The organism is Patescibacteria group bacterium, assembly GCA_018817715.1.
GTDB lineage: Bacteria > Patescibacteriota > Patescibacteriia > Veblenbacterales > UBA10138 > JAHITT01.
The window spans coordinates 55,410-164,352 of sequence record JAHITT010000001.1 but is presented as its reverse complement, the minus strand read 5'-3'; the positions used below and the strand labels follow the sequence as shown (position 1 = coordinate 164,352).

Genomic DNA, 108,943 nt, shown 5'->3' with positions numbered 1-108,943 from the left:
GATAAGTTAAGCGGTTTTTTAGTACTTAAAGTATTTATGTCTAAATTGATTCTTGCTCATAAACAGAATATGGAACGTCTCTTTTTACCAGACGGCCAAGCAGTGGCTGTAACTAGGTTAAAAGCTGGGCCTTGTTGGGTTACTCAAATTAAAGAAGATGATAAAGATGGTTACAGAGCGGTTCAGGTCGGTTTTGCCGAAAAGAAGAAAGTTAGCAAACCCTTGCAAGGTCATCTTAAGGCTGTAGGTAAAAATTTAAGGCATTTGCAAGAGTTTGATATTCCGACGGAAACTAATTTAGAAATTGGCCAGGTTTTGGATGTTAATCAGTTTCAATTAGGTGATAAGGTGGCTATAACTGCTAAGGCCAAAGGCTTAGGTTTTCAAGGTGTGGTTAAGCGCCATGGTTTTAAGGGTCATCCTTCTAGTCACGGCCATAAAGATCAATCTCGTATGCCGGGTTCAATCGGTGCTGGTGGAGTGCAACATGTCCGTAAGGGTATGCGCATGGCCGGTCGAATGGGTGGCCAAAAAGTTACTGTTCATAATTTAGAAATTATGGGTGTGGATGCCGCCAATAATGAGTTGTTAGTTAAAGGAGCGGTGCCGGGAGCTTTTAAAGGTTTGGTATCAATTGTAGCTGAGAAATAATATGTCAGACGCAAAAATTTCCATTTTAGATAATAAAGGTAAGTCAGTCGGGGAAGTAAATTTGCCCGAGGCTTTGCAAGCAGTGGTGGTTAAACCATCAGTGGTGCATCAAGTGGTAGTGGCTTATCAAGCTAATCGTCGCGCTGATACGGCTCATACTAAAAATCGTAGCGAAGTTAGAGGTGGTGGTAAAAAACCTTGGAAGCAAAAGGGCACCGGCCGAGCCAGACATGGTTCTATTAGGTCGCCTTTATGGGTGGGTGGTGGTGTAGTTTTTGGCCCACGGAAACAACGAGACCACAGTCAAAGCTTGCCAACTAAATTAAAATCCGCTGCCGCTGTTATGACGGTGAAAGATTATTTATCAGCTGGTCGAGTAACAGTGGTTAAAGCTTGGCCCCAGGCGGATAAAACTAAAGTTTTTGTGGAAATTATTAAAGCCTTAGCTGTGCCCAGAAAAAAGTATTTACTTTTATTGTCGGACAAGGAAAAGGCTTTACGACGCGGTTTTAATAATATTCCTGGTGCCAATATAATGTCAGTAAGGCAATTTAATTCTTATGATGGTATAAAACTACCACATTGGTTAATTTCGGAAGACGCTTTGCAGGAATTAATGACCAGAGTTTTAAAAGCGGTTAAGTAAAATTTTATGGCTTTATTAAAGAAAAAACCTAAAATAAAAACCTTTAGCTTGCCTAAGAAAATAACTAAGGCTCCAGCTGTTTTATTGTTGCCACAAGTTTCGGAAAAAGCTACTCGTTTGCAGTCCCAGGGTCAATACAGTTTTAAAGTGAAACCAGGTGTTTCTAAAATCGTTGTTAAAAAAGCAATTGAATCGGCTCATGGTGTGCGAGTGATAGCGGTTAATGCCCGTAATTTACCACGTAAGACTGTTCGACGTGGTCGTAACATTGGTCAGACTAGGATTCGTCGTATTATGACAGTTCGTTTAGCGCCTGGTCAAACTTTACAAACAACTAAATCTATTTAGTATTTAAGATATGCCAGTTAAGAATTACAAACCAACTACTCCAGGAAGGCGCCATGCCGGTGTTTTGTTGTCGGAAGTTAGTAAGTCAAGGCCACTTAAGAGTTTAACTAAGGGCAAAACTTCTAAGGCCGGACGAAATGCTCAAGGTCGTATTACCGTGCGGCATCGTGGCGGGGGAGCTAAACGATTATTAAGGGAGGTAGATTCTAAGCGTCAAAAATATGATTTGGAAGCTAAAGTAGAGTTGTTGGCCTATGATCCTAATCGGACGGCTAATTTAGCTTTACTTGTTTATAGTGATGGTAGCCGAAGTTATATTTTGGCTCCTACTGGACTTAAAGTTGGTGACAAAATAATGTCATCACAGAAATTTATAGAAATAAAAACTGGTAATCGCTTACCTTTAAAACATATACCAGTCGGGGTTCAGGTGCATGATATTGAATTGACTCCCGGACAGGGCGGCGTAATGGTAAAATCAGCTGGAGCTTGGGCGATTGTTATGTCCAGTGAGACTGGTTTAGTAAGATTAAAGTTGCCTTCAGGGGAAATAAGAGATGTAGCTAATGGTTGCTTGGCAACAGTTGGTCAAGTTGGTAATATAGATCACTCCAATGTTAGATTGGGTAAAGCTGGTCGCAGGCGTCATATGGGTTTTAAACCGACGGTACGAGGTAAGGCTATGAATCCAGTGGATCATCCTCATGGTGGTGGTGAAGGCCATAATCCTATTGGTCTTAAACACCCTAAGACACCTTGGGGTAAACCAGCTTTAGGTGTTAAGACCAGACGGTCAACTAAAGCTTCTAATAGGTTTATTGTTAGTCGTCGTTCTAAGAGGAGACGTTAATAGAATTTTATATGTCTAGAAGTTTAAAAAAAGGACCATTTGTCAATGCCAAACTACTTATTAAATTAGGTAGATTAAAGGTGGGCGATAAGACTATTATAAAAACTTGGTCACGCGATTCAGTTATTACTCCAGAAATGGTCGGTTTTACTATTGGTGTTCATAATGGTCGGATTCATATACCGGTTTTGGTGGTGGAAGATATGGTCGGTCATAAGTTGGGCGAGTTTTCTCCAACCCGTAAATTCACTGGTCACGGTGGTAGGATGGCTAAGGAACAAGCCGCCGCCGCTGCTGTAGCTGCTAAGCCAGTGGCTGCCCCAGTAGTCACTCCTAAGAAATAATTTAGATTTATGGAAGTACAAGCACAATTAAAATTCACCAGATTATCTCCCCGCAAAGTCAAATTAGTAATTGATTTGGTGCGTGGTAAGACTTTGGCGGAGGCCGAGCGTCAGTTAAATAATTTAAGTAAGGGCTCAGCCAAGCCGGTAATTAAATTAATAAAATCAGCGGCCGCTAACGGAAAATCTAATTTAAAATTGGAGCCGTCTGATTGGTGGGTTAAAACTATTCAAGTTAATCAAGGACCTGTTTTAAAGCGTTGGCAACCTAAAGCCATGGGTCGAGCCACGCCTTTAAGACGGCCAACCAGTCACATTAAGGTTGTTTTAAGCGATGTGGCTCCTAAATCAGCTAGTAAAAAATAGATATGGGACAGAAAGTACATCCAAAAATTTTCCGAATGGGAATCTTATATACCTGGAAGTCAAAATGGTTTAACGAACGTGAATACAGTGAGATGGTAGAAGTAGATGTCAGATTAAGACGTTGGTTAAGAAAAAAACTACGTGGCGCGTCAGTGGCTGGTTTAGAAGTGGAAAGAGGTGCTAACAGTTTAACAGTTAATATTCAGACGGCTAAACCGGGTTTAGTGATTGGTCGAGGGGGTGCTGGTGCTGAAGATTTAAAAAAAGAAATGAAAGATAAATTTTTAAAAATTGGTCAAAATTTGCAACTTAATATTCAAGAAGTTACCAATCCCATGTTGTCTCCGGAAATTGTGGCGGAGAATATGGCTTTAGAATTAGAAAAAAGAATGCCTTTTAGAAGGGTAATGAAACAGGCTATTGATCAAGTAATGAAGTCGGGTGCTTTGGGTGTTAAGGTAATGGTCGGCGGTCGTTTGAATGGTGCCGAAATAGCTCGTAGTGAAAAATTAAGCGTTGGTAAGGTGCCCTTACATACTTTACGTGCCGAAGTTGATTACGCTCGCACTACAGCCAAGACGACTTATGGTGTTTTAGGTATAAAGGTTTGGATTAATCGAGGCGAGGGTGGGACAAATTCTATAATGTCAACACCGCCCCATCGTCCATCTTTTGGCCGTCGCGGCCGGTTCAATCGTTAATTAATTAGTTTTTATGTTGATTCCTAAGAAAGTAAAATATCGCAAGCATCATCGAGGCGATCAAATTAAAGGTAAAGCCAGCCAAAAGATTAATTTAAGTTTTGGTAGCTTTGGCCTGAAGTCTTTGGAAGCTAATTGGATAACGTCGCGTCAGATAGAAGCGGCTCGTCGGGCGATTACTGGTAGCCTGCAACGTAAGGGTAAATTATGGATTAGGATTTTTCCGGATAAATCAATTACTGTTAAGGGTAATGAAATACGTATGGGTGGTGGTAAAGGTGCGGTGGATCATTATGTGGCGCCCATTAAGCCTGGTACGATTATGTTTGAGCTTGGTGGTGTAAATGATGAAGAAGCCTCTACAGCTTTTCGGTTGGCCTCTTTTAAATTGCCGGTTAAAACTACTATAGTTAAAAAGGTATAATTTGTATGACTAAACAAACTCCTAAAACAGAAGATAATTTAGATAAAGGGCAATTGGAGCAAAAATTGGCCCAGGCTGTTCAAGAATTAAGGGCTTTGCGTTTGCGGGTGGCTCAACAAGATCTTAAAGATGTTCGTAGTATAAGAAAAATCCGTAAACAGATTGCTCGTTTTAAAACAGCTCAGCAGAAGGGTTAATAAATAATTGGTATTATATGATTTTAGTTAAGACAAATAAAATTAAACGTAGCTTAGAAGGCTTGGTGGTATCGGCTAAAACCGATAAAACTCGGGTGGTTAAGGTGGAAAGAGTGGTTGTTCATCCTAAATATGGTAAACGGATTCGTTTAAGCCAACGTTATCATGCGCATGATGAAAAAAATGAATATAAATTGGGTGATAAAGTAATTTTGGAAGCTACTCGTCCGTTATCACGCCTTAAGCGTTGGCGTATTGTTGGTAAATTAAAGTAAATATTTTATGATACAACTTAGATCCATGTTAAAAGTAGCCGATAATACAGGAGCCAAGAAGGTTCAATGTATACGTGTTTTAGGTGGTTACAAAAAACGTTATGCTCGAATTGGTGATTTGATAACAGCCGTAATAAAATCAGCTGAACCGCATGGTATGGTTAAAAAAAGTGAAGTGGTTACAGCGGTTGTGGTCAGGACACGTAAGGAACAAAGGAGAACTGATGGGTCTTATGTTAGGTTTGATGAAAATGCTATAGTGATTATTGATAAAAAATCCAAGGAACCTAAGGGCACTCGTATTTTTGGTCCGATTGCTCGAGAATTAAGAAATAAGGGTTTTCAAAAGATTGTTTCTTTAGCTCCCGAGGTTTTGTAATTTACGCTTATGTTTATTAAGTTAAAAATAAAGAAAAATGATATTGTTAAGGTTTTAGCTGGACGAGACAAGGGTAAACAAGGTAAGGTAACCCAAGTTTTTCCCGAGGAAAGTTTAGTAGTGGTGGAGGGAGTAAATTTGAGGTTTAAGCATTTAAAAGCCAGTGGTAAGGGGCAGGGTGGTAGTAAAGTGCAGTTTGCCGCTCCTTTAAAGGCTAATAAGTTGATGGTGGTTTGTCCGCATTGTAGCAAAGGAACCAGAATTACTTTATCAACGACTACTGATGGTAAAAAAGTCAGGTTATGCCATCGTTGTAAGCAATCATTAGTGACTATTTAATCTATGAAAGAAAATCATAAAACAATTAAAGATTTGTGGCAGGCCGCTTGGTTAGTTTTGCAAAAGGAATTTTCTTTGCAAAATATTATGCAAATGCCTCGATTGCAAAAAGTAGTTCTGAATATTGGTTTAGGTAAGGTTTTAAGTGATACTAAACAACAGGAAAATGCTTTTAAAACTTTACAGCGTATTAGCGGACAAAAACCGGTTTTTACTAAAGCCAAGAAGTCTATTTCTAATTTTAAGATTCGGGAAGGTATGGTGGTGGGTGTTAGTGTAACTTTGCGTGGCCAAAGAATGTATGATTTTTTGGATAGGTTTGTCAATATTACTTTGCCTCGGGTTAGGGATTTTCGAGGTTTATCCAAAAAAATAATTGATCAGCAGGGTAATTTAACTATTGGTTTTAAAGAACACGTAGTTTTTCCGGAAATTAGGTCTGACGAAATAGAAGCCTTACACGGTTTGGAAGTTACAGTCGTAACTAGTGGTCGAGCCCGTGATTTAACTTTACGTTTATTTGAATTGTTGGGTTTCCCTTTTAGTAAGTAAACAAGATTATGTCTACAACCGCTCAAGAAGTAAAATCTCGCCGTTCTCTAACTAAGGCAAAATACTCTACTCGTATAGTGAGGCGTTGTTGGCGTTGTGGTCGAAAGCATGGTTATATGAGAGATTTTAATATGTGCCGTATTTGTTTTAGAGAATTGGCCAATAACGGTGAAATACCCGGTATTACAAAAGCCAGCTGGTAATTTATATTCCATTTTTAGTTTATGACAGATCCAATTAGTGACATGTTAGCTCGAATTCGCAACGCCGCTCTAGTAAATAAGAGCCGGGTGCTGGTGCCTTATTCCAACCTTAAGGCTGGGCTAGCTCAAATATTATTAGATGAAGGTTATATTGAAGCGATTGGTGAAGAAACTTCGCCAAAGAGGTCTTTGGTAATATCTTTAAAGTATCTTAAAGGTAAGCCAGCCATTCAAAATTTAAAAAGAATCAGCAAGCCTGGTCGACGGCATTATGTTAAAAGCGATTCTTTGCCTAAAGTTTTATCGGGTTTGGGTATAGCGATAGTTTCAACATCCCAAGGTTTAATGACCAACAAAAAAGCCCGGGCAGCTAAATTAGGTGGTGAGGTAATTTGTGAAATTTATTAAAGAAATTTATGTCTAGATTAGGAAAATTACCAATTAATATACCAGCCGGTGTTCAAGTGACTATAGTTGGTCGATCCTTTACCGCTAAAGGCCCCAAAGGTGAAGTAACCGAACAATTGCCTGGTCGGGTTAAGGTACAACAGACGGACAATGTTTTATCGGTTAGTGTGACCGATAGCTCTGACCGAGCACAACGGGCTTTATGGGGTTTAGCTCGGCAATTAGTTGCTAATGCTGTTCAAGGTGTCCACGAAGGTTATAGTAAATCTTTGGAATTATCGGGTATTGGTTTTAAGGTTCAAATAGAAGGGGAAACTTTAGTTTTTAATTTGGGTTTTTCTCATCCAGTTCGTTTTGATATTCCTAAAAATATTAGTGCTAAAGTAGAAAAAAACATTATCATTTTAACTGGCGCTAATAAGCAAGAAGTTGGTCAGGTAGCCGCCGAAATAAGGGCTTTGCGCAAACCAGAGCCTTATAAAGGTAAGGGTATAAAATATCTTAATGAAGTTATTCGTCGTAAGGCCGGCAAAGTAGTTAAGGCAGCTGGCGCTAAGTAGGAAAATATTTTATGAATAATTCTCGATCTCAAAATCGTATCCATCGCCATAAGCGGGTTAGAAGTCATGTCAATGGTACGGCGGCTTGTCCGCGGGTGGTGGTGTGGCGCAGTTTAAAACATATTTCGGCTCAAGCTATAGATGATGTTAAAGGCCATACTATAGTGTCAGTTTTAGATAAGGAATTAGACCTTAAAAAAGAACTTAAACCTTTGGCTATAGCGGCTCAAGTGGGCCAGTTATTAGGGGAAAAATTAGTTAAATTAGGTATCAAGGAAGCGGTCTTTGATCGAGCTGGTTTTGCTTATCATGGCCGGGTAAAAGCTTTGGCTGAAAGCCTCAGGCAAGCGGGTTTGAAATTTTAGGTAAAAATATATTATGGTTATGCAAAAATCACAAAATGACAGGCGCGGTTTTGGCCGGCGTGGCCCTAGACGGGACAGAGTAGAAGACGAATTTGATCAACGAATAGTGGAATTGTCCAGGGTTACTCGTGTTATGGCCGGTGGTAAAAGGATGCGTTTTCGGGCCTTAGTAGTAGTAGGCGACCGTAAAGGAAAAGTGGGCGCTGGCTTAGCTAAAGGTGCTGATGTCAGTTTAGCTATTAGCAAAGCGACTACTAAAGCCAAGCGGGATTTAATTAGTGTGCCTTTAAGAGGTGAAACTTTGCCCCACGAAACTACAATAAAATATAAGAGCGCTAAAGTTTTATTAAGACCAGCTAAAGTTGGTACTGGTATAATTGCTGGTGGTCCAGTTAGAATAGTTTTGGAATTAGCTGGTGTGCCTAACGTGGTTTCTAAAATATTAGGCTCAGCCAATAAAATAAATAATGTGCGGGCTGTTTTAGCCGCTTTTAGCCGTATGAAGATTGTTAAGAAATAAAATTATGGTATTAGCTTTAAACAGTTTAAGATCCCCAGCCAAATCAAGGCGTTCTAAGAAACGTTTAGGCCGTGGTAATGCTTCTGGTCATGGTACTTATTCTACTCGAGGCTTAAAAGGTCAACGAGCCAGGCAAGGTGGACGTAAAGGTTTGGGTCAGTTAGGTGTTAAGCATTTTGTTGCTCGTTTACCTAAAGTTAGGGGTTTTAAGAGTTTGCAAAAAAGTTTTGCTACGGTGACTATTGATCGTTTAGCTACTTTTCCCGACGGGACAGTGGTAGATTATTCTTTTTTAAAGAGTAAACGTTTGGTTCGTGGTCCGGTTCGGCCATTAAAGTTAATTGGTAATACTAAATTAACTGTTAAGTTAAAAGTTAAGGTTCAGGCTGTTTCTAAGGGCGCTCAGGCGGTTGTGGAAGCAGCTGGTGGTCAAGTAGAGATTGTGGCTGTTAAATAGCCATTTAATTAGATTTAGATTATGTGGCAAAAGATAGAACAAATTTGGAAAACACCGGATTTAAGAAATAATATTTTATTTGTTCTTTTTATTTTGGTAGTTTTTCGTTTATTGGCTCATTTACCGATTCCAGGAGTTGATGCTGTTGGCTTAAGAAATTTTTTTGCCTCTAATCAATTTTTTGGTTTGCTTAATATATTTTCTGGTGGTGGTTTGGAAAATTTTTCTGTGGTTATGTTGGGTGTGGGGCCTTATATAACAGCCTCCATTATTGTCCAACTGTTAACCATGATAGTACCTAAGTGGCAAGAAATGTCTAAAGAAGGTGAAGCTGGTCAACAAAAAATAAACCAGTATACCCGTTGGTTAACCGTACCTTTGTCTTTGCTTCAAGCTTATAGTTTTATGGTTTTGTTGCGTAGTCAAAGCGGGGGCGGGTTAATACCGGATTTGCAGGGTTTAAAACTTATTACTAGTTTAGTAACAGTAACAGCGGGTACAGTTTTTTTGGTTTGGTTGGGTGAAATAATTTCCGAAAAGAAAATTGGTAACGGGGTGTCTTTATTGATTTTTGCCGGTATCGTAGCTTCGGTGCCTAAACAAATTCAACAAACTATTGCTACTTACGACCCCACTCAGTTATTTAGCGTTATTATTTTTATAGCCATAGCCTTACTTACTGTGGTGGCGGTGGTGGTGGTTACTGAAGCTCAACGTAATATCCCGGTAACTTATGCTCGTATGGTTAGGGGTTCCACTACTTTAGGCGGGGCTACTAGTTATTTACCACTAAGGCTTTTGCAGGCCGGCGTTATTCCTATTATTTTTGCTATTTCTGTAGTCTTGGTGCCGCCGATGATTGCTCAATTTTTTGTTAAATCTCAATCAGCTTTGTTAGTTAAAGGAGCCGAATTTACCATAAATCTTTTTCAGAACCAGATATTTTATGGTGTATTTTATTTTATTTTAGTTTTTGCTTTTACTTATTTTTATACTTCAGTCGTTTTTAAACCAGATCAGGTAGCGGAGAATTTACAAAAACAAGGTGGCTTTATACCCGGTATTCGTCCTGGTAAAAGCACGGTTGATTTTCTTTCACAAACTATGAATCGAGTAGTTTTGCCCGGCGCCTTATTCTTAAGCTTGATTGCTGTTTTGCCTTTGGGTATGCAGGTGGTTACCGGTTCCCAGCTTTTGGTTATTGGAGGTACTTCCTTGTTAATCGTGGTGTCGGTAGTTATTGACACGGTTAGGCAAATAAATGCCCAGTTGGTTATGCGAGATTATGATGAATTATAAGAAGATTCTTGATAAAGTCGTTTAATCAAGGTAAAATTGAGCCGTTGGATTTTAAACAACGGTTTTTGTTTTTATGATATTAAATAGGCACTTTGTTATTATTGGTCCACAGGGTAGTGGCAAAGGAACCCAAGCCAAAAGATTAGCCGCCGGTTTTGGTTTGGCTCATATTTCTACTGGTGAAATTTTTCGGCAGGCTGTTAGCAGTGGTTCTAATTTAGGTCAGCAGGTAAAAGAGGTGATAGATAAAGGTCAGTTGATGCCCGATGACATTACCAATCATTTGGTGGGGGCTAGGTTAGGTGAGTCGCCTCAAGGATTTATATTAGACGGTTATCCTAGGACTTTGGCCCAGGCTGAATTTTTGTATAAATTAATGCCAGATGTTTTAGTTATTAATTTGGCTTTATCGGATGAAGAAGGAATTAAAAGAATTGCTGGCCGGCGGAATTGTTTGGTTTGTGGGGCAGTTTATCATATTGATTATCAGCCACCTAGCCAAGTGGGGATTTGTAATAAATGCGGTGGGGCTTTAGAACAACGGGTTGATGATGTTCCAGAAGTTATTAAACAGCGTTTACAAACTTATCATGATCAAACCGAACCTTTGTTAGAGTTTTATAAACAAAAAGGAACTTTGTTAACCATTGATGGCCATCAGACTATTGATCAGGTAGCGTCTTTGATAGAAAAAGAATTATTATCCAGAAAGTAGAATGTCTAAATTGATTAAAAAAAACGAAGAAATAGAAATAATGCGCCAAGGTGGGCGGATTTTAGCTGAGGTTCTACATTTAGTAGCTACAGAAGTTAAACCAGGCGTTAGTACGGCTTATTTAAATGATTTGGCGGAAAAATTATTAAAAGATAGGGGAGCTAAACCCTCTTTTTTACATTATGGTAAAGAAACTGGTAATCCTTATCCGGCGACTTTATGCACTTCGGTTGACAGCGCCGTAGTACATGGTTTGCCTAGTTCCAATATTATACTGCAAACTGGCCAGTTAGTTGGTTTAGATGTTGGTTGTTGGTATCAAGGCTTATGTACTGATATGGCTATAACCGTGGCCGTGGGGAAAATATCTAGCCAAGCAGAAAAGCTAATTAAGGTTACCAAGCAGGCTTTAAGTGTTGGTTTGGCTGTTATTAAAGACGGGGCTACTGTTGGAGATTTTGGTCAGGCTGTTCAGGTTTATGTTGAAAAGCAGGGTTTTAGTGTGGTTAAACAAATGGTTGGTCACGGGGTTGGTTATGCTGTTCACGAAGATCCGCCCATACCAAATTTTGGTCAGGCGGGCCAAGGTTTAAAGTTTAAAACTGGTATGACTGTAGCTTTAGAACCAATGGTTAATATGGGCCAGTCTGATATTAAAGTTTTATCTGATGGTTGGACAGTTGTAACTACTGACGGTAGCCTGTCAGCTCATTTTGAAGTAACTGTAGCCGTTACTGATAAAGGTTGTGAGATATTAACTAAATAAGATTTTACTTTTTAAGTTGGTTATATGAAGATTTTGGCCATAGATTATGGTAGTAAGCGAGTTGGTTTAGCTATTGGTGATACCGAAATAGGTTTAGCTTTTCCGCGTGGTGTGCTAAAAGATTTATCTGATAATGAAATATTAACAGCTATTACAAGTTTGATAACCGAAGAAGGTGTTAGTCGAGTAGTAGTAGGGGAGCCAGTAAGTTTATCTGGTCAAATTTCCGAACAAACTAAAGATTGCCAGCGTTTTGCCAAATTATTAACAGATAGCTTATCGGTGCCGGTTAGTTTGCAGGATGAAAGATTAACTTCGCGACAGGCTGATACGGCCATTAATCAAGGTAGTCCTAAGGAGCGTGATGAATTGGCGGCAGTTTTTTTATTACAAACCTGGTTAGATAAAACTAAACAAGGTTAATATGAAAATTATTTTTTTTATTATCAGTTTTATAGTGGCTTATAGTTTAACTTTTTTAGTAAAAAAAGTAGCTTGGCATTTTAAAATAGTGGATAATCCGGATAATCTAAGAAAAATTCATTCACAACCGGTGGCTTTGTTGGGCGGTACGGCTATTTGGTTAACAGTTTTGTTGTTGGTTGGTTATTTAGCCTTTTTTACAGATTTAATAATTGGTCGAGATATAACTGCTAGACAAATTATAAGTTTAATGATTGGCAGTGGTTTATTAATGGTCGGCGGGTATTTGGATGATTGCTACAAACTTAAGCCTTGGCAACAGATTCTTTGGCCACTGCTAGCGGTGGCCACTGTTATGGTTGGCGGTGTGACAGTTTCGGCTGTTACCAATCCCTTGGGCGGTGTTATTAAGCTTAATGATTTTTGGCCTTATTTAGGCTTGTTTTTGACCTTTTTTTGGCTGTTAGGCACTATGTATACCACTAAATTATTAGATGGTTTAGATGGTTTGGCTACGGGTATTGGTTTAATTGGTAGTTTAATAATTTTTGGTTTAACTCAAGTAACAGCCTTTTACCAGCCGTCGGTTGGTTATTTGGCTTTGGTGATGGCGGGCGCTTGTTTAGGTTTTTTGTGGTGGAACTGGCAGCCGGCTAAGATTTTTTTGGGCGAAGGTGGTAGTTTGTATATTGGTTTTATGTTGGGTGTATTGGCTATTATTAGCGGTAGTAAAATTGCTACGGCTTTGTTAGTTATGGGCGTGCCGATATTGGATGTGGTTTGGGTAATTATTAGACGTTTGTTTTTGGAAAAGAAAAGTTTAGCAGCTTCAGATAGGCGCCACTTGCACCATCGTTTATTGGATGTTGGTTTATCGCATCGTCAAGCAGTGGTTTTTCTTTATGTTTTAACTGCTTTGTTTGGTTTAACAGCTTTATTTTTAAGTAGCTTAGGTAAAATTTGGGCTTTGCTGGTTTTGGTTTTAGTAATGATAATGTTAGGTATAGTATTGGTTTGGGCTTATAAAAAAAAGCAAGGCCAACTTATATAAGCGGACCTTGAAGGAATTATTGTGTATATTAATTTATAAATTCAGCAATAGAGAAAACAGAGATTTTTTTGTCAAAATATATTTGAGGATCTTTGCAAGATTCTTTTACTGTTGACATTATTTTATTTGGTTTAATTGACCAGCGATTACATTCTATTATCAGATTGGATATTTTGTTGTTAGTAAAAATATCTTTATTTGTTTCTAGAATGTTTTTTTCAATTTCTTTAAATATTGTTTTTTCAAATTCTTCTTTGTCTATAGATTCAAAAAGTTGATTTCTTAAGATGTCTATTTCTTTTTTTTCTTTGGTGGCAATTTTTATATTATCTATTAATTCTCTAAACTCAGGCAAGTTATTTAGTTTATCGAATTTTTCGTGAGAAGTTTCGTCTTCATATTTTATATTGTAACTATTGATAGACGATTTTAGGAATTTCTCCCTGTCAGTTTCTATGATGGAATATTTTTTACAAAACAAGGAAAATTGTTCAATAAATATTTGGGTAGAAGTGCTGGTTATTCTAGATTTAACTAACTGAAAGAACTCTTCTAATAAGGCTATCAGTGCTATTTCCATGATGTACTCCTAATTGTTAAGGTTGTTTTTGTTTTGGGTGACCAAATTTATTTAATAGATTTTTAAAGAATACTTTACTATAATACCAATATGCTAAAAAAGTCAAGCCTTATAGGGCTAAGTTTGGTAGTAATTTTATTGGCCGGTTGTAGTGCTCAGCAGACTCTTAAAACCTTACCAGAAAAAAGAATTAAATTAGCTCAGGGTGAGTTAACAGTGGAACTAGCTACTACCCCAGAGGATCAAGCTAAAGGTTTGTCTGGTCGGCCTTTTTTAAATAAAAATCGGGGAATGTTGTTTGTTTTTGGTCAGTCGGATGTTTATACTTTTTGGATGGATAAAATGAACTTTTCTATTGATATAATTTGGTTTTATCAAGGTGTGGTGGTGGGTATAAACAGTAACGTGCCACCACCCTTACTAGAAGATCCTCGTGTGCAAACTGTTACCCCGCCTCAACCAGTGGATATGGTTTTAGAAACTTCAGCTGGTTGGGCTAAAGAAAATAATGTTAAAGAGGGTCTTAAAATTGAATATTTACCCTAAGATTAGCCAAAAAAATTAATTGTTTGCAGGGTTGACACTAGCCAGTGGTTATAGTATTCTACCTAAGCTTATATTTTTAATGGTATTTAAATTATGTCTAAGATGGCCGTAGTTCGCACTGGTGGCAAACAGTATTTGGTTCACGAGGGCGATGTTTTAAAAATAGAAAAAATTAATTCGGAAGTGGCTAAAGATTTTGTTTTAAATGATGTTTTGTTAACAGCCGAAGATGATGGTTCTGAAGTAACCATTGGCCAACCCAATGTAAAATTGGAAATTAAGGCAACGGTTTTAAAACAGGGTCGGGCTAAAAAAATAAGAGTAGTCCATTATAAAGCCAAGGTCAGGTATCATAAAGTTTATGGCCACCGGCAGCCTTTTACCGAAGTTAAGGTAGGTAAGATATCTTAAATAAACTAATCAACCTAATGCTTTAGTTTTAAAAAACTAAAGAACAAGGATATAACATATGCTCGATGACGAGCTGATACAAAATGATGACCAAGCCAACGATGACGTTGCTGGTTATCAACCTCAAGAAGAAGAAACAGAAGAGTACGACAAAGAATCTGAAGAGGAAGAAGAAGATGATGAGGATGATGAATAAATAATATAACCCCACTTGGCTTAAAGCTAAGTGGGGTTATAGATTGGCTACCAGTATTATTACAATTCCCGTCGTTCTTTAAGAGCGTTTTCCAAAGTTATTTCGTCAGCATATTCCAAATCAGCTCCCATGGGCAGGCCACGAGCCAGGCGAGTAACTTTTATTTTTAAAGGTTTTATCATTTGACTTAAATATAAATTGGTTGTTTCGCCATTTATGTCAGGATTAAGGGCCAGAATTACTTCTTGAACGCCATTGGTTTTTAAGCGATTTATTAATTCTTTAAAACGTATTTGATCCGGCGTTATGCCTTCCAAAGGATTTATTAAACCACCCAAAACATGATATAAACCATGGAAGGCGTGAGTTTTTTCTAGGGCGGGTATATTTTGGCTGGCGGCTACTACGCAGATAATATGATGATCACGTTTACTATCGGTACAAATCTGGCAAGGATTCTGATCGGCAAACCTAAAACAAACAGAACAAGTACCTACTTCAGCATGGACTTTTTTTAGACTAGCGGCAAAATTTAGTAAATTATTTTTTGGTTTTTTAAGTAAATAGTAAACTAAGCGTTCAGCTGTTTTAGGGCCGATGCCAGGTAGTTGGGAAAATTCTTTGAGTAATTGTTCTAAAGCGTGCGGAGTGGGTGACATGATAGAAAAAATTAAAAATTTTAAATCCTAAATCCTAAATCCTAATTTTGATTTGGGTATTGAGAATTATTTAAGATTTAGTCCCGCCAGGGCGGGATTAAGATTTGTTTATTTTGACTTATTAACACTTGTTTATTATACCAAAAAGAGCTTATAAATAAAGCTCTTTTTAGCAGTGAATTAGTTAGTCTTAAAGATTAACGATTAAGACCTAAACTCATACCTCTGCCAAAATGTAAGCCTCGGTTGGCACCTTTGTTAAAGGGTTGGTTGTTAGGGTGATTGTTTTGCCTTTCGGCCATTTGTTGTAAACGGCTGTCAGCTTGGTCTTGAGTAATAATTCCAGCACTTACCATTTTTTGTAATTTTTCCTGATGATTGGCTTTTATTTTAGCTTGCCAATCAGCTAAGGAGATATTCTGTTGCTCGGCAATTTGTTGGAAGTTTAAACCAGAATCCAGTTTGGTTTTTAATTCGTCGCTAGTTAGGCCTAATATTTTAGCTTTACTATCTAACATATTTTGCCGACCAAAACCGGCTTGGTTATTTTTGTAACTGTTGGTTGGTCCAGCGGCTAAAGCAGTATAAACCAAGCCTAAACCCAAAACTAACGAAGTTACCATAATAGCTGTTTTTTTCATAAGTTTACTAAGATAAGTTTTTATTAATCGACCTTTCACTTATTAATACAAACGGGCCGACTCTTTTGTTTCATAATTAGGGATTGGGTAATGGTCGCGGGTTGCGTAATTTACCCGGACCTCGTCCATTTTGCATATGAGGGAAGTTTATTTTTTCTTGATCATCTATTTTTCTAACCCCCTTAGCTTTGATGGTTTGGTTACTGGTTGGTCCGTGGATTATGACTTTATCGCCAATGTGGAAATCTTTATCAAAAGGAAAGCGAGTGGTTGGGCTTATTTTTACTAACCACAGAGTTTGCAAATTATCTTCAATTTCCCAATTATTATTTTGTATATCTGTGATAGTGCCAGCGGTAGCGCCTAACCAGCGGCCATTAAGATTTTGGCTATAGACTGGACCTAAAACTGGTAATTGTCGGTTAAAGGCTTTTTCAGCCAGTCGGGCATGCAAAGGGGTTAGATTAATAGCTAAGCCGATTATTAGGCTTACAACTATAGTGAGTCCAACAGTGTAAGCGGCTGGTTTTTTATAAGCTGGTGTTTGGCGCCAAGCTAATAAGCTTAAACTTAAACCCAGTAAAGTAACGATTATTAAGGCTAAAATAGGCAAGGAATTTAGAAAAATATTTAAACCAGACCAACCAAAGCCTTTAAAAACTAAACTATTATAACGTAGAACATAAACTATAAAACTAGTTAGCAGTATTAATAATAAGCTAAACAATAGGCCGCTTAGCCAACTTAAAACTCGGCCCGTAGCAAAGAAAGTTTTGCTGTGCATTTTTACTTGGCCGCTGGTTATTTTGGCTGTGACCAGTTGTTTAAGGTTATTTAAATTGAGTGGTTGATTGAGTTTAGTCATATTTTAAATCCTGTGGTTGGCAAATTTTTTTAAGCTCTTGGCCAGCCCGTTTGAGCCGGATGCTAACTGTGCCCAAAGGTATTTTTAGAATTTCTGCTATGTCTTTGTAGGATAAGTCTTCTTGGTGGCGCATAATAACTACTTCGCGGTATTTGGGTTTTAATTTTTTTAAACAGTCATCTAAATGTTCTTTCAGTTCTTTATCCAAAATATCTTTATTAGGATCTTCGGGAGCTACAGGATGGGGCCACAGGGTGTCGGGGTCAAAAAACGGCAAGGGGCTGTAGCTTAAACGTTTTAAAAAATTAAAGCTTAAATTATGGGCGATACGGTACAGCCAGGGCGACCAACGCATATCAATTTTAAAGCTATTAATATTTTGGTAAGCTTTTAAAAAGGTTTCCTGAACAATATCTTCGCTATCTGGCCGGTTATTGGTTAGCCGTTTTACATAGCGCAGAATTTTTTCTTGATAGCGGGACATTAGTTGGTCAAAGGCTTCAAATTGGCCCTGTTGTACCTTATTAGCTAATTGTTCGTCTGTTAAAGCAGTTAAGTCCATATCTATATAATACAATTAATTGGAGATTTTGTTTCATTTTTTAAAAACCCGCTTAATCAAGCGGGTTTTTTGGATAAATTGAGGATAGCTTGCTTTAGTTCTGGTAAATTAATACAGCCGTCATTGTCGGAAAAATGGCCACGGTCTGGCAAAATAATTATTTTAGCGCCCTGTTGTTTAAAAGGTGTAATTTGTTTAGCCGGCACAGCCCAATCATTGTTAGAGAAAAAACAAATTAAATTAGGACAAACTTGTTTGATTTTGGGCCAAGCAATCGGTTTATTAAAAAAATTAGCCAGAGGTTGGTATTTGGCATCTTTTAGCATTTGACTAAAACCGGCCACCAAGAAGACGCCGCCGATTTTTATATTGTTTGGCAATTGTTCTAAATACCGCAGTATGGCAATACAGCCTAAACTGTGGCCCACCAGGTAAGTTTGTTGGTCCGGATTAGGAATATTTTGAATTATGGTATTTACCCAGTCTTGTTGGAGAGGTTGTTTGGGGTTGGGCATTTGCGGATTAAAAACTGTCCATCCGGCTTGCTCTAATTCATTTTTAAGCCAGCCTTTAAAACCATTGTCTGGGCTACCACCAAAACCATGAATTATAACTGCTTGTTTCATTGATTAAGTAGTTTAATTTGCTGATTAATTTCTTGTTCTGTTAGCAGGGTTCGATTAATTTCCGGCGTATTGCGGTAAAATTCAGCTCGGACATAATCAACTTTTTCTGTGGAGTCACTTTGTGGCCGGGGAACGATATGAATATGTAAATGGGGGACGGTTTGTCCGGCTGTTTCAGAAAAATTAATAGCTAAATTATAACCAACAGCTTTAAAAACTTTTAATAACTGGGGTAAATATTTTTTTAAATCATTTAACAAAAGGGAGTTTTCTTCGGTGGTTAGGTCGGTTAAAGCCAGGCAGTGTTTTTTGGGAATTATTAAAGTATGCCCAGGTTTAAGGGGTCGTCTGTTTAGTAGCCAATAAAAGTATTTATTTTCCAAATAAATTCTGGTGGCGAAATTGTTTTTATTACAAAAATCGCAAGCCTTTTCCATAAGTTATTACTTAAGTCCAGGAATATTCAAACCGCCTTGCTGACGCACTTTGGCGGCCATGATTTTTTGTACTTTTTTGTTAGCTTCATTAACCGCTTCTTTAAGGCCTTTTTCTAAGTCGGATTTTTTATCAGGCGTCATTAATTCTCGGTCAATAATTATTTCTTCTATTTCCTGATTGCCACTCATTTTAACCGTAACTTTACCCCAGGCAGCCGAGGTTTCTACGTGTTCTTGCGCTAACAAGTCTTGAATGGATTTAGCTTGATGTCTTAAATCTTTAATTTCTTTGAGTTTGGAAAACATGCTCATAGTTATAATGGTTATTTAATAATTTTTATTGAGGAGGGGGAGTAGTCGATTTTTTTTCTAAACTTTTAAAACTAACATAGGCCTCGTTGAAGAACAATTTTACTAAGCCAGTTGGACCATTACGATGTTTGGCAATGTGAATTTCGGCGATATTTTTTTCTTCAGGTAGTAAATCTTCGGTTTGGTAGTTTTTATCAGCGGCTTTGCGATAAATAAACATTACTACGTCGGCATCCTGTTCAATAGAACCAGATTCTCTTAAGTGAGCTAGTTTAGGTATGGCTGGTTTACTCATTTCTACGGCACGAGATAACTGCGACAAAGCTAGTACTGGTACATTAAGTTCGCGGGCCAAGGCTTTTAGGCCGCGGGTTATTTCGGCCACTTCTTGCACGCGATTTTCTGCTGAGCGTCCTTCCATTAATTGTAAGTAATCCACCATAATAAGGCCTAAACCATGTTCCATTTGTAAACGTCTGGCTTTGGCTCTTATTTCCATTATATTAGCAGTAGCTGAATCATCTATAAAAATTGGTGCTTCCGATAGTACGCCCATAGCATGGCCAATGCGGGGAAAATCGTCTTCTCGTTCGGAAAGTTTGCCAGTACGCATGCGCCACATATCTACATTGGCTTCGGAGCACAACAGGCGATCAACTAGTTGTTCTTTGGACATTTCTAAAGAAAAAATGCCCACTGGTATTTTTTGTTTGGTGGCGATTTGGCGGGCTATATCTAAAGCCAGGGCGGTTTTACCAACACTGGGTCGGGCGGCTAAAACAACCAAGTCGGATTTTTGCAAACCAGCCAGAATATTATCCAAATCGGTAAAGCCGGTGGCCAGGCCTCTTAATTTACCCGATTCTTTGTGTAATTCATCTATACGGTCAAAAGCTTCATTAAGAACGTGTTTAATCGGAATAAAATTTTCCCGATAATATTTTTGGGAAATGCCGTAAAGTTTTCTTTCGGCTTGGTCTAGTAAGTCTTCAATGTCATCGGTTTCTTGGTAACCTAGGCCGGTAATTTCGGCAGCGGCTGATAACATGCGTCGCAAAGTACTTTTGCGTTGGACTATTTTGGCGTAGTGTACTACATGGCTAGCCGTGGGAACGCTTTCCGCTAGGCTGGACAAGAAGCTGTGGCCGCCAATACTTTCCAGCTTGCCTTTTTCTTGCAAACGGCTGGATAAAGACAAAATATCAATTGGCGTGCGGGCTTCATATAGTTGCACCATGGCTTCGTAAATATCACCATGAGCATCTTTATAAAAATCATTAGGTTCTAAAATATCAGCTATTTTAACAATAGCATCTTTGTCTAATAATAGGGCGCCTAAAGTGGATATTTCAGCTTCCAGATTTTGTGGCGGCATTTTATCAGCCCGAATAGCTGTAGATGGTTTATTCATAGTAGCGTTATTTTACACAGATAAGGTCTTAAGGGGCAAGGGTGCTGAATACACAATTTGTTCACAAGCAGTTTAATTATTGGCTTTTATTAGTCTGGTCGGCTAAAATACTTATAGTTATGTCGGATATTGAATATGTTATTTTTGATGTGGAAACAACTGGTATGGATCCTAAAGCGGGCCATGCCATAGTTGAGTTGGCTGCGGAAAAGTTAAAACAGAATAAGGTGGTAGATTCTTTTGATACCATAGTTAATCCTAATCGACGAGTGGAAGCCGAGGCTGTGGCCATTCATGGTATAACCAATGAGATGATTTTAAATCAAGGCAAGCCTTTAATAGAGGTAATACCGGCTTTTATGTTGTTTGCCTCTGGGGCAACTTTGGTGGCGCATAATGCCAAGTTTGATTTATCTTTTATTAACAAACATTTAAGCGATTTAGGTTTACCGCCGTTGAGTAATCCAGTTTTAGATACTTTAGATTTGGCTAAAGCTAAAGTTATGATTGGTAGTTATAATTTAGGATATTTAGCCAAGCATTTTTCCATATCCCAACCAACTGCTCATCGGGCTTTGGCTGATGTGCAGGTAACTAGGGAATTGTTGTTAAAGCTATTAGCTTTGCCGGATAGAAATTAGTAAGAGGTTTAATTTTGTAAAGTAAGTCACTACAACAAAAAATTACAGTACTTTAAAAGTACTGTAATTTTTTTGTGGTATATTTATACAACCACGCTTAAACCTATTTTAGCAAAAATTTCTGAAACGGACGAACACTTCGCCCCACTACCACTCGCTTTTCGCGCCGATGGGATTTGTATTTTACAAAGCAAAATGCACCGCAAGAAAATATGGAGTTGTGCGTGGTATAGCCACCTAATAAACTTACAGTAAAGTTATCGATAGTATTAAAATTAACTACTTGACAGTATTTAACCATAGGTGTAGTATTAAGATAGTTTAACTGTAGTACAGTTAATATTTTATCCACTAATTATAAATAGCATTATGTCAAATATCGCTAAAAAGTTAAGAAAGTTAAGAGAAGTCAAAGGGTTATCTCAAGAAAAATTAGCGCGATTGGCCGATGTCGCCCTTAATACGATTGTAAAAATTGAAACCGGCAGGAACCAGAACCCAACACTCGATACACTCAAGAAAATAGCGAAAGCGCTTAATGTAAAGGTCGATGACTTCATCTAAAAAACAAGTGTTTAATACTATCACAAGATAAGTAAGTTACGAGAAAGGTCTTAATAATCAAAAATAATCATTTATAAAAATTTATGAAAAAAATTAATAAAAATTCAATAATAACTACGTTGGTTGTTTTCTTAATGTTTATCACTTCAGCAATTACTGTATTCGCGGCTGGTCCAGCCACAGTAAATCTTGGATCAGCGGGTGATTTTGTTATTTTGACAAAATCAGGAATTTCAACCACTGGAGCCACCTCAATTACTGGAGATATTGGGGTAAGTCCAATCAGCGCAACTGCTATGACTGGTTTTGGGTTAACAATAGATGCTTCGAATACATTTTCGACGTCAGCTCTAGTGACCGGAAAAGCATATGCTGCTGATTATATGTCTCCTACACCTGCTAAAATGGTTACAGCTATAAATGATATGGAAACTGCCTATACAGATGCTGCTGGAAGAATAAATCCGACGGCTACTGAATTAGGAGCAGGAAACATTGGGGGAATGACCCTTGCTCCAGGACTTTATAAATGGAGCACTGGTGTAACAATACCAACAGACGTTACTCTTTCTGGTGGCGCAAATGATGTTTGGATTTTCCAGATAGCACAAACTCTTACTGTAAGCTCCTCTGTGAAAGTTGTCCTTAGTGGTGGTGCACAGGCTTCTAATATATTCTGGCAGGTTGCAGGCCAAACTACACTCGGAACAGGCTCTAACTTTAGTGGAAATATATTGGATCAAACAGCAATTGTGTTAAACACTGGTGCAACACTAAATGGTAGAGCTCTTGCTCAAACCGCAGTCACTCTTGATGCTGATATTGTTTCGATTCCTACTGTTTCAACTCCAACACCCACAATAACTCCTACACCAACTCCAACACCCACAATAACTCCTACACCAACTCCAACACCCACAATAACTCCTACACCAACTCCAACACCCACAATAACTCCTACACCAACTCCAACACCCACAATAACTCCTACACCTCCACTTCTAGTAGTCTCTCCAAAACTACCAAATACGGGAATTGGTTTTGACGAGAAAGGTACTCCCTGGAATATCGTCATCCTGGCGGGCGTCTTTGCGGTCTCAATTTTTTTCTACTTTGTTCGAAGAAAACAAACGGTTTAGTCTAAGCATTGAGAAAAACTAATGAGCAAATGCCAGACAAATTTTTGTCTGGCATTTGTGGTCATGAACCTTTTGTAAAATTTATGCAATTAAAAATTTTATCAAAACGAACATTATTATCAATAGTTATCCTTTCAGGATTAACTCTTTTTATCGTATTTCTTTTGTATTTTTTACCTAAAAGCTCAACTCAAAATGGCTCGGCAATGCTTGTTGAAAATGTCGTCACTATTCCAAACTTAGAACAAGCAAACGTTGGATTACCAGAGCGTCTCAAAATTCCAAGTATAAATGTTGATGCTCCAATTGAGTATGTGGGTCTTACATCCGACGGAGCAATGGACGTACCAAAAGACCCTGTTAAAGTAGCATGGTTTAATCTTGGGCCGCGTCCCGGGCAGAGTGGTAGTTCCGTTATTGCCGGGCATTACAGCTGGAAGAATGACCTGCCGGCGGTATTTGATAATTTATATAAACTACGCAAAGGTGACAAAATATCTGTTGAAGATGAAAAAGGGGTGAATATTATTTTTGTTGTCCGCGAAATTCAGATATATGACAAAAATGAGGATGCTTCTGATGTGTTTGACTCAAGCGACGGAAAAGCGCATCTTAATCTAATTACTTGCACGGGAGTTTGGAATAAGGCGGAGAAAACTAGTTCCGGTCGGCTCATAGTGTTTACTGACAGAGAGTAAGAAAAAATGGTTCCGCGAGCCACCCACGAATTGGTTTTAAAAATTTTCCCCGGCCAGTTTTGTATTGGTGGGTCCAGTGGGGCTCCTCTTTTCCCAAAATTTCGCACTCTCCTTTGAAGAAGGCTCGATTTTTCCCAAAAAGAGCTGGGGTCATCTAAAAAGTGAAGCAGTTCACTTTTTATCCGTACCCTTCGATCCCCATATAATCAAAAACTCCATTCTATTGAATGGAGTTGTAAGACCGAATAAATCCCGTCAGACGGGATGGTGGGTCCAGTGGGGCTCGAACCCACGACACGCGGCTTAAAAGGCCGCTGCTCTACCAGCTGAGCTATGGACCCCTATTTATAATCTGTTACTAAAGTGCGTTTCGTATCTTAGCAGAACCTTCTTAGATAATCAAGGGATTATTAACCTTTTATTACTAAGTAAACAATATAAACTATATAACTTATTACGAATAAAGCGCCTTGCCAACGTTCAATAATTCTTTTTTGTCCAATAAAGGTAAAAAGAAAAAGCAAAATTGTGGCGAGCATGGTAACGCCCAAATCTATATTAGAACTGGTGTTAAAAGGTAAGGGTTTAACTATGGCACTAACACTGACAATCCACAAAATGTTAAAAATATTACTACCAACCACGTTACCAATGGCAATATCAGGATTCTTTTTCCAAGCAGCCACGACTGAGGTAAAAAGTTCAGGCAGGCTGGTACCAATGGCTACAATGGTTAAACCGATTAAGGATTCGCTTATGCCCCAATTTTTAGCTAGGGCGACGGCGCTATCAACTACCCAATTGCCACCTAAGCTTAAACCAATAATACCGATTATTACCAGGGCGATTGATTTGCTAATAGGTAGTTGTTTTATAGCAACCTCATCTGGGCTTGTTTTATTGCGACTAATTTCAAAAACATAGTACAAAAAAATCAGAAAGAATAAACCTAAAATAATTCCATCAGATACATCAATAATATTAATGGAAGCTTTATTTATTAATTTGTCGTTGGCTAGGATACCTAAAGCAGCTACGGCCAAAAGAGCTAAAGGGATTTCTTTCCAAACTGTACTGGTTTTAATAGCTAAAGGGTAAATTAAAGAAGCTATGCCGATAATTAATAAGATGTTAGAAATATTACTACCTAGTACGTTGCCAATGGCAATATCTGTATTGCCACGTAAGCTGGCTAATAAATTAACAATAAGTTCCGGCATGGAAGTGCCGAAAGCCACGATAGTTAGACCAATTACTAAGGCTGGGATTTTAAGTCGTTTAGCTAAAGAAGAAGCGCCATCGACCAGCAAATCAGCTCCTTTAATTAGTAGGACGAAACCGATTATTAAAAAAATAATTGACCAAGTCATAAAAGTAGCTTATTGAAACAAACAAAAGTAAGTTTAATACTATAAGATGTGTTATATTATTATAGTATGCGTAATTATTCCAGCAAAAGCAATAAGCCTATGACGCGTTACCGAACGCCGTCTCGTTTTAAGGTGCAACAGGCAGAGCAGGTAAAAAGACATAAAGGAAATGTTAAAAAGAAATTTAATTTTAATCATTTTAATAAAATAGGTAATTAAGAAGTTTTTATGCCCAGTTTAGAAGATTTAAAAGTCGTGCCGAAAGCTTGGCACGCTTTGTCGGCTAGTGAGATTTTAAAGGAACTTAAAAGCTCGTTAAAGGGTTTGTCAGAACAATCGGTTTTGGTGCGTTTGGTTAGGGTTGGCCCCAATTCTTTACCAGAACGTCGGCAACCTGGGGCACTTAGTTTGTTTTTTAATCAATTTAAAAGTGCTTTGGTCATTATTTTATTAGTGGCAGCGGTGGTTACTTTGGCTTTGCAGGATTGGTTAGATGGTTTTGTTATTTTGGTAGCAGTAGCTATTAACGCAGCAGTAGGTTTTGTACAGGAATATAAAGCCGCTAATGCTCTTAAGGAATTACAAAATTACGTGGAGGATTATGCTCGTTTAAAAAGAGACGGTCGTAATACAGCGGTATTAGTTAAAGATTTGGTACCAGGAGATATTATTTATTTACAGCCGGGCGATAAAGTGCCGGCCGACGCCAGATTATTGCAGGCCACAGAATTAGAAGCTAATGAAGCGGCTTTGACTGGTGAATCCGAGCCCATCAAAAAGAAAATAGGAAAATTAACCGCTACTACAGTGATGGCTGAAAGGTTTAATATGGTTTATCAGGGCAGTACTATAACTCGTGGTCGCGCTTTAGCGGTGGTGGTAGCGACTGGTTATCATACCCAATTGGGTAATATTGCCCAACTTCTTTTGGCAGTTAAAGAAACTGATACTCCTTTGCAAGTTAAACTGGCGCGCTTAGCCAAGTATATTGGTTTAATAGTCATGTTTGTTTGTTTGGGGATTTTGTTATTAGGATTAAGTTTTTCTTATAGTTTTCAGCAGATGTTTACTTTGGCTGTGGCTATTGCCGTGTCAGCCGTACCAGAAGGTTTGGTGGTTTTGGTAACCGCTATTTTAGCCTTGGGTATGCGTCGGATTTTAAAGCGTCAATCTTTGGTTCGTAAATTAGTGGCGGCTGAAACATTAGGTTCCACTACGGTAATCTGTGCTGATAAAACAGGCACCCTGACGGCCGGCCAAATGAAGGTAAGTCAATTAGTTTTGCCGAATTTGGAAGGCTGGCCAGAAGTTCAGCCCTTGTCGGAAAATATTACGGCTCAAAATTTATTGTTAGCTGGTGTAATGGTTTCTGATGCCTATAAAGAGTATAAAACTCAAAGTGGTGAGTATTTTGTCGTGGGTAGTCCAACAGAAAGAGCTCTTTATTTAGCGGCTGAAGAGCAGGGTATTTTAATAGAACAAAGCCGAGCTAGTCAGCCACAAATTAAGGTTTTGCCTTTTAATTCCGAAAGGAAATTGATGGCTTCTTTACATAAAAAAGATAAAGAAGTTATTTTGTACGTTAAAGGAGCGCCAGAAAGATTATTGGAAAGGTGTGTGGATTTGGAAATAACTTCTGGAATTGTAAAATTAGATCAGGCTAAAAAGCAGGCTTTTGTGGATTTAATAGCTAAGATGAGTGGACAAGGTTATCGCTTATTAGCTTTAACCAAACGGACTCTAAAAACCGTGGTGGCTAAAAAGTTTATTCTTACGGAAGATAATCTTAGCAATCTAACTTTATTGGGTTTGGCCGTGTTAAATGATCCATTGCGCGTTGGAGTAGGTGACACTTTGCTTAAAGCCAAGCGGGCGGGTTTAAGAATTATAATGATAACTGGTGATCATAAACTTACAGCCCAAGCCATTGCCATTCAGGCTGGTCTTAAAGCTGAGTCTAATAATATTTTAGATGGTTATGAATTAGCTGATTTGACGGCGGAAGATTTAGCGATTAGTTTAAAAGAAATTTCTGTGATTGCTCGGGCTACCCCTCAGGATAAATTAAATATAGTTAGGGCTTTACAAGGTCAAGGCGAAGTAGTAGCCATGACTGGCGATGGTGTTAATGATGCGCCGGCTTTGCAAGCGGCCGATATTGGCATATCTTTTGGTGCGGGAACGGATGTAGCCCGTGAAGCCAGCGATATGGTATTGCTGAACAATGATATTTCTACTATCGTGGCGGCGGTGGAAGAAGGCCGGACGATTTATAATAATATTCGTAAAGTTTTATTATATTTAATGTCAGATAGTTTTGCTGAGGTGGTTTTAATAGTTGGCGCTTTATTATGGAGTTTGGTTAGGGGTGGTCCGGTCTGGTTGCCTTTGTTGGCTACACAAATTTTGTGGATAAATTTAGTAGCTGATACTTTTCCCGCTTTAGCTTTGGCCAGCGATCCAGGTCGGCCGGAAATTATGGAACAGCCACCCATCTCTCGTCAGCAGCCGATTTTAGATTTAAAAGATCGGTTAGTTATTGCCGGTATTAGCCTTTTGAAAGGTTTAGGAGCTTTAGTTATTTTTATGGTTTTAACAGGTTGGTTGATGTCGGAGGATACTGTGCGGACTATTATTTTTAGTTTAATGGCGGTTTCCACGCCGCTTTATGCCTTTAGCTTAAAACAGTTTGGTGTGCCTTTGTGGCATAAAAGCAATTGGAATAACAGATCTTTAGTCGGAGCTGTTTTATTAAGTTTAGGCTTACAGTTGTTGGTTGTTTATTGGACACCTTTACAAAAAGTTTTTTATACCGTTCCTTTAACCTTAGAGCATTGGTCAATAGTGTTATTTTTTACTTTATTTTTGATAGCGGTTTTGGAAGTAGTTAAATTTATTTTTTTCAAAAGTAAAAAATTATCCGTGCCATCATCGGTTAGCAGTATTTAGTGTTTGTTATTTATATAAAAAATAAAATATATAAAACAACACCCACCCTTATTAAAGAGTGGGTGAGTAGGAATTAGAATTGAATCGTATTATTCAATTTCAAAACTCATAGTTACTTGGACAATTATTTCTTGACTCCCAGCTTCTATAGTTGGCGCTATAGTTTTGGCTGATTCAGCATAGGATAAATCTTGGCTTAGATAATTTCGGTAAGGAGTTGGTGAATTAGTATTTTCTGAAAAAGAGCGGACTTTGCCTAGTTTTACACCAGCCGCTTCAGCCAAAGCAAGGGCTTTTTCTTTAGCTTGGGCAATGGCTTTAAGTCTTGCCTCGTTTCGCAATTGTTCTGGATTATCGACAGTAAAATTAAGCTGGCCGATTTGATTGGCACCCTTACTTAAAGCACCATCTAAAACTTGGCTGGCTTTATCCAGTTGTCTTATTTTAACTTCAATGGTTTGATTTAATTCGTAGCCGTCAAAAATTTGTTTGCCAGTTTCTTGGTTGTAAGCGTACAGTGGTCTTAAATTATAGTTGGTGGTTTTGATATCTTTTTTATCAATGTCTAGGCCCTTAAGATAAGAAACAATATCATTCATTTTTTTATTGCTATCTTGTTGGACGGCAGCCACGGTTTTGGATCGGTTTTCTACAGATAGAGAAATTATGGCTACGTCTGGAATGGCGACAACTTTACCTTCACCACTTAAACTTACTGTATCATTGGTACTGCGGGGATTTTGCCAGTGATTTAATTCTTGGTAAGATAGGCCAGCTTGAAAAATTTTGTGAACACTTAGGGTGGCTAGCCATAATATTAGTAACAGACCTAAAGCTATTTTTAGTTTGCTGGGTATTTGACTATAGGGTTCATTGATCATAGTTTTTAGGTTAATAATTAGAACGTTTATATTATAGCTTACGATTCAGTTTAATATTAGTAACACTTTGCTTAAAATACCAGACTTTAGTTATAATTCATAAATAAGTCAGTCATGTTACTTTTTGGATTAACTAGCGTATAATTAGTTAGAATTTATTATTTAACAGCCCTAAATAGGCTAAAGCCTGTTTAGGTTATAAAAAGGGAATGTTTTATGGAACAGATTGATTCGACCAGCGCTTGTTGCCTAAGCTGGCGTAGCCCTAAGACTATTCTTAGTCTAGTAGGGTTAGTTTTATTAGCGGGTATTTTGGTGTTAGCTTTATTAAGAGATAGGTTTGTTAACCAGCCGCAGTGGCAGGTTAATGTTACAGGGCAGGGTCGGGTTAGTTATCAGCCCGATATTGCCAATGTGACTTTGGGGGTGCAAGTTGATAAAGTAGCCACAGCTGCTAAGGCTTTGCAGGAGCTTAATGATAAAATGGTTAAAGTTATAGCGGCCGCTAAGGCAGCGGGTATTAACGAAACTGATATACAAACTCAATCTTATTATCTTAATCCGCAGTACGATTATAAAGATGGTGTTACAGTACCTTCGGGTTATAGCGCTAATCAGCAGTTAATAGTTAAAGTTAATGAAATTGCTGGCGATAGTACTAAGGTAGCCAAAGTTATTGCTGGTGCGACCGAAGCTGGCGCCAATCAAGTAACTGGTATTAGTTTTGAAACTTCTAATCTAGAAAATTTGAAAGAAGAAGCCAGACTAAAAGCGATTGTTGATGCCAAGACTAAGTCGGTTAAATTGTCTGCCGCGGCCGGGGTTACTTTGGGGGAAGTTGTCGGTTGGTGGGAGAACCTGATTCAGGTGCCAGGTCAACCAATGCCTTATTATGATGGTAAGGGTGGTATGGGTTCGGCTGGTTCACCGCAATTGCCTAGTGGTAGTCAGGAAGTTGTTATAGAAGTGAATTTGAACTATAAGATTAAATAACAACCGAAGTTATTTGGTATTTTTAACCCCTCCTCTTTATAAGAGGAGGGGTTACTTTTTGTTAGTTGAGTCGTAGGTTATAATAGGGGGTTATTTAAATAATTAAAGTAAAATGCTATGCTTAAAAGACTAAAAAGTTTTTATTGGTCCGAACGAGGATTTACATTTGATAGTCGGCCCAATTATTTAAAATACGGTTTAACATGGAAGCAATTGAACAAAACAGCCAGATCATCAGCCGAGCGCAGCAGGGCGACTTAGGTGCTTTTAGCAGTCTTTATGAAGAATATTTTAAAAAAATATACGGTTTTATTTATTATCGCACCAGACACAAAGAAGTTAGTGAGGATTTGACTAGTTTAATTTTTACTAAAGCTTTGGAAAAGTTATATCAATACAAGGCTGATAAAGGAACTTTCTCCGCTTGGCTGTACCGTATCGCCCGTAATACTCTTTATGATCATTGGCGCACCAGCCAAATTACTGAGGATATAGATTTGATAGGAAATTTAAGCTCCCAGGATAATCCAGCTAAAGAGGCGGCTAACAACATCGCTTTGGAACAAATACAGAGTTATTTAAATAATTTATCTAAAGAGCAGAGGGAAATTGTTTTATTAAGATTATGGGATGGTTTGTCTTATGAAGAAATAGCTGGAGTAACTGGCAAAAGTTTAGCTAGTTGTAAAATGTCTTTTAGTCGGACGATGGCTAAAATCAGACAGGAGTTCCCTTTAGTCCTGCTTTATTTAACAATTATCGGTCAGTTTTACCGAAATTAGCATTATGGAAAATATTTATCAGCAGATATTAGAAGATATTTATCAATTAGAGCCTGGTTTACGCCAGAGGGAGGGGGAATTGATTAAAATTTTGCAGGCTTTAACTATGGCCCGGCCCGCTTTGGTAATAGATGAAAATTTTAAGAATGAATTAAAAAATCAATTGTTAAATAAGTTTGCTAAGCGGCCGACTAACTTTTGGTCTACTTATTTTGGTGTGATAGGCAATTATTTTAGATCACCTGTATTAGGTTGGGGTGTTAGCGGTATTTTATTGTTAGTCATTTTGACTGTTCAATTTTTACCTAAATTAGACTATCAGATTAATTCAAACAAACTAATTGGATTACCAGACAGAGCTTTTGGTTCTTTGTTGAGTCAGCCAGCGATTAAGCAAGCTACTGGTTTGGGTGGAGGTGGCGGCTTAAGCCTAGCGGCTCCTCGGGCTGAATCTTTGTCAGCTGATTCATCAGCCAGTGCTAAATCTTTAATTTATCCGGCACCTTATCAGCCGCAGCCGAGTTTGAACTATGTTTATAAAGGGGAAAAAATCGATGATTTGCCTAGCTCCAGCATGGTTGTGCAATATCAACCATCTTCAAGTAGTGGCTCGATTAGAGGACTATTTGGACAATTAGGCAAATTGCCTTTGGATTTAAGCAAATTCAATGATCTGTCTTTACAGTCTTGGTCATTATCACAAAATAAAGAATTTGGTTATATAGTCAGCTGGAGCGGTAGTGAAGGGCAGTTGTCTTTGGGAGAAAACTGGGCTTATTGGCCTCATCCGGAAGCTAATTGTAGGGATGAGGCTTGCGTAATACAAAACAGAATTACTCAAGAGCAGTTGTTGCCTAATGATCAGTTAATATCAATTGCTAATAAATTTTTGTCAGATATAAATTTTGATTTAAGTGATTATGGTCAGCCGATAGTTAATAAAGATTGGCCCAGGGTTTTGGCTCAGACCGTTTCTGGTCAGGAAATTTATTATCCAGATACTATGACTGTTTTATATCCCTGGAGTCTGCAGGACAAAGAGGTGTATGAACTATCTGGCGGTCAGCCAGTTGGTTTAACTGTTAGTGTTAGTTTGCGTAGTCAGCGGGTGACCGGCTTATGGGGAGCTCAGCTTAATAGTTTTGTTGGTTCAGCCTATGAAATGGAAACGGATTTTGATCGTTTGTTAAAATTAGCGCTTCAGGGTGGTTGGCAAAGTGATATTTATTATATTATGGAATCAAATCAGCCGGGCGGAGATGTAGAACTTATGACTCCTAAGTTAATTTATGCTAAATGGTGGCAGCAAAAAGAAAATAGTGGCCAATTTTTGTATGTGCCAGCTTTATTGTTTCCGGTTAATAATTTTAACAGCCACCAAAACCAATTAAATCAAGTAGGGGTAGTGGTGCCTTTGGTTAAGGAATTGGTTGATCAAGCTTTGGCTAACAATGGCCAAAACAACCGGCCAACGCCTCAGTCTTGGCCTATGATTGAGCCGTTCACAGATTCAATTGATCAGCCAGCTGTTAAATCCAGAGAGCTTTTGCCTAAGTAATAAAAACTAACCCTTGTTTTATTTTTATAAAACAAGGGTTAAGATATAAGTTCCAATTTTTTAAGAGCATCTAAGGTTATAGCCAGGTTTTGTTTTTTGGTTTTTTTGTCCGTGTTTATTAGTAATAAACGTGTAGCCCTGGTAGCTATTTTTCTATAAGTTTGAGTTAGGGAATTGAGTTGTGCGGTGGAGTATCTTTTTTCAGATGTTGATAGTTTTTTTCTTTTAGCCAATCGCTTCAGTTGTTTTTTTACCGTACAAGTCACTAAGATTGTAAGATTAGGCTCCAATAATCCTCGGAAATCTTTTTCTTGGATTATTTGATTATGGGTAATCCAAGTATCCAAATAGTACCTGTCTAGTATAACGGATTTACCTTGGTATATCTTTTTTTTAATAAAGATAGATAAATATTTATTGATTTTTAAATAAAATTTATATCTATCTTGTAAGTCACCAAGCCTTTCTATATGGCTTCTTTCTCGCCAAAATTGTTTAGGCGGGGATTTTAGATACAACCAGCCCAGCCGCTTAGCCAGGTTTTTAGCTAAACTGGTTTTTCCAGTTCCGTTAGGCCCAATTAAGGCCAAAAATATTCCTTTCATTGTTAAGCCCCTTTGTTTGTTTAACTTTTCTTTTATTAGCTTTTATTGGGGGTTTTGTCAAATTGCTTTATAATTATAGTATGTTTAAAATAATAATTTTAGCTGTAGGTAAACTTAAGACAAGTTTTTACCAGCAGGCCTGTAGGGAATATTTAAAACGGTTACAACCTTATGGCAAAGTGGAGATTAGGGAAGTAAAGCCGGAGTCTTTTACAGAACGGGCTGATCGAGACAGGGTAAAGCGCGCCGAAGGTGAGCGCTTGTTAAAAGAAATAAAGAAAATTGAACATGGTTGTTTTTTTGTTTTAGACGAGCATGGTACTGAATATACCTCTAGTCAATTAGTCGGCAAGTTAACTAATTGCCAGGGGTTAATAGTTTTTGTGGTTGGCGGTACCTTAGGTTTATCCAAGGAGGTCTTGCATTATCCGGGTTTTCAGAAATTGGCTTTGTCCCAAATGACCCTGCCTCACGAATTAGCCAGGGTAATGCTGATTGAGCAAATTTATCGGGCAATTACTATTTTAAAAAATAAAAATTATCATTATTGATTTGGTGTTATAATAGTGAATATGGACACGGAATACGAAGCTACTTTTAGTCCGGTGGAAAAGGCCGACATTAGGCAAAGGCTTACTAAAGCTGGCGCCTTATTAATTAAACCTGAATTTTTACAAAAACGGGTAGTTTTTACCTTGCCGTCTGGACAGGCTAAACCGGGTGCTTGGCTTAGAGTGAGGGATGAGGCGGATAAAATAACCTTAAGCTATAAACAAGTTATCAATGGCCGGATTGAGGATCAAAAAGAAATTTGTTTGCAAGTGTCCAATTTTACTAAGGCGGTGGAATTGTTGACAGCGATTGGTTGCCAAAAAAAGGCTTATCAGGAATCAACTAGAGAATTATGGAAATTATCGGATGTGGAAATAACTATAGACCAGTGGCCCTGGTTAGAACCGTTCGTGGAAATAGAGGGTTCTAGCGAGCAGATGGTTAAGGAAGTTAGTTTGGCTTTAGGTTTTGATTATAGTCAGGCCAAATTTTGTGCTATCGGCCATTTATATAGTTTAAAATATAATTTGTCGGAAGATATTATAAATAATCAAACACCGGAAATAGTTTTTGGAGGTGTTAACCCTTTTTTAAATAGGTCCTAATTGGTTTACTTTTATTTTATGTCTAATCTAACTAAGACAGCTGATAAGCAACCCAACTTTAGAGTTTTTGAATACGATAAAAATAATTGTCAAAAACGAGAATTAAAATCTTTGCCCGATATGGCCACATTGGTAGCAACTCCCAGTTTGGTTTGGTTAGATGTGGTTGACGGAATTAACTTAGATATTTTAGCTAATTTAGCCAAGCAGCTTAAGTGGCATCATTTGGTAACGGAGTCTCTTAGTAATTCTCAACAAAGGCCCAAATTGGAAGACTATGGTGACTATTTGTTTTTGACTTTTAAAATGGTTTTTTATAATGTCGATAGTAAAAAAATTTCAGCGGAGCAGATAAGTTTGGTGGTGGGTAAAAATTATCTAGTTTCTTTTCAAGATAATCCGCAAGATGTTTTTGAAAAATTACGCGCCGTTTTATTAACAGATGATAGTCGTTTACGTAAAAATGGCATTGATTATTTGGCTTACGCTTTGACTGATGCCGTGGTGGATAATTATTTTTTAATTTTGGAAAAAATCGGTGAGCAGATTGAAGCTTTAGAAAATAAATTAGTGGATAAGCCGTTGCCCAGTACAGCACGGATTGTTCATGGACTTAGGCGGCAGTTAATATTATTGCGTAAAGCCGTCTGGCCCTTGCGGGAAGTGGTGTCTACCCTAGAAAGATCGGATTCTAATTTAATTCAAAAACATACAAAACCTTATTTAAGGGAGCTATACGATCACACTGTTCAGGTTATGGATTCCCTAGAAACTTACCGCGACATGGTTTTAGGATTGTTGGACGTTTATTTATCCAGCGAGAGTAATCGTTTAAATGAAGTTATGAAAGTTCTTACGATTATTGCCACTATTTTTATACCTTTAACTTTTATCGTTGGTGTTTACGGCATGAATTTTAAGTATATGCCGGAACTTAGTTCACCTTATGGTTATCCCGCGGTGTGGTTGGTTATTGTGGTGGTGGCCGGTTTTATGTTGGCTTATTTTAAAAGAAAAAAATGGTTGTAGGATATAAAAATATTTATGGCCACTAGTAAAGATAACAAATCAATAGTCAATCGAGGTGAAGTTATTATTTATCAACCAACAGGTAAAATTTCTTCTTTAGAAGTTCGTTTAAATAAAGATACGGTTTGGTTAACCTTGCAACAAATGGCCGATTTATTTAATCGGGATAAGTCGGTAATTTCCCGCCATTTAACCAATATTTATAAGGAAAAGGAGCTTAACAAGTCGGCAACTGTTGCCAAATATGCAACAGTTCAAAATGAGGGAAATCGTCAGATAAAACGCGCTTTAGAGTATTATAATTTAGATGCCATTATTTCTGTGGGCTATCGGGTTAATTCCAAACAGGGGACTAGATTTAGAGTTTGGGCCAGTAAGGTTTTAAAAGACCATTTAGTGCAAGGTTTTACTCTTAATCAAAATCGTCTTAAAGACCAAACTGGTTTAAGTTTTAAAAAATTAGAGCAAGCGGTTAGTGTTTTACAAAATACTTTACTTAATCGTTATTTAGACAGAGAAGAGGCGATTGGTTTGCTTCAAGTTATAACCGATTATACTCAGTCTTGGTTATTGCTTCACAGTTACGATCAAGGTGTTTTACCGGCCTTGGCTAAGGAGTTGCAAAACATTAAATATCGTTTGTCCTATGATCAGGCGGTGCCGGCTATCAGTGAGTTAAAGAATCAATTGGTTGATAAAAAGCAGGCTAGCGACTTATTTGGTTTGGATAAAAGTAATTCTTTAGTTGGTATTTTAGCAGCTGTTAACCAAACTTATGCTGGCCGGGAACTTTATTTTAGTTTAGAAGATAAAGCAGCTCATCTTTTTTATTTAATTATTAAGGATCATCCTTTTGTGGATGGTAATAAAAGAATCGCTTCTTTTTTGTTAATAATATATTTGGCTAGGAATAATTATTTACTAAATAAAAAAGGCCAAAGGAAAATAGCCGATACTACTTTGGTAGCTTTGGCTTTATTGGTGGCTTCCAGCCAGCCCAAACAAAAGGATATAATGATTCAGTTAGTTAAACATTTTATTTCGGTTGAATAATTAAAGGTGTTTTTATGAAAGGTCAAGTTTTGATTTTAAAAGCGAAAGAATTAATGAGGCGTCAAACAGTTAAGAATGGTGCGCCAGCCTGGGCCTTAACAGAGTTGGCTGTTAAAAAAGGATTCATTTTGTCTAAAAAACATAAAGTGAGATCTGATCTAGTTATAGCAGCTTTGTATTTGGCACATACGGTTTTTTCTAAGGTTATTAAAGGCCGGATACAAAAGAAGCATACTGTTTTGAGCGCTTTTTATGTTGAACCAATTTTAAAAAAGTGGGGAGTAAGTAAGTCTGATAGAATTATAATAATTAATTCAATCAAGGCACATCATGGCAAAGAGCCGACACTTTCTTTGATTGCCGAGGTGGTAAAAAATGCTGAATGTTTTAAGTTTATTACTGTGGAGGGATTTTTAATAGAATTGCATGAATTGGGTAGGCGGGGACTGTCTTTGGCCCAGGCGATTGATTTTGCTGAATATAAAATGAAACAAAAATTATCTTATTTAACTTTAAAAGATTGCCAAAAGGAGGCTAAGTTAAATGTTAAACAAATAAGAAAATTATTAAATCAAGTTAGATCTCATGGTTAAACAAAAGTTAATAAAGGAAATTATTAGTCAATTAAAAAAACGATCCCAGCCTGGTAAAGCTTTGGTTTTACAAAGTTTTTTTAAGACCGGGCCGGGTCAGTATGCCGCCGGGGATATTTTTTGGGGGGTGACCGTGCCGGAAATTAGGTATTTGGTAAAGCAATATTATTCTTTATGTAGTTTAGTAGAAGTAAAAATTTTATTAAGCTCGCCGATTCACGAGCAACGTTTGTTAGCTTTATTAATTTTGGTAAAGATTTTTGAATCAGCCGATGTTAAGTTAAGAAAAAAGATTTATGATTTTTATTTTCAAAATTGGCGATTTGTAAATAATTGGGATTTGGTGGATTTGTCAGCTGATAAAATATTGGGTGCTTACTTATTTACTAGATCACGTCGACCATTGTATAAGATGGCTAAATCAGCAAATTTATGGCGCCGGCGCCAAGCTATTTTAGCTACTTTTTATTTTATTAAACAGCAGGAAGCCCAAGACACTTTGGTTTTGGCTAAAATATTGCTTAATGATCAGCAGGATTTAATTCATAAAGCGGTTGGCTGGATGTTAAGAGAGGTTGGTAAAAGATGCGGTCAAGTTGTGTTGGAAGATTTTTTAGAAATTAATTATCGTTTAATGCCCCGTACCATGTTGCGTTATGCCATTGAACGTTTACCAGAGAAAAAACGTCGTAAATACTTATACGGTTAATTAGGTTTGGCTAATCTTAGCCTAAAATAAACTTAATTGATTAAAAGGGGTTGTTAGTCGTGCTAAAATGTCTTTAGATGGAGATTAAAAATAATTTTGATTATAAGAAAATTAAACCTACTATAGTTTTGCTGGTAGTGTTGTTATTGGGCAGTTTAGGCTATTGGTTAGGCCAAAATCGTTCCAGTTATCAACCAGGCCAGAATTTATCTTATGTAACCAAAACTATTGAGGAGGGGACAGACCAAACATCTTACTATGTTAAAGTAGCTTATCCTTTTTTTACTGCCGAGGAAGTTGATTCAACGATTTTGAATGAATTAGCTTATCAGGCCGCTGTTAAACAAATAACTACTTTTAAACAAGAATTATCCGATTGGGATGGTGCCAGGGTTAGCCCAGAAGATTTTTATTCAAGTTCACTTAATGTAGATTATGATTTAAAACAAGCCACTACGATTTTGGTTAGTTGGCGTTTTAATATTTCCAACTATTTAACTGGCGCAGCTCACCCCAATAGTTTTTCGGAAACAGTTAACTATTCGGTTAAAGATAAAAAAATAATTGAATTAGCTGATTTATTTAAAAGCCAAACGAATTATCTGGAAATTTTATCCTCTTTGGCTATTTTAAATCTGGCCAGCCAACCAGATTTAAAAGATGATGATGGATTGTCGTTAACCCTTATTAAACAAGGAGCGGCACCTACTTTGGCTAATTTTTCTAAATTTACAATCCAACCAGTCGGGTTGGAATTGTATTTTGATCCTTATCAAGTGGCGGCTTATGCGGCCGGCTTAAGAACAGTTATAATTCCTTGGATTGAATTAGAGGGAGTATTATCTAATCAGGTGCGAACTTTAGTTGATATAAAAAATAATTTATGAATTTTTTAAGATATTGGTTAATTAATACTTTAGTGATAGTCGCTTTATCTTATATTTTACCGGGCATCCATTTAACGAGCCTAGTGGCTGCTTTGGCCACAGCCTTGGTTTTAGGTTTAATTAATGTTTTCTTAAAGCCTTTTTTGATAGTATTAACTTTGCCCATAACTTTATTAACTTTTGGCTTGTTTGCTTTGATGCTTAATGCTTTATTAATAACTTTAACCGCTTGGCTGGTGCCGGGTTTTGCTGTGGATAGTTTTTTATCAGCTTTATTGTTTAGCTTGTTATTAAGTTTAATTTCTTGGTTAGTGCAAAATAATCGATTGAATCAACGCTCTAGGCCTTTAGCTGGTTTATAAATAGAAGAGGATTTAGTTGTGTTAATATCTAAGTTATGGATTTAAGAGATTTTATAATTGCTGCTGGATATTTAGGCTTGTGGTTGGTTATTTTTGCCGAGTCAGGTGTTTTGGTGGGAATTTTTTTTCCTGGTGACAGTTTGCTTTTTACCGCCGGTTTGTTAGCGGCCCAGGGTTATTTTGATATTGGCTGGTTGGTTATACTGTGTTTTAGTGCGGCTGTTTTAGGTGATAGTGTTGGTTATACGTTTGGTAAGAGGGTCGGTCGTAATTTTTTTACTAGACCGGATTCATTCTTTTTTAAGCAAGAGCGTTTGGAACAAGCCAAAGCGTTTTATCAGACGCACGGTGGTAAGACTATTATATTAGCCAGGTTTATTCCTGGTGTTCGTACCTTGGCGCCGATTTTGGCTGGTATTGGTGGCATGCACTATCGGACTTTTATTGTTTATAATTTAGTCGGTGGTTTTTTTTGGGCCATTGGTGTAACTATTTTGGGTTATTATTTGGGTACTATTTTGCCCCAGGCAGATAAGTATTTATTGCTAATAATTTTGGCTATAATTGTTTTTTCTGTTTTACCTGTTTTGTGGCAATTATTGGGCGATAGTAAAAGTCGTCAAGTCTTTAAAAGATGGTTTAAACAAAAAATTTTAAACCGTAAAGTTGAATAGCTATAAGTTGTTTACCAGTTAGCGGTCTTGACTAATACCCAAAATTGGTAGTTTGTTGTTGATATTTTGTGTTAAAGTTGTTTACTTTATTTAGGTCAATTGTTACAATCAGAAATCAGTTATGTCTAAAATTAAAAGAAAAACAATTTGTGTTGATTGTGGTTCAGCGCCAACTTCTCATCGTTTAGCTTGGTGGACCAGTTTGATTGATCAACTACTTAAGCCCTATATAAAAGTTTTGGAGAAAATCGCTGTCTTTTTTCAGCCACTTAGGCTTAGTCGGGCTTGGCATAAGTTGGCTTATACAATTATGTTGGGAACCGCCCGATTGGGTTTAGCGGAGATAGTTGAAGATTTAAGACCCGATCATAATTCACGTACTAAAGTTTTGTGGCAAGAGGCTTTAAGGCGCGGTATTGTTTTAAAAGAGTGGCGTTTGTTTAAAAGACCAACTGATATAATGGTAGCTAGTCTAAACGGTCATTATTATATTTTTGACGGCTTACCTCGACCAGTTGGTCCAACAATTGGTTTATCTTGGATGGATGACAAGGCTATTATGCGCCAAAAATTTCAGGCGGCTGGTTTACCGATTGCTCGTGGCGGTAGCGCGGTTTTAGTAAAAAAAGCCCTTAGTATTTTTGATAAGTTAGGTGGTCCTTTAATCGTTAAACCAAGGTTTGGTTCCAGAAGTCGTCATACTTTTAGTAATATTATGACCCGTAGTCAATTGGTTAAGGCTTTTTATTCAGCGCAAAAAATTAGCCCCTGGGTGATAATTGAAGAGCAGTTAACAGGTGAAGTTCATCGAGCTACGGTAATTAAATTAAAATTGCAAGCCGTAGCTCGCCGGGAATTAGCCAGTGTATTAGGCGACGGTTTAAGTACTATTGATCAATTGGTTGATCAGATTAATCAGCAAAAGTCTGGTCAAGCGGAAGTTTTTTCCCCAGTGATTAAAAATCAGGAGACAGAATCAGAATTAACTAGCCAAGGCTATAATTGGTTATCGGTGCCCGGGCCAGGAACTAGGGTTTTTTTAAATCGCAAAGTTAATCGTGGTTTGGGTGGCGCGACTATTGAAGTAACCGATCAGGTTCATCCGCAAAACAGGTTATTATTCGAACGAGCAGCCAGTGTGGTAGCTGATTCAATTATCGGTTTTGATATGATTTTGGAGGATATTAGTCGGCCTTGGCAAGAACAGCCGGGTTCAGGAATAATTGAATGCAATAGTTTACCTTTTATTGATTTGCATCATTTTCCTTTAAGAGGGAATCCTCAGAATGTGGCGGCGGCGATTTGGGATTTAATTTGGCCACTTCGGGTAGTAGTAGATCCTGTAAAAGAGGTAGCAAATAATCCCGACCATCTGTCATACCCTTATCGTAAAGATGTTTAAAAGGGTGACTTTCTGCTGTATATTCGTAGTGTCCTCTAATTTCACCGTCTAAAAATAGTCGAACGTGATATTGGTAAATTGTTTTAACGATTTTCCGCATATTTAATATTTCGTCTGGATCTATCCAAGCCAAATAATCATCGCTGAAGCCAGCCAAGTTTAATTTGGTCCGCAAAGATTTTTTAGTTAGTCCAGGTTTTAATTTACCTAATAGGTGAGGCTGTCTGGTCGAATGTTTAATAAATCCCAAGAAAACCCAAAAATCTCTGACTGACGGGAAGATTGGTTCGAATAATTTCCAAGTTAATTGTTTTATTTTTTCTAGCATACTTAAGCTTAATGAGATTTAGAATAACACAAGCTAGGAATAAGAGTAAGAGTTTTTAGTAATTGATAATTAGTTTAGATTTAAGATCTTAATTTTAAGGAGTATTTTTTGCCAATTTAAAGGAAAAATAGTATACTATGGTGACTATGCAGTATGTTAAATCCCATCAATTAAAGGATTTTTTAGGTCAAACAGTCGAAATTAAGGGCTGGCTGGTTAATAGTCGATCTTCGGGTAAAATTTGGTTTTTGCAAGTTAGAGATGGTTTTGGTTTTAGCCAAGTGGTAGTAGATGCCGCTAAGGTGGCGGCTGCTAGTTTAGTTGATTGTCAGGCTTTAACTATAGAGTCGTCTTTAAGTGTGGTGGGGGTGGTCGCTAAGCATCCTAAATTGGAACAGTATGAATTGCAGGCTACGGAGGTAAAAATAATTTCTTTAGCTGCCGAATATCCCATAAGCAAAAAAGAGCATGGCCCGGATTTTTTGTTGGACAATCGTCATTTGTGGTTAAGATCATCTAGGCAATGGGCAATTCAGCGAGTTCGTAATACCATTATTAACGCCACCTTTAGTTATTTGAACAGTCAGGGGTTTATTAAATTTGATTCACCAATTTTAACACCCACAGCTTGTGAGGGTACAACTAGTTTATTTGAATTGGATTATTTTGGCGAGCCAGCTTATTTAACTCAATCTGGGCAGTTGTATTTGGAAGCGGCTATTAGTTCCTTGGGGCGAGTATTTGATTTTGGGCCGGTTTTTCGGGCAGAAAAATCCAAGACCCGTCGGCATTTAATAGAATTTTGGATGATGGATGCCGAGGCAGCTTTTGTTGAACATGAAGACAATTTAAAAATTCAAGAAGCTTTAATAATTTTTATTGTTCAAGCTGTTTTGCGAGATAATTTAACTGAGTTACAAATCTTGGAACGTGATTTAACTCCTTTGCAAAATATTAAGGCACCATTTTACAGATTAACTCACCTTGAAGCCGTTAATAAATTAAGACAGCAGGGTAGCGACATAGGTGATTTGGATGATTTAGGAGCGGATGATGAAACAATTTTGACTAAAATGTATGATCGGCCGGTTTTTGTGGAAAAATATCCAGCCGAGGTTAAGGCTTTTTATATGAAGCGGGATCCAAGTGATCCAACTAGAGTGCTGAACGCTGATTTGTTGGCTCCGGAAGGTTATGGTGAAATAATTGGCGGTAGTCAGCGTGAAGATAATTATGAAGAATTAAAAAAACGGATGTTGGAACATAATTTATCACTCAGTGATTTTGGTTGGTATTTAGATTTAAGAAAGTATGGTTCAGTGCCGCATTCTGGTTTTGGTTACGGTTTGGAAAGAATTGTGGCTTGGCTGTGTGGTTTAAAGCATATTCGAGAAAGCATTCCGTTTCCCAGATTGCTTAACAGGTTAAGGCCGTAATTTTATATTCTAGATTTTTACTTCTATATCTTATGCAACGTATTTTTATTAAAGAAGCGGTTAATAAAATAGGAGAGCAAGTCTTACTGAAAGGCTGGGTTAATGGTCGGCGTAATTTGGGTAAAATGATTTTTATTGATTTACGTGATACCTCTGGTTTGGTTCAGGTGGTTATTTCTCCTAATTTATCCCAAGAGTCTTTAGTGGCGGCCAAAGAAATACGTCCGGAGTATGTAGTAGCGGTGCAGGGTACTGTTAAAACTCGAGAGAGTGGCCGAGAGAACACAGCTTTAACCAGTGGAGCTATTGAAATAGAAGCTAGTCAAATAACTATAATAAATTCAGCTAAAACTCCGCCCTTTGAAATAGCCAACGAGGATAGGCAAGCCAGCGAAGAATTAAGGTTAAAGTACCGTTATTTAGATTTACGACACGAACGGATGTCGCGTAATATTAAATTACGGGGTCAGATTATTAATTATGTAATTGATTATTTAACAGCCAAAGATTTTACTTATATCCAAACACCCATTTTATCTAAATCTACTCCAGAAGGTGCTCGGGATTATTTAGTGCCTTCGCGGGTGCATCCAGGACAATTTTTTGCTTTACCCCAATCACCTCAGCAATATAAACAGTTATTAATGGTGGCTGGGTTTGAAAGGTATTTTCAAATAGCCCCTTGTTTTAGGGATGAAGATGCGCGGGCCGATCGTAGTCCGGGGGAATTTTATCAAATTGATATGGAAACATCTTTTATGTCCCAGGATGAGTTGCTTAGTTTAACAGAAGAGATGTTTACTTCTTTGGTTAAAAAACTTTTTCCAGATAAATATTTTTCTACCATGCCCTGGCCTCGGTTAAAATATCAAGAAGTTATGGCCCAATATGGTACTGACAAACCAGACTTACGGCAAAATAAGGAGGATGTTAATGAATTAGCCTTTGCTTGGATAGTGGATTTTCCTTTATTCAATAAACAGACAACAGAAGATTTTTTTCACGGTTCAGGTCAAAGCGTTTGGGCGCCGTCGCATCATATGTTTACTAGACCCAAAGAAGAGGATGTGCCCTGGCTGGACACGGATCCGGGGCGGGTGCGGTCTTATCAGCATGATTTAGTTTTGAATGGTTTGGAAGTCGGTGGCGGCAGCTTGCGTATCCACGAAGCTCAGATTCAGGAAAAAATTTGGGATTTGATTGGATTTTCTGTTGAGCAAAAACAGCAGTTTAGTCATTTGATTGAAGCTTTTCAATATGGCGTACCGCCACATGGCGGTATTGCGCCGGGTTTGGATCGTTTGGTTTCAATTTTATGCGGCGAAAAGAATATTCGGGAAGTCATTGCTTTTCCCTTAACCGGTGACGTCCGGGATCCGTTAATGGGCGCGCCTAGCCAGGTTGATCCCGCACAACTTGTTGAATTGGGTATTAATTTTTCAAAAAAATAGTTGTCATGGTTTTACAAGGAAAAAAAGTTCAGTTGCGTCCGTTAAAATTGTCTGATTATAAGTGGCTTTATAAGTTAATTAATGATCAGCGGGTTAACCGTTTTTTACTAACCAGCGGTGTAAAGACTTTAGCTGCCGAAAAAGCCAAAGTTGCTAAAATGATTAAAGATAAAAAATCATACCATTTTATTATTGAAACTAATGTTAGCCAGGAACCAATTGGTATTATGACTTTGGGTCATATTGTTAAAGAACATGGTCGCGCTTCCACCGGAGCTTTTATAGCTAAAGCTTTTTGGAATAAGGGTTATGGTAGCGATGCTAAAATGACGCTTTTAAAATTTGCTTATACAAAACTCGGTTTGAATCGGATAGAAAGCTATGTTTATAAAAATAATCCCCGTAGTTTGCAATACAGTTTAAAATGTGGTTATAAGTTAGAAGGTTGTTTACGGCAGAGAGTTAAGAAGGGGCAAGAGTTTAAAGATGAATATGTTTTATCTGTTTTAAAAAAGGATTGGTTAAAAATAGCAAAAAAATATGATTACCTTTGAAGATATAAAAAGTAACCCTTATATAACGGAATATATTCAGCAGACTCAGGATTATATGGCCTGGTTAGGTTTTACCGACCATGGTTTTAAGCATGTGGCCATTGTGGCCGAGCGGGCTCAAGCTTTGGCTCAGGCCGTTAAATTACCTAAACGCCAACAGGAATTGTCGGCTATGGCTGGTTGGTGCCATGATATGGCTAATTTTTTGGGTCGGACTCAGCATCATTATTGGGCGGGTATAATGTTTCATGAAACTTTTCGTGACAAAATGACTCCTCGAGATTTAGCTGTAGTTACGCAGGCCATTGTGGCTCACGATAAAGATGAGATAAAAATTCCTAGCAAAATAGCAGCTTGTTTGATTATTGCCGATAAATCGGATGTTCGGCGTAGTCGCGTTATTAATCCCAGCCCAGCTAATTTAAAAAAAGATATTCACGACCGTCTTAATTACGCAGTGACTGACAATCAATTAAAAATTGATGCTAAAAATAAGATTGTTACTTTAAAATTGATTATTGATGTTAATCGAGCTCCTTTGATGGAATATTTTCAAATTTTTAGCGAACGGATGGCTTATTGTCGTAAAGCGGCTGAGGTGTTGGGTTGGCGTTTTGGTATAGTTATTAATCATGTTAAGTTGTTGTAATTTTTATGCATTTTTCGGCTTTACAAAAATATATTTTGAAAAGCTGTTATTTAAATTCTACAGCTAAGGTGCCGCGTTTGGTTTTTATGAAGTATTATCAAAATTTAACTAAAGCACCTAAGCATGATGCCCAAGTGGGTAGTGTAACTAAAAGTTTGGAAAGTTTAATTGATCGTTCTTTGTTAAAAGGTTATGGCGTGCGTACACCTAGGAAATGGTTTATTAGTGAGATTAAATTAACGGCCGTGGGCAAAAAAGTGGCCAAGCGTTTAATAGGCCAACAGCCACCCTTACCCCTGCCTTTAAAAAAATTAATACTTAAAAAGTAAAATTATGGCCGGATTAATTCAAAAAGTTTTGTCTTGGTTGGGTGTTATGGGCACAATTGTGGCTTCTTATGTCACTTTACCAAAAATAACCATTCCTTTGGGTAATAATCAGGTTTGGCGCTTGGATCAGGATTTGCCAACTTGGGCTTTAGGGCTTTTGGTTGTTATATTGGTGGTGGTGGTGTTAAAGGTAGTAACCCATATTTTATGGCGGCTAGTTATTGGGGTGGTTATTTTAGCTTTAATCGGTTTAATTTTGTCTCGTTTTTTAAATGTTCCCTTACCAACAACTTTTTAAATTAATCATTAATCATAAATTAATATGAAAATACCAAGTAAAATAACCAATTTTTTAACAAAAAATAAAGTACCTTATGAGGTGGCTTTGCATCGGACTGTTTATACGGCTTATGATTTAGCTCAAACCATGAAAAAAGAAATGGACAAGGTTTTAAAAACCTTGGTTGTTAAAGCTGATAAATCGTATATTTTGGTGGTGGTGCCAGCTTCTTTTCGGTTGGATTTGTCAGCTTTAAAAAAAATGCTTAAAGCTAAGGCGGTTAAAATAGAAAAAGAACAAATTATGCCCAAGTTGTTTAAAATTAAGGCTGGAGCTATTAGCCCTTTTTATGGTCCGTTGCATAAGATGCCGGTTTATGTGGATAAAGCTGTTTTAAAAACACAAAAAGCTTTGGTGCAGGCTGGTAGTTTTGAAGAATCATTGCATTTAAAAAGTCGGGATTTAATAAAAGTCGTTGAAGGCGTAGTAGGTAATTTTGCTAAGAAGCATTACTTTGCTAAAGTTAAAAAGGCTAAAAACAAAACGACTAGTAAAAAACCAAAGATTAAAAAAGTTGTTAAATCTAAGAAGACTAAGAAATAACATGAGTTATCAAATAACTTTAGAAAAATTTCAAGGCCCCTTACACCTCCTGCTCCAACTTATCGAGCAGGAGGAGCTTGATATAACCGAAGTTTCTTTGGCTCAAGTGACAGATCAGTATATGTCTTATTTAAGCCAGGTAGAAGAACTTAATCCTGAAGAGGTGGCGGATTTTTTGGTGATAGCGGCTAAGTTACTTTTTATAAAATCTCGTTTGTTATTACCCAGTTTGCAGTTGGGCGACGAGCAGGAGGCCAAAGAATTAGAAGCTCAATTAAAATTGTATCGTGAATATTTAGTGGCTAGTAATTATTTGGCCAAACGCTGGCAGGCAGGCCAGATTTCTTTTGGTCGACCAAAACCTTTATTTATTAAATCGGTTGATAAGTTCATACCACCAGCCAACCTATCAGCTGAAAAAATGTCCGATGTTTGGCAGCATTTAATTTTATCTTTAGAACCTTTAATAAAATTGCCGGAAGTGGCTTTTAAGCGAGTTATTTCTATTCAAGAAAAAATAAATAATCTACGATTATTAATTAAAGAAAAAATTAATGTTGATTGGTTATCATTCGTTAAAGGGGCGCAGGATAAAACGGAAATGATTGTATCTTTTTTAGCCTTGTTAGAATTAGTTAAGCAACACCAGCTAGTGGCTGAACAAAGTGATTTATTCAGTAATATTAAAATTAGTAAGATTTAAGTTATGTCCAAGGAAACAGAAGTTAGTCAAGTCAAAGCTAAATTGGAAAGTTTATTATTAGCGGCCGGTAAGGCGGTTAACCAAAAGCGTTTAGCAGAAATTTTAAAAATAACCGTCGCTGATATAGCCGTTGCAGTTCAGGAATTGCAAAAAGATTATCTGGAGCGGTCAACTGGTTTTCGGTTATTATTGAACGGTTCAGAAGTTGCTTTGGTAACTAATCCAGATTATGCAGCTTTAGTAATGGAATTGGTTCAGCAAGAAGAAATGGGTGAATTAACTCGGCCACAATTGGAAGCTTTGTCCGTTATTGCTTATCGTGGTCCAATTAGTAAAGCTGAATTAGAACAAATTAGGGGAGTTAACTGTAGTTTGATTTTGCGTAATTTACAAATTCGCGGTTTGGTACAGGAAACGGGTTCAGCTGGGGAATTGTCTCGTTATCAGGTTACTATGGATTTTTTACGTCATTTGGGGTTAGGTTCCAATTTGGAGTTACCCAATTATCAAGAACTTTCCAGTCATGAAATTTTACAGCAATTTACGGCTCAAAATTCTTCTGCCCAATAGAAACCAATGGTTGGTTATTGGCTTATTGGCCATGGGTTTTTTGTGGTGGCCAGCGGCTTGGTCTAATAATAATTATAATCGGCAAGGTACCTTGCCTAAATTATCCTTAGCCAGCCAGCAGGCTCCAGTTAATTGGTCAGCGGTTTATAATTTAGCGGACTTGGATTTAGCTAGTCGTAGTGTTCTATTGGTTGAGGTGACTGATTGGTTTATTGTTGGGGCGAAAAATCCGGAGCAGATTATGCCCTTGGCTAGTTTAACCAAGTTGATGTCTTTACGTTTAGTACGCGACAGTCAACTTAATTTATCTACTTTAGTGACGGTAGAGCCGGTTAGTCAAATTACTGATTGGCAAGCTTATGTAAGTGAAGATGAAGCTGTTAGTCAGTTGCCAGTCTTAAAGCAAGAGTCCTTAAGTGTCGAGCAGGCTATACAGGCTAGTGCAGTGGCTTCGGCTAATAATGTTGTTTTGGCTTTGGTTAAAAAAGTTAGTCCAAGTTTGGAAGCTTTTGTTTATAAAATGAATCAAACTGCTTATGGTTTGAATTTAGGGCAAATGGTTTTTTCTGATCCAACTGGTTTAAGTGCCTTAAACAAAGGGACGGCTTGGCAGATGGCTAGGTTGGCCGCTTGGGTTTGGCAGGATGAATTTATTAAATCAGCTGGTTTGGCCCATGAGGTGGTAATTAAAACAGATAAAAATTCTTTTCGGCTGATTAATACTAACCAATTGCTTAGCCAGCCAGCTTGGCGTATTAGTGCTAGCAAAACGGGACATCTTAATGAAGTGGGTTATAATTTGGTTATGCAGGCCAGTGATACTGCCGGCCGGGTCTATTTAATGGTTTTATTGGGTGCACCAACCGATCAGTTGCGACGTCAGGATGCTTTTAGGTTAATGGCTTGGCTTGAATCCATTAGTTGAGCCGTGTATGATAAAAAGTGTGCTGTTAAAGTGTTTTGGAGTTATTAAATTACTATTGAAATAATTCATTGGTTAGGTAATGATTATGTCTAATTCTTCCGCATCTTTAATAATAGCTAATTGGAAAATGAATCTGTCGATTAAAGACAGTGTGATTTTGGCTAAAAAAATTCTTAAGTCTTATAAATCATTACAAACTAAAAAATCTTTGGAATTGGTTTTATGTCCGACTTTTCCCGCTTTATGGCCAGTAGCTAAGAGTTTGCTTAAATCTAAGATAAAATTGGGCGCTCAGGATATTTTTTGGCAATCTACTGGAGCTTATACTGGTGAGGTGTCGCCAGTTGTTTTGGTTGAAGCAGGGGTTAGTTATGTGTTGATTGGTCATTCAGAAAGGCGTCAGTATTTAAAAGAGACTGATGTAATGATTAAGCATAAAGTCGCGGCGGCTTTAGCCGTTGGTTTAGTGCCAGTAGTTTGTGTGGGCGAAACTTTTGCCGAACGTCAAGCTGGACGTAAAGATATAATAATTTCTCGTCAAATTCAGCAAGCTTTGGCTGGCTTGTCTTTAACTAAAGATCAGCGGGTGGTGGTGGCTTATGAGCCAGTTTGGGTGATTGGTTCTGGTCAGGCCGTTGATAATCAGGAATTGATTCATACTGCTCAAGTAATCGGACAGACTTTGGTAGATATTTTTTCCAGCTCCAAATTATTAAGCGGTCAAGTTAGATTGGTTTATGGCGGTAGTGTGGATGCTAGTAATATTGCCACTTGTTTGAGTGATTGGCCGTTGAGCGGTGTGTTAGTGGGTGGAGCCAGTTTACAGGAAGATAGATTTAGTCAGCTATTAAAGCAGTTGTAAATTATGGTAATCGATATTATTTTGGTTATAGTTTTGTTGTTGGGTCTAGTAGGTTTGATTGTTTTAGCTATTGGTAAGTTTCCCATCCTTAAATTAATTGATGTGGATAATTTAAGCGGTTTAAAACAGCAAGAAGTTAAACAAGATTTAGTGGAAGCTCGTTTACAGCGTAAGTTACAAAGAGGCAAGCGTTGGCTTAAAAAACAATTTGATCCTTGGTATAAAAAAATTCAGTTCAAACAGGATCAGTTAAAACAATCTGTTCAACAAATGGAAGAGAAGGTGGCTCAGCAGGAAGTATCTTTGGGTAAAGTTGAGGAAGTAGTGGCAAAAATTTTAAACAAGGCTGAGCAGGCTAAGCAGGAAGGGGATTTAGCCGAAGCAGAGAATTTATATTTAAGCGCTATTCAACACCAGCCAACTAATTTGGATATTTATCAAAGCTTGGCTGATGTGTATTTGGAAACTAGAGATTACGAGCAAGCTAAAGAAGTTTTGGAATATTTAGCAGAACAAGGTCGGGCTCGTTATTCTTCTTTGGGTTTAGCTAAAGTAGCTCAAGGTCAGGGTTTTTTAGAAGAAGCTAAGGGTCAGTATCTTAAAAGTTTGGCTCTTAAAAATACTATTCAGCTCCATTTGGAGTTGGCTTATGTCTATCAACAATTAGGTGATTTTAATCAGGCCTTAGCTCATTTGACTGAAGCTCGAGAATTGGAGCCTAATAGCCCTAAAGTGCTTGACTTTTATATAGAACTCAGTATAGTAAATGGGCATCTGAACGAGGCACAGGAAGCTTTAGATGTTTTACGCGAGGTAAATTCAGACAATCAAAAAATTAATGACTTTACCGAACAAATTAGAGCACAGGTTCAAAAAAATAAACCAATTAAAAGACGGTCTAGTAAGAAAATTACTAGTTTTGGTGTTAAAATAGATTAAAATTAGTTTGGTTGATAAATATTTAAAGATTTTAAATTGGTCAAAGTAAGGCCACTTTTTAAAAATTAGATTTTGTCCTTCGCGAGCCGATGTAGCTCAGTTGGTAGAGCAACTCCATGGTAAGGAGTAGGTCCGCGGTTCGAATCCGCGCATCGGCTCAGGGGGGACAAATTTTTAAGGGTCGGTACCGAAGCGGTCAAACGGGGCAGACTGTAAATCTGCTGGCTTTATGCCTTCGTAGGTTCGAATCCTACTCGGCCCACCACTTTGAATATAAAAAGATAATTAGTCGACCTTTGAATATTTGGGGGGATGGAAAAGGATTCGAAGGGCGCGAGAAAAAACCGAGCGAGCGCAGGTTTTTGTGTGTAGCGCCCGGGTGCCCGAGTCGGAGCGAGGGAGAATCCTACTCGGCCCACCATTCAACTCGCTGTGCTTGCTTAGGGTGAACCATAAATTATTAAAGAATGGGCCGATGTAGCTCAGTTGGTAGAGCAACAGTTTTGTAAACTGTAGGTCGTCGGTTCGAACCCGACCATCGGCTCCAGTTTAAAATTAATTTTAATTATTACTTTCTATATTATATGTCACAGGATAATCTTATTAAGATGGAGTGTAGCGATTGTCATCGCATTAACTACCATTCTTTCCGTAACAAGAAAAAAGTTAAAACTCGTTTGGAAACCAAAAAGCATTGCAATTGGTGTAAGAAGCACGTTTTACATAAAGAGACCAAGTAATCCGTTAAGTGCGGATTATGGGGGTGTCGTTCAGTGGCAGGACCTTGGTCTCCAAAACCAATGACGTGGGTTCGATTCCTACCACCCCTGCCAAGACAAATTACCTCACCGTTTGGGTGGGGTGTTTTGTTTTTAGTTGGATAAATAAGAGGAATCGAAGGGTACGAGACGAAATTTTTACTATCCCTAAAACAAAAAATCCCTAAGATATTTTTAAGGGATTTTTAGATAGTTTTTTATAAATTCAAAAAACGCTGACGCAGTTTAGTAATAGCGGTTAATTCAATTGTAGCGTAAATAATACCCGGCGAATCAGATAGGCTGGAGAGGGTTTTAAGCGGATGACAAATTTTGCTACGTTTAAAAGTTTCTTTATTAAAAGCATCCACCATAATAAAGTAAGACATAGAATCAAAAGCTCGCACTTGGGGTATTTTATCTAAAACTTCTTTAGTGTGAGGATGTGATACTAGGTAGCTAGGACAAAAAATAACCTGGGCACCATCACGAGCCAGTTTTCGTATATCTTCCGGATAGGCGTAATCCCAGCAGTTTATAACAGCAAAGTTTAAATTATCTATAGTTAATACTTTATTGTTTTTTCCTTCTTTGACTGTGGAGCGTTCGGTAAAAAAAGTGTGTTTTTTGTTGTACTTATGAATAGTTTCGCCATTTTTGTTAATTACCCACAATTGATTTCTAATATGGCCGTCTATTTTAAGGTAAGTGCCAAAGATAACATTTATTTTATATTTTTTGGCAGCTTGTTTAATTTGTTCGATTTCTTTATTAATATTACGTATTAGTTTTTCATCAGATACCAAACAGATTTCTGGTAGGCAAAGGTAGTCGGCCTGCTGGGCGGCGGCTGTGGTAATGGCTAGTAGTATTTTTTGTAGATTTTTTTCAATATTGTCACCAACTTCAATTTGGCCAGCGGCAATTTTTATAGACATTAGTTATTGGATTAAATAATTTTTCTTTGTATAGTTAAGATAACAGAGCATAGTTGAAGTTTCAAGGTAATAGTCAGTGAATTTGATATAAATTATAAATCAAATTTTACCCTTGTACCAACGTGTTAACACGTTAGTACAAGGGAAGAAAGTTTATTTTGTCAGCATCAATTTTTCGATTTGATTTAGTCTCTTATGGTATAATCAAACTTGTTATGAAATTTAAGTTTGTATTATCAATAATTTTAGTAGTCAATTTTTTGTTTTGGCCTTATTTAAGCGCTTTAGGGCAGGGGAGTGTCACCCAACAGCAATTGCAGGTTGAACAGCAGAGGTTAGAGCAGGAATTAAAAGAAATTGAAGTGCAAATTGAACAGTACACTAAAGAACTAGGTCGCACTCAATCACAAAAAGCCACCCTGAATAATAAAATTCGCGAACTTAGGATAAAACAATCATCCATTGCTTTGCAGATTAAGCAAACCACCTTGCAACTACAAGGCACAGAAAAGCAGATTAACAAAACCCAAGGTGATATTGATATTAACGAGCAGAGGCTTACTGGTTTACATAAGGAAATGGCGAAAATTATACGGCAGTTGCATATTACCAGTCAGCAGAATACGGTTTTTAACATGTTTTTGTACGATAAAGGTATTTCTGGTTTTTTTGATGAAATCCAAACTTATAAATTATTAAGTGATCAGTTGTTTAGTTTGTTAGAGCATTCCAAGGAAGAAGGTTTAAAGCTGGTTGATTATAAAAAAAATTTGGAAAATCAACGGGAGGGTCAAAAAAATTTAATTTCCATCGCTAATTTACAAAAAAATTCTTTATCCCAAAATATCTCTCAACAAGATAATTTGCTTAGCCAAACCAAAGGTCAAGAAGCAGCTTATCAACAACTTTTAAAAGATAAAAAAAAGAAGGCTGATGAAATTCGGGCCCGTATTTATGAACTTTTTGGTACGACCAAGCGGGTTACTTTTGGCGAAGCTGTGCAAATTGCTCAATGGGTATCGGAGCGAACCGGTGTTAGAGCAGCTTTTTTGTTGGCGGTTTTAACTCAAGAGTCCAATTTGGGTAAAAATGTCGGCACTTGCAATCGGGCCAGTGACCCGCCAGAAAAAGGCTGGCGGGTAATTATGAAACCGACCCGCGACCAAGAGCCTTTTTTGCAAATTACCAAGGAGTTAGGTTTGGATCCCGACACTACACCGGTGTCTTGCCCAATGCGCGATAAACAGGGTAAGCAAATCGGCTGGGGTGGTGCTATGGGCCCGGCTCAATTTATTCCTTCCACTTGGCTTGGTTATCGGGATAAAGTAGCCAAGATTACTGGCCGGACAGCTAATCCTTGGGATATTCGGGATGCTTTTGTGGCCGCTGGTGTAAAGTTAGGCGCCGATGGCGCTAGGCAGCAATCGGGCGAGTGGACAGCCGCTATGAAGTATTTTGCCGGTTCGGTTAACCCGGCTTATAGTTTTTATGGTGACAGTGTTGTGGCTTTGGCGAATCGTTATCAGGATGATATAGATAGCTTGAATTATTAGTAATTTTTAAATAATAAAATTTGTATGGATCAAGTTGAAAAATTTATCACCCTAAACAACCAGGCTAAAATGCCGTTGGTTGGTTTGGGTACTTGGAAGTCCCAGCCTGGTCAGGTGGGTGAAGCTGTTAATTTTGCTGTTCTTAAGGCCGGTTATCGTCATATTGATTGTGCGGCAATTTACGGCAATGAGCCGGAAATCGGTCAAGCCTTTAGTAATATTTTCGCTAGCGGTCTAAAACGGGAGGAATTATTTATCACCAGTAAATTATGGAATACTAAGCATGCTCCCCAAGATGTTTTGCCGGCTTGTCAAAAAACTTTGCAGGATTTACAGGTAGATTATGTGGACCTTTATTTAATGCATTGGGGAGTGGCTCAGGGGATTAATAATGGCGACAATCAACCGCCAACAGTTAAAGTGTCTTTACAGCAGACCTGGCAGGCTATGGAAGAGTTAGTAGATAAAGGTTTGGCTAAAGCCATAGGTTTGGCTAATTTTACTGGACCGATGATTATGGATATTTTAACTTATGCCAGAATTCAGCCAGCGGTCAATCAAGTGGAATTGCATCCTTATAATTCTCAGGATCGTTTAGTGGCTTTTTGCCAGGCTCAGGGTTTAACTGTTACGGCTTATTCACCTTTGGGTTCGCCAGGTAATTTTGTAAATCAATTGGAGGCTCCAGTCTTATTACAAGACAGTCAACTTAAACAGATTGCCGCCCGCCATAAAAAAACACCAGCACAAATTCTTATTCGTTGGGCTATTCAACGCCAAACCGTGGTTATTCCTAAAAGCGTTAGCCAGTCGAGAATTAAGGATAATATTGAGGTATTTGATTTTTCTTTAACTGAGGCGGATTTGGCGCAATTAGCCAACTTAGGTTGTAAATACCGCTATGTTGATCCTTGGTTGTGGTGGGGAATTCCTTATTTTGATTAATAGAACTTCTAAGTTTTATAGTTAATTTAAACAGGTTTTGTGCTATAATTTATTAGCTGATTATTAATTAAAATTTTTATGTATTTTATTCCTTTAGCAGTTCTATTTTTATTAATTATTTGTATCCGCCAAATAAATCAGTATGAGAGGGGGGTTAGATTTACTTTGGGGAAATTTACGGCCATTATGGAGCCGGGTTGGCGTTTAGTTATACCGATTTTTCAAAGTTACGTTAAGGTGGATATGCGCGTTAAAGCCGTGGATGTGCCGGACCAGGAAGCTATTACCAAAGATAATATTTCTGTCCGGGTCAATGCGGTAATTTATTATAAAGTTCAATCAGCCGAAAAAGTTATTTTGGAAGTGGAAGATTATAAATATGCCATTTCTCAACTAGCGCAAACTACTATGCGTAATGTTGTTGGTGAAGTGGAATTAGATGAGTTGTTAAGTAATCGCGATAAGATTTCCGAAAGGATTCGGGAAATCGTGGATAAGTTAACGGATCCTTGGGGTATTAAAGTAGATTCGGTGGACTTAAAAGATATTACTTTGCCCGAAGAAATGAAACGCGTTATTGGTAAACAAGCAGAGGCGGAGCGAGAAAAACGATCTGTAATAATTAAAGCTGAAGGTGAAGTTATTGCAGCTGATAATATGGCCAAAGCGGCTCAAATAATGTCTTCTAGTCAAGGTGCTTTGCATTTAAGAACTTTGCAGTCTATTAACGATGTTAGCTCTGATCAGTCTAATACTATAATTTTTGCTGTGCCTTTAGAGGTTTTGCGGGCTTTTGAAAAAATCGGTGGTCAGAAGGAGTAATTAAATGTTAGATTTAAGCTTAATCGGCTTGGCTGGGCCAGCTTTTTTAGCTGGGGTGCTGACTTTTTTGGCTCCTTGTACTTTGCCATTATTACCTGGTTATTTGGGTTTTATTAGTGGCTTGTCTTTTAAGGATTGGCAAGACGGTCCTATGTCTTTGGGGCTTCGTTGGCGGGTTTTTAAAAATGGCTTATGGTATGTTTTAGGTTTTAGTTTAGTTTTTGTGGTGTTGGGTGGTCTAGTTGGTTGGGCTGGTTCTGGGTTAGGTAGTTACCGGTTTTTATTAGCTCGTTGGGGTGGCCTATTGGTTATATTTTTTGGTTTATTTTTATTGTGGGGTGATAAATGGTCTGGTTTTGGATTTTTACAAAAAAATAGTCGTTGGTCTTTAGTTAATGTTTTACAACCAGGCCGGCCTTTGGCTTCCTTTTTATTCGGTGTGGTATTTGCTTTTGGTTGGACTCCTTGTGTTGGGCCCATTTTAGGTTCAATTTTATTATTGGCTTCTAGCCAAGCTAGCTTAGGAACTGGTGCTTTATTATTATTAATTTTTGCCGCGGGCTTGGCGGTGCCTTTTTTAGTGGCCGCTATTAGCTTAGGTTCAATCGGACATTATTTACATCGTTGGGGTAGATACTTAAGAATTATTTCCTATTTGGGTGGTTTGTTTCTTATTGGGTTAGGTGTTTTAATGGTCTGGAATAAATTTGATTGGTGGGTGGCCTTGGCTTATAAATGGTTGGGTTTTATAAATTATAATTCTTTATTGAATTTTTTATAGATTAATTAGGTGGTTAATAATTATTGCAAACCATTTGCAATAATAGTTTAGGTTTGTTAAAATGTTATTTATGAAGCAATCAGTTAATGTGTTAACTGCCCAGGGTTATCGATTAACCAAACCACGTCTGCAGGTTTTAGCTGTTTTAAAACAGCTAAAGCAGCCCGTGGCTGTTAAAGTAATTTATCAAAGATTAAAAAAACAGGGAATAGATTTAGTTTCGATTTATCGGGCTTTGGATTTATTTGTTAGTTTGGGTTTTGTTTTTGCAGAAATATTCGGTAAAGATAAAAGATATTATTTGGCTGATCAACCACATCATCATATTAGTTGTTTTAAATGCCGTAAGGTAGCTTGCTTACCTTGTCAGCACAATTTTTCTAAAATCAAAGGGTTTAAAAAAGTTAGTCATCAGTTAGTTTTAACTGGTCTTTGCCAGGCTTGTTCTTAGATTTAATTGGTTATGAAAAGTTTTTTTATTTATTTATTAATTGGTGTAGGTTTAATTTTATTGATTATTGGTGGCTTGGTGTATAAGCGGTCGACTAGTCAGGTAAAACCTCAGGTGGTTGGTAATCAAGTTTTGCAGGTGGTGGCTACTGTTTATCCTTTGGCTGATTTAGTTAAACAAATCGGTCAAAATAGAGTAAGGGTGGTAAGTTTATTATCGCCGGGTGTTAGCCCTCATACTTTTGAAATAAAACCCTCAGATATTAAAAATTTGCAATCAGCCCAGGCAGTTTTTACTATTGGTTATGGTTTGGATAATTGGTTTAGCCAACTAGCCGATGGATTGCCGGTTAAGCAAGTTTATCAAGTAACCAAAGGAATAACTTTAAAACAGCTGGCTTTTACTCACCATGATCAAGAAGAAGGAGAGTCTTCCGCTGATCCGCATTATTGGTTGTCGACTGTTAATGGCCGAATAATGGCTGGTAATATTTATGATATTTTGGTCGCTTTGGATCCGGCGGGGCAGGCTTATTATTATAAAAATTTACAAATTTTAAATAATGAATTAGTAAAAGTAGCCGCAGACGGTCAGGAAAAATTAAGTAGCTTAAGTACCAAGGATTTAATACTTTTTCATGAGTCCTTTAATTATTTAGCAGCCGAATTTAATTTAAAGGTGGTGGGCGTTTTTGAAGCTTCACCTGGTCGTCAACCAACGCCTCAACAACTTAAAGACATTTATGATGCCGCTACCCGTTATGGTCTTAAAGTAATTTTTTCTGAACCACAGTTTGCTAACGACAGCCTTAAACCATTGTTAGATGATCTGCATCTTAAATTATTCGTTTTAGATCCTTTAGGTGGGTCGGTTGGTCGATTTAGTTATGTGGATTTATTACGTTATAATATAGACACTCTTTATGAAGCCTTACGAGACTAACTCAGCTATTAATATCAGTAATTTGACAGTTATTTTAGGCAACCAAAAAATTTTGGATAATATTAGTTTTACGGTAACGGCCGGAGCAGTGGTGGCTATAATCGGGCCCAATGGTTCTGGCAAAACAACTTTATTAAAAGCTTTTTTAGGTTTAGTGCCTTATACTGGAGAAATAAAATTATTTGGTCAATCACCTAGGGATTTTTTAGGCCAGGTTGGTTATGTGCCTCAGCGTTTTTCTTTTGATAGGACGTTCCCTTTAACTGTTGAGGAATTTTTAAAATTTTCTTCGCCGACTGGAAAACCTTCTCGTTTAAAACACGCTCTTAAAGAAGTGGAGATGTTAAAGTATGGTGGTAAAATGTTGGGGGTTTTATCGGGTGGACAATTGCAACGGGTTTTAATAGCTCGGGCTTTGCTTAACGATCCTAAAATTTTATTTTTAGACGAGCCAACGGCCGGTGTGGATGTAGAAGGGGAGAAAGATTTTTATCAATTATTGGCCCATCAAAATAAAGAGCACGGTGTTACTATAGTTATGGTTTCACACGAATTAAGTATGGTTTATGCCCAGGCCAGTCAGGTGGTTTGTTTGGATAAACATTTAATATGCTCGGGAGTTCCTAAGCAGGCAATTACTCCGGAAGTTTTAAAAAAATTATATGGCGGAGAAATAAATTTAGCCAAGCACAATCATTAATTTATGTGGGAAATTTTACAATATCCTTTTATGCAACGGGCCTTGATAGCCGGCTTAATGTTGGCTTTGTTAATGGCTAGTTTAGGTATTTTTGTGGTGCTTAGGCAGATGTCTTTTTTTGCTGATGGTTTGGCTCATGCTTCTTTAGCTAGTGTGGCTATTGGTCTTATTTTTTCCTGGAGTCCTTTATTGACGGCTTTATCTTTGAGTATATTTTTTGCTTTGTTGGTTTATTTTGTGGAAAAGTATTGGCGTTTATCAACCGATACGATTATTGGTTTAATTTTTACTGGTGGGATGTCTTTGGGTGTTTTGCTAATTAGTTTATTGCCGGGTTATCAGCCTGATTTGATGAGTTTTTTATTTGGTAATATTTTAGCTATCCGTCAGGTGGAATTGTGGTATGTTTTATTGATTGGTTTTTTTATAATGGTTTTTGTAATTTACAATTTTCGATCTTTGATTCTATGGTCTTTGGATGCGGAAACAGCCTATGTTTCCCAAAAACCTGTTCGTTTTTTGCAGTTAGCCTTATATGTTGCTTTGGCTTTGGCTGTAGTGTTGGGTATAAAAATTATGGGTGTAATTTTAGTTAGTGCCCTTTTAATAGTTCCTGTGGCCAGTGCTAAAGTGGTGGCCCGTTCTTTGAATCAGTTAGTCGTTTTTAGTTTGATTTTTGCTCAAGTGGTTACTTTGGCTGGTTTAGTTTTATCTTATTATTTAGATTTGCCCAGTGGTCCGACCGTGGTTTTATTCGGTGTTTTGTTATTTATTTTAGTTTTAGGGTGGTCTTTGTTTAATAAAAAATAAAAAGTTATCACTTGTTTTTGTGGAATATTTATTGTATAATACTAAGAGTGATGGCTAAGTATTAAGTTTTTTGATTTATGAAGAATAAAATGATTATTTACGGAGTGGTTGTTATTTTACTAGCGGTGGCTGTGATTGTTTATAATAAAGTTGGTTTTTTAAAGACCAATCAAACTGAACTGGTTGATAATGAATCAATCGAGATGGTTAGCGACGATTTAACAGCTGACAGCCAGGAAATGGATGGCCTAACTTTTGTACCTTATGTTAATCGTTCTGTTGGTTATACAATTGATAGGCCTAATCGTTGGTATTGGCGGCATTATATAAAGAGCCAAATCGGCGCCGGTTATCCCCATGTAGAAGATTATTTTATGACTAGTTCTAAGCCTTTGCCCGGTTTATCAGCTGATATTTTAGGGCAGATTGTTATAGAGGTTTCTGGTCAAGAATTAAATGAATTAAGTTCTGGTTTAGATATATTTACCAAAAGTGAGGCTCAGGTGGGCGGGTTACCAGCTATTAGATATGAAGGTGTAAAAAAAGATTCAGCTGGTCAGGAAACAAAAGTGATTGAGTATCAAATCAGACGCGATAATCAATCTTTCCGGTTTATTTATTGGCAAATTCTAGAATTAGCTGACAGTAGTCAGGTGTTTGAAAAAATGGTAAAAAGTTTTACCTTTGGTATTTAAATTTTTATAAATAAAATAGAGCTGCTTTTAGGGCAGCTCTTTTAAGTTATAAATAGTTTTCTTCGAAATTTGTTTGGTTTTCTTTTTTTATAGGTTTGTTATAAATTTTTTCTGTTTGAATAGAGTCTTTGTTTCTAATTTTAATTAGATATTTTTGAGTTTTTGTACCATTGAATAAATTTTCTAGCGTTACCGTAATAGGATATGTTTTTTTGTTAATTGTTATATTGCTCCAGCATAACGGTTTTATGGTAGTATTTTCCTTTTCTATTACTCTTTCTACCAATTCCATCATTCGGTCGCTAATAAAGTCGCAAGCCAAATGATTGTTTCCTTTATGAGTAGAATTAATAAAACCAAGTAACTCAATTTCCACTAGCACATTTGATTTTGGTGAAAATTGCAGCTTTTCTAAACCCAGGTTTATAAGCTGGAAAAATTTTTTAATTAATTTCCTTTCGGAAGGGGAAAATTCTAAAAACCAGGGGTATATTAAATCATTATTATAAAACATTTTAAACCTCCTTAGAATCAGTTGTTTTTAAGTAGCTTTTTTTGTTTTAATAAATTGTCTGGTATTTTCTCTTTAAGTAAGTTTTTTGTCAACTTGATTTTAACCCTTAACCCCTTGACAAAAAATAAGTAAAAGCCCTTGTGGATTAGGTGTTTTTAGGGGTTTTTGCTATACTGATTAAGCTAATTCGTTTAACCCTACCTTACCCCTATGGCTAAAGGTATGTCTAAATCTCAGGTGTTGGCTAACCTGGCCGAAACAACCGGTCACAGCAAAAAAGAGGTTGTCGCCACCTTGGAAGCTTTGGTTTCTCTCGCTTACCGCGAGACTAAGAAATCAGGCGAGTTTACAGTTCATGGTCTTGGTAAGCTGGTCAAAAAGCAGCGCGCCGCTCGCATGGGCCGCAATCCAGCTACCGGTGAAAGCATAAAAATTCCGGCTAAGACCGTTGTTAAATTCAGGTTGGCTAAAGCCGCTAAGGACGCCATTCTGTAATTAAGGTTTAGATTGGTTGGTCGCCCACTGACTAATCTAAAAAAATAAACCACCTCTCTTTGTTGACTGCTTCTTAAAAAAGCGGTCGGGAAGAGGGGTGGTTTTATAAAGATAAATATTAGATTATTGTGCTATAATTAAAAAGTCTTTATGTGGGTAACTGTCGGTTTAACAGTTTTATTAGTAATTTTATTTTACCTGATTGGCCAAGCAGCTGATTGGGTGATTATTAATGTTAAAAAATTGGGTGGGCATTTGGGAATTAAGCATGTTTGGTTAGGTATTCTTTTAGGCATACTTACTTCCATGCCAGAATTTTTTGTCGGTTTGCAGTCTTTTTTTAAGCAGTCCGGCCAGTTAGCTTATGGTAATTTGGTGGGGGGTATTGTGGTTTTAATTGGTTTAATAGCTGGTTTGAGTGCTATTTTTTTAGGTAAATTAGAAGTAGAGGCAAGTTTTTCTCGGCGGGATATATTTTCCATTATTGTTTTTTTGGGATTGCCAGTGTGGTTGGCGGCTGATGGCAGTTTAAGTTGGTTAGATGGTTTGTTAATGGTGGCTTTGTATGGTTTTTTGCTTTCCCATTTAATAGACACTAAGGAAAAATTAAATACTTCTGTTCAGGTTGAACCAGGGGCTAGTAATTTACGTAATATCATTTATATGATGTTAGGTTTGGGCGTCATTATGGTATTAAGTAATTTTATAATGGACGTAACTATGAATTTGATAGGTCGATTGGGTATACCAAATTTGATAGCTGGTTTGTTAATTTTTTCCATCGGCACCAATCTTCCAGAAATTAGCTTAGCTTTAAGCGCTTGGCGTAGTCGCGCTCGGGAATTATCTTTGGGTAATTTATTAGGCAGTGCCATGGCTAATGTTTTGGTATTAGGTTTATTATCGTTTATCAAGCCGGTATTTATACCCTTGGGCGGTTCGTTCATTTTTTTAGCCACCGTGATGCTTATGCTGTTAGTTGGTTTTATGGTATTTTCTAGTACCGCCGGTAATATTAACCGGCGAGAAGGCGCGGTTTTAGTAATGATTTATTTATTTTTTATAGTAGGTGTAATTTTTAACGGATTATTATGAGTTGGCTAATTTGGGCTTCCATTGGTTATTTTTTTAACGCTACAGCCTTGGCCGTGGATAAAGCTTTGCTTAATCGGCAGGAGCTTAGAGAACCGGCGGTTTATACTTTGTTGCAAGCTATTTTAGGCTTGTTAGTATTGGTTTTGTTGCCTTGGATAGTTTGGCCAAGTGGTTCGGCTATGGGTTTGGGTTTAATAGCTGGTTTCTTTTTTGCTTTGGGTTTATGGTTGATGTTTAAAGTTTTAGCAGTGGGTGAGGCCTCACGGGTGCCGGCTTTTATTGGTAGTTTAAGTCCATTGTTTGTTTTTGCTGCTTCTTGGTTAATGATTGGTGAGCGTTTAAGCCCTTTGGCTTTAAGTGCTTTTATTGTTTTGGTGGTGGGTGGTTTTTTTATGGTGGGTGGTCCGGGCGGTTTGCGCGGACGGTCTTTGGGGTTGGCCATAGGTTCAGCTTTGGCTTTTGCTTTGTCTTATGTTTTTTTAAAGATTACTTTTGAACAAAGTTCTTTTTTTGCGGGTTTAGTGTTGATTCGTTTAGGTGTCTTTTTGGCCAGTTTATTTTTATTATTAATCCCTGGTACTTGGCAAACTTTTGTTAATAGTTTTAAAAGCGGTGCTAAAGTTAAATTTGCTTTTATTGGTGGCCAGGCTTCTGGTGCTTTGTCTGGTTTGTTGACTAGCTATGCCATATCTTTAGCCAGTGTGACTTTGGTAAACGCTTTGCAGGGTGTGCAATATGTTTTTTTATTAATTATGGCTTTAGTGGTTTCTTTTAAATATCCGCAATTATTTAAAGATGAATTTGGTGGCCAAACAGCGGTACGTAAAATAATTGGTACTTTTGCTGTCGTAGTGGGTTTGTGGCTTTTAAGTATTTCTTAAGATATGAAATATCTAAAGTGGTTTTTTTTAATTATTTTATTAGTTATAGTGGTTGGTTTAGTAAGGCTGAAGACCTGGCCTAAGAATAATCAGCCGCTTTTGGTAGCGACTTTTTCTGCTGAGCAGGCCCGTTATTTGGGGTTGGATGTTTTTGAATCTTATGAAAAAATAATTAGAGAATTAAAACCTAAACAGATTCGCTTACAAGCTAATTGGGACGATATAGAAAAACAGTCTGGCCAATTTGATTTTGTTGAATTGGACAGTTTGATTAGTCTAGCCAAGCAAAATAATATCGCAGTGACTTTAGCCATTGGTCGTAAATTACCACGTTGGCCGGAATGTCATGATCCTGATTGGTTAAAAAACTTGCGACCGGATGAAGTAGATGAACGTTTGTTTAGTATGTTAGAGCAAGTAGTGGCTCATTATCAGGCTAATGAAGCGATTGTTAGGTGGCAGTTGGAAAATGAACCACTTTTTACTTTTGGTAATTGTCCAGTGCCTAATTGGCATCGTTTGGTTAAAGAAGTTAATTTGCTTAGACGGCTAGATTCTAGTCGTCCGATTTTATTGACTGATTCAGGAGAATTATCGGCCTGGTGGGAAACAGCTAGTTTGGCTGATGTGCAGGGCGTAACTCTTTATCGGGTTACTTGGAATCCTTTAACTGGTTATTTTACTTATCCACTGCCGGCTGTTTGGTATAGGTTAAAAGCGGCTCTAGCTAGTTTATGGGTTAAAGATATTATTATTAGTGAGTTACAGCTAGAACCTTGGGCGCCTGACGGACTTAATAATATAACTTATGAACAAGTGCAAAAATCTATGAGTTTGGCCAGGTTTAATAATAATGTAAATTATTTTTATAAGATTGGTTTTAATGAAGGTTTTGTTTGGGGGATAGAGTGGTGGCTTAAAGCCGATCAATTAGGTTGGCCAGAGTATTGGCAGGCTGGTTTAAAGATTTTTAACAAGTAATCAAAATTTTATGTTGGCTATTTTAATATCAATTGTTGTCGTGGTGGTGGTAATTTTGGTTTTGTCTCGTTTAATAAACCGTTGGTTGGTTGATTTGATTGGCCAAAGAGCTTATATAATAATTTTTTGGCCCGGCGTATTGGTGCACGAACTTTCTCATTTGGTGGCCGCTTTGTTAACTTTTACTAAAGTGATGGGAGTATCTTTGTGGCCTAAAAGACCCAAGGGTGGTCGGCAGGAGTTAGGTTCGGTAACGCACGAAAGTACTTCTAACCCTTTTAAATTAATAATTATTTCGTTGTTTCCTTTAGTCGGCGGTATATTGATAAGTTGGTTAGTAGCTTGGTGGTTGTTGCCGGAATTTCCGGCTGTGCCTTTAGTGCCTTTAGGAGCTGATTCTTGGTTAAGTTTGGTTGATTATTTTAGTCGGTGGTTTAGTTTTATTTGGCAGATTATAACGGCGCTTAATTTAACCGCTTGGCAAACTTGGTTATTTTTTTACTTAATTTTAAGTTTGGCTGCTCATTTAGTCCCTTCGCCAACAGATCTTAATTATGCTTTGGCTGGTTTAGTGGCTTTAGCTTTATTTTGTTTATTGTTATGGTTGTTGGCTGGTTTGTTGAATTATCCCTTTGGTCAGATAATGGTTTTTTGGTTAGATAAGTTGCTAGTTGCTTTAACGCCATTTTTCAGCTATATTTTAGCTTTGTTGCTGGCAGTAGCGGTTTTAACCGGTTTGGCAGCTTTGCTTAAAAGGCTTAATAAAAAACAGGATTGGTCCTAAATAAAACGATTAATTATTTTTATGAATTTTGTTAAAGTAGCAATTTTTTGTTTAGTTGTTGGTTTGTTGTTGATCGGCCAACCAGTTGGGGCCAGTCAGACGACATATAATTCGCATTATGTTTTTTTACCGAAGGCGGAAGTTATTGGTGTGGATGAGGGGAGTTTGCAAGTTTTGAGTGATGATAATTTATATACTGTGAAATTAGGTGGTATTTTTGGAATTTACAGCCGCTGGTGGTCTGGTTTGACTGCTCAAGAATTAGCCACTGGACATGTCATGCAAATTTTAGGTCGGCAGGTTGATAATGACTTAATTGAAGCTAAATTGGCCCGCGATATTTCCTTGCAAAAGAAGTTATCAGCTCTTTTGGGTACGGTTGAAAAATATAATGAACCAGCGGGGATAATTTATTTGCAAACTAAAATGCATGGTTTAGTTGAGGTTGTTTTGTCGTCCCAAACCGTAATTATAGATCCCAAATCTGTTAATCAAGATAAAAAAATAAAAGTTGGTAAAAAATTAGTGGTGAAGGGTTTATGGGATAAAGCTAATAGTCGAATGACCGAGGTTAATAAAATAGTGTTATTTCATTTGGGTGAGACGAAAGAAAAATAATTAATTAAAAAAGTTTCTCGACAAAAAATATCGTTGTGTTTATACTTAGTTTTGCTGTAATAACTTCGGGGTATGGCCTAATTTCCGCCAAAGGCGGATCAGCCTCTGGCTGAGGTTATAGATAAGGAGGGGGGAATATGTATTTTGTTTATTTGTTAGTAAGTTTAAGGAACAGTAAAATATATGTTGGTTGTACAGCAGAGTTGCCTTTGATTAGATTAGAGCAGCATAACGTAGGTTCAAATTTTTGGACTAAGCAAAATCGTCCCTTTAAATTGGTTTATTATGAGAGTTATTATTGCAAAAAAGACGCTTTGCATAGAGAATTATTTTTAAAATCAGGAGTGGGAAGAAAATTTAAAAAGTTGTTAATAGAATATTATTCATCGGGGTATGGCCTAATTGGTAAGGCGCACGCTTCGGGTGCGTGAGATTCTGGGTTCGAGTCCCAGTACCCCGACCAAATAAGAAAACTATTTCCGAAAGAAATAGTTTTTATATCTTTTAAGTTTAGCAGGACTCGAAGGGTGCGAGAAAGGCGAGCGAACTAGGGTAGCTCGCCTGAGTGTAGCGCCCCGGGACGCGAGTCGGAGCGAGCGGGAGTCCCAGTACCCCGATCATTATTCGGTGATAAGGTATTGATTAAATTGATTGATAAATAATAAACAGCGGAAGCTGTTTTTAATTTGGCTTTTAAATTGATATACTAAAATAATATGACTTGGTGGCATTCTATTATATTGGGCGTGGTAGAGGGTATAACCGAATTTTTACCTATTTCTTCCACTGGACATTTAATACTGGTCGGACAATGGTTAAAATTGCCAGCCAGCGAATTTTTAAAAAGTTATGAAATAGTTATCCAATTAGGAGCTATTTTAGCTGTGGTGGTTTTGTATTGGCGTCGTTTGTTATTGAATTGGGAAACTATTAAAAAATTAGCTGTAGCTTTTGTTCCCACAGCTGTTTTGGGGTTAGTTTTTTATAAGTTTATAAAAGCTTACTTGTTAGGTAATTCTTTGGTGGTGCTGGTAGCTTTATTTTTGGGTGGTTGTGGTTTAATTGTTTTTGAAAAAATTTATCAGACAAAAGAAATTAAAAAAATAGCTGAGGATAATGTATCTTACCGGCAGGCTTTATGGATTGGTTTGGCTCAGTCGCTTGCTATGGTGCCGGGTGTTTCTAGGGCCGCAGCCACAATTGTTGGTGGTTTAGCTGTTGGTTTACCGCGTAAAACAATTGTGGAATTTTCTTTTTTATTAGCTGTGCCAACTATGGTTGCCGCTACTTTGTGGGATTTATTAAAAAGTGATTGGTGGTTGATTAGTCAGCAGGTGGATGTATTGTTAATTGGTTTGGTTGTTTCTTTTATTGTGGCCTTGTTGGCTATTAAATTTTTACTCAAATATATTCAGAATCATAATTTTATTATTTTTGGAATATATCGTATGATTTTGAGTTTGTTATTGGGTTATTTAATGTTTTTTTAAGATATTTTTTAAACAATAAAAAATCCCCAGACGTTTAAGGGGATTTAAGTAGGTATTAAATTGGAATTATTATACACTTTTTATACTTTTTTGTCAATTATAAGTTAATAATTTATAAGTAAATTTAAGTAAATAACAATATAGTCAGGCATGGTATAATTAAAATAATAATTATGCTAACCAAAAGAAACAATTCAGCTGATTTATGGCAGGCCGCTTTAGACGATTTGTTAAAAAAGGAAGCTCCTTTGGCCGATCGTTTGCGGCCGTTAACCTGGGATGAATTTGAAGGGCAACTGGAAGTAGTTGGACCAGATAAATTATTAAGGCGTTTATTGGAGAAAGACGAAGTACCGTCTTTGATTTTTTGGGGGCCACCGGGCACAGGTAAAACTACTTTGGCTAGAATTATCGCTTCGGTTAGTCAATCGTATTTTGTTCAAATGTCCGCCGTTAGTAGTGGTTTGGCCGATTTGCGCACGGAAATAAAACAGGCCATTGATCGTCGTAAATTAAATAGCCTTCGGACTATCTTATTTGTAGATGAAATACATCGTTGGAATAAAGCCCAACAAGATGCCTTACTGCCTTATGTGGAAAACGGTGCCATAACTTTAATTGGTGCTACCACAGAAAATCCCTCTTTTGAAGTAATTAGCGCTTTGTTGTCTCGAGTTCGGGTAATTGTTTTACAATCTTTGTCAGCTGATAATTTAAAAAATATTTTAAAGCGGGCCCTGGTGGATAAAGAAAGGGGTTTAGGAAATTATAAAATAACTGGTGTCGAACAAGCTGTAGATTATATAGCTAATTTAGCTAACGGTGATTCCCGTTTAGCTTTGAATGTTTTAGAATTAGCTGTTAAATCCAGTTTAAAAAATAACCAAGCAGAATTAACCGAGCAAGTTCTTCAGCAGAGTTTACAGCGCACCCATTTAAAATACGATAAAAACGGACAAGAACATTATAATTTAATATCAGCCCTGCATAAATCCTTAAGAGGTTCCGATGCTAATGCGGCTTTGTATTGGTTAGCTAGAATGCTGGAAGCTGGTGGAGAGCCTTTATATGTGGCTCGTCGATTAGTTAGGTTTGCTTCAGAAGATATTGGTTTAGCCGATCCCAATGCTTTATTGCAGGCCGTGGCCGCTTTTCAAGCGGCGCATCAGTTGGGTATGCCGGAGTGTAATGTGGCCTTGGCCCAAGCTACGGTTTATTTAGCTAAAGCCCCTAAATCTAACGCTTTGTATAAAGCTTATTTAAAAGTACAAGAGGATGTTTTTAAAACAATCGACGATTCCGTGCCCCTTCATTTAAGAAATGCTCCGACTAAATTAATGAAAAATTTGGGTTATGGTAAGGGTTATAAATATAACCCCGATTTTAAAGAGCCGGTGGATCAAGATTATTTGCCAGACAATTTAAAGGGTAAAAAATATTTAGAATAAATAAAACAATTAATTATGGGTAGTAAAATAGAATTTAATGACACTTTACAGTTAACTAGTCAACAGGGTTTTCCTGAAGAATTAGATTTGAAAAAACATTTAAAAAAACCTTTTACGGCTGATAATTTTGCTGGCCGAGTTTTTTCTTTTTTTGATAAGCCAGGTTTTAGATTATTTCATCCGGCACCCCTTCGGGTTTTTTTAGTTCATAATGTTAATAACCAATGGTTGTATTGGGGTCATATTCAAATAATAGAACAAACTATTAATGCGGCCAAAGGGACGACTACTGGTAAATTTGTTATTACTAAAATTTATACACCAGAGCATCAAAAATCAATGAGTACTTATGAGGTTGATAAGGAACACATTTTTAATTTTGATTTTTAATTATTATAAATCCCTTATTCTTAATTCTATTATTATGACTCACGAACGTTGGAAAGATTTAGCAGCCAAATTAAAAGAACGTTTTCCGGCGGCTCAAAGCGGTAAGCAAGCTTTAGCCGATGAAGCAGGCCATTTGGAATATGTGGAATTTATTAGTGACCAAGGTTTAATGAGGTTTGAACTTTTAAGTACGCCTAAAATAATCGGTAAAAAAACTATTTATTCTAAACGAATAGGTTCGGGTACAACTGTAGAATATCAGTATGATGCTAACGAGCACACCTTAACCCTTAGGGTTTTATTGGCTCATCCAGTATCAGGCGAATTGGTGGAGGTTTCTTTGGCTCAAGTGGCCGAAATGGGTTTATTGGCTTAGACTAAGGTTGTCGGGGCTTACTTTAGGGGTTATAATAAAGTTAGTTATGAAAATTCGTTTTACTCCTTTTATTATTGTAGCAGCCGTAATTTTATTATTGGTCGGTTTGGTTTGGTTTAACTATTTTGTTAAGAATTCAGCGGAAAAAGTTAAATCTAATGAAGCAGTGGTTAATCAGCAATCAGTCGCTACCTTATTTGCTGAAGCGGCTTTGCCGGTGGAAAAAATTTATCAGAAAGGTTTAACTGATTTAACAAATAAATTTAGACTTACTTTAGCAGAACCAATGGATAAAGAGGATTTAGCAATGGTGGAGGAGTTACGTCAGGGAATTTTAGCTCTTAATGTTCCCTTACAAGAACAAGCGCATCATTTGGATTTAATGTTAACGGCTGATAAATTAAAGGATGAATTAAAGCAAGATAAAATGTCTTCTGATAAATTAGTTGAATATCAATCTAAGTTAACTGCTTTATTAGTTGATGAATCGGATTAAAGTAAGTTATGGTTTTTAATAATAGATTTTTTCAAATAACATCTTGGAGTAACTTGCTGTTTAGGCAATTACCTACTCGTAGCCATAGTTGGGCTAATAAATTGGTTAGTTTTTTTATAATTTTGGCGGTTTTGGATTTACTGGTTACTTGGTGGCAACCAATTTTTTTACCTTTAACAGCTGTAGTTTGGTCTATTTTATTGTTATTATTAGTTTGGTTTTTTTGGTTTAAAATTGATTATTTGACTGCCTGGTTAGCGGGTAGTTTGTTTTTGTTTTTATTTTGGAGTGGGAGTTTTAATCTTTGGTTATTTTTTAATTATACCTGGCAAAGAATAATATTTTTATTTATTTTTATGGCTTTGTCTTGGTGGTATTTAAGCGAGTGGCAAAGGCATGCTCAAAAATTTTTTGCTTTAGCTAGGGCTGCCGGACCTATGCCAACTATGGTGGTTGGTGCAGTAACTGTTTTTATTTTAGGTGCTTCGGCTAATAATTTTTTGGTTTATTTGGATGTTTCTTTTTGGAAATTGTTAGCTGTATTTTTTAGTCCGTTACCTTTTTTGTTTTGGGGTTTAATGCAAGTTAATAATTGGTCATTGGCCAAACACTGGCCTTATGGATTAGCTGCTTTGTTTATTCAATTGCAAGCTTTTGTATTAGTGATGTGGCTACCCCTTGATTCTTATGTATCGGGTTTTTGTTTGGCTGTAATTTATATTATTTTGGCTTTAAGTTTAAATCAGGAAGCTCAAGGTTTTATTAATAAACGCCAATATATTCAAGAAATAATAATTTTATTAATAGTTTTATTTTTAGTATTATTAACCGCCGCTTGGTTTTAATAAATTTAGAAAATAGTTATGACTCATCCAACATCAGAAAAAAATGATAATTTAGATTACGAAAAAGAAGTTCGTAGTATTTATCGCGAACGAAATAGTCGTTTTTTTAAGACGCCTAAAAATGATAAAGGCCGAGGTTTGGCTGGTTGGGGCGGTTTAATTGTTGTGGTGATAATGTCTTTATTAGCCGGGTTTATTGGTGCAATTATTGTGGTAAATATTTGGCAGTCAAGTGTGGCTCTGCCTTTAACCGATAAGCCAGTAAGAACAACGGTAGCTTTATCACCGGAATTTAATCAGCAAACAGTTGGCTATTTTAGTAAATCAGTCGTGGCAGTTTTTGTAGCTCGTGAATTAAAAAAAGACGCCGACTTATTGGATCAGGCTTATTTGTGGTCGGAATCTTTGGGACAAGGATTGGTTTTATCTAGCGATGGTTGGATAGTAACGACTCAGGCAGTAGTTAGTACGGCCAGTAAAAATTTGGTGGTTTCAACTGATGATGGCGCGGTGCATGCCGTGGAAGCTATAGTAGTCGACCCCACCGTACCTTTAACTTACCTTAAAGTTAAAGCTAATAATTTAACAGCGACTGCTTTTGCTAATTCTGGTGGTTTATCTTTAGGGCAAACTGTGTTGGCTGTTGGTAAGAATAGTCAAAATATTGTTCCTTCTTTTTATGTTCGACGTTTATCCAGTTTAACAGCTAAGGGAGCAGCCAGTCGGACTGATTTAGTAGTCTCTTCGGAAGTTTTACCCGATAGATATTTATTGGACCAAACCATACCACAAGGTATGGCTGGTATGCCCATAAGTAATACTCGTGGTGAGGTTTTAGGTTTGCTTGGTAAGTGGGAAGGTGAGTGGCGGGCGATTGTACCTATTGATTCTATTGGTGCTATAATCGACGGTTTATTCGCCGATAAGCAGGTAAGAAGGCCGAGGTTGGGCGTAGCTTATTCACAAAGTAATTGGTTAAAAACTTTTATTCCCGAAGATATAAAATTAGCCGAAGGCGCTATTTTATTAACGGCTGGCAAATTATCAGCTGTAACTGCTAAAACACCAGCAGCAGCGGCTGGTTTTAAAGAAAATGATGTTATTCTGACCGTAGATAATCAGCGTTTAGATAGATTAAGTTTATCAGCGGCTATACAACAGTATCGGCCAGGCACTAAAATTGAATTTACAGTTAGTCGTGATGGAAAAACTATTAAACTTAACGCTACTTTGGATGAATTGGTAAGTAAGAATTTGATAATTATTTCCGAGTAGTATTTGTCGATGTATTGAAGTTTTTTGAACTTGAGGGTATATTCTACTTATTAAGGAGTGGGTTAAAGAGGTATCACTATAATTCCTTATAGTTACTTTGAATTCTATTTTTTGACGTCAAAAAATAGAATTTTTATTTATAATATTTAAGTTTATCCCTTGAAAAGGATTGACAAATGCGTTTTTTGTGGATATTATAAAGTACTTAAAACAAAAAATACTTTAAAAACTCGCAAACCCAAAAAGGAGATGTGAATGAATTTTCAGCCAGCTTTTAAAATTGTTCTATTTACAACAGTAGTTTTATCCCTGTGTTTAGTTATTATTGGCCTGGTAAGAATAATTAAATTGCCAAATTATAATAAATTAAAAAATAAACTAAATAGTTCGGAGGAATAAAATGTGGAATTATTGGATTAACCTAATTAATTGGGAAATTATTTATTTCGTTATTATTCTCTTGGTTTCTTGTATTGTTATATCCTGTTTTACTGTATTTTTTGTATTTTCATTTTTTTATTGGGACGCAAAAAAATTATCAAAAATAAAAGGAAGGTAATGGAATCAATATTATCAGCTTTTAATTCTTTGGCTGACATTGCTTATGATGCTTATTTAGTCATAATAACTTGTTTTAATTTGTTGGTTATTTTTATGGCAATTAAGTATTCATTTTTATTTGGGAAGTGGCATTGGCAGTCCAAAAGGGACAGAACAACCTCCTAACGGGAAAAGGAGAGAAAACAGGGGATATCTGGCTGGCCCCTGTCTTAGCCAGGCAATCGACCTATTTCTCCCCCCAATTCCGGGTCGATTGCTTGTTAAAAATAAAATAAAAAGTACTAAACAAAGTGGCGTATTTATAATTAATATAGCCGCTTTTTTATTTGACATTTTTTTAGGCTGGGTTTAAGGTAGGGGCAAATAAATTAGGTGTAAAAATGGCTAATTTAAAAATATTAAAAATATTATTTTTTGTCAGTATTCTTTTGTGGATTGGTATAATTATTGGTTTTAAACTGGGTGGTTATTGGTTAGCTTATTTACCAATTGTTGTGCCGTTTGGTTTATTGGCAAAAATGATATTATTTGAAAACAAACAAAGTAGGGGGTAGTATTATGGATTGGCATTGGTATTTTGTAATTGGTTTGGTTATATTGGTTGGGCTTTTTGTTTTTATGAAAAGCGGAAATAACAAGCCAAACCAAAAATTAATTAACCGTCGTAAAGTTCATGACGGTATTAAAAATTAAGTCCGGGGCATAAATAACCCCGAGCGCCAACAGTAACAGTACCGCAAAGCAGTGTTCTATTGCACCTAGGACACTGCTTATTTATTTTAAAGTAATTAGAAAAAGTTGGTACTTTAAAACCGCGTAGTTGAAGTAAAGCCATCCCTCCTTAATATAGTGGTTTTACTTATGTGTACGCGGTTATCAATATTTTAACATTAAACTAATAGGCTAATTCGTACGAATTAGCCTATGTTATACACAGGGGATGGTTAGGGGTTTAGACTGGCGGGCGAGGGGAGTATTTGCGGTTAGTAATTTTCCATTGCTCAACATAAGACCCTAAACCGTTTTTGGCCATAATATTCCGGCGACGAGTGGAAGATTGGGACCATTCTAAAACACTGGCAAAATTAAGTTTATAACGACCACGCACGACTACATAATTTATGTGTCCCAGTTTAATAGCTTGGCGAATGGTTTTTTGATTTAGGCCAAAAAGGCGAGCAGCTTCACTAATGGATATTCGTATAATTGGTAAAGTGGTCATGATTATTTTTTTAGATATTAATTCAATAAATATTTTGGATTAATGTTGGATGATAGACTTTAGATATCTTTATTAAAGTATAGACTATTCTATACTTTAAGAGCAAGTTATCCACCTCCGCCTTATATTTTACAGTTATTATATAACTGTAAATAAATAATAAGGTGGACTCTCCGTAGCTTAAAAGCGAAGGAGGGGGTTATGGTGGATTTTGCAAAAGAAGCTTAAAATTTAATTTTTAAGGGTGCTTCATCCATATTTTTATGATTAATTAGCTAAAATAAACCAAATTATATGTTAACAACTGTTACCTTAAGGTTAGGTTAACGTAGTATTTAGCAAAGCCTTTAAAGCTTGCCCTGTATAACAACTTTGTCTGCTACCTTAAGCTATTGGTTTAAGAACTCGGTATTTTATGGGTATAATAATTAAGAAAATTAATAATTTGTAGACTATAGGTAGCTGTAAAGCTTAAGACAAAGTTGTATTCCAAAGGCTTGCTTTTTTGCTTGCTTTGGGGTACAGTACGGCTTATTAACTGTAACGTTTGGTAATAAATTACGTCTATAATATATGCAAGTATCACGCAGGATTGAAGAAGAAATTCTGCTTTTTAAAATAAGGCACGGTGACGAAGAGGCTTTTGCCCGAGTATACGATAAGTATGTGGACGCTTTGTTCCGCTTTATCTTGTTCCGGGTAAAAACCAAAGAGCAAGCCCAGGATATAGTAGCCGAGTTATTTTTAAAACTGTGGCAGCATTTACGCAACAATAATAATCAAGTGGATAATCTGCGAGCTTTTTTATACCGTATGGCTCGTAACTTAGTAGTAGATTATTATCGCGAGCGTCAAGAAGAATTGCCTTTGGATGAAGCTATTCAAGTAAGTGACGAAGCGGGTGGTAGTCGCTACTTATCTCCTCAACAACAAGTTAGCTTAAGTGAAATAGAAGTTGCTATTAAAAAATTAAAACCAGCTTGGCAGGAGGTTATAGTGCTAGCTCACGTGGAAGGTTTTAAGCCTAAGGAGATTGCTAAAATTATTGGCAAAACTCCAGCCGCCACCAGAGTAATAATCCATCGGGCTTTGCAAGAACTTAAGAAGATAATAGGGTAGCAAAATCATAATTTCTAATTTCTAAACCCTAAATAATTTCCAAAGCACAATTCCCAAAATTATTTTAGAAATTATGATTTAAGATTTAGGATTTTTAATATCATGTCTGATCGCCATTTGTTAAATCAAATAAAAGAACTACAGAACCTTAAGCAGGCTCCAGTTTTGTGGCGTCAGGAATTAAGACAAACGTTACTTAATACAGTAGCTCAAGAAAAAACTTCGGCTTATAGTTTTAAGGAACGCGTTTGGTTGTGGGCCAAGGAAACCCGTTTAGTGGTAGCGCCTTTTCGTTTGGCGCCGATTGTAGCGGCTGTATTTTTGTTAATTGGTGGAACAGTGCCGGTAGCTCGCGCTACTAACCAAAGCTTACCCGGCCAAACTTTATACAGTGTTAAACGTTTAGCCGAAAAAGTTCAGTTGTCTTTTCAAACTAATCCTTTAAGCCGCGGTTTATATTATTTGGATTTAGCTAATCAACGTTTGGTAGAAATAAATAAATTGGCCGGCCAGCCAGCCGATCAAGCTAATTTGTTACGGGACTATAATATTAGTGTTGGTTTTGCTCAGGCTAGTTTACAGGCCGCCGGCCAAGAAGCTAATTTGGTGGCTTTGTACGATTCGGCTAGCCAGCGCTTGGCTCAACAATTAATTAATTTAAAAGATAAGGTTGGCGAAGAAGCTGGTTATAAGGCGGCTATTAAGGTTACGGAAAAATTATCCGACAGTTCTTTAGCTTTATTAGTAAACTTTGGCGCCCCCGAGAACGACGGCCAGGTTTTGGCTAATCGTTTGCAATCACAAATTACTAAAGCCGAAGCTAAATTAGACGGCGTGGACGGTAGAATTATTAGATTGCCTCAGACTAAGCCTTTAAAAGTTGTTATTGAATCCAAAAAAACCGTGGTACCAGTTAAAGAAGCTTCTAAACAAGCCAAGGCCAGTTTAAATGAGGCTAGGGAATTAATAGAAAAGAAATTTTACACCTTAGCTTTGCAAAAAGTTCAAGAAGGTGAAGAAATAACCAATAAAGCAGAAGAGGTAATAGATAGTACAGAACAGCCTGAAAGTAAGGTAGAAGGCGTTCAAACAGAAAAACCCGCCGAGCCGTTAACTAATCAGCCTAATACTAAGGACTTAAAAACCGAAGGTGAGACAGTGGAATTAAAATAAAATTACAAATTAATAATTAACAAATAAACCTATGGAGGGGTTTAACAATTTAATAAAATCTCAAATCCTAATTTCTAAATCTTAAATAATACCCAAAATGCCAAGGTATGATTTAGAAAACAGGACAGCTACCTTTGGTATAGCTGTTATAAAGTTTGTTAAAACTTTGTCCAATAATACCGTTATTAGACCTATTATAAGTCAATTAATAAGGTCGGCTACTAGTATCGGAGCTAATTTTTGTGAAGCAGATGATGCTGAGTCTAAAAAAGATTTAATCCATAAGCTTGGTATATGTAAAAAAGAGGCTCGTGAAACTAAACACTGGTTAAGAATGTTGGTGGAAGCCGAACCAAAGGTTAAGGAGTCGGCTCGCAAATTATGGCAAGAAGCTAAGGAATTAAACTTAATCTTTAACTCCATAATAATTAAGCTTAAAAACAAAGAGATGTTAAAAGATAAGTAAGTTTGGAAATTGTGATTTGGGATTTATTTAGGATTTAAATTTTAAGATTTAGGGTTTAAATTTGACCTTTGTAATTTGAAATTAAAATAGTATCGTCATTTCTCTGTCGTTGCGGCCAATATTTACATATATTTGCCTTGGTGACGGAGTCTAGTGACTCCCCGCGAGTTCTTTTACAAATTGTAAACTAATTATAGGTAAGGACTAGTGGTTAAGATAAAAGCTACACCGCGCCTGTTAAATGTTTTTTAAACCTCCAGTGGGTAAACAGACTTTTTTGTCTGGCTGGGTTTAACCCGTCCTTTAGGTTCACCTTTGGTGGATTCTAAAGACACAAGGTTGGACGGGATTAGCAAAGATGGATTTTCTTTTTTTTCGCTTCGGCGAATGGGCAAAAGGAAATTTGATATTGCTTTCTCTTCTTCCACCCATGGGCGGCTTGACTTGAAATGTCTTTTACTCTGCCGGCTAAGGAATAACTAACATTAAAGACGCTTTAACAGCTAAAACTTGCTACTAGTAATCGAACCTTAATATTAATTTATTAATTTGTTTTTAGAACACGTGTTCGGATAATCCTACTTCGTATACTTATTAAAATTTAAATTCTAATAAGTAGCGCAAAGGTCGAGCCGCCCCATGTTGATTTAAAACAGGGGATAAGGCAAGGATGAGTTCCATAACTTAAAAATTGAATAAGAAAATAGATTAGGTCTTTATTATTCCCGTCATCCTGACCCCGCGTCCGTGGGGGAAGGATCGCAACAATGAGATTCTTCACTAACGTTCAGAATGACATTAGGTTAATAGAGATAAATACTGTTCTTATTCATAAAGGATTAATATAAATGTCTAATTTGAAAAAATTCCTCACTATCGGGGTAACAGTAATGACTGTTCTCTGGTCTGTAGGCGTTAGCTTGGCTCCTTTAGGTGTCAGCGCTGCGGCTTCAGCCGGCGACCTCATTAAGATGGCTGGTAATTCCGCTGTCTATTACTTTGATGGTTCTAAGAGGTATGTCTTCCCGAACGAAGCTACTTACATGTCCTGGTATAAGGACTTTTCGGGTGTGAAGACTATTCCTGCTTCTGAGCTTCAGACCTATGCGATTGGTGGCAACGTCACTATTCGTCCAGGTACCAAGCTCGTTAAGATAACGACTGACCCTAAAGTCTACGCTATCTCTCACGGCGGCACTTTGCATGGTATTGACAGCGAAGCTCGCGCCCTTAAGTTATACGGTTCCAATTGGAACAAAATGATCGTGGATGTGTCGGATGCTTTCTTTGTTAACTACAAGACTGGCTCCGCCATTTCTTCCGATATGCATGTTAACGGTACTTTGATTAAGTACAGTGGTTCTTCCACTTATTACTTGGTTGAAGATGGCAAAAAGAGGCCTTTCGCTTCTGATGCTGCTTTGGCTGCTAACATGATAAACACTGCTAATGCAGTTGTTACCGATGTTACTTACTCTGATGGTACTTCTTTGACTGGCAAAGAAGCTACAGTTACTAACGTAGCTGGTAGTTCTACCGGATCTTATGTTCCAGGTCAGGGTACTGGTTTGTCTGTAGCTTTGGCTTCCGACACTCCAGCTTCTGCCACTTTGGCTGATGGTAGTGCCAATAACGCTGTGTTGAAGTTAAATTTCACCGCTGGTAATGATGGCCCAGTCAGTGTGACTGGACTTAAAGTAACCAAGGGTGGTTATACTGGTAACACCAATATTACTGGTGTGGCCGTCTATGATGCTGCTGGCAAGCGCCATGGCAACGTAGTTACCACTTTGGGTTCTGACGGTGTAGCTACTTTGACCTTCGTGAATGATCCTATCGTAGTGTCTACTGGTTCTACCACTTTCGCTATTATTAAGATCAACTTGTCCAGTTCTGCTAACTCCGGAACCTTGGACTTCTCTGTCAAATCTGCTTCTGACGTAAGCACAGCTTCTACCGCTACTGTATCTGGTACTTTCCCAGCCATGGGTAATACTATGACAACCGTAGATGGTTCTAGCTCTTTGGCTACTGTCACCTTGGATGCTCAACCAATTAACGCCAGTGGCGTTACTTTGAATGTTGATTCAGAGAGCTCACAGGATATTGCTAAGTTCCGCATTGCCGAAACTACCAGCAACGAAGCTGTAAAAGTTTACGGTTTGAACTTGTGGAACAATGGTAATGCCTCCGCTTCTTCGGATTATAAAGATGTTCAATTGGTTTCTCAGGATGGCACTGTTTTAGCTACTGCCCAGCCTTCTGGTCAGTATGTTATGTTTGATCTTTCTACCAATCCTTACTTGATTGATAAAGGTCAGACTAAAGACTTTACTATCCGCACTAAGATTATTGATGGTGCTAGCCGTACTATTCAATTTGTAGTTTACGAAAACTATGATTTGGATATTCGCGGTTTATCCAGTGGCGCTGGTTTATTGCCAGGTGCTGGCAGTAACGATACTTCCTTCCCAATTGGTGATGCCACCAATTACAACAAGGTAACTATCGGTTCTGGTTCCGCTATCTTTGGTCGCGCTTCAGACTCTCCGTCTGATGCTGTTACCCCAGGTGCTTCTGATGTAGTTATTGGTAAGTACTACATTAAGTCTACTGGCGAAGATATGGAATTGCGCGCTATCAGTTTTGGTTTGGATCAGGACACTAGCTCAATTGCTTTGACTGGCACTGTCTATGTCAAAGTGGATGGCAACACTGTTTACAGTGCCGCCGCCAACACCACTAATTTCCCAGTGAATGGTACCGCTTCTTCTAGAAGCCTTTCCAGTTACCCAATAATTAAGGCTGGTGTTATGAGCTACATTACTGTATCTGCTTCCATTAGCTCTAGTGCTACCAGTTCAGATGCTTACTTCGTTAATGACTTTGATGTCACTTCTGTTAAGAGGTTAATTACCAACGATATTGTTGATCCGTCCATTACTGCGACTGATAGCAACACTCGTTCTGTTAAAGCCGCTGCCGTTACTGTAAACACTTTGTCTACGCCGGTAGCTGGTTCAATGGTTCTTAACACCAACAATGTGGAATTTGCTAAGTTTGAGTTAAATGCTCAAAATTCTGGAGAATCTGTTCGCGTTACTTCTTTGACTGTAACCGATACTAAGGGTGCTGGTGCTGCTTATACTGACGTGGCTAACCTCGTCATGTATGACAGTCAAGGCAATTCTTTGCAGACTTCTTCTTCTACTTCCACTAATGCTGCTACTGTAGCTTTCAATTTCACCACTCCAATTTTGGTTACGCAGTCTACTCCGGTAATCTTAACCTTAAAAGGTGATTGGATTGCTGGTACAGCTGGTTCTACTTCTACTCATACCTTTAACGTTAACTCCACTTCTCATGTGTCAGCTAACGGTAAAGACACTGGTAATACTATTGGTACCTCTAATGTCACCATTAATGGCTCTGGTCAGGCTATGACCTTAGTTAGTGGTGGTACTTTGACTGGTTCCTTAGTAACTGGTTCCGGTGCTACTCCTTCAGTTGCCCAGGTGTTCAATGTTGGCACTGCCAATTCCACCTTCTTGGCTGTAAGGTTTACCACCCAGTATGAAGCTCAGAAGATTACCACTCTTAAGTTAGAAGCTGCTGGTACAGCTTTGACTCAGAACAATGTCCGTAACATTAAGTTGTACGAACAGATTGGTAATGGTACAATCTCTGCCACTCCGTTTGCTACAACTAGCCAGTTTACAACCTGTTCTAGCAATGCCTGTTCTAACACTTGGACCGCGACTGACAATCTATTGTCTGCCGCTATTCAACCTGGTACCCCAGTAACTATTTATGTCAAAGCTGACATTGGTTCCGAAGGTATTGCCAAGTTGGGTAATGATTTCTACATGCATTTGAATGTAGATGGTACCAATGTGATAGCCAAGGGTATTACTAGCTCGGCTGCTCCTGGTACTTATACCGGTGGTAATCTTAATGCCTCTGGTGCTGTTACTCGCATTGTTCCGTTTGGTGTAGTGGTATCTGCCTTTGAGCCTACTTCCAGCGTTACCCAGACTGTGGTTGCTGGTACGGCTATTGGCCGCTTTAAGGTTCAGAACAATGGCAATGCTCAAATTACTTTGACCAATGTCAAATTCACCGACAGCGGTACCCACACTGGTACAGATGCTCGTTACACTATTTATGCTTCAAGTGAGAATTCAGGCGACTATACTACCAATTCTTTGGAAGTTAGCGCTACTGATACTCTTGATTTCGCTGCTCTTACTGCTTCTACCGCGATTAATGGCGGAGCTTACCGCTATTTGACCGTGACCTTAAGCACCGCTACTAGCGTTGTTTCTGGTGACAGCTTTGCGTTGTCTGTAGCTAGCTTGGGCGATCTCAAATACAGCGTAACTGAAGCTGGTTTGGGTTATGATGGCACTCAGGATGGTGACCTCGCCGACACGATTACTTCGTTGTACGTTGATGGTAAGCCAACCTTGGGTACTATGTCCAAGCAATAAAGTTAGTAATAGTTAAAAGTCATTTGCTGTTTTACCAAAAAGGTTAAAACGACAATTTGACAAAACAACCCCCACTTAAGTGGGGGTTGTTTTATTGTTTAAATTTTTGTATTTGCTATAATTTTATATATGTTGGAAAGTAAATTTAAAATTTTTATATTAATATCAATCAGTTTGGTGTTGACTACTGCTATTTTTATTTATTTTAACCCAGCGGAACAAGTAAAAGTAAGTTCGTTTAATAATTCAGTAGATTTAATTTTTGACAGCAGTATAAATAATATAGAAGTTAATTTATCAGAACAAGAAAGACAAGGTATAACAGAACAAATTAAAACACTGCAAAAAAAATTGAATGATTTTTCTAGTCAGCAAGGAGTTAATTTATCTGAGTCGTATTTATTATTAGGAATTAATTATGAAAGTTTAGGATTATTAGACAAGGCTAGGCAGTCTTATTTATGGGCTTCTCAACAAAACCCTTTTATTTCTGTCCCGTGGAGTAATTTAGGTTCACTTTATGAACAAGTTGGGGACTATGAATTAGCTAAACAAGCTTTAAAAAAAGCCACAGAGATAGAGCCAACTATGGTTATAAATTGGTCTAAATTAATTGAGCTTAATAGATATAGATTAGGTTCTAATCAAGGAGCAATAAGAGAATTGTATAATAAATCTTTTTTAGCTACGGATCATAATTTAGATTTACATCATTCTTTTGCCAGGTATTTGGAAAATATTGGCAGTATCCAAGATGCTATTTTGGAGTATCGTTTTATAATTTCAAAAAATAATAAAGACCAAATTGCCAGTCAAGAATTAGCTAGATTAACTGGAAAAATTAGGTAGTGAATACTTTTTTATTCGCGGTTTGTAAAAGCTTTTTGTTTTACAAAGTTATTTTAGTTGCGTTGTTTTGACTTTTGTATATAATAGTATCATAGCCTAAGGAGGCTAGTGGTTATTGGGAAGGCAATAACCAAGGAGTAATTAAGGCTAAGTCAAATGTTTTTTGAACCTGTAGTTAGGTTACAAAATAGCATTATATTTGCGGATCGCTTTGGCGACCCAGTAGTTTATTAGAACCCATTTTTTGGGTTTTTTGTTTTTATAAGCCTTAATTTAAAAATTCGCTGTAAGTAAATTAAACAGGGTAAGGTCGGACTGTTTAGTTAACAAACAGTAAAAAAATAAAAACAAAATATTTTGTTATTTGCCTAAACCGGTTGGCTGATAACAATAGTTTTATAAATTTGACATTAATCATTTAGCAATTGATTTGTTATTTGATATTTGTCATTAATAATTAAATTTGTTTGCTTATGTTTAACCCTAATAAATTCAGGCGCTACTTAGTGCCAATAACTATGTTGGTGCTTACTTTAGTAGCCGGTAGCGCTTATGCCGCTACGACTATTGGTACCAATGTTTCTACAGGTGGTACCTTAGCTGTTACTGGTGCTAGTACTTTAACTGGTGCTTTGGCGGCTAACGGAGGTATTACTGTTGATACTTCTCAATTTACCGTTAATGGTACCAATGGAAACGTGACAATTGTTCCACCTGCTACTATGACTACTGGCACTTTGTTGGCTTTGTCGGCCGCCGCCGCGGTTACGGCAACCGATGCTTACAAGGGTGCTTATATAGATTTAACTAATGTTACGGGTGATGGAACAAACCCGGTATATGGTTTGCATGTAAATGATCAAGCGGCAGCTACCGCTTCTACGGAATACGGTATTTACGTGGAAGGTACCAATTGGGACCAAGGTTTATACGTGGCTGACAGCGGGCATATAGCTGGTGCCGTAACCTTGGGCAGTACTTTAGCTGTTACTGGTACTACTACCTTGGGTGGCGGTACGGCTATAACTAAGGTAGTTAAAGGAAATTTGGCTGATGATGCTTTTGGCTGGGTGCCGGACGCTACAGCTACTGATTTTACTATTACGGCTGATGCTGCCAGCGTAACTGCTAACTCTTACATAGGTGTAAGTGTTGGCGCTAACGCGACAGCTGCCGTCTGCGGTGTATATACCAGAACAGCTTCTACTAGTTTCCAGGTAAAGTGTTCAGCAGCTCCAGCTAATGCTGCGACTTTGCAATATATTATAGTTAACTAAGCGTTGGCTTAATTAATATTTTTATAATTTAATTAAACCACGCCTATGTATAACAAATTTTTAAGTTTTGGTTGGAAAGCGCTAGTTATAACGGCGTTGGCTTTATTGGTAGCTGTACCAGTTAAAGCAGCTACTACGGATTTTATAGCTAATGGGGATATTACAGTGGCTAGTGTTACTTTGGGTTCAGGAACAGCAGATATGTTGATTCTTAGTGGTTCCAGGGCTGAAAGTTGGTCTTTTGATAGTGGGTCTTTTACTGTAACTAATCCTGATGCCACAGATACTTTTAAGGTAGTTTCTAGTAATTCTTCTGTTCAATCAATAGAAGTTACTTTGAGTGGTAATCGGGTAACCTGTAATGCTAATTCAACACCTGGGACAAGTTATGTAGAGTTACCTTCGGGTAGTGGTACGTACGCAGTAGTTCCATTAACTGGAAGTTGTAATTCAGGAAGTGGTGGTGGAAGTAGTTATGTAGCACCAACACCAACCCCTACGCCGACTCCAACTCCTACACCAACCCCTACGCCGACTCCAACTCCTACACCAACCCCTACGCCGACTCCAACTCCTACACCTGAACCAGAAACTATTACCGAACGGGCTAATCAGGTGCAAACTATGGCTCAAGAAGCTGTTAATGTGATAAGCAAAACAGCTAGTGAAATGGCTGGGGAAATGGGTTTACAGCGCAACTTGGGTTTAGAACAAAAATACGATTCTACCATTGTGGCCAGAGTGGTACTGGCGAGCACGCCAGCCGCTACTAGGGCCCAGGTTACCAGCTTCGTAACTTATGGTACAGCTACTACTCTTGCCCTGGGGGCAGGGGAAAGGGCTGGCGTAGTGAATAGTTTTAGAGCCGCTTTTGGCCGAGTGCCAACTAGCGAAACCGATTGGCAAGATGTAATAAAAATCGCCAACGGTCGCTGGCCTGGTACCTTGAACGCCGCGCAAGAAAAAGCCGTGGCTGCGACTTTTAAAAAGATTTACTTAAGAGACGCCGTGCGCACTAACGCCCACGACGACGCGGCCATTACTGTTATGGCTTACGGACTTAGAAGCGCTAATAGGAATATGAATTCTGAAAAAGTCGCTATTAATTCCTTTAAAGCTATTTTTGGCAAAGCGCCCAGCACAGCCAGTGATTGGGATGCCGTACGCGCCATTGCTTATTCGGGAGCTACCCGATAATTACTGTTAAAACAGTTAAAAAAAAGAGACTCGCAGTCAGCGAGTCTCTTTTGGTTTGGTTATTAATTTATTTTTTATCTATTCCCTTTGGCAAATACTTCCATACTCGCAAGTATGGAAGTATTTGCCGATAAGACAAGCAGGTCATTCATTAGCTTTGTTTACTAGCTTAGTTAAAAGTAGTAAAGTTTAATTATCTAATATTAATTAGTTGGAGGGACTAATTATGTGATATTTAAGCCTGTTATTTACCCATTATTTTTTGGGTATTTTTTGTCATTTTCTTCCACCCAACGGACGCAGGGTGGAAGAAAATGACGGGTATGTTTATTTATTTTTATTTAAAAATATGGCTAAATTTTCGCCTTATCATAAGTTATCCAAAAAAGACGAACAAGAATTGTTGCTGGATTTTTTTAGATCTTTGGCAACTGTTAATGGTTTTAAGGAAATGGCCGTGATATTTCAAGATCTTTTATCTCGTTCCGAACTAACTATGTTGGCTAAGCGTTTAAAAATAGCCAAGTTATTATTAAGGGGTGTTAGTTATCAGGAGATTATGAGTGAATTGAGAGTGGGCAGTCAGACAATTTCTAGAATAAATATTTGGCTACAAGAGGCTGGTGAAGGTTTTAGAATGATTTTTAACAGAACGAAAAATAAGGAGATAAATTTATTAAAAAAAGATGATGGTTCTCCTTGGACCAAGTTACGCCGTGCTTATCCGATGTATCATTGGCCAGAACTTTTAATTAAAGAAATTATAGCTACCGCTAACAAAAAACAGAAAGATAAATTATATGTTGTTTTAAAAAATTTACAGCTTAAAGGGAAGTTAAACAAAGACTTTGAAAAATATTTAAAAGGTGTAAGGTGATTAATGGAAGAATTTTTATTAGATTATTTATTTGGCAGATACTTCCATACTCGCAAGTATGGAAGTATCTGCCTGGTTTTATTAATTACATTCTTAAGATTGTAATAGCGATAATAAAATTTCCTGTTTTCCTGTGAAAATAGGGGGGTGGGGGTTAATTGTTGTAAAAAAATAAGACGGCTTAATAAAAAGCGCGCCTTAAAGAAAATTATTTTCCCCCGCAGGTATTATTAGTAATCAAATGTATTTAGTGAATAGTTTAATTTTTTATGAATTGTTCGTCACCAGTGGGAATAAAAGTGATAAACAGTCCATTTTTAGAATTTTTTTTGTTGCGATAAGCTGGCTTTTCTAAACTAAAGCGATTGGGCTGGTCGGGGTAAGTAATTAAAGAAAACTTATACAATTCTTTTAATTGAAAAGTTTTTAACTTAATAGGCTTGCTACCGTTTTCAGTTTTTTGCCTTAGCCAGTCAAATTTAATATTAATGACTGTTTTACCATTAGTGCCGCGGGCAAACTGGTCTTTTATTTGCCCTTGAATAATCCAGTGTTTACTTTTACTAGTAGCCCGAATGGTGGATATTTCTAGTTGCTCCCAGGCGTATTCGTAAATCATTTCTTGTAAAATATCTGTTACGTCAGCTTGGGGATTTTGTTTTTTTCGATCCAAAAATTTTTGGATCAAACTTTTAACATAGTATCTGTCATGCATTGGTAGCTCCTTTTTGTTTTTTGGATTTTGTTTTTATTCCGCCTTCGTTAATATCTTGATTATATTTAATAAGTTAATTAATTTATTTTTGTTACTGACTGTTTACAAAATGTAATATAAACTTCGGCGGATTTCGCCAAAATATTATATTTATATTAGCGGTGGCTACATTTTGATGGTTAATATTAGCTTAAAAACGCTTTAATGTCAAGGTATTTAGGGATGATTATTAGAATAAGATTTTTTCCCGCTCCGCCAGTTGCCAACTGGCCAAGGCGGACGGCGGGGTCAGAATGACATGGGGTTGTTTGTCACTGCGAGCCGATGTCCGCCGGCTGGCGGATGAGCGCGGCAGTCTAGATTGCCACGTTGGTCTTACGACCTCCTCGCAATGACATGAGGGAGTGGTTCACAATGACAATGGAAAAAGAGTTCGCAATGACAGGATAAATGATATAAAACAAAAAAGATTTTTGTTTTACAAGACAAGGCAATTATGTTATAGTAAACTTTAATGAAACCGGTATTATCTTATAAAAATCAGTTGCTATATTCCCGGGTCCTAGCACTCGGGTTTTTAATCTTGGCTATGGTGTTTTTGCCAGCCGGGCCGACTTTAGCTTATGTTATTAAACAAGCCGAGGCAATAAATAATTTTTCTAATTGTCGTTTAGCTGTTTTGACTACTGATAATCAAGTACAAGAAGTGGCTTGCCAGATTGGTTTAGGAGTCCAAGAAACTAAAGAATATTTATTAAATCAACCTGATATAAAGAAGGTTAGTGCCATAGTTGAGTATCGGACTGTTTTAACACCCAATGACACGCATTATCCCAAACAGCAGGAATATTTAAATAAAATAAAAGCGCCTCAGGCTTGGGAAAGTACCCGGAATTTACCTTTGCGTCCGGTAATCGCTGTTTTAGACAGTGGAGTAGATATAGATAATCCGGATTTAGCACCTAATATTTGGTTTAATCCTTGGGAAGTGCCGGGTGATAATATAGATAATGATCGTAATGGTTTTGTGGATGATCAATATGGTTGGGATTTTGTGGATAATTTAGCTGATCCCAAACCTAAGTTTGGCAAGGTGTGGAACAAGGTAGCTATGCATCACGGTACGATTGTGGCCGGCGTAGCTACGGCGGTGGGTAATAATAATTTAGGTATTACCGGTGTTAGTTGGAATGCCAAAATAATGCCAGTGCGAGTATTGGATTCAGCTGGTATTGGCAACACAGTTACGGTCGCCCGCGGTATACAGTACGCCATAGACAACCGAGCAGATATTATTAATTTAAGTTTTGTTGGTAGTGTTTCTGATCCCATATTACAAGATGCTATCCATCGGGCTTATTTGGCTGGTATTTTGGTGGTGGCCGCTGCCGGTAATGAACAGCAAATTGGTGTTAATATGGATAAACAGCCACAGTATCCCGTGTGTGACGATGGTTATAACGGAGAAAACCAGGTAATTGGCGTGGCTGGTTTAGAATTAAATGATTCGCGGGCACTATTTTCTAATTATGGCAGTCGCTGCATAGATATTGCCGCGCCAGCCACGGATATTTTTGGTACTTTATTTTTAAGCGAAGAGCAACCAGGCTTTAAAGAAGCTTATGGTGGTTATTGGAGTGGTACTTCAGTGGCGGCTCCTTTGGTGTCGGGCGCTTTGGCGGTTTTAAAAGCCGCTTATCCTAGATTGTCACCCTCGCAATTGCGGGATATTTTAATAGCTTCGGGTGAAGAAATAGACTTTGCCAACCCCGGGCTTAAAGGCCAGGTGGGACGGCGACTTAATTTAGCGGCTGCTTGGCGTTTGGCGGGCAGTAATGCTTTTGCTGTTAAAAGTCCAATTGTTGTGGCACCGGGTAATAAAGGCCAGGCAGAAATTAGTTTGTTGGATGTTTCGGGTGAACGGTTGGAAAAATTTATTGCCTATCACCCCAGGTTTACCCAAGGCGTTAATATAGCTAGCGGTGATTTTGACGGCGACGGTCAAAGCGATATTGCCACCGTACCCAGAGCGGCCGGCGGACCACATGTTAAGTTGTTTAATTTAAAAGGTGGTGTGGAATATCAATTTATGGCTTTTGCCGAAGGTTGGCGTGGGGGGCTTAGTATAGCGGCCGCGGATTTTAACAGTGATGGTAAAACGGATTTAGTTTTAGGAGTTGGTAAGGGTGGTAGCAACATAGTTCGAATATTTGATGGTCAGGGAGTTTTATTGTATCAATTTGTTCCTTACGACCCTTCTTATATTGGTGGCATTAATGTGGCGGCCGGCGATGTTAATAAAGATGGCCAGCCGGAAATAGTGGTGGCCCCGCAAGGTAATAGCCGTTTGCCAGTTCGCGTGTTTAATAAGTTTGGTAATTTATTGGAAGAATTTTACCCTTATCCCTGGGTTTTTAAAGGAGGTATTAATTTAGCAGTTGGTGACAGTGATGGCGATGGTAAAGAAGATATTATTGTAGCACCCGGTCAAGGGGGCGGTCCGCAAGTTAGAGTATTTAGCGGCCAAGGGAAATTGTTAAGGCAGTTTATGGCTTTTGAAAAGAATTTTCGCGGTGGTGTTAATATTAGCATTGGCGATGTAGATGGTGATGGTCAAAACGAAATAGTTACTACGCCGGGCGAAGGTGGTGGTCCGCACGTTAGAATGTTTAATTCTAAAAACGAATTAAAGAGTCAATTTTTTGTGGAGCCTCTTAATTTTCGTGGTGGTTTGTCCGTTACGGTTTTACCTTAAAAATATTTATGTTCAGGTTATTTAAGATTAAGAGCCAATGGTTAGGTTTATTTAACCAGTTAATTAAGTTTGGTTTAGTAGGTTTAAGTAATGCTCTGGTGGATTTTGGTCTTTATTGGTTATTAACTCGTACCTTATCTTTTGGGCAGCAACAGTATTTGTTAATGAACGCCGTAGCTTTTTTGGTGGCTAATTTGAATAGTTTTATTTGGAATAGATATTGGACTTTTTCGACGGGCGGTAATTTTTTTAATTTTAAAGGTTATGGTCGGTTTTTATCTTTATCTTTGATTTATTTAGTTTTTATAGAAATAGGTTTATGGTGGCTGGTGGCTAAAGTTGGTTGGTGGGATTTGTTGGCCAAAGCTGTTTTGTTGGCTGTGGGTACATTATTTTATTTTACAGCGGCCAAAAGTTGGGTATTTAAAGAATCAAAAATTAAAAATCAAAAATCCTAAAACTTAAATCCTAAAACTTAAATCCTAAATAATTCCTAATAAAACAAGTTATTATGATTTGGGTATTGTTTAGAAATTAAGATTTAAAATTTGGGATTTGTTTAGTAGCTTGGTTTGTAAATGCTTTGGTTTTAGGCTAAAATTAACTAAGGAATTACTTATAATTTTTCTTTATATGTATAAACAATTATTAGAACGTAAGAATATTTTGGTAGCCGGTGGTGCCGGGTTTATTGGTTCGCATTTATGCGACGAACTCATTAAAAACGCTAACGTAATTTGTGTTGATAATTTTATTACCGGTCAAGAAGAAAATATTGATTTATTATTACAAAGTCCGCATTTTGAATTTATTCGTCACGATATTAGTCAGCCGTTGGATTTGGAAAAATTTCCCGAACTGGAAGTTTTTAAAATTAAACTGCAGGGTTTGCAGGAGATTTATAATTTAGCTTGTCCGACTAGCCCTAAGGAATATAATAAATTGCCTATAGAAACTTTATTAAGCAATGCCGACGGCACCAAGAATACTTTAGAGTTAGCCGTAAAATATAAAGCCAAGTATTTGTTAGCTTCTTCTTCGGCCATTTACGGCGATCCGGAAGAGGGTAAGCCTTTGGAAGAAACTTATTGGGGATTTATTGATCCGGTTGGCCCCAGAAGTTGCTATAACGAAGGCAAACGTTTTGCTGAAAGTTTAGCAGTTAATTATGGTCGCCAACACGATTTAAGTATAAAAATCGCCCGAATTTTTAATACTTACGGCCCCAGAATGAAAGTGAACGATGGACGTATGATACCGGATTTTATTGTTCATGCTTTGAGGGATGAATCTTTAACTATTTATGGTCACAAAGAAGCCACTTCCACTTTTTGTTATGTTAGTGACATGGTGGAAGGTTTAGTTAAATTAATGGAGTTTGAAGGTGATGGCATATTTAATTTGGGATCAATTGATTTAAATACTTTTATTGAAGTGGCGGAGAAGATAGTAACTTTAGCGGAAAGCAAAAGCGAGATTATGGTAGCCGAGCCTTTGCCTTATTGGGGCAAGCAGGGCATTCCCAGTATAACTAAAGCTAAGGAATATTTAGGTTGGTTTCCACTGCAGCCTTTGGATACAGGTTTAAAGCAAACGATTGATTATTTTAAAGTTCATAAAAATACTTTGCGTTTAAGCAGTAATTAAATATGGCCGATAACATAAAATATTTTACTTCAGAATCGGTTACGGAAGGTCATCCGGATAAACTGTGTGACCAGATTTCTGACGCAGTTTTGGATGAATTGTTAAGGCAAGATCCTTTAGCGCGGGTGGCGGTGGAAACCTGCGTGACGGCCGGTTTGGTATTAGTGGCTGGTGAGGTTAGCACTACAGGTTTTGCTGATGTACAAAAAATTGTTCGATCAGTTTTGCGTAAGGTTGGTTATACCGATCCATCATTTGGCGCGGCGGCCGAGGATATTGGAGTGTTGGTTTCTTTGCACGAACAAAGCGCCGATATTGCCCGGGGGGTGGTAAATAAAAACCTTAAAGTTTTAGGAGCTGGTGATCAGGGAATAATGTTTGGTTATGCTAATCGAGAAACTAAAGAATATTTACCCTTGCCAATTTGGTTGGCCCATCGTTTGGCTGAACAATTGGCTAAAGTTAGACACAATAAAACACTGCCTTATTTACGACCCGACGGTAAAACAGCTGTGACAGTTGAATATCGTAATGGTCAGCCGGTTGGTTTGGTTAATGTGGTGGTGGCGGCCCAACATGATGATCGGGTGAGTTTAAAACGTTTAAAAAAAGATATTTTAGCTAAAGTAATTAAACCAGTGGCCGGACGTTTTTTAAAAAATAATACTAAAGTTTATATAAATGCCACGGGTCGGTTTGTAACTGGTGGTCCGCAGGCTGATACGGGTTTAACCGGAAGAAAAATAATTGTTGATACTTACGGTGGTTATGCCAAACATGGCGGTGGTTGTTTTTCCGGTAAGGATGCCACTAAGATGGACCGAACCGGAGCTTATGCGGCTCGGTACGCGGCCAAAAATTTGGTAGCAGCCGGTTTGGCGGAAGAATGTGAAGTTCAATTATCTTATGTAATCGGCCGGGCCAAGCCTTTAAGCGTGGTGGTAAATAGTTTTGGCACTTCAGCTTTACCCGATAACCGATTAGCCATTATTGTTAAAAAACATTTTCCTTTGGAGCCACAAGTTATTATGGATAAATTAAAATTACGTCAGCCGATTTTTTTAAAAACAGCTGTTTATGGGCACTTTGGTCAGCCGGGCAGTAAGTTTACCTGGGAAAAGTTAGATAAGGTGGCGGTTTTAAAAAAATATTTACCCCAAGGAAAAAAATAAATGCTTAAAGTTTTAGTCACCGGCGGTGCTGGGTTTATTGGCAGTCATTTGGCAGAAGAACTTATTAGGAATAAGTTTGAAGTAATAGTGGTGGATGATTTATCCAGCGGTCAAAAAAAGAATTTGCCTAAGGCGGCGGTTTTTAAAAAAATGGATATTCGATCGCCTAAGTTGATAGTTTTGTTAAAAAAAATAAAACCGGATTATGTTTGTCATTTGGCGGCTCAAGTTAGTGCGCCTAAATCAATCGTTGATCCAGCTTTAGATGCCAGTATAAATATCAGTGGAACACTTAATCTTATAAAAGCTTGTCAGGGTTTAAAACTTAAAAAATTTTTGTTTGTTTCTACAGCTGGTGTGTATGGTGATAACGAGGATTTACCAACTGATGAATTAGTCAAGATGCAGCCGCTTAATCCTTATTCTTTCAGTAAATTGTCAGTGGAAAATTTTTTGCATTATTTTAAAACTGATTTGGGTTGGCCGACAGTGGTGACTAGGCTATCTAATGTTTATGGGCCCAGACAAAAAGCTTTAGGTGAAGGCGGGGTAGTGGCAATTTTTTCTGAAAGCTTATTAAAAGGTCAGGATTTGAACATACAAGGTAGGGGTTTTCAGACTAGAGATTTTATTTATGTGGTCGACGTGGCCAAAGGGTTAAGCCAGGCTATGTTGCACGGTCAAGGTGTTTATAATTTATCAACGGGGCGCGAGACCAGTTTATTGCAGTTACTTCAGGCTTTAGGCGAAGTGTTGGCGGTAGTGCCTAAAGTTAAGTATGTGCCGCCACGCTTAGGCGATGTACCAAAAAGTTGTTTAAAAGCTGACAAAGCCCGCCGTCAATTAAGTTGGCGTGCCGAAGTGCCCTTAACTGAAGGTTTAAGACGTACTTTGTTGTGGTTTAAAAAATCATCTATTAAAAAATGAAACCAGACATAGTAATTCCAGCTTATAATGAAGAGCCATCTATTGCAGCTGTCGTGGCGACTGTTAAGCCTTATGCTAACAAAGTAATTGTGGTGGATGACGGTTCTAGTGATCAGACTGCTACCTTGGCCAAGTCGGCCGGCGCTGTTGTTTTACAACACGTAGTTAACCGAGGCTATGGCGCAGCTTTGATTACCGGTTCTAATTGGGCTATTGAACAAGGGGCTTGGGCCGTGTTGCATTTTGATGCCGACGGGCAGTTTGATCCCCAAGATATACCGAGGTTGGTTGAGTATTTGGTTAAAGATGACAATCAGGTAGTCTTGGGTTCTAGGTTTAAGGGTCGGGTAATTGGCTTACCTTGGTTAAGGCGTTTAACTTTAAAAGTGGCCATAATTTTTACCTGGGTGGTGTCTGGTGTTAAATTAAGCGACGCTCATAACGGCTTAAGATTGTTTAGGGCGACTGCTTGGCAATTAATGATTTTACGGCAGGACAGGATGGCTTTTAGTTCGGAGTTGATAGATGAAATAAAAAGATTAAAATTAAATTTTGTGGAAGCGCCGGTAACCGTACGTTACACCGATTATAGTAAACAAAATAGTAAGCAAGGTCGTTGGCCGGCTGTACGCATAGTTAAAGATTTATTGTTAGGTAAATTACTTCGTTAAATTATGACTTTAATACAAATTATATTATTATTGTTGGTGTTGTTGGCTATTCGCCGTTTGTACATAAGGTTTAGCAATCGTGATATTGGCAAAGGGGAGTTTAGTGCTTGGCTGTTGCTGTGGCTGGCCGCTTTGTTGGTGATAGCTTTACCGCAAACCGCTTCTTATTTGGCTTTGTGGGTGGGTGTTGGTCGGGGTAGCGATTTGGTGGTTTATTTGGCTGTGCTGATTTTATTTTATTTGGTGTTTAAAATGGTGGTGCGCTTAGAAAAAATTGAACAGCAGTTAACAATAATTGTCCGTTCTTTAGCTAAACCCAAAACTTCAGCCAAGGAAACAGAAGAGGTTGATGGTTAATTAAGTTTAGATAATTTTTATGAAGGTTGGTATTGTAATAGTTACTTATCAGGCAAAAAAGTGGCTGGACATTAGTTTGGCTTCTTGTTTTAGTTACGCGCCCGGGGTGCCCGTTTATGTAGTGGATAATGCTTCCACAGACGGTACGGTTGATAGTATTAAGCAATCTTACCCTTTAGTTAAGCTAATTCAATCGCCCGTGAATTTAGGTTTTGCCGCTGGCAATAATTTAGGTCTTGAACAAGCTTTGCAAGACGGCAGGGAAGCTGTTTTATTGCTTAATCAGGATGCTGCTCTAACGGCTGGGGCCATAGCTAAGTTAGTTGAGGTTTTGCAGGCGGATATTTCAATCGGAGCGGTTCAGGCTGGTTTATATTTGCCTAACGGTTTAGTTAATTCTTTGGGTAATTGTTTCCATTATTTAGGTTTGGCTTATGCTGGTGGCAATGGTTTAAATAAGATTGAAGCGGATGAGCAATTACCTTGGTTAAAAAAAGATTTAAATATACCTTATTTTTCCGGGGCCGGTGTTATGTTGCGGACGGCTACTTTGTGCCAGGTTGGTTTGTTGGATGAGGAATTATTTATGTACCACGAAGATTTGGAATTATCTTTACGCTTTTTAGTAAGTGGTTGGAAGATAAAAGTAGAACCGACCGCTCGGATAATTCATCATTACCAAGCCAATCGCTCCTTAAAGCAGTTTTATTATATGGAGCGTAATCGCTGGTTGGTTTGGTTTAGTTATTTTAAGGTACCGACTTTAATGATTTTGGCTGTACCTTGGTTTTTTAGTGAAGTTTTGTTGTTGGCTATGTCTTTTTGGCAAGGTTGGTGGCGACAAAAATTAAAAGCTTATTGGTATTGCTTAAACCGACCAGCTCAAGAGGGTATAATTAATCGTCGGCGCCGGCTTAAAAAATTAAAAATAATAAGCGATCGGCAAATTTTATCCCAGGCCACCAGTCAGATTGCTTTTCAGGGGGGCAATGATTTTTTAACAGCTTATATTTTTAATCCAGTTAGTGCGGCTGTGTGGCGAGTGGTATATTTTTTAATAAGATGGTAAATAATAGACTTATGAAACCGACAGTAGTTCAATTGACTTGCGTGTATCCACCTTATGGTGGAGGTATTGGTCGAGTAGCTTATGATTATGCTGCTTGGCTAAGGACTAATTACCAAGTTACTGTTTTTACCCCGCGTTATAAAAAAAATCAAACTTTTGTAAATTTACCCGCGGTAACTATTAAAGCCCCGCCACCACTTTTAAGTGTAGGGAAGGCGGCCATTATGCCTACCTGGTTTAATTGGTTAAAAAACTTTGAGATTGTTCATTTGCATTATCCTTGGTTTGGTTTGCAGGAAATTTTGCCGTGGTTACCTAAAACCAGCAAGTTAGTTATCAGTTACCATATGAAGCCCACAGCTTCAGGTTTTAAGGGTTGGTTGTTTAAGCAGGATAGCAGATTATGGGAAAAAAAATTATTAACCAGAGCCGATGCCTTAATTTGTTCCACTAAAGATTATTTAACCGAGGTTGTTAACCCACCTTCAGTCACCACCGCCAAGTGGCATATTTTACCTTTTGCCCCAGCTGAACAGTTTAAGCCTAAAGAACCTAATATAAATTTAAGAAACAGTTTGGGTATACACCAAGCAGAAGCTGTAATTTTATTCGTGGGCACTTTGGATAAGGCTCATTATTTTAAGGGGTTACCAATTTTGCTTAAGGCTGCCCAGCAATTAAACAGAGCCTTTAAAATTTTGATTGTTGGTGGTGGTCGGCAGGATTTTTTTAAAAAAATGGTTAAGGAGCTTAGTTTAGAAGATAGGGTAATTTTTACTGGTTTTGTATCAGATAAACAGTTGCCTGATTATTATAATTTAGCTGAGATAGTAGTTTTCCCTTCACTTAATCAATCAGAATCCTTTGGTTTGGTGGCTTTGCAGGCCCTAGCTTGCGCTAAGCCAGTGGTGGCTTCCAAATTGCCAGGGGTACAGTCTTTAGTGCAAACTGGAGTTAATGGTTTGTTAGTGCCAGCTAAGCAACCCAATAGTTTAGCCTTTGCTTTAGACAGTTTATTAGCCGCGCCTAAGTTAGCTAAGGAGTATGGTTTAAATGGTTTAAAATTAGTAGAAAAAAATTATAGTGCTAGTCAAATTAGCCTTAAGTTAAATGAATTGTATCAAAGTCTGTTATGAAAATAAGTATTTTAACCAATTTGTATCCGCCGTTTACTCGAGGTGGGGCTGAATATTTAACTCATCAATTGGCTGGGCAGTTGGTAAAATTAGGGCATCAGGTGAGTGTAGTTACCACAGCGCCTGGCAAGGCTCGCGGTTGGAATAAATTTGAAACCAACGAGGAGGCTGGTATAAAAGTGAATCGATTTACCCCTTTTAATTTTTATTATTATTTGAATGGTCAATCTAAACCTTGGTTGTTACGTTTAGCTTGGCAAATAGTTAATTTATGGTCGCCACGCGTTAAAACTATTTTGCTTAATTATTTTAGGTCCTATAAACCGGATTTGGTTATTAGCTCTAATTTAATGGGTTTAGGTTTTGGGGCGGTTAAGGCTATTCGACAAGCTGGTCTTGGGCATGTGCATATTTTGCATGATGTTCAGTTATTGCAGCCTTCTGGTTTATTTTTTTGGAATAAGAAGCAGGATAATTTTTTGGAAAAAATTTATCAAAGATTTACCAAGAGGATTTTTAAGTCGGTTGGGGCTGTAGTGTCACCATCTGTTTGGTTATTAAGGGAACACGAAACTAGGGGATTTTTTAATAGATCAGTTAGATTAGTAGTGCCCAACCCAGTACCCAACTTAGCTGTTAACCAACTAGCTGGCCAACAAACAGGTAAAGAATTGTTGTATGTTGGGCAGGCTGCCGAATATAAGGGAGTTTTTTGGCTGATTAATACTTTAAAAAATTCTAATTTAAAAGATTGGCGGTTGCGTTTAATACTATGGACTGATAAAAAAAGTCGGCAAAAAATAGACCAGTTAATAGGGCAAGATAGTAGGTTTGTGGTTAATGTTGGCTTAAACCAGCAGACGGTGGATGATTATATGGCCCAAGCTTATTTAACCATTATGCCTTCTTTATGTTGCGAGAATTATCCAACAGTTATTGTTAAATCTTTGGCTTTGGGCCGGCCGGTTTTGGCTACAGCTACTGGTGGGGTGCCGGAAATTCTTCGCCATAATTTTAATGGCTGGTTATTTAATCCTGGTGATGAGTTTGGTTTTTTGGCTATTTTAGAAAAACTATTGTTAACGGAAAATTTGGTTAATCAAGCTGGTTTAAAAGCTAAACAAAATCCTGAAGTTTTAAGCTTAGAAGACTATGCTCGGCGTTTACTACAGTTGTTAAATAGTCGAAATTTGGCTTAAAATTAGCTTAAATTAGACCCTTTAGACTTAAGGATTTGTACCTTGGGTTAATTTGTGTTATTTTAAGGTCAATTTGGGTAAAAATAGTTATTTAAAAAAATAAAATAAAACTTTGGGAGGTTTTATGTCAAAAGTAAATTGGCCAAAAAGTAATGAACTAAAAATTGAAGGACTGAATGTTAATGGCTTAAATGATTGCACCATTTCTGTAATCAAAAAGGGAGGTGTTTATAAAATAGTTATTAGTAATTGCAAAGTTAAGCCAGTGGAAATGAAAGTTAATTATGACGAGGAGTCAAAACAAATTTATATAATTGGTCAGATGGATGGCCAAACTATAGTAATAAATTAATTAATATTCGGATGGATTTTAATAATATCCATCCTTTGTTTTTTTAGTCAGTTTGTCATCCTGCGGGGAAAAGTGTCCAGGTGGACATTTTTCCCCGCAAAGAAGTTAATTTGGAATGATGAATTATTTTAACTTAAAACTGGTAATAATATATAGCAATCGTACCGTTGTTAATAAGCCAGGTTTCGTTAGCCTCTTTGGCGGCCACTTCGTTTAATTGGTCAAAGTTGGCCCAGTAGCGATTAAGTATTAAATAAACTTTATTAAGATTGGTTAAGTCGGCTGCTGATTTAATAGTTAATCTGTCGGGCTGACTGTATTGGCTGGCTTGAAGATAGGTTTGATATAAAGGGTTGGTACCGGTGGGTAGTGGATAAAAATAGTGTTCATTATAATAACGGCTAAAACCAAAGGTTTGGACAGCGGCGGCGGCTACTGCCTGGTTACTTAAGACTACATAGTCATTATTTTTTTCTAAGTCGTTTATCAACTTAACAGCTTTAACATCTCTAGGGGTAGTGGGGTAAGCAGTGTCTTTTTGATAAAGATCAAATCGGGGATAATTTAAATACCAACTAGCTGTTAATAATAAAGCTAAACCTAAAACCATAGGCAGGGTTCTAAAGGTTTTTTGTACTAGGAAATTTAGTAGCCAATTAGCACCTAATAAAACCAGTGGCCATAAAGTTAATAAAGCTAAGTGCCACAAGCGGAGGTTATAAAAATTTTGTTCATTATCTGGCAGGCTGTTAAAGTGGAAAAATAATTTAAGTATTAAATAACTTAAAGTTAAAGATAAAACTGGCCAAATAAAAACTTGTTGGTCAGTTTTATTTAGACGATTTAAACCATAACCCAGGAGTGCCAAGCCCACCATAGTTAAACTTAAAGGCAATCCCCATAGGTAGACTGTATCCAATATATTAAGAGCATAAGGTATTTGGGGTAAGTTTTGTTGTAGAGTAACGTAAAGTTCATTCAAGTTTTTTAAGGGATTACTTAAAGTTAAATTTAATAAATTTGGTTTAATAAAATTTAAAAAAATAAAAGATAGCGGTACGGCTAAACTTAACCAAGCCATCGCTAGCCACTTAATTATTGGGCCACGATTATTAAAAATTTTCCAAAGTACCAAACCGAGCAAAGGTAAGCCGATTATGGGATGGGTTACCAGAGCGCTTAAGGCGAACAAACTAGCCAGCCATAGGCTAGTTGTGGTTGGTTGGTTGGGAAATATTAAAAAAATGACCAATAAAGCCCATAAATAACTAAGAGCCAGGGGAGTAGTTATAGTAAAAAGAGGTAAGGTTAAAAGTAGGGGTACTAAATAAATATAATTAGTTGAGAGCTTAATTTGATTTTTAAAACCATTAAGCAAGGCCGGCCAGGTTAAGCCGGCTAATAAAGGTATTAACCAAAGATCTAGTTGGTTAAGGTGGATTTTTAAAAAATCAGCCAATAGAACTTCCAACCCATATTGTCCTAGATAATAAAAAGGTTTGGGCGAAATAGTATGATTAAGTTGTAACAGTTGGGCTGTGGCCTGGTGGATGATCGGATCAAAAGCATAACCCAAGGGAAAAATTATCGGCAGTAAAGACAGGCTCAGCCAATAAAAGGGTATAAGCCAAAAAACATTACAGCGCCGGTTAATCAAAATAGTTAGTCCGGCTAGAAAAAAATAAACTAAAAAAAACCAATTTGGTATAGTTTGCCAAGGTGACCGCCAAGCTTCATCAGTTCTGAATTGCCAAAGCAATCCGGCGGCGATTATTAAGGCGATAATATAAAAAATAACCAGCCAATTATTTTTAGTATTAGACCAGCTTATTTTTAAATTTTGAAAATTAAGGGGTTGGTTTTGGCCCAGCCAAGGTAGTAAAGTAAATAAGACCAAAGCGAATAGTGGTTTAAACAAATTAATATAAAAAACCAGAGCACCGCTTAAACTAATAAAAGCTAAAATAGCCAAACCGCCCATAATTAGACGTTCTAAATTTGTGCCATTTTTTAAACGATTGCCCCATAACCAGGCGTTAACCACCAAATAAATTAAACCGCCTAATAAGTTTATTAGCGGCCAGTTTAAATAATAAGCGATTAAGGCCAAGCCTAATCCTAAAAGGCTGACTAAACTTTTTATTAACATAGTTTTATTGTAGCATTTAGGGTTAAAACAATCACGGTTTAACAGTTAAGTAAGCCGGTTTTTGGTTTTAAGGGGCTTAGGGTAGTGGTTTTGTTAAACCGTGCTAGTTTGCTAGAGTCTTGTTATAATAATTTTATGCCTTTTCAGACTGGTTTGTTGAAGGAAAAATTATCAACTAAAGAAATTATTGGCTTAATAATTTCCAGTAGTCTTATTTTTTTACTGTATTCAAGTTTTAGTTGGGGCTTGCCAGGACGTTTTAATTCACCAGACGAGGCCGCTAATGCTTTTTGGGCTAAGCGTTTGGCTGTGGGACAAAGTTTAAAAATAGACAGCCCTTTAAATAAAATTGCTCAAAGTCCGATAGTTCATCCTCGGAGCACCAAAGTAATTAACGGGCAATTGCAGCCAGTTAGTTTTTTGGGTTTACCTCTAATGGCCGGCGGTTTGGCTAAAGTTTTTGGTCCGGCGATTTTGCCTTGGTTAACGCCTTTATTGGCGGCTGTAAGTTTAGCGGCTTGGTATTTAATCTTACGTCGTTTGTTTAACCAGCAGACTGCTTTGGTAGGTTGGATTTTATTAGCTTTTTTACCAGCCGGTTGGTATTATCAGTCGCGATCATTTTTTCATAATGGACCCTTTTTTAGTTTGCTTATTTTGGCTTGGTGGTTAAGTCTTGGGGCCTTAGAAAAAAAGTCTTGGGTAAGAGCTGGTTTAAGTGGTTTATTGGCTGGTTTGGCTATAACTTTTCGCAGTTCAGAAGTATTTTGGTTGTTGGTAGTCGGCGGTTTGTGGTTTTATAGTTATCGTCAGCAATGGGATTGGCGTTTTATAACAGCTTTTTTAATTGGTGGTTTGGTTGGTTTTAGTCCGGTGGTGGTGGCTAACTTAATAATTTACGGACAGCCTTTGGCCATAGCTTATCCAACAGCCAGTGTAGTTAAGGCAGTTGGTTTACAACAAACAGTTTCTTTATTAGGGCAGTTACTATTGCCTTTTGGTTGGCACCCTAAAGTTATTTTAAGCACAGTTGGTAATTATTTGATTGGGTTGCAATGGTGGTGGTTTAGTTTAGCTGTAGTGGGTTGGTTGTGGTTAATCAGAAATTTAAAAATGTTTAGCCGTCAGCAAAAAAATGTTTTTATTATGACTGGTTTGGTGTTTGTTTGGCTGATAATTTTGTATGGTAGTTGGTTGTTTAATGATAATCCTGATCCGCAAGCGGTAACTATTGGTACGTCTTATGTTCGTTATTGGTTGCCCGGTTACGCCTTAGCCTTAATACCAGCCAGTTTAGCTTTGGCTAATTGGTTAAAAAAGGGTCAAGGGCCAAAATACGCAGTTTGGTTAGGGTTGGTCTTTTATGTAGTTTGGTCAGCTTATTTAGTTGTTTGGTCTGAACCGGAAGGTTTGCTGAGAATTAGGTCAAATATTAAGGATTTTGCTAAAGTTAGTCAGGCGGTTCAAGAATTAACACCAGTTAATAGTGTTATTGTTAGCGGTCGAACTGATAAATTTTTTTGGCCAGAGCGGGAAGTTATTGTGGATTTAGTTAGTGATAGTGATTATCAAGCCATTAAGAATCTTTTGGTGGCTGGTTGGCCGGTTTATCAGTTTCATCCCTCTTGGCCTCAGGACACTTTGTTTTATTTAAATACCGACAAGTTAAAAAAATACAATTTAACCATAACTTTAGTGAAAGACGGTTGGTCTGGTTTTAGTTTATATCAATTTAGTTCACTTGGCTTATGAGGACGCCGACTTATTTAAGATGGCTGGTGCCACTAGTATTTTTGCTTTATTTGGCTGGACAAAATTTGTTTAGCCAGGCCAGTTTATCTTTTGACAGCTGGTTATTAAATCGTCAGCCAGCAGTAGGTATTTTATTACCGGCCGGCCGAGTAACCAGAGTGGAGGAGGGATTAAAAGTTAAACAAGAGCCCTTGTATTTGGATATAAAAATACCACCCCGAGCTCAGGCGGTTAAGTTAAAACTGTTGGTAAAGGGTCAGGCTGAGGTAACTATTGGTTCGCGTCAGGTTGGCGAGTGGTCTTGGCAATGGTGGCCACAGACTAAAATAGAACAAGGGGACGAAGTCATTTATTTGATAGTAGCCGAACCGATTGGACAACTAGCACCGGATTATAGTTGGCGTTTTATTTTGTCGATTAAAGATATGCCGGCCGAAGATTTAATAATAAAAAAAGTCCAAGTGGAAATAGTAAGAAATAATTTTTCCAAGGGTTGGCTTAAAAGCAGATTATTTTTTTGGTTATGATTAATTTATCAATATTAGATTATCGAGTTAGTAAATTAATCCGTCGGTGGTTAGGCGAATTATCTTTGGGATTATTAGGTGCTTGGTGGTTAATGTGGCTTTTAGAATTAGTTAGGCCGGGCGGGGTAAGTTTGTACCTTGACCTTAATTTGATTTTAGTGTTAGCTCTAATAGCTTGGCTAATTGGTCAGCCGGTAAAACAGGGGAATAAATTAGCTTATTACAGCCAATTAATTCTATCTGTTATAATAATAAGTGTTTTAATAGTTAGGCTAATTAAGTAAGTCTTATGTCTTTTAAACTGCTAGACGACAATTTAATAAACGAAATAGCGGCGGCAGCTCAGAATTCAGCCAGGCGGCGCAGTTTATACACTTTTCATCAAGATAATGATGATAAGATTCATCGTTTACTTAATGTAATTCAACCAGATTCTTACGTCCGTCCGCACAAACATCAATCGCCGGACAAGGTGGAAGTGATGGTTGTTTTACAGGGTAAATTAGCTATGGTGGAGTTTGCCGAAGACGGTCGGCCAGCTAGCCAGATTATTTTAACAGCCAAGGTTAGTCCCTATGTTTTGGAAATAGAGTCGAATACTTGGCATATGTCAATTGCTTTAGAGGCTGATACAGCCGTTTATATAGTTACTGAAGGACCTTGGCAACCAGCTACTCATAAAATTATGGCGCCTTGGTCGCCAGAAGAACAGGACACTGTAGCTGCCCAAAAATATTTAGCCGGTTTAAGACAGGAGCTGATGTTGTATTAGATAAAATTCTAAACATTAAAAATGTTTAATTTCAAATATCAAACAACAAACCAATATTTAAATTATTTAGGATTTCGGATTTAATGAATTTATTATGGATTGTATTTTTTGTAAAATAGTAAATAAAGAATTGCCAGCTTGGCTAGTGGCGGAAACTGAAGATTATTTGGCTTTTTTAGATATTAAACCAGTTCAACCGGGCCACACCTTGGTAATACCCAAAAAACATTATGAGGATTTATTAAGTTTGCCCGAGGAATCAGCGGTTGGTTTAATAAAGTTTGCTAAAATTGTGGCTAAAGCAGTGGTTAAAGGTACAGCTAGTTCGGGTTTTAATTTAACTTTGAATAATGGCGTTACGGCCGGACAAGTTATAAACCATTGTCACTTTCATATTATTCCTCGGTTAGCTCATGACCAGTTGCCAGCTTGGCCGCATAAGGATTATCAGATTAACCAGGCGGAAGATTTATCAGTCAAGATAGCAGCTTATTTTAAAGAATTATAACATTATGAAAATATTAGTAACCGGCGGCGCTGGGTTTATTGGTTCAAATTTTATAAATTATATTTTGGACAAGTATCCGAATTATACAGTGATTAATTTGGATAAATTAACGTATGCTGGCAATTTAGACAATTTACTCAAGGTGGCTAATAATCCGCGTTATAGTTTTGTTCAGGGTGATATTGCCGACCCAATTAAAGTGGTTGAAGTATTAGGTCAGGGCGTAGAAGCGATAATTAATTTTGCCGCCGAAACTCACGTGGATCGTAGTATTCATTTGGGCGCCCGAGACTTTGTTTTGACTAATGCGTTGGGTGTGCAGACTTTATTGGATGCTACGCGTCAGTTTAAAATAAAAAAAATAGTTCAAATTTCCACGGATGAAGTGTATGGTTCTTTGGAGTTGAACGACGGACAATATTTTACCGAAGACACCGCTTTTCAGCCTAATGTGCCTTACGCGGCCGCTAAAGCGGCTGGTGATTTGCTATGCCGAGCGGCTTGGAAAACTTTTGCCTTGCCGGTGGTGGTAAGCCATTGTTCTAATAATTATGGGCCTTATCAATTTCCGGAAAAATTAATTCCGTTTTTTATTACTCGGGCTAGCCAGAATTTACCCTTGCCTTTGTACGGCGACGGGCTTAACGTACGTGATTGGTTGTATGTTAGGGATCACTGTACAGCTATTGACGCCATGTTGCATAAGGGTGTGCCCGGCCAAGTTTATAATATTGGCGGACATAATGAAATGTCTAATTTAGACATAGCTAAAATAATTTTAAAGCAACTTAATAAATCGGAAGATTTAATAACTTTTGTGAAAGATCGACCGGGTCACGATCGACGTTATGCTATTGATGCTTCCAAAATTGCTCAAGAGCTTGATTGGCGGCCGGCTTATGATTTTACCAAGGCCATTAAAGAAACAGTTGATTGGTATTTAAATAATCAAGAGTGGGTTAAAAATTTATTGGCCAGGCAGTCGGCTTTTAATGAGCATTTAAAATAATAGGAGTTTTATGGGCTTGTTTAAAAAAATAATTTTACCTATCCACAAAAATGAACGATTCAGTTTAATACCACTGGAGGTTAAAGAGCGCTTGGATTTTACAGTAGAGCGGGTTTACGCCTTACTTAAGGCTAGTCAGCCGACCGGTTCTCATTGTCACAAAGTGGAGAAAGAGTGTTTTATTTGTTTAGTTGGTCAGGTAACAGCTGTTATTGATAGTAACGGTTTGGGTTGCCAAGAAGTAATTTTAAAAACCGGGGAAGCTATTTACGTAGGTAACTATGTTTGGCATCATTTTAAAGATTTTTCTCAAGATTGCGTGCTAATGGCTTTATCATCCACTAATTATGATTCAGCGCGCCAGGATTATATAAACGATTATGCAGAATTTGTTAAACAAGCCAAACGATAAAGTTTTATTACTGGGTGTTTTAGGTATGTTGGGCAGTGATTTGGCCTTAGTTTTGGCTGATTTACCTGGTTTAGTTTTGTGGGATAAGGAACAGATTGATGTTACTAATCAGGCTGAAGTTTTATTAAAAATTAAAGAGCTTAAACCAAAGATTATTATTAACGCCACTGGTTATACCGATGTTTTAGGTGCCGAAGACAATCATACAGCAGCTGATAGTTTAAATGACCGAGCCGTTGGTTATTTGGCCGACAGCGCTAAATTATTAGATGCTTGGTTAGTGCATTTTTCCACAGAATACGTGTTTGATGGTTTAACCGAGGCGGCTGGTTATGATGAGTCAGCCAGACCTAAACCTTTAAATTATTATGGCCAAAGTAAAATGGCTGGTGAAAAGCATATTTTAAATTATCAAAATGGTTTTTTGATTAGAACTTCTTGGTTGTATGGGCGGACGCCTCAACGGGGCAAGCCTAGAGGTTTGAATTTTATAGCCACTATTTTACAAAAAGCTCAACAACAAAAAAATCTTCAGGTGGTTAATGATCAATTTGGTAAACCAACCTACACAGTGGATTTGGCTAACGCTGTGCGCAAGTTACTAAGTAATGGTTATGAGCCGGGTATTTATCATTTGGTAAATGAGCAAGCAACTAGTTGGTATGAATTAGCTAGAGAAATTGGACGGTTACGGGGTTTAAAAAATTCTTTACAACCGGTGGCCTCGGCTGATTATCCAGATCTAGTGGTTCGGCCCAAAAAAGCTATTTTACTTAATACTAAGTTTCCGCACTTGCGCCCTTGGCAAGAAGCGGTTAAAGAATATTTACAAACAACTTTATGAAAGGAATAATTTTAGCCGGCGGTGAAGGTAGTAGATTAAAGCCTTTAACAACCGTAACCAGTAAGCAATTATTACCCATCTATAACAAGCCGATGATTATGTATCCCTTGGAAACTTTGTTGAAAGCGGGGATTAAGGAGATTTTGATTATTGTTTCACCAGAACACGCTGGAGATTTTTTGCATTTATTAGGTTCGGGTCGGCAATTTGGCGCTAAGTTTACTTACGAAATACAAGACAGACCTGAAGGTTTATCCCAAGCTTTTGTGATTGGTGCTGATTTTATCGGTCAGGACAATGTTACTATGATTTTGGGGGATAATATTTTTCAGGATGATTTTAGTCAGGCTATTAAATCTTTTACTGGCGGTGGGCATATTTTTGCCAAAGAAGTAACCGATCCGGAACGGTTTGGTGTGGTAAAATTTGACGAGCAAAAAAAAGCCACGGTTATACAAGAAAAACCCCAGGAATTTTTATCCAACTATGCCATTACTGGTTTATATATCTATGATAATCGAGTGGTGGAAGTAGCTAAAAATCTTAAACCATCGGCGCGGGGTGAGTTGGAAATAACTGATTTGCACAATTGGTATTTACAGCGCGGTGAATTAATAGTTGATACAGTAACTGGTGAATGGATAGATGCCGGTACTTTTGATTCTTTGCTTAAGGCCAACGTATTAGCTGCCGGTTATCGCTTAGCGAACTAGGATCAACGGTTAGCTGGTTTAGCCCAGCTTCTGTTAAGAGAATTATATTTTTATTTTTGGGGTCCAGATAAATATCCTGGACTTCATTTTTAAGTTCGCTTAATAACCAACGTTGTTGAGTGTCCCTAGTATCTGTTTCCAAAGCCCAGATTTCTTGGCCAGCGGCTACAATTAAATAGGGTTCTTGGTTAAAGTAGCGTCCTAAAGAAAAGGCCGAACCTAAACGCAGGAGCAAGTTTAATTTATTATCGGTTATTTGATAGTCCCAAATTTCGAAATTATTGGTCAAAAGCAAACTTTGGCCATCAGGGGACCAATCTAAAGAATTAACTTCGGGTAGTCGTCTAATGGGTATAAGTTCGGTTAAAGGCGAGTGTAGTAAATAAAGGATGTGGCGGTCTAGATCAAATAAAGGTAACCAGCCACTAGGTTGATTAGCTGGTAAGAATTTTAAATTGCTGGACAAGGTGGGGGGATCGTCAAATAAAACTACTTGTAAGTTAGATAAGTTAAGGGCTTTTAGGGCTAAGCTTTGATTACTTCTTAAACTGAGGGCAAAAATTAAATTGTCATGCACGCGAAAATCACTTATAGCTTCACGCCAGATAAGTTTTTTACTGCCGTTTTTATAATTAAAAGAATAAAGTTCGTTGTCGGTTGAGATAAAAACTAAGTCTTCATCATCGCCCCAGTGTAATTGTTTGGGATTTAAATCGACTGGCAAATTAAGGCTGCGCCAGGCACTGTCGCTTAAAGAATAAATTTGCCAGCTTAATTGGCCGTTGTTGGATTGTTGGGTCAAAAAATGTCGGCTAGAGGGCGACCATTCTAAATTTTTAAAAGATAAACCAGCTTGACGCTTTAACAAAGCAGTTTGCCCGCTGGCTAAATTTAACAGCCATAAGCCACTATTTAAGCCTTTGGGAATTTGGTACAGTAGATTTTCTTTATTGGGTGATAGTAAGGCGTTATTAATTTGCCCGCTGGTAATTGGCTGGCTGTCGGTTTGGTTGGGCCACAATCTAACTTGGCCGGTAAAAGTTACTAAAGCTGGTTGGACTTTTAGTTTTTTTTGCCAAGATTGAAAACCGTCTCGAGTTAGTTTAACTAGATAATCCTGGGGATGTAGCGATTGGACAGTAACTGGTGTTTGGTGGGGAGTTATTTGGTCATTTATAAACAGGTCAGCTTTCAGAGGTAGAGAGTCGGCCATTAAAGCGCCAATCCTTTCCAAACGGTTATTGGTGAAATCGTAGCGGTAGCCTTGCAGATAAAATAGTAGACCAAAAGCCGCTAGAAAAAAAATAAGAAAAAATCCTAAATAAATAAAGCGGCGCCAAAATAAATTCATAAAATAAAACTAGAAGGTTGAAATGCTATCAATAATAAGCTAAACTTATTTAAGTTAAGCTTTAATAAGTGTAACATGGGATCACTTTTGATAGAAGGCGGCCGACCTTTGCACGGCCAAATTACTGTTCAAGGAGCTAAAAACGCTACCACACCGATTGTGGCGGCTTGTTTGTTGACTCAAGAAGTGGTGAAGCTTAATAACGTGCCACAAATTGCTGATGTGGAAAAAATGTTGGCTTTATTGGTTGGTTTGGGCGCTAAGGTGGTAAGGCAGGGCGAGAGCGTACAAATTGAAGCTAAAGAAATTTCAGCTGCTAAATTAGACAGGGCCTTGGTGCGTAGTATGCGTTCATCGGTTTTAATGTTTGGCCCCTTGCTTAGTCGGTTAGGCGAAGTAAGTTTGCCCGAACCGGGCGGTTGTATAATCGGCAATCGACCCTTGGCCGCTCATTTTGTTGGTTTAAAGCAATTAGGCGCCAAAGTGGAACAGGTTGAAGATTCTTATGTTTTAAAAGCCAATGGTTTGCATGGTGCCCAGATAGTTTTGCCAGAGTTTTCGGTTACGGCCACGGAAAATATTATTATGGCCGCGGTTTTAGCTAAAGGTTTAACCACTATAGAATTGGCGGCGGCTGAACCGCATGTTCAGGATTTGTGTAATTTTTTAAATAAATTAGGCGCCCAGATAAGCGGTATTGGTACTCATAAATTAGTTATTGAAGGTGTTAGTAAGCTTACAGGTGGCGAGCATACTATTATTCCTGATATGGTAGAAGCGGGTACTTGGGCAGTTTTGGCCGCCGTAGGTCGAGGAGAAATAAAAATTAATTCCATTATGCCCGAGCATTTAAGCATTGTTCTGTTAAAGCTTAAAGAAATTGGCGTTGATTTTACTTTAGAGGAAAATAGTTTAATTGTGCGAGCCAGTCGGCAGTTAAAGCCTTTTAAATTACAAACTATGCCTTATCCGGGATTTGCCACGGATTTGCAGGCACCTTTTGCCGTGTTGGCTACTCAGGCTAGCGGTAGTTCTTTGATTCACGATCCTTTATACGAAGGCCGGCTTAATCATATTGCCGAACTTACTAAAATGGGGGCTAATGCTGTGGTGGCCGATCCGCATCGGGTGATTATTAACGGGCCAACGCCTTTATATGGTCGGGAAATAAGATCTTTTGATTTGCGGGCTGGGGCCACTTTAATAATTGCCGGTTTAATTGCCGAGGGCCAAACTGTGATTAATGATCTAGAAATTGTGGATCGCGGTTATCAGCATTTGGTAGAACGTTTAACCACTTTAGGTGCTAAAGTAAAAAGAGTTTAGTTTTTGACCAGAAGTTTTTTAAGTGTTAGACTGGCTGTGGCTTTAATTTAAAAATAAATGAATCAAAAGTTGTCTTTTTTCTTTAAGAGTAATTTTCTTAGCCGCTATCAGCGGCCTCTGCCACCGACTTTGGTGGTAGTTTTTGTTTTGGTAGCATTTTTATTGGGTTATGGTTGGGGTTTAAATAAACAAACGATTACTAATATTCCTAATGGCCAGGTGACCAATGTTAATCAGCCGGCGCCGGATTATTTAGCTAAAGATATTGATTTTTCTTTATTTTGGAAAGTTTGGCAATACGTTCATAATAATTACATAAATAATTCCATTAGCGACACTAAATTATTTTATGGGGCTATTGCTGGCATGGTTCAAGGTTTGGAAGATCCTTATTCCATTTATATGGATCCGCAAACTGCTCAAGAATTTGCTAGTGAATTGGCTGGTAGTTTTGATGGTATTGGTGCGGAAATTGGTGTTAAAGACCAGAATTTAGTAATTGTGGCGCCTTTGCCTGATACCCCGGCTGATCGGGCGGGTTTAAAGTCTGGTGATCGAATTTTAGCTATTGAAAATACCGATACCACTGGTATGGCGGTGGATAAGGCCGTTCGGTTAATTAGAGGTGAGCGAGGCACAGCTGTTAAGCTTTTAATTTTATCTAAATTAGCGGATCAGCCGAAAATAGTGGAAATCGTGCGCGATAAAATAGTTTTAAAAATTGTTCAAAGTGAAATTAAAGAATTACCTTCGGGCGCTAAAGTCGGTTATATTAGGTTGGCTCATTTTTCCCAAAATAGTGATATTTTATTTAAGGAAGCTTGGACTAAATTATTAGCCCAAGGTAGCCAGTCGATTATTTTTGATTTACGCAATAATCCGGGTGGTTTTTTGGACCAAGGCGTGGCTATTGCCAGCCACTGGATAACGGAAGGGGTGGTAGTTTCGGAAAAAATGCCTAAAGGTGAACCTCGGGATTATAAAAGCACTGGCGCGGGCGAATTGGTTAAAGTGCCGACAGTGGTTTTGGTAAATGAAGGTTCAGCTTCAGCTTCGGAAATTGTTACGGGCGCTTTGCAAGATTATGGTTTGGCCACCATTATTGGCCAAAAAACTTTTGGCAAAGGTTCGGTGCAAAATTTGGAAGAATTTCCTGATGGTTCGGCTGTTAAATTAACCGTGGCTAAATGGTATACGCCCAAAGGCCGATCGATTGATAAAAACGGTTTGGAGCCAGATATTAAAGTGGACTTTACCGAAGAAGACCTTAAGGAAGAAAAAGATGTTCAATTAGAAAGAGCTTTGCAATTTTTAGCCAGATGAACTATTACCAGGGTTTATGATTAGGCGGCGTTATAGTTTGCAGGGCCAGGTGCAGGGGATAAATTTAAGGTGGCAGGTTAAAACTAAAGCGGAGCAGTTAAAAATTAGCGGTTGGGTGCACAACGAGCTAAACAGCACCAGTGTTACTTTGGTTGTTCAAGGTCCAGCAGAGGTTATCCAAGT

The 108,943-nt window shown here is 37.7% G+C and carries 132 protein-coding genes and 6 tRNA genes (1 of these 138 running past the window's edge); 119 read left to right on the top strand and 19 right to left on the bottom strand.

Annotated features, from left to right (window positions below):
• Window positions 1-36: 36 nt before the first annotated feature.
• The 24 genes from rplC to KKC17_00885 all read left to right on the top strand — a co-directional run bounded on the left by rplC (window position 37) and on the right by KKC17_00885 (window position 12,839).
• On the top strand, window positions 37-651 hold the full coding sequence (rplC, locus tag KKC17_01000) for a 50S ribosomal protein L3 (GenBank protein ID MBU1038803.1): 615 nt from the start codon (window positions 37-39) through the stop codon (window positions 649-651).
• A gap of 1 nt (window position 652) precedes the next feature.
• Window positions 653-1,297, top strand: coding sequence for a 50S ribosomal protein L4 (rplD, locus tag KKC17_00995; GenBank protein MBU1038802.1), 645 nt, complete (start codon window positions 653-655; stop codon window positions 1,295-1,297).
• A 6-nt stretch (window positions 1,298-1,303) separates the two neighbouring features.
• Complete coding sequence (locus KKC17_00990) at window positions 1,304-1,645, top strand: 50S ribosomal protein L23 (protein ID MBU1038801.1); 342 nt, start codon at window positions 1,304-1,306, stop codon at window positions 1,643-1,645.
• A gap of 10 nt (window positions 1,646-1,655) precedes the next feature.
• Window positions 1,656-2,495 (top strand): 50S ribosomal protein L2, encoded by an 840-nt coding sequence (gene rplB / locus KKC17_00985; protein ID MBU1038800.1) that lies wholly within the window; start codon window positions 1,656-1,658, stop codon window positions 2,493-2,495.
• A gap of 11 nt (window positions 2,496-2,506) precedes the next feature.
• Window positions 2,507-2,839, top strand: coding sequence for a 30S ribosomal protein S19 (gene rpsS / locus KKC17_00980; GenBank protein ID MBU1038799.1), 333 nt, complete (start codon window positions 2,507-2,509; stop codon window positions 2,837-2,839).
• A 9-nt stretch (window positions 2,840-2,848) separates the two neighbouring features.
• On the top strand, window positions 2,849-3,205 hold the full coding sequence (gene rplV / locus KKC17_00975; GenBank protein MBU1038798.1) for a 50S ribosomal protein L22: 357 nt from the start codon (window positions 2,849-2,851) through the stop codon (window positions 3,203-3,205).
• Between the two features lie 2 nt (window positions 3,206-3,207).
• Complete coding sequence (gene rpsC / locus KKC17_00970; GenBank protein MBU1038797.1) at window positions 3,208-3,906, top strand: 30S ribosomal protein S3; 699 nt, start codon at window positions 3,208-3,210, stop codon at window positions 3,904-3,906.
• A 13-nt stretch (window positions 3,907-3,919) separates the two neighbouring features.
• A complete protein-coding gene (rplP, locus tag KKC17_00965) occupies window positions 3,920-4,330 on the top strand; it encodes a 50S ribosomal protein L16 (GenBank protein MBU1038796.1) in 411 nt (136 codons plus the stop codon).
• Window positions 4,331-4,335: 5 nt separating this feature from the next.
• Window positions 4,336-4,527, top strand: coding sequence for a 50S ribosomal protein L29 (gene rpmC / locus KKC17_00960; protein MBU1038795.1), 192 nt, complete (start codon window positions 4,336-4,338; stop codon window positions 4,525-4,527).
• A 17-nt stretch (window positions 4,528-4,544) separates the two neighbouring features.
• Window positions 4,545-4,802 (top strand): 30S ribosomal protein S17, encoded by a 258-nt coding sequence (gene rpsQ / locus KKC17_00955; protein ID MBU1038794.1) that lies wholly within the window; start codon window positions 4,545-4,547, stop codon window positions 4,800-4,802.
• Between the two features lie 7 nt (window positions 4,803-4,809).
• On the top strand, window positions 4,810-5,181 hold the full coding sequence (rplN, locus tag KKC17_00950) for a 50S ribosomal protein L14 (protein ID MBU1038793.1): 372 nt from the start codon (window positions 4,810-4,812) through the stop codon (window positions 5,179-5,181).
• 9 nt (window positions 5,182-5,190) lie between these two features.
• Complete coding sequence (gene rplX, locus KKC17_00945) at window positions 5,191-5,520, top strand: 50S ribosomal protein L24 (protein ID MBU1038792.1); 330 nt, start codon at window positions 5,191-5,193, stop codon at window positions 5,518-5,520.
• A gap of 3 nt (window positions 5,521-5,523) precedes the next feature.
• Window positions 5,524-6,072, top strand: coding sequence for a 50S ribosomal protein L5 (rplE, locus tag KKC17_00940; GenBank protein MBU1038791.1), 549 nt, complete (start codon window positions 5,524-5,526; stop codon window positions 6,070-6,072).
• Between the two features lie 8 nt (window positions 6,073-6,080).
• Complete coding sequence (locus KKC17_00935) at window positions 6,081-6,275, top strand: type Z 30S ribosomal protein S14 (protein MBU1038790.1); 195 nt, start codon at window positions 6,081-6,083, stop codon at window positions 6,273-6,275.
• 21 nt (window positions 6,276-6,296) lie between these two features.
• Window positions 6,297-6,683 (top strand): 30S ribosomal protein S8, encoded by a 387-nt coding sequence (rpsH, locus tag KKC17_00930; protein ID MBU1038789.1) that lies wholly within the window; start codon window positions 6,297-6,299, stop codon window positions 6,681-6,683.
• Between the two features lie 8 nt (window positions 6,684-6,691).
• On the top strand, window positions 6,692-7,243 hold the full coding sequence (rplF, locus tag KKC17_00925) for a 50S ribosomal protein L6 (protein MBU1038788.1): 552 nt from the start codon (window positions 6,692-6,694) through the stop codon (window positions 7,241-7,243).
• 11 nt (window positions 7,244-7,254) lie between these two features.
• A complete protein-coding gene (gene rplR, locus KKC17_00920; protein ID MBU1038787.1) occupies window positions 7,255-7,608 on the top strand; it encodes a 50S ribosomal protein L18 in 354 nt (117 codons plus the stop codon).
• A gap of 19 nt (window positions 7,609-7,627) precedes the next feature.
• Complete coding sequence (gene rpsE / locus KKC17_00915; protein MBU1038786.1) at window positions 7,628-8,128, top strand: 30S ribosomal protein S5; 501 nt, start codon at window positions 7,628-7,630, stop codon at window positions 8,126-8,128.
• Between the two features lie 4 nt (window positions 8,129-8,132).
• Window positions 8,133-8,585, top strand: a complete 453-nt coding sequence (gene rplO, locus KKC17_00910) for a 50S ribosomal protein L15 (protein MBU1038785.1) — start codon at window positions 8,133-8,135, stop codon at window positions 8,583-8,585.
• A 21-nt stretch (window positions 8,586-8,606) separates the two neighbouring features.
• A complete protein-coding gene (gene secY / locus KKC17_00905; GenBank protein MBU1038784.1) occupies window positions 8,607-9,884 on the top strand; it encodes a preprotein translocase subunit SecY in 1,278 nt (425 codons plus the stop codon).
• Between the two features lie 73 nt (window positions 9,885-9,957).
• On the top strand, window positions 9,958-10,599 hold the full coding sequence (locus KKC17_00900) for an adenylate kinase (protein MBU1038783.1): 642 nt from the start codon (window positions 9,958-9,960) through the stop codon (window positions 10,597-10,599).
• Between the two features lies 1 nt (window position 10,600).
• The gene (map, locus tag KKC17_00895; protein MBU1038782.1) at window positions 10,601-11,365 is read left to right on the top strand and encodes a type I methionyl aminopeptidase; all 765 of its coding nucleotides are present in this window, start codon (window positions 10,601-10,603) and stop codon (window positions 11,363-11,365) included.
• A gap of 24 nt (window positions 11,366-11,389) precedes the next feature.
• A complete protein-coding gene (gene ruvX, locus KKC17_00890; protein ID MBU1038781.1) occupies window positions 11,390-11,788 on the top strand; it encodes a Holliday junction resolvase RuvX in 399 nt (132 codons plus the stop codon).
• Between the two features lies 1 nt (window position 11,789).
• On the top strand, window positions 11,790-12,839 hold the full coding sequence (locus KKC17_00885) for an undecaprenyl/decaprenyl-phosphate alpha-N-acetylglucosaminyl 1-phosphate transferase (protein MBU1038780.1): 1,050 nt from the start codon (window positions 11,790-11,792) through the stop codon (window positions 12,837-12,839).
• 28 nt (window positions 12,840-12,867) lie between these two features.
• Here the strand turns inward: KKC17_00885 and KKC17_00880 are convergent, their stop codons facing one another.
• Entirely contained in the window at window positions 12,868-13,419 is a 552-nt protein-coding gene (locus KKC17_00880; protein ID MBU1038779.1) for a hypothetical protein, read from the bottom strand.
• A 90-nt stretch (window positions 13,420-13,509) separates the two neighbouring features.
• On the opposite strand from KKC17_00880, the gene KKC17_00875 reads away from it, so the two are divergent.
• The 3 genes from KKC17_00875 (at window position 13,510) to KKC17_00865 (ending at window position 14,572) form a co-directional block, all read left to right on the top strand.
• On the top strand, window positions 13,510-13,965 hold the full coding sequence (locus tag KKC17_00875) for a DUF192 domain-containing protein (protein ID MBU1038778.1): 456 nt from the start codon (window positions 13,510-13,512) through the stop codon (window positions 13,963-13,965).
• Between the two features lie 102 nt (window positions 13,966-14,067).
• Window positions 14,068-14,376: a 50S ribosomal protein L21 gene (gene rplU / locus KKC17_00870; protein MBU1038777.1), complete on the top strand. Its 309-nt coding sequence runs from the start codon at window positions 14,068-14,070 to the stop codon at window positions 14,374-14,376.
• Window positions 14,377-14,434: 58 nt separating this feature from the next.
• A complete protein-coding gene (locus KKC17_00865; GenBank protein MBU1038776.1) occupies window positions 14,435-14,572 on the top strand; it encodes a hypothetical protein in 138 nt (45 codons plus the stop codon).
• 59 nt (window positions 14,573-14,631) lie between these two features.
• Here the strand turns inward: KKC17_00865 and recR are convergent, their stop codons facing one another.
• The 8 genes from recR to dnaB form a co-directional block, all read right to left on the bottom strand.
• Complete coding sequence (gene recR, locus KKC17_00860) at window positions 14,632-15,231, bottom strand: recombination mediator RecR (protein ID MBU1038775.1); 600 nt, start codon at window positions 15,229-15,231, stop codon at window positions 14,632-14,634.
• A gap of 197 nt (window positions 15,232-15,428) precedes the next feature.
• The gene (locus KKC17_00855) at window positions 15,429-15,872 is read right to left on the bottom strand and encodes a YckD family protein (GenBank protein MBU1038774.1); all 444 of its coding nucleotides are present in this window, start codon (window positions 15,870-15,872) and stop codon (window positions 15,429-15,431) included.
• Window positions 15,873-15,948: 76 nt separating this feature from the next.
• Window positions 15,949-16,737: a hypothetical protein gene (locus KKC17_00850; GenBank protein MBU1038773.1), complete on the bottom strand. Its 789-nt coding sequence runs from the start codon at window positions 16,735-16,737 to the stop codon at window positions 15,949-15,951.
• Window positions 16,730-17,299, bottom strand: a complete 570-nt coding sequence (locus tag KKC17_00845; protein ID MBU1038772.1) for an RNA polymerase sigma factor — start codon at window positions 17,297-17,299, stop codon at window positions 16,730-16,732. Before KKC17_00845 ends, KKC17_00850 begins: the two co-directional genes overlap by 8 nt.
• Before the next feature lie 56 nt (window positions 17,300-17,355).
• A complete protein-coding gene (locus KKC17_00840; protein MBU1038771.1) occupies window positions 17,356-17,925 on the bottom strand; it encodes an alpha/beta hydrolase in 570 nt (189 codons plus the stop codon).
• Window positions 17,922-18,362 carry an HIT domain-containing protein gene (locus KKC17_00835; GenBank protein MBU1038770.1) on the bottom strand — a complete coding sequence of 147 codons (441 nt, stop codon included), beginning with the start codon at window positions 18,360-18,362 and terminating at the stop codon, window positions 17,922-17,924. The genes KKC17_00840 and KKC17_00835 overlap by 4 nt, the downstream gene beginning before the upstream one ends.
• A gap of 6 nt (window positions 18,363-18,368) precedes the next feature.
• Window positions 18,369-18,674 carry a YbaB/EbfC family nucleoid-associated protein gene (locus KKC17_00830; GenBank protein MBU1038769.1) on the bottom strand — a complete coding sequence of 102 codons (306 nt, stop codon included), beginning with the start codon at window positions 18,672-18,674 and terminating at the stop codon, window positions 18,369-18,371.
• A gap of 25 nt (window positions 18,675-18,699) precedes the next feature.
• A complete protein-coding gene (gene dnaB / locus KKC17_00825; protein ID MBU1038768.1) occupies window positions 18,700-20,085 on the bottom strand; it encodes a replicative DNA helicase in 1,386 nt (461 codons plus the stop codon).
• Between the two features lie 119 nt (window positions 20,086-20,204).
• Between dnaB and KKC17_00820 the strand changes: the two genes are divergently transcribed.
• From KKC17_00820 to KKC17_00805, 4 genes are all read left to right on the top strand, one after another.
• Window positions 20,205-20,726, top strand: a complete 522-nt coding sequence (locus KKC17_00820; GenBank protein ID MBU1038767.1) for a 3'-5' exonuclease — start codon at window positions 20,205-20,207, stop codon at window positions 20,724-20,726.
• A gap of 369 nt (window positions 20,727-21,095) precedes the next feature.
• A complete protein-coding gene (locus KKC17_00815) occupies window positions 21,096-21,290 on the top strand; it encodes a helix-turn-helix domain-containing protein (protein MBU1038766.1) in 195 nt (64 codons plus the stop codon).
• 83 nt (window positions 21,291-21,373) lie between these two features.
• Complete coding sequence (locus tag KKC17_00810) at window positions 21,374-22,429, top strand: DUF3494 domain-containing protein (GenBank protein ID MBU1038765.1); 1,056 nt, start codon at window positions 21,374-21,376, stop codon at window positions 22,427-22,429.
• A gap of 83 nt (window positions 22,430-22,512) precedes the next feature.
• Entirely contained in the window at window positions 22,513-23,127 is a 615-nt protein-coding gene (locus KKC17_00805) for a class F sortase (protein MBU1038764.1), read from the top strand.
• Between the two features lie 265 nt (window positions 23,128-23,392).
• On the opposite strand, the gene KKC17_00800 is transcribed toward KKC17_00805, so the two are convergent.
• Together KKC17_00800 and KKC17_00795 are read right to left on the bottom strand one after the other, a co-directional pair.
• A tRNA-Lys gene (locus KKC17_00800) sits at window positions 23,393-23,468 on the bottom strand.
• A gap of 69 nt (window positions 23,469-23,537) precedes the next feature.
• A complete protein-coding gene (locus KKC17_00795) occupies window positions 23,538-24,497 on the bottom strand; it encodes a calcium/sodium antiporter (protein ID MBU1038763.1) in 960 nt (319 codons plus the stop codon).
• Between the two features lie 228 nt (window positions 24,498-24,725).
• Between KKC17_00795 and KKC17_00790 the strand changes: the two genes are divergently transcribed.
• Window positions 24,726-27,446, top strand: coding sequence for an HAD-IC family P-type ATPase (locus KKC17_00790; protein ID MBU1038762.1), 2,721 nt, complete (start codon window positions 24,726-24,728; stop codon window positions 27,444-27,446).
• Between the two features lie 89 nt (window positions 27,447-27,535).
• Here the strand turns inward: KKC17_00790 and KKC17_00785 are convergent, their stop codons facing one another.
• A complete protein-coding gene (locus tag KKC17_00785; protein MBU1038761.1) occupies window positions 27,536-28,327 on the bottom strand; it encodes an SIMPL domain-containing protein in 792 nt (263 codons plus the stop codon).
• 216 nt (window positions 28,328-28,543) lie between these two features.
• Here KKC17_00785 and KKC17_00780 point away from each other — a divergent pair, with 216 nt between their 5' ends.
• The 3 genes from KKC17_00780 to KKC17_00770 all read left to right on the top strand — a co-directional run bounded on the left by KKC17_00780 (window position 28,544) and on the right by KKC17_00770 (window position 31,660).
• Window positions 28,544-29,320, top strand: coding sequence for an SIMPL domain-containing protein (locus tag KKC17_00780; protein MBU1038760.1), 777 nt, complete (start codon window positions 28,544-28,546; stop codon window positions 29,318-29,320).
• Between the two features lie 203 nt (window positions 29,321-29,523).
• Window positions 29,524-30,102, top strand: coding sequence for a sigma-70 family RNA polymerase sigma factor (locus KKC17_00775; GenBank protein ID MBU1038759.1), 579 nt, complete (start codon window positions 29,524-29,526; stop codon window positions 30,100-30,102).
• A gap of 4 nt (window positions 30,103-30,106) precedes the next feature.
• Complete coding sequence (locus KKC17_00770; protein MBU1038758.1) at window positions 30,107-31,660, top strand: hypothetical protein; 1,554 nt, start codon at window positions 30,107-30,109, stop codon at window positions 31,658-31,660.
• 38 nt (window positions 31,661-31,698) lie between these two features.
• Here the strand turns inward: KKC17_00770 and KKC17_00765 are convergent, their stop codons facing one another.
• Window positions 31,699-32,265, bottom strand: a complete 567-nt coding sequence (locus KKC17_00765; protein MBU1038757.1) for an AAA family ATPase — start codon at window positions 32,263-32,265, stop codon at window positions 31,699-31,701.
• Window positions 32,266-32,345: 80 nt separating this feature from the next.
• On the opposite strand from KKC17_00765, the gene KKC17_00760 reads away from it, so the two are divergent.
• The 27 genes from KKC17_00760 to KKC17_00630 all read left to right on the top strand — a co-directional run bounded on the left by KKC17_00760 (window position 32,346) and on the right by KKC17_00630 (window position 50,593).
• A complete protein-coding gene (locus tag KKC17_00760; protein MBU1038756.1) occupies window positions 32,346-32,816 on the top strand; it encodes a 23S rRNA (pseudouridine(1915)-N(3))-methyltransferase RlmH in 471 nt (156 codons plus the stop codon).
• Between the two features lie 21 nt (window positions 32,817-32,837).
• Complete coding sequence (locus KKC17_00755; GenBank protein ID MBU1038755.1) at window positions 32,838-33,422, top strand: CYTH domain-containing protein; 585 nt, start codon at window positions 32,838-32,840, stop codon at window positions 33,420-33,422.
• 18 nt (window positions 33,423-33,440) lie between these two features.
• Window positions 33,441-34,451 carry a magnesium/cobalt transporter CorA gene (gene corA / locus KKC17_00750; protein MBU1038754.1) on the top strand — a complete coding sequence of 337 codons (1,011 nt, stop codon included), beginning with the start codon at window positions 33,441-33,443 and terminating at the stop codon, window positions 34,449-34,451.
• Between the two features lie 15 nt (window positions 34,452-34,466).
• On the top strand, window positions 34,467-35,504 hold the full coding sequence (locus tag KKC17_00745) for a type II toxin-antitoxin system death-on-curing family toxin (GenBank protein ID MBU1038753.1): 1,038 nt from the start codon (window positions 34,467-34,469) through the stop codon (window positions 35,502-35,504).
• A gap of 14 nt (window positions 35,505-35,518) precedes the next feature.
• Window positions 35,519-36,097: a hypothetical protein gene (locus KKC17_00740; GenBank protein MBU1038752.1), complete on the top strand. Its 579-nt coding sequence runs from the start codon at window positions 35,519-35,521 to the stop codon at window positions 36,095-36,097.
• Entirely contained in the window at window positions 36,090-36,806 is a 717-nt protein-coding gene (locus tag KKC17_00735; GenBank protein MBU1038751.1) for a DNA alkylation repair protein, read from the top strand. Before KKC17_00740 ends, KKC17_00735 begins: the two co-directional genes overlap by 8 nt.
• A gap of 77 nt (window positions 36,807-36,883) precedes the next feature.
• Window positions 36,884-37,693, top strand: coding sequence for an RsiV family protein (locus tag KKC17_00730; protein ID MBU1038750.1), 810 nt, complete (start codon window positions 36,884-36,886; stop codon window positions 37,691-37,693).
• Window positions 37,690-38,055: a phage holin family protein gene (locus KKC17_00725; protein ID MBU1038749.1), complete on the top strand. Its 366-nt coding sequence runs from the start codon at window positions 37,690-37,692 to the stop codon at window positions 38,053-38,055. Before KKC17_00730 ends, KKC17_00725 begins: the two co-directional genes overlap by 4 nt.
• A gap of 35 nt (window positions 38,056-38,090) precedes the next feature.
• Window positions 38,091-38,729 (top strand): VTT domain-containing protein, encoded by a 639-nt coding sequence (locus tag KKC17_00720; protein MBU1038748.1) that lies wholly within the window; start codon window positions 38,091-38,093, stop codon window positions 38,727-38,729.
• Window positions 38,730-38,850: 121 nt separating this feature from the next.
• Window positions 38,851-40,131 (top strand): hypothetical protein, encoded by a 1,281-nt coding sequence (locus KKC17_00715; GenBank protein MBU1038747.1) that lies wholly within the window; start codon window positions 38,851-38,853, stop codon window positions 40,129-40,131.
• 474 nt (window positions 40,132-40,605) lie between these two features.
• Complete coding sequence (gene asnS, locus KKC17_00710; protein MBU1038746.1) at window positions 40,606-41,895, top strand: asparagine--tRNA ligase; 1,290 nt, start codon at window positions 40,606-40,608, stop codon at window positions 41,893-41,895.
• Window positions 41,896-41,927: 32 nt separating this feature from the next.
• Window positions 41,928-43,346 carry an aspartate--tRNA ligase gene (gene aspS, locus KKC17_00705; protein ID MBU1038745.1) on the top strand — a complete coding sequence of 473 codons (1,419 nt, stop codon included), beginning with the start codon at window positions 41,928-41,930 and terminating at the stop codon, window positions 43,344-43,346.
• 5 nt (window positions 43,347-43,351) lie between these two features.
• The gene (locus KKC17_00700) at window positions 43,352-43,900 is read left to right on the top strand and encodes a GNAT family N-acetyltransferase (GenBank protein ID MBU1038744.1); all 549 of its coding nucleotides are present in this window, start codon (window positions 43,352-43,354) and stop codon (window positions 43,898-43,900) included.
• Complete coding sequence (locus tag KKC17_00695; GenBank protein MBU1038743.1) at window positions 43,887-44,549, top strand: phosphohydrolase; 663 nt, start codon at window positions 43,887-43,889, stop codon at window positions 44,547-44,549. The genes KKC17_00700 and KKC17_00695 overlap by 14 nt, the downstream gene beginning before the upstream one ends.
• A 5-nt stretch (window positions 44,550-44,554) precedes the next feature.
• Window positions 44,555-44,878, top strand: a complete 324-nt coding sequence (locus KKC17_00690) for a hypothetical protein (protein MBU1038742.1) — start codon at window positions 44,555-44,557, stop codon at window positions 44,876-44,878.
• Between the two features lie 4 nt (window positions 44,879-44,882).
• Complete coding sequence (locus tag KKC17_00685) at window positions 44,883-45,176, top strand: hypothetical protein (GenBank protein ID MBU1038741.1); 294 nt, start codon at window positions 44,883-44,885, stop codon at window positions 45,174-45,176.
• A 24-nt stretch (window positions 45,177-45,200) separates the two neighbouring features.
• A complete protein-coding gene (locus tag KKC17_00680; protein ID MBU1038740.1) occupies window positions 45,201-45,761 on the top strand; it encodes a YbaK/EbsC family protein in 561 nt (186 codons plus the stop codon).
• A gap of 1 nt (window position 45,762) precedes the next feature.
• Entirely contained in the window at window positions 45,763-46,464 is a 702-nt protein-coding gene (locus KKC17_00675; protein MBU1038739.1) for a segregation/condensation protein A, read from the top strand.
• A 3-nt stretch (window positions 46,465-46,467) separates the two neighbouring features.
• Window positions 46,468-47,034 carry an SMC-Scp complex subunit ScpB gene (locus tag KKC17_00670; GenBank protein MBU1038738.1) on the top strand — a complete coding sequence of 189 codons (567 nt, stop codon included), beginning with the start codon at window positions 46,468-46,470 and terminating at the stop codon, window positions 47,032-47,034.
• Window positions 46,988-47,959 carry a serine hydrolase gene (locus KKC17_00665; GenBank protein ID MBU1038737.1) on the top strand — a complete coding sequence of 324 codons (972 nt, stop codon included), beginning with the start codon at window positions 46,988-46,990 and terminating at the stop codon, window positions 47,957-47,959. The genes KKC17_00670 and KKC17_00665 overlap by 47 nt, the downstream gene beginning before the upstream one ends.
• Window positions 47,960-48,044: 85 nt before the next feature.
• Window positions 48,045-48,821 carry a triose-phosphate isomerase gene (tpiA, locus tag KKC17_00660; GenBank protein MBU1038736.1) on the top strand — a complete coding sequence of 259 codons (777 nt, stop codon included), beginning with the start codon at window positions 48,045-48,047 and terminating at the stop codon, window positions 48,819-48,821.
• A 3-nt stretch (window positions 48,822-48,824) separates the two neighbouring features.
• Window positions 48,825-49,760 carry a tetratricopeptide repeat protein gene (locus KKC17_00655; GenBank protein MBU1038735.1) on the top strand — a complete coding sequence of 312 codons (936 nt, stop codon included), beginning with the start codon at window positions 48,825-48,827 and terminating at the stop codon, window positions 49,758-49,760.
• Window positions 49,761-49,845: 85 nt separating this feature from the next.
• Window positions 49,846-49,918, top strand: a tRNA-Thr gene (locus tag KKC17_00650).
• A gap of 20 nt (window positions 49,919-49,938) precedes the next feature.
• Window positions 49,939-50,025, top strand: a tRNA-Tyr gene (locus tag KKC17_00645).
• Between the two features lie 206 nt (window positions 50,026-50,231).
• Window positions 50,232-50,307: transfer RNA gene (locus tag KKC17_00640), tRNA-Thr, on the top strand.
• 37 nt (window positions 50,308-50,344) lie between these two features.
• Window positions 50,345-50,500, top strand: coding sequence for a 50S ribosomal protein L33 (gene rpmG / locus KKC17_00635; GenBank protein ID MBU1038734.1), 156 nt, complete (start codon window positions 50,345-50,347; stop codon window positions 50,498-50,500).
• Between the two features lie 19 nt (window positions 50,501-50,519).
• Window positions 50,520-50,593, top strand: a tRNA-Trp gene (locus KKC17_00630).
• 143 nt (window positions 50,594-50,736) lie between these two features.
• Here KKC17_00630 and KKC17_00625 read toward each other — a convergent pair.
• Window positions 50,737-51,456 (bottom strand): carbon-nitrogen hydrolase family protein, encoded by a 720-nt coding sequence (locus tag KKC17_00625; protein ID MBU1038733.1) that lies wholly within the window; start codon window positions 51,454-51,456, stop codon window positions 50,737-50,739.
• A gap of 215 nt (window positions 51,457-51,671) precedes the next feature.
• On the opposite strand from KKC17_00625, the gene KKC17_00620 reads away from it, so the two are divergent.
• The 9 genes from KKC17_00620 to KKC17_00580 all read left to right on the top strand — a co-directional run bounded on the left by KKC17_00620 (window position 51,672) and on the right by KKC17_00580 (window position 59,155).
• Window positions 51,672-53,009 carry a lytic murein transglycosylase gene (locus KKC17_00620; protein ID MBU1038732.1) on the top strand — a complete coding sequence of 446 codons (1,338 nt, stop codon included), beginning with the start codon at window positions 51,672-51,674 and terminating at the stop codon, window positions 53,007-53,009.
• Between the two features lie 24 nt (window positions 53,010-53,033).
• Window positions 53,034-53,954: an aldo/keto reductase gene (locus KKC17_00615; protein ID MBU1038731.1), complete on the top strand. Its 921-nt coding sequence runs from the start codon at window positions 53,034-53,036 to the stop codon at window positions 53,952-53,954.
• 78 nt (window positions 53,955-54,032) lie between these two features.
• Complete coding sequence (locus tag KKC17_00610; GenBank protein MBU1038730.1) at window positions 54,033-54,776, top strand: slipin family protein; 744 nt, start codon at window positions 54,033-54,035, stop codon at window positions 54,774-54,776.
• A gap of 4 nt (window positions 54,777-54,780) precedes the next feature.
• Complete coding sequence (locus tag KKC17_00605; GenBank protein ID MBU1038729.1) at window positions 54,781-55,557, top strand: cytochrome c biogenesis protein CcdA; 777 nt, start codon at window positions 54,781-54,783, stop codon at window positions 55,555-55,557.
• 70 nt (window positions 55,558-55,627) lie between these two features.
• Entirely contained in the window at window positions 55,628-56,008 is a 381-nt protein-coding gene (locus KKC17_00600; GenBank protein ID MBU1038728.1) for a transcriptional repressor, read from the top strand.
• A 12-nt stretch (window positions 56,009-56,020) separates the two neighbouring features.
• On the top strand, window positions 56,021-56,950 hold the full coding sequence (locus KKC17_00595) for a metal ABC transporter substrate-binding protein (GenBank protein MBU1038727.1): 930 nt from the start codon (window positions 56,021-56,023) through the stop codon (window positions 56,948-56,950).
• On the top strand, window positions 56,931-57,650 hold the full coding sequence (locus KKC17_00590) for a metal ABC transporter ATP-binding protein (protein ID MBU1038726.1): 720 nt from the start codon (window positions 56,931-56,933) through the stop codon (window positions 57,648-57,650). The genes KKC17_00595 and KKC17_00590 overlap by 20 nt, the downstream gene beginning before the upstream one ends.
• A gap of 3 nt (window positions 57,651-57,653) precedes the next feature.
• Entirely contained in the window at window positions 57,654-58,460 is an 807-nt protein-coding gene (locus tag KKC17_00585) for a metal ABC transporter permease (GenBank protein ID MBU1038725.1), read from the top strand.
• Between the two features lie 77 nt (window positions 58,461-58,537).
• Window positions 58,538-59,155 (top strand): hypothetical protein, encoded by a 618-nt coding sequence (locus KKC17_00580; protein ID MBU1038724.1) that lies wholly within the window; start codon window positions 58,538-58,540, stop codon window positions 59,153-59,155.
• 46 nt (window positions 59,156-59,201) lie between these two features.
• Here KKC17_00580 and KKC17_00575 read toward each other — a convergent pair whose 3' ends face one another.
• Complete coding sequence (locus KKC17_00575; GenBank protein ID MBU1038723.1) at window positions 59,202-59,669, bottom strand: hypothetical protein; 468 nt, start codon at window positions 59,667-59,669, stop codon at window positions 59,202-59,204.
• 210 nt (window positions 59,670-59,879) lie between these two features.
• Between KKC17_00575 and KKC17_00570 the strand changes: the two genes are divergently transcribed.
• From KKC17_00570 to KKC17_00490, 17 genes are all read left to right on the top strand, one after another.
• Window positions 59,880-60,164, top strand: coding sequence for an HU family DNA-binding protein (locus KKC17_00570; protein MBU1038722.1), 285 nt, complete (start codon window positions 59,880-59,882; stop codon window positions 60,162-60,164).
• Window positions 60,165-60,314: 150 nt separating this feature from the next.
• Window positions 60,315-61,259 carry a hypothetical protein gene (locus KKC17_00565; protein ID MBU1038721.1) on the top strand — a complete coding sequence of 315 codons (945 nt, stop codon included), beginning with the start codon at window positions 60,315-60,317 and terminating at the stop codon, window positions 61,257-61,259.
• Window positions 61,256-62,140: a DMT family transporter gene (locus KKC17_00560; protein ID MBU1038720.1), complete on the top strand. Its 885-nt coding sequence runs from the start codon at window positions 61,256-61,258 to the stop codon at window positions 62,138-62,140. The genes KKC17_00565 and KKC17_00560 overlap by 4 nt, the downstream gene beginning before the upstream one ends.
• A 3-nt stretch (window positions 62,141-62,143) precedes the next feature.
• Entirely contained in the window at window positions 62,144-63,121 is a 978-nt protein-coding gene (locus tag KKC17_00555; GenBank protein MBU1038719.1) for a beta-galactosidase, read from the top strand.
• Window positions 63,122-63,131: 10 nt separating this feature from the next.
• A complete protein-coding gene (locus KKC17_00550) occupies window positions 63,132-63,905 on the top strand; it encodes a hypothetical protein (GenBank protein MBU1038718.1) in 774 nt (257 codons plus the stop codon).
• A 21-nt stretch (window positions 63,906-63,926) separates the two neighbouring features.
• On the top strand, window positions 63,927-64,523 hold the full coding sequence (locus KKC17_00545) for a hypothetical protein (protein MBU1038717.1): 597 nt from the start codon (window positions 63,927-63,929) through the stop codon (window positions 64,521-64,523).
• Window positions 64,524-64,660: 137 nt separating this feature from the next.
• The gene (locus tag KKC17_00540) at window positions 64,661-64,954 is read left to right on the top strand and encodes a GIY-YIG nuclease family protein (protein ID MBU1038716.1); all 294 of its coding nucleotides are present in this window, start codon (window positions 64,661-64,663) and stop codon (window positions 64,952-64,954) included.
• Window positions 64,911-64,986 (top strand) — tRNA-Pro (locus tag KKC17_00535). Before KKC17_00540 ends, KKC17_00535 begins: the two co-directional genes overlap by 44 nt.
• Before the next feature lie 253 nt (window positions 64,987-65,239).
• Complete coding sequence (locus KKC17_00530; protein ID MBU1038715.1) at window positions 65,240-66,013, top strand: undecaprenyl-diphosphate phosphatase; 774 nt, start codon at window positions 65,240-65,242, stop codon at window positions 66,011-66,013.
• A 173-nt stretch (window positions 66,014-66,186) separates the two neighbouring features.
• Entirely contained in the window at window positions 66,187-67,461 is a 1,275-nt protein-coding gene (locus KKC17_00525; GenBank protein MBU1038714.1) for a replication-associated recombination protein A, read from the top strand.
• Window positions 67,462-67,476: 15 nt separating this feature from the next.
• Window positions 67,477-67,851 (top strand): hypothetical protein, encoded by a 375-nt coding sequence (locus KKC17_00520; GenBank protein MBU1038713.1) that lies wholly within the window; start codon window positions 67,477-67,479, stop codon window positions 67,849-67,851.
• A gap of 34 nt (window positions 67,852-67,885) precedes the next feature.
• Window positions 67,886-68,227 (top strand): hypothetical protein, encoded by a 342-nt coding sequence (locus KKC17_00515; GenBank protein MBU1038712.1) that lies wholly within the window; start codon window positions 67,886-67,888, stop codon window positions 68,225-68,227.
• A 46-nt stretch (window positions 68,228-68,273) separates the two neighbouring features.
• Window positions 68,274-68,723: a hypothetical protein gene (locus tag KKC17_00510; protein ID MBU1038711.1), complete on the top strand. Its 450-nt coding sequence runs from the start codon at window positions 68,274-68,276 to the stop codon at window positions 68,721-68,723.
• Between the two features lie 8 nt (window positions 68,724-68,731).
• Entirely contained in the window at window positions 68,732-69,568 is an 837-nt protein-coding gene (locus KKC17_00505; GenBank protein ID MBU1038710.1) for a hypothetical protein, read from the top strand.
• 18 nt (window positions 69,569-69,586) lie between these two features.
• Window positions 69,587-70,843 (top strand): S1C family serine protease, encoded by a 1,257-nt coding sequence (locus KKC17_00500; GenBank protein ID MBU1038709.1) that lies wholly within the window; start codon window positions 69,587-69,589, stop codon window positions 70,841-70,843.
• Window positions 70,844-71,401: 558 nt separating this feature from the next.
• Complete coding sequence (locus KKC17_00495; GenBank protein ID MBU1038708.1) at window positions 71,402-71,569, top strand: hypothetical protein; 168 nt, start codon at window positions 71,402-71,404, stop codon at window positions 71,567-71,569.
• Window positions 71,570-71,784: 215 nt separating this feature from the next.
• On the top strand, window positions 71,785-71,958 hold the full coding sequence (locus KKC17_00490; GenBank protein ID MBU1038707.1) for a hypothetical protein: 174 nt from the start codon (window positions 71,785-71,787) through the stop codon (window positions 71,956-71,958).
• A gap of 398 nt (window positions 71,959-72,356) precedes the next feature.
• Here the strand turns inward: KKC17_00490 and KKC17_00485 are convergent, their stop codons facing one another.
• Window positions 72,357-72,626: an excisionase family DNA-binding protein gene (locus tag KKC17_00485; protein ID MBU1038706.1), complete on the bottom strand. Its 270-nt coding sequence runs from the start codon at window positions 72,624-72,626 to the stop codon at window positions 72,357-72,359.
• A gap of 573 nt (window positions 72,627-73,199) precedes the next feature.
• Between KKC17_00485 and KKC17_00480 the strand changes: the two genes are divergently transcribed.
• From KKC17_00480 to KKC17_00445, 8 genes are all read left to right on the top strand, one after another.
• Window positions 73,200-73,745, top strand: a complete 546-nt coding sequence (locus KKC17_00480; GenBank protein MBU1038705.1) for an RNA polymerase sigma factor — start codon at window positions 73,200-73,202, stop codon at window positions 73,743-73,745.
• A 102-nt stretch (window positions 73,746-73,847) separates the two neighbouring features.
• On the top strand, window positions 73,848-74,918 hold the full coding sequence (locus KKC17_00475) for a hypothetical protein (GenBank protein MBU1038704.1): 1,071 nt from the start codon (window positions 73,848-73,850) through the stop codon (window positions 74,916-74,918).
• A 97-nt stretch (window positions 74,919-75,015) separates the two neighbouring features.
• The gene (locus KKC17_00470) at window positions 75,016-75,384 is read left to right on the top strand and encodes a four helix bundle protein (protein ID MBU1038703.1); all 369 of its coding nucleotides are present in this window, start codon (window positions 75,016-75,018) and stop codon (window positions 75,382-75,384) included.
• An 848-nt stretch (window positions 75,385-76,232) separates the two neighbouring features.
• Window positions 76,233-79,874, top strand: a complete 3,642-nt coding sequence (locus KKC17_00465) for a hypothetical protein (protein ID MBU1038702.1) — start codon at window positions 76,233-76,235, stop codon at window positions 79,872-79,874.
• Between the two features lie 129 nt (window positions 79,875-80,003).
• Window positions 80,004-80,723 (top strand): tetratricopeptide repeat protein, encoded by a 720-nt coding sequence (locus KKC17_00460; GenBank protein ID MBU1038701.1) that lies wholly within the window; start codon window positions 80,004-80,006, stop codon window positions 80,721-80,723.
• 473 nt (window positions 80,724-81,196) lie between these two features.
• Window positions 81,197-82,000, top strand: a complete 804-nt coding sequence (locus KKC17_00455) for a hypothetical protein (GenBank protein ID MBU1038700.1) — start codon at window positions 81,197-81,199, stop codon at window positions 81,998-82,000.
• A gap of 45 nt (window positions 82,001-82,045) precedes the next feature.
• Entirely contained in the window at window positions 82,046-83,197 is a 1,152-nt protein-coding gene (locus tag KKC17_00450) for a hypothetical protein (protein MBU1038699.1), read from the top strand.
• Window positions 83,198-83,546: 349 nt separating this feature from the next.
• Window positions 83,547-84,074, top strand: a complete 528-nt coding sequence (locus KKC17_00445) for a hypothetical protein (GenBank protein ID MBU1038698.1) — start codon at window positions 83,547-83,549, stop codon at window positions 84,072-84,074.
• A gap of 259 nt (window positions 84,075-84,333) precedes the next feature.
• Here the strand turns inward: KKC17_00445 and KKC17_00440 are convergent, their stop codons facing one another.
• Window positions 84,334-84,747, bottom strand: coding sequence for a hypothetical protein (locus KKC17_00440; protein MBU1038697.1), 414 nt, complete (start codon window positions 84,745-84,747; stop codon window positions 84,334-84,336).
• Between the two features lie 556 nt (window positions 84,748-85,303).
• On the opposite strand from KKC17_00440, the gene KKC17_00435 reads away from it, so the two are divergent.
• The 11 genes from KKC17_00435 to KKC17_00385 all read left to right on the top strand — a co-directional run bounded on the left by KKC17_00435 (window position 85,304) and on the right by KKC17_00385 (window position 96,074).
• Entirely contained in the window at window positions 85,304-87,544 is a 2,241-nt protein-coding gene (locus KKC17_00435; protein MBU1038696.1) for a S8 family serine peptidase, read from the top strand.
• An 8-nt stretch (window positions 87,545-87,552) separates the two neighbouring features.
• Window positions 87,553-88,002 (top strand): GtrA family protein, encoded by a 450-nt coding sequence (locus KKC17_00430; protein MBU1038695.1) that lies wholly within the window; start codon window positions 87,553-87,555, stop codon window positions 88,000-88,002.
• A 175-nt stretch (window positions 88,003-88,177) separates the two neighbouring features.
• The gene (locus KKC17_00425; protein ID MBU1038694.1) at window positions 88,178-89,191 is read left to right on the top strand and encodes an NAD-dependent epimerase/dehydratase family protein; all 1,014 of its coding nucleotides are present in this window, start codon (window positions 88,178-88,180) and stop codon (window positions 89,189-89,191) included.
• A 2-nt stretch (window positions 89,192-89,193) separates the two neighbouring features.
• A complete protein-coding gene (gene metK / locus KKC17_00420; protein ID MBU1038693.1) occupies window positions 89,194-90,363 on the top strand; it encodes a methionine adenosyltransferase in 1,170 nt (389 codons plus the stop codon).
• Window positions 90,364-91,290 carry an NAD-dependent epimerase/dehydratase family protein gene (locus KKC17_00415; protein ID MBU1038692.1) on the top strand — a complete coding sequence of 309 codons (927 nt, stop codon included), beginning with the start codon at window positions 90,364-90,366 and terminating at the stop codon, window positions 91,288-91,290.
• Window positions 91,287-91,961, top strand: coding sequence for a glycosyltransferase family 2 protein (locus KKC17_00410; GenBank protein MBU1038691.1), 675 nt, complete (start codon window positions 91,287-91,289; stop codon window positions 91,959-91,961). Before KKC17_00415 ends, KKC17_00410 begins: the two co-directional genes overlap by 4 nt.
• 3 nt (window positions 91,962-91,964) lie before the next feature.
• Window positions 91,965-92,318 (top strand): DUF2304 domain-containing protein, encoded by a 354-nt coding sequence (locus KKC17_00405; GenBank protein MBU1038690.1) that lies wholly within the window; start codon window positions 91,965-91,967, stop codon window positions 92,316-92,318.
• A gap of 19 nt (window positions 92,319-92,337) precedes the next feature.
• The gene (locus KKC17_00400; GenBank protein MBU1038689.1) at window positions 92,338-93,387 is read left to right on the top strand and encodes a glycosyltransferase family 2 protein; all 1,050 of its coding nucleotides are present in this window, start codon (window positions 92,338-92,340) and stop codon (window positions 93,385-93,387) included.
• 11 nt (window positions 93,388-93,398) lie between these two features.
• Complete coding sequence (locus KKC17_00395) at window positions 93,399-94,523, top strand: glycosyltransferase family 4 protein (GenBank protein ID MBU1038688.1); 1,125 nt, start codon at window positions 93,399-93,401, stop codon at window positions 94,521-94,523.
• Window positions 94,520-95,722 (top strand): glycosyltransferase, encoded by a 1,203-nt coding sequence (locus KKC17_00390; GenBank protein MBU1038687.1) that lies wholly within the window; start codon window positions 94,520-94,522, stop codon window positions 95,720-95,722. Before KKC17_00395 ends, KKC17_00390 begins: the two co-directional genes overlap by 4 nt.
• Window positions 95,723-95,846: 124 nt before the next feature.
• Window positions 95,847-96,074 carry a hypothetical protein gene (locus tag KKC17_00385; protein ID MBU1038686.1) on the top strand — a complete coding sequence of 76 codons (228 nt, stop codon included), beginning with the start codon at window positions 95,847-95,849 and terminating at the stop codon, window positions 96,072-96,074.
• A gap of 133 nt (window positions 96,075-96,207) precedes the next feature.
• Here the strand turns inward: KKC17_00385 and KKC17_00380 are convergent, their stop codons facing one another.
• Complete coding sequence (locus tag KKC17_00380; GenBank protein MBU1038685.1) at window positions 96,208-98,223, bottom strand: hypothetical protein; 2,016 nt, start codon at window positions 98,221-98,223, stop codon at window positions 96,208-96,210.
• Window positions 98,224-98,358: 135 nt separating this feature from the next.
• On the opposite strand from KKC17_00380, the gene KKC17_00375 reads away from it, so the two are divergent.
• From KKC17_00375 to KKC17_00335, 9 genes are all read left to right on the top strand, one after another.
• Window positions 98,359-99,975: a glycosyltransferase family 39 protein gene (locus KKC17_00375; GenBank protein ID MBU1038684.1), complete on the top strand. Its 1,617-nt coding sequence runs from the start codon at window positions 98,359-98,361 to the stop codon at window positions 99,973-99,975.
• Window positions 99,972-100,502 (top strand): hypothetical protein, encoded by a 531-nt coding sequence (locus KKC17_00370; protein ID MBU1038683.1) that lies wholly within the window; start codon window positions 99,972-99,974, stop codon window positions 100,500-100,502. The genes KKC17_00375 and KKC17_00370 overlap by 4 nt, the downstream gene beginning before the upstream one ends.
• Entirely contained in the window at window positions 100,499-100,786 is a 288-nt protein-coding gene (locus KKC17_00365; GenBank protein MBU1038682.1) for a hypothetical protein, read from the top strand. The genes KKC17_00370 and KKC17_00365 overlap by 4 nt, the downstream gene beginning before the upstream one ends.
• Before the next feature lie 5 nt (window positions 100,787-100,791).
• A complete protein-coding gene (locus KKC17_00360; protein ID MBU1038681.1) occupies window positions 100,792-101,274 on the top strand; it encodes a WbuC family cupin fold metalloprotein in 483 nt (160 codons plus the stop codon).
• A 94-nt stretch (window positions 101,275-101,368) separates the two neighbouring features.
• Window positions 101,369-101,782, top strand: coding sequence for an HIT family protein (locus tag KKC17_00355; protein ID MBU1038680.1), 414 nt, complete (start codon window positions 101,369-101,371; stop codon window positions 101,780-101,782).
• A gap of 4 nt (window positions 101,783-101,786) precedes the next feature.
• Window positions 101,787-102,791, top strand: coding sequence for a dTDP-glucose 4,6-dehydratase (gene rfbB / locus KKC17_00350; protein MBU1038679.1), 1,005 nt, complete (start codon window positions 101,787-101,789; stop codon window positions 102,789-102,791).
• A gap of 10 nt (window positions 102,792-102,801) precedes the next feature.
• Window positions 102,802-103,203 (top strand): FdtA/QdtA family cupin domain-containing protein, encoded by a 402-nt coding sequence (locus tag KKC17_00345; GenBank protein ID MBU1038678.1) that lies wholly within the window; start codon window positions 102,802-102,804, stop codon window positions 103,201-103,203.
• Window positions 103,172-104,047, top strand: coding sequence for a dTDP-4-dehydrorhamnose reductase (gene rfbD / locus KKC17_00340; protein ID MBU1038677.1), 876 nt, complete (start codon window positions 103,172-103,174; stop codon window positions 104,045-104,047). The genes KKC17_00345 and rfbD overlap by 32 nt, the downstream gene beginning before the upstream one ends.
• The gene (locus tag KKC17_00335; protein ID MBU1038676.1) at window positions 104,044-104,760 is read left to right on the top strand and encodes an NTP transferase domain-containing protein; all 717 of its coding nucleotides are present in this window, start codon (window positions 104,044-104,046) and stop codon (window positions 104,758-104,760) included. The genes rfbD and KKC17_00335 overlap by 4 nt, the downstream gene beginning before the upstream one ends.
• On the opposite strand, the gene KKC17_00330 is transcribed toward KKC17_00335, so the two are convergent.
• The gene (locus tag KKC17_00330; GenBank protein ID MBU1038675.1) at window positions 104,717-106,111 is read right to left on the bottom strand and encodes a WD40 repeat domain-containing protein; all 1,395 of its coding nucleotides are present in this window, start codon (window positions 106,109-106,111) and stop codon (window positions 104,717-104,719) included. The two genes, KKC17_00335 and KKC17_00330, sit on opposite strands and share 44 nt — an antisense overlap.
• A gap of 75 nt (window positions 106,112-106,186) precedes the next feature.
• Here KKC17_00330 and murA point away from each other — a divergent pair, with 75 nt between their 5' ends.
• The 3 genes in view from murA to KKC17_00315 are tightly spaced (at most 57 nt apart) and all read left to right on the top strand, a layout consistent with a single transcriptional unit that may run on beyond the window.
• The gene (gene murA, locus KKC17_00325; GenBank protein MBU1038674.1) at window positions 106,187-107,437 is read left to right on the top strand and encodes a UDP-N-acetylglucosamine 1-carboxyvinyltransferase; all 1,251 of its coding nucleotides are present in this window, start codon (window positions 106,187-106,189) and stop codon (window positions 107,435-107,437) included.
• Window positions 107,438-107,494: 57 nt separating this feature from the next.
• Window positions 107,495-108,760, top strand: coding sequence for a S41 family peptidase (locus KKC17_00320; protein ID MBU1038673.1), 1,266 nt, complete (start codon window positions 107,495-107,497; stop codon window positions 108,758-108,760).
• A gap of 16 nt (window positions 108,761-108,776) precedes the next feature.
• Window positions 108,777-108,943 carry the 5' portion of an acylphosphatase gene (locus tag KKC17_00315; GenBank protein ID MBU1038672.1) on the top strand. 106 nt of this gene lie beyond the right edge of the window, so only the first 167 of its 273 coding nucleotides appear in the window; it begins with the start codon at window positions 108,777-108,779; the stop codon falls past the right edge of the window.

What these genes read in the sequence shown, in the direction of transcription:
- KKC17_00620 (MBU1038732.1), top strand. Translation starts at nt 51,672, where the DNA reads ATGAAATTTAAGTTTGTATTATCAATAATTTTAGTAGTCAATTTTTTG.
- KKC17_00515 (MBU1038712.1), top strand. Translation starts at nt 67,886, where the DNA reads ATGACTCACGAACGTTGGAAAGATTTAGCAGCCAAATTAAAAGAACGT.
- KKC17_00365 (MBU1038682.1), top strand. Translation starts at nt 100,499, where the DNA reads ATGATTAATTTATCAATATTAGATTATCGAGTTAGTAAATTAATCCGT.
- KKC17_00670 (MBU1038738.1), top strand. Translation starts at nt 46,468, where the DNA reads ATGTCCAAGGAAACAGAAGTTAGTCAAGTCAAAGCTAAATTGGAAAGT.
- KKC17_00445 (MBU1038698.1), top strand. Translation starts at nt 83,547, where the DNA reads ATGGCTAAATTTTCGCCTTATCATAAGTTATCCAAAAAAGACGAACAA.
- KKC17_00450 (MBU1038699.1), top strand. Translation starts at nt 82,046, where the DNA reads ATGTATAACAAATTTTTAAGTTTTGGTTGGAAAGCGCTAGTTATAACG.
- KKC17_00725 (MBU1038749.1), top strand. Translation starts at nt 37,690, where the DNA reads ATGAATTTTTTAAGATATTGGTTAATTAATACTTTAGTGATAGTCGCT.
- rpsE (MBU1038786.1), top strand. Translation starts at nt 7,628, where the DNA reads ATGCAAAAATCACAAAATGACAGGCGCGGTTTTGGCCGGCGTGGCCCT.
- dnaB (MBU1038768.1), bottom strand. Translation starts at nt 20,085, where the DNA reads ATGAATAAACCATCTACAGCTATTCGGGCTGATAAAATGCCGCCACAA.
- KKC17_00500 (MBU1038709.1), top strand. Translation starts at nt 69,587, where the DNA reads ATGACTCATCCAACATCAGAAAAAAATGATAATTTAGATTACGAAAAA.
- KKC17_00370 (MBU1038683.1), top strand. Translation starts at nt 99,972, where the DNA reads ATGAGGACGCCGACTTATTTAAGATGGCTGGTGCCACTAGTATTTTTG.
- KKC17_00335 (MBU1038676.1), top strand. Translation starts at nt 104,044, where the DNA reads ATGAAAGGAATAATTTTAGCCGGCGGTGAAGGTAGTAGATTAAAGCCT.
- KKC17_00390 (MBU1038687.1), top strand. Translation starts at nt 94,520, where the DNA reads ATGAAAATAAGTATTTTAACCAATTTGTATCCGCCGTTTACTCGAGGT.
- rplN (MBU1038793.1), top strand. Translation starts at nt 4,810, where the DNA reads ATGATACAACTTAGATCCATGTTAAAAGTAGCCGATAATACAGGAGCC.
- KKC17_00885 (MBU1038780.1), top strand. Translation starts at nt 11,790, where the DNA reads ATGAAAATTATTTTTTTTATTATCAGTTTTATAGTGGCTTATAGTTTA.
- corA (MBU1038754.1), top strand. Translation starts at nt 33,441, where the DNA reads ATGTCTAATCTAACTAAGACAGCTGATAAGCAACCCAACTTTAGAGTT.
- KKC17_00775 (MBU1038759.1), top strand. Translation starts at nt 29,524, where the DNA reads ATGGAAGCAATTGAACAAAACAGCCAGATCATCAGCCGAGCGCAGCAG.
- KKC17_00555 (MBU1038719.1), top strand. Translation starts at nt 62,144, where the DNA reads ATGAAATATCTAAAGTGGTTTTTTTTAATTATTTTATTAGTTATAGTG.
- KKC17_00405 (MBU1038690.1), top strand. Translation starts at nt 91,965, where the DNA reads ATGACTTTAATACAAATTATATTATTATTGTTGGTGTTGTTGGCTATT.
- KKC17_00455 (MBU1038700.1), top strand. Translation starts at nt 81,197, where the DNA reads ATGTTTAACCCTAATAAATTCAGGCGCTACTTAGTGCCAATAACTATG.
- KKC17_00345 (MBU1038678.1), top strand. Translation starts at nt 102,802, where the DNA reads ATGGGCTTGTTTAAAAAAATAATTTTACCTATCCACAAAAATGAACGA.
- KKC17_00480 (MBU1038705.1), top strand. Translation starts at nt 73,200, where the DNA reads ATGCAAGTATCACGCAGGATTGAAGAAGAAATTCTGCTTTTTAAAATA.
- KKC17_00780 (MBU1038760.1), top strand. Translation starts at nt 28,544, where the DNA reads ATGGAACAGATTGATTCGACCAGCGCTTGTTGCCTAAGCTGGCGTAGC.
- KKC17_00385 (MBU1038686.1), top strand. Translation starts at nt 95,847, where the DNA reads ATGTCAAAAGTAAATTGGCCAAAAAGTAATGAACTAAAAATTGAAGGA.
- KKC17_00400 (MBU1038689.1), top strand. Translation starts at nt 92,338, where the DNA reads ATGAAGGTTGGTATTGTAATAGTTACTTATCAGGCAAAAAAGTGGCTG.
- KKC17_00795 (MBU1038763.1), bottom strand. Translation starts at nt 24,497, where the DNA reads ATGACTTGGTCAATTATTTTTTTAATAATCGGTTTCGTCCTACTAATT.
- KKC17_00375 (MBU1038684.1), top strand. Translation starts at nt 98,359, where the DNA reads ATGCCTTTTCAGACTGGTTTGTTGAAGGAAAAATTATCAACTAAAGAA.
- KKC17_00520 (MBU1038713.1), top strand. Translation starts at nt 67,477, where the DNA reads ATGGGTAGTAAAATAGAATTTAATGACACTTTACAGTTAACTAGTCAA.
- aspS (MBU1038745.1), top strand. Translation starts at nt 41,928, where the DNA reads ATGCAACGTATTTTTATTAAAGAAGCGGTTAATAAAATAGGAGAGCAA.
- KKC17_00845 (MBU1038772.1), bottom strand. Translation starts at nt 17,299, where the DNA reads ATGGACTTAACTGCTTTAACAGACGAACAATTAGCTAATAAGGTACAA.
- rpsC (MBU1038797.1), top strand. Translation starts at nt 3,208, where the DNA reads ATGGGACAGAAAGTACATCCAAAAATTTTCCGAATGGGAATCTTATAT.
- KKC17_00330 (MBU1038675.1), bottom strand. Translation starts at nt 106,111, where the DNA reads ATGAATTTATTTTGGCGCCGCTTTATTTATTTAGGATTTTTTCTTATT.
- KKC17_00815 (MBU1038766.1), top strand. Translation starts at nt 21,096, where the DNA reads ATGTCAAATATCGCTAAAAAGTTAAGAAAGTTAAGAGAAGTCAAAGGG.
- KKC17_00585 (MBU1038725.1), top strand. Translation starts at nt 57,654, where the DNA reads ATGTGGGAAATTTTACAATATCCTTTTATGCAACGGGCCTTGATAGCC.
- KKC17_00470 (MBU1038703.1), top strand. Translation starts at nt 75,016, where the DNA reads ATGCCAAGGTATGATTTAGAAAACAGGACAGCTACCTTTGGTATAGCT.
- KKC17_00880 (MBU1038779.1), bottom strand. Translation starts at nt 13,419, where the DNA reads ATGGAAATAGCACTGATAGCCTTATTAGAAGAGTTCTTTCAGTTAGTT.
- rpmG (MBU1038734.1), top strand. Translation starts at nt 50,345, where the DNA reads ATGTCACAGGATAATCTTATTAAGATGGAGTGTAGCGATTGTCATCGC.
- KKC17_00665 (MBU1038737.1), top strand. Translation starts at nt 46,988, where the DNA reads ATGAAATTTTACAGCAATTTACGGCTCAAAATTCTTCTGCCCAATAGA.
- rfbB (MBU1038679.1), top strand. Translation starts at nt 101,787, where the DNA reads ATGAAAATATTAGTAACCGGCGGCGCTGGGTTTATTGGTTCAAATTTT.
- KKC17_00745 (MBU1038753.1), top strand. Translation starts at nt 34,467, where the DNA reads ATGGCCACTAGTAAAGATAACAAATCAATAGTCAATCGAGGTGAAGTT.
- KKC17_00540 (MBU1038716.1), top strand. Translation starts at nt 64,661, where the DNA reads ATGTATTTTGTTTATTTGTTAGTAAGTTTAAGGAACAGTAAAATATAT.
- KKC17_00675 (MBU1038739.1), top strand. Translation starts at nt 45,763, where the DNA reads ATGAGTTATCAAATAACTTTAGAAAAATTTCAAGGCCCCTTACACCTC.
- KKC17_00850 (MBU1038773.1), bottom strand. Translation starts at nt 16,737, where the DNA reads ATGACTAAACTCAATCAACCACTCAATTTAAATAACCTTAAACAACTG.
- KKC17_00735 (MBU1038751.1), top strand. Translation starts at nt 36,090, where the DNA reads ATGGTTAAACAAAAGTTAATAAAGGAAATTATTAGTCAATTAAAAAAA.
- KKC17_00700 (MBU1038744.1), top strand. Translation starts at nt 43,352, where the DNA reads ATGGTTTTACAAGGAAAAAAAGTTCAGTTGCGTCCGTTAAAATTGTCT.
- asnS (MBU1038746.1), top strand. Translation starts at nt 40,606, where the DNA reads ATGCAGTATGTTAAATCCCATCAATTAAAGGATTTTTTAGGTCAAACA.
- KKC17_00720 (MBU1038748.1), top strand. Translation starts at nt 38,091, where the DNA reads ATGGATTTAAGAGATTTTATAATTGCTGCTGGATATTTAGGCTTGTGG.
- rplC (MBU1038803.1), top strand. Translation starts at nt 37, where the DNA reads ATGTCTAAATTGATTCTTGCTCATAAACAGAATATGGAACGTCTCTTT.
- ruvX (MBU1038781.1), top strand. Translation starts at nt 11,390, where the DNA reads ATGAAGATTTTGGCCATAGATTATGGTAGTAAGCGAGTTGGTTTAGCT.
- rplR (MBU1038787.1), top strand. Translation starts at nt 7,255, where the DNA reads ATGAATAATTCTCGATCTCAAAATCGTATCCATCGCCATAAGCGGGTT.
- KKC17_00495 (MBU1038708.1), top strand. Translation starts at nt 71,402, where the DNA reads ATGGAATCAATATTATCAGCTTTTAATTCTTTGGCTGACATTGCTTAT.
- KKC17_00855 (MBU1038774.1), bottom strand. Translation starts at nt 15,872, where the DNA reads ATGAAAAAAACAGCTATTATGGTAACTTCGTTAGTTTTGGGTTTAGGC.
- KKC17_00770 (MBU1038758.1), top strand. Translation starts at nt 30,107, where the DNA reads ATGGAAAATATTTATCAGCAGATATTAGAAGATATTTATCAATTAGAG.
- KKC17_00755 (MBU1038755.1), top strand. Translation starts at nt 32,838, where the DNA reads ATGGACACGGAATACGAAGCTACTTTTAGTCCGGTGGAAAAGGCCGAC.
- KKC17_00570 (MBU1038722.1), top strand. Translation starts at nt 59,880, where the DNA reads ATGGCTAAAGGTATGTCTAAATCTCAGGTGTTGGCTAACCTGGCCGAA.
- KKC17_00810 (MBU1038765.1), top strand. Translation starts at nt 21,374, where the DNA reads ATGAAAAAAATTAATAAAAATTCAATAATAACTACGTTGGTTGTTTTC.
- rplX (MBU1038792.1), top strand. Translation starts at nt 5,191, where the DNA reads ATGTTTATTAAGTTAAAAATAAAGAAAAATGATATTGTTAAGGTTTTA.
- KKC17_00565 (MBU1038721.1), top strand. Translation starts at nt 60,315, where the DNA reads ATGTGGGTAACTGTCGGTTTAACAGTTTTATTAGTAATTTTATTTTAC.
- KKC17_00760 (MBU1038756.1), top strand. Translation starts at nt 32,346, where the DNA reads ATGTTTAAAATAATAATTTTAGCTGTAGGTAAACTTAAGACAAGTTTT.
- rpsS (MBU1038799.1), top strand. Translation starts at nt 2,507, where the DNA reads ATGTCTAGAAGTTTAAAAAAAGGACCATTTGTCAATGCCAAACTACTT.
- KKC17_00575 (MBU1038723.1), bottom strand. Translation starts at nt 59,669, where the DNA reads ATGTTTTATAATAATGATTTAATATACCCCTGGTTTTTAGAATTTTCC.
- KKC17_00785 (MBU1038761.1), bottom strand. Translation starts at nt 28,327, where the DNA reads ATGATCAATGAACCCTATAGTCAAATACCCAGCAAACTAAAAATAGCT.
- KKC17_00865 (MBU1038776.1), top strand. Translation starts at nt 14,435, where the DNA reads ATGCTCGATGACGAGCTGATACAAAATGATGACCAAGCCAACGATGAC.
- rpsH (MBU1038789.1), top strand. Translation starts at nt 6,297, where the DNA reads ATGACAGATCCAATTAGTGACATGTTAGCTCGAATTCGCAACGCCGCT.
- KKC17_00605 (MBU1038729.1), top strand. Translation starts at nt 54,781, where the DNA reads ATGTTAGATTTAAGCTTAATCGGCTTGGCTGGGCCAGCTTTTTTAGCT.
- KKC17_00820 (MBU1038767.1), top strand. Translation starts at nt 20,205, where the DNA reads ATGTCGGATATTGAATATGTTATTTTTGATGTGGAAACAACTGGTATG.
- KKC17_00545 (MBU1038717.1), top strand. Translation starts at nt 63,927, where the DNA reads ATGAATTTTGTTAAAGTAGCAATTTTTTGTTTAGTTGTTGGTTTGTTG.
- KKC17_00590 (MBU1038726.1), top strand. Translation starts at nt 56,931, where the DNA reads ATGAAGCCTTACGAGACTAACTCAGCTATTAATATCAGTAATTTGACA.
- KKC17_00765 (MBU1038757.1), bottom strand. Translation starts at nt 32,265, where the DNA reads ATGAAAGGAATATTTTTGGCCTTAATTGGGCCTAACGGAACTGGAAAA.
- KKC17_00360 (MBU1038681.1), top strand. Translation starts at nt 100,792, where the DNA reads ATGTCTTTTAAACTGCTAGACGACAATTTAATAAACGAAATAGCGGCG.
- KKC17_00595 (MBU1038727.1), top strand. Translation starts at nt 56,021, where the DNA reads ATGAAAAGTTTTTTTATTTATTTATTAATTGGTGTAGGTTTAATTTTA.
- metK (MBU1038693.1), top strand. Translation starts at nt 89,194, where the DNA reads ATGGCCGATAACATAAAATATTTTACTTCAGAATCGGTTACGGAAGGT.
- KKC17_00990 (MBU1038801.1), top strand. Translation starts at nt 1,304, where the DNA reads ATGGCTTTATTAAAGAAAAAACCTAAAATAAAAACCTTTAGCTTGCCT.
- KKC17_00580 (MBU1038724.1), top strand. Translation starts at nt 58,538, where the DNA reads ATGAAGAATAAAATGATTATTTACGGAGTGGTTGTTATTTTACTAGCG.
- KKC17_00690 (MBU1038742.1), top strand. Translation starts at nt 44,555, where the DNA reads ATGCATTTTTCGGCTTTACAAAAATATATTTTGAAAAGCTGTTATTTA.
- KKC17_00530 (MBU1038715.1), top strand. Translation starts at nt 65,240, where the DNA reads ATGACTTGGTGGCATTCTATTATATTGGGCGTGGTAGAGGGTATAACC.
- KKC17_00610 (MBU1038730.1), top strand. Translation starts at nt 54,033, where the DNA reads ATGTATTTTATTCCTTTAGCAGTTCTATTTTTATTAATTATTTGTATC.
- rplB (MBU1038800.1), top strand. Translation starts at nt 1,656, where the DNA reads ATGCCAGTTAAGAATTACAAACCAACTACTCCAGGAAGGCGCCATGCC.
- KKC17_00510 (MBU1038711.1), top strand. Translation starts at nt 68,274, where the DNA reads ATGAAAATTCGTTTTACTCCTTTTATTATTGTAGCAGCCGTAATTTTA.
- KKC17_00550 (MBU1038718.1), top strand. Translation starts at nt 63,132, where the DNA reads ATGTTGGCTATTTTAATATCAATTGTTGTCGTGGTGGTGGTAATTTTG.
- rplE (MBU1038791.1), top strand. Translation starts at nt 5,524, where the DNA reads ATGAAAGAAAATCATAAAACAATTAAAGATTTGTGGCAGGCCGCTTGG.
- KKC17_00320 (MBU1038673.1), top strand. Translation starts at nt 107,495, where the DNA reads ATGAATCAAAAGTTGTCTTTTTTCTTTAAGAGTAATTTTCTTAGCCGC.
- KKC17_00740 (MBU1038752.1), top strand. Translation starts at nt 35,519, where the DNA reads ATGAAAGGTCAAGTTTTGATTTTAAAAGCGAAAGAATTAATGAGGCGT.
- KKC17_00485 (MBU1038706.1), bottom strand. Translation starts at nt 72,626, where the DNA reads ATGACCACTTTACCAATTATACGAATATCCATTAGTGAAGCTGCTCGC.
- KKC17_00655 (MBU1038735.1), top strand. Translation starts at nt 48,825, where the DNA reads ATGGTAATCGATATTATTTTGGTTATAGTTTTGTTGTTGGGTCTAGTA.
- KKC17_00465 (MBU1038702.1), top strand. Translation starts at nt 76,233, where the DNA reads ATGTCTAATTTGAAAAAATTCCTCACTATCGGGGTAACAGTAATGACT.
- KKC17_00840 (MBU1038771.1), bottom strand. Translation starts at nt 17,925, where the DNA reads ATGAAACAAGCAGTTATAATTCATGGTTTTGGTGGTAGCCCAGACAAT.
- KKC17_00395 (MBU1038688.1), top strand. Translation starts at nt 93,399, where the DNA reads ATGAAACCGACAGTAGTTCAATTGACTTGCGTGTATCCACCTTATGGT.
- rplO (MBU1038785.1), top strand. Translation starts at nt 8,133, where the DNA reads ATGGTATTAGCTTTAAACAGTTTAAGATCCCCAGCCAAATCAAGGCGT.
- tpiA (MBU1038736.1), top strand. Translation starts at nt 48,045, where the DNA reads ATGTCTAATTCTTCCGCATCTTTAATAATAGCTAATTGGAAAATGAAT.
- murA (MBU1038674.1), top strand. Translation starts at nt 106,187, where the DNA reads ATGGGATCACTTTTGATAGAAGGCGGCCGACCTTTGCACGGCCAAATT.
- rpsQ (MBU1038794.1), top strand. Translation starts at nt 4,545, where the DNA reads ATGATTTTAGTTAAGACAAATAAAATTAAACGTAGCTTAGAAGGCTTG.
- KKC17_00525 (MBU1038714.1), top strand. Translation starts at nt 66,187, where the DNA reads ATGCTAACCAAAAGAAACAATTCAGCTGATTTATGGCAGGCCGCTTTA.
- recR (MBU1038775.1), bottom strand. Translation starts at nt 15,231, where the DNA reads ATGTCACCCACTCCGCACGCTTTAGAACAATTACTCAAAGAATTTTCC.
- KKC17_00935 (MBU1038790.1), top strand. Translation starts at nt 6,081, where the DNA reads ATGTCTACAACCGCTCAAGAAGTAAAATCTCGCCGTTCTCTAACTAAG.
- KKC17_00805 (MBU1038764.1), top strand. Translation starts at nt 22,513, where the DNA reads ATGCAATTAAAAATTTTATCAAAACGAACATTATTATCAATAGTTATC.
- KKC17_00685 (MBU1038741.1), top strand. Translation starts at nt 44,883, where the DNA reads ATGGCCGGATTAATTCAAAAAGTTTTGTCTTGGTTGGGTGTTATGGGC.
- KKC17_00490 (MBU1038707.1), top strand. Translation starts at nt 71,785, where the DNA reads ATGGCTAATTTAAAAATATTAAAAATATTATTTTTTGTCAGTATTCTT.
- KKC17_00625 (MBU1038733.1), bottom strand. Translation starts at nt 51,456, where the DNA reads ATGTCTATAAAAATTGCCGCTGGCCAAATTGAAGTTGGTGACAATATT.
- KKC17_00875 (MBU1038778.1), top strand. Translation starts at nt 13,510, where the DNA reads ATGCTAAAAAAGTCAAGCCTTATAGGGCTAAGTTTGGTAGTAATTTTA.
- KKC17_00475 (MBU1038704.1), top strand. Translation starts at nt 73,848, where the DNA reads ATGTCTGATCGCCATTTGTTAAATCAAATAAAAGAACTACAGAACCTT.
- KKC17_00695 (MBU1038743.1), top strand. Translation starts at nt 43,887, where the DNA reads ATGATTACCTTTGAAGATATAAAAAGTAACCCTTATATAACGGAATAT.
- KKC17_00355 (MBU1038680.1), top strand. Translation starts at nt 101,369, where the DNA reads ATGGATTGTATTTTTTGTAAAATAGTAAATAAAGAATTGCCAGCTTGG.
- rplP (MBU1038796.1), top strand. Translation starts at nt 3,920, where the DNA reads ATGTTGATTCCTAAGAAAGTAAAATATCGCAAGCATCATCGAGGCGAT.
- rplD (MBU1038802.1), top strand. Translation starts at nt 653, where the DNA reads ATGTCAGACGCAAAAATTTCCATTTTAGATAATAAAGGTAAGTCAGTC.
- KKC17_00560 (MBU1038720.1), top strand. Translation starts at nt 61,256, where the DNA reads ATGAGTTGGCTAATTTGGGCTTCCATTGGTTATTTTTTTAACGCTACA.
- KKC17_00505 (MBU1038710.1), top strand. Translation starts at nt 68,732, where the DNA reads ATGGTTTTTAATAATAGATTTTTTCAAATAACATCTTGGAGTAACTTG.
- rpmC (MBU1038795.1), top strand. Translation starts at nt 4,336, where the DNA reads ATGACTAAACAAACTCCTAAAACAGAAGATAATTTAGATAAAGGGCAA.
- rfbD (MBU1038677.1), top strand. Translation starts at nt 103,172, where the DNA reads ATGCAGAATTTGTTAAACAAGCCAAACGATAAAGTTTTATTACTGGGT.
- KKC17_00410 (MBU1038691.1), top strand. Translation starts at nt 91,287, where the DNA reads ATGAAACCAGACATAGTAATTCCAGCTTATAATGAAGAGCCATCTATT.
- KKC17_00790 (MBU1038762.1), top strand. Translation starts at nt 24,726, where the DNA reads ATGCCCAGTTTAGAAGATTTAAAAGTCGTGCCGAAAGCTTGGCACGCT.
- rplF (MBU1038788.1), top strand. Translation starts at nt 6,692, where the DNA reads ATGTCTAGATTAGGAAAATTACCAATTAATATACCAGCCGGTGTTCAA.
- KKC17_00415 (MBU1038692.1), top strand. Translation starts at nt 90,364, where the DNA reads ATGCTTAAAGTTTTAGTCACCGGCGGTGCTGGGTTTATTGGCAGTCAT.
- rplU (MBU1038777.1), top strand. Translation starts at nt 14,068, where the DNA reads ATGGCCGTAGTTCGCACTGGTGGCAAACAGTATTTGGTTCACGAGGGC.
- rplV (MBU1038798.1), top strand. Translation starts at nt 2,849, where the DNA reads ATGGAAGTACAAGCACAATTAAAATTCACCAGATTATCTCCCCGCAAA.
- secY (MBU1038784.1), top strand. Translation starts at nt 8,607, where the DNA reads ATGTGGCAAAAGATAGAACAAATTTGGAAAACACCGGATTTAAGAAAT.
- KKC17_00435 (MBU1038696.1), top strand. Translation starts at nt 85,304, where the DNA reads ATGAAACCGGTATTATCTTATAAAAATCAGTTGCTATATTCCCGGGTC.
- KKC17_00730 (MBU1038750.1), top strand. Translation starts at nt 36,884, where the DNA reads ATGGAGATTAAAAATAATTTTGATTATAAGAAAATTAAACCTACTATA.
- KKC17_00430 (MBU1038695.1), top strand. Translation starts at nt 87,553, where the DNA reads ATGTTCAGGTTATTTAAGATTAAGAGCCAATGGTTAGGTTTATTTAAC.
- KKC17_00835 (MBU1038770.1), bottom strand. Translation starts at nt 18,362, where the DNA reads ATGGAAAAGGCTTGCGATTTTTGTAATAAAAACAATTTCGCCACCAGA.
- KKC17_00900 (MBU1038783.1), top strand. Translation starts at nt 9,958, where the DNA reads ATGATATTAAATAGGCACTTTGTTATTATTGGTCCACAGGGTAGTGGC.
- KKC17_00615 (MBU1038731.1), top strand. Translation starts at nt 53,034, where the DNA reads ATGGATCAAGTTGAAAAATTTATCACCCTAAACAACCAGGCTAAAATG.
- KKC17_00830 (MBU1038769.1), bottom strand. Translation starts at nt 18,674, where the DNA reads ATGAGCATGTTTTCCAAACTCAAAGAAATTAAAGATTTAAGACATCAA.
- KKC17_00715 (MBU1038747.1), top strand. Translation starts at nt 38,851, where the DNA reads ATGTCTAAAATTAAAAGAAAAACAATTTGTGTTGATTGTGGTTCAGCG.
- KKC17_00460 (MBU1038701.1), top strand. Translation starts at nt 80,004, where the DNA reads ATGTTGGAAAGTAAATTTAAAATTTTTATATTAATATCAATCAGTTTG.
- map (MBU1038782.1), top strand. Translation starts at nt 10,601, where the DNA reads ATGTCTAAATTGATTAAAAAAAACGAAGAAATAGAAATAATGCGCCAA.
- KKC17_00380 (MBU1038685.1), bottom strand. Translation starts at nt 98,223, where the DNA reads ATGTTAATAAAAAGTTTAGTCAGCCTTTTAGGATTAGGCTTGGCCTTA.
- KKC17_00680 (MBU1038740.1), top strand. Translation starts at nt 45,201, where the DNA reads ATGAAAATACCAAGTAAAATAACCAATTTTTTAACAAAAAATAAAGTA.
- KKC17_00425 (MBU1038694.1), top strand. Translation starts at nt 88,178, where the DNA reads ATGTATAAACAATTATTAGAACGTAAGAATATTTTGGTAGCCGGTGGT.
- KKC17_00600 (MBU1038728.1), top strand. Translation starts at nt 55,628, where the DNA reads ATGAAGCAATCAGTTAATGTGTTAACTGCCCAGGGTTATCGATTAACC.